We start from the raw sequence: 110,016 nt of genomic DNA on the forward strand, positions 1-110,016 counted from the left end.
GAACCGCCGGTGTCGGTGCCAGTGGCGGCCGGCAGCAGGCGCGCGGCAACTGCGGCAGCCGAACCACCGGAGGAGCCGCCAGGCACGCGGGTTAGATCCCAGGGGTTCTTGACCGGGCCGTAGTGGCTGGATTCGTTGGCCGAGCCCATGGCGAATTCGTCCATGTTCAGCTTGCCCAGGGTCACGGTGCCGGCGCTGGCCAGCTTCTCGACCACCGTGGCGTTGTAGGGGGCCTTGAAACCGGTGAGGATTTTCGAGCCGCAGCTAGTCAGCACGCCTTGGGTGCAGAACAGATCCTTATGGGCGATTGGCGCCCCAAGGAGTGGATTGCTTTCACCGGCAGCGCGGCGCGCATCAGCGGCCTTGGCCTGTTCCAGTGCAAGGTCGGCGGTCACGGTGATGAAGCTGTTGAGCTGCGGGTCGAGCTGCTCGATGCGAGTCAGCAGGTTCTGCGTGAGCTCGGTGGATGAGAATTGCTTGTCGGCGAGGGCGCGGGCGATCTCGGCCAGGGTCAACTGATGCATGGCGGGGCGCCTTCCTTACTCGATGACTTTGGGAACCAGGTACAGGCCGCTTTCCACGGCCGGGGCGATAGCCTGATAGGCGTCGCGGTGGTTCGCTTCGGTAACCTTGTCGGCGCGCAGGCGCTGAGTGGTCTCCAGCGGGTGCGCCAACGGCTCGATGCCGTCGGTATCGACGGCTTGCATGCTGTCGATCAGGCCGAGGATGCTGTTCAGGGTTGCAGTGGTGTGTGGCAGCTCGCCTTCACTCAGGCCCAGTCGGGCCAGGTGTGCGATCTTTTCCACCTCGGAGCGTTCAAGCGCCATCGGGTTCTCCTGTAAAGGCAGCCGCCAGGGGGCTGCCAGTGAAAATATGAGCGGTTGCCATGCACGGGGGCAGGGAACGGATGTGTCTGGCCGGCGGTCAAAGGCGGCGATATGCGGCTTGAGCAAGTGCTGGTAGTGCGCGGCAGTTTTTCACTACGGTCGCCATAACTGGCGAAGATGTCGCAAAGCCGCGGAAAACAGGCAATCTAACATATTGGTGCCTTGCTCAAAATCCCTGCCGTTGTTAGAGTTTGCCGCACTTTTTACCTGCGTGTTTTCACGCGCGAGCTTTTGCCTGCGTGTTTTCTTGCGCTGTATCTTTACCCACGCGTTGCCTAGGGTCCTTATCCCATGTTCAAAAAACTGCGTGGCATGTTTTCCAGCGATCTCTCGATTGACCTGGGCACTGCCAATACCCTTATTTATGTTCGCGAGCGCGGCATCGTCCTGAACGAGCCGTCGGTCGTCGCCATCCGTACCCATGGCAATCAGAAAAGTGTTGTAGCCGTCGGCACCGACGCCAAGCGCATGCTCGGCCGTACGCCGGGTAATATCGCCGCCATCCGCCCGATGAAAGACGGCGTGATCGCCGACTTCAGCGTTTGCGAGAAGATGCTGCAGTACTTCATCAACAAGGTTCACGAAAACAGCTTTCTGCAGCCTTCGCCGCGCGTGCTGATCTGTGTGCCGTGCAAGTCGACCCAGGTCGAGCGCCGCGCTATTCGTGAGTCCGCGCTGGGTGCTGGTGCCCGCGAAGTGTTCCTGATCGAAGAGCCGATGGCAGCGGCCATCGGTGCCGGCCTGCCGGTCGAAGAAGCTCGTGGTTCGATGGTCGTCGATATCGGTGGTGGTACCACTGAAATCGCGCTGATCTCCCTGAATGGTGTGGTGTACGCCGAATCCGTACGGGTGGGTGGCGACCGTTTCGACGAAGCCATCATCACCTATGTGCGCCGTAACTACGGCAGCCTGATCGGTGAGTCCACCGCCGAGCGCATCAAACAGGAAATCGGTACCGCCTACCCGGGTGGCGAGCTGCGTGAAGTCGACGTCCGTGGCCGTAATCTGGCTGAAGGCGTTCCACGCGCCTTCACCCTGAATTCCAATGAAGTACTGGAAGCGCTGCAAGAGTCGCTGGCGACCATCGTTCAAGCGGTCAAGAGTGCGCTTGAGCAATCGCCACCAGAGCTGGCTTCGGATATCGCCGAGCGCGGCCTGGTGCTGACCGGTGGTGGCGCTCTGCTACGCGACCTGGACAAGCTGCTGTCCCAGGAAACCGGCCTGCCGGTAATCGTCGCCGAAGACCCGCTGACTTGCGTTGCTCGTGGCGGCGGCAAGGCGCTGGAAATGATGGATCGCCACACCATGGATCTGTTGTCCACCGAATAAGCCGCCCGCCATACGCTGCAGCAGCCTCGAAGCCGCCTGCAGCTTCGAGGTAAGGATCATTGACGCAGCAACGCGGCTTACGCTGAAGCGTCAATGATCCTAGCTGCGAGGTAATCCCTATAAAGCCGCTATTCGCCAAAGGTCCTTCGCTCGGTATACGCCTATTGGTGTTCGCCGTGCTGTCGGCTGCGCTGATGGTCGTCGATGCTCGCTTGACTGTCCTGCAATCGGTGCGCAGCCAGCTCGGCCTGATCGTCGAGCCGGTGTACTGGCTTGGCCGCTTCCCCGTTACCCTGTGGGAAAGCGCGACCCAGGAGCTCAGCTCGCGCAATGAGCTGACGGCCGAGAACGAGAAACTCAAGGCCGAGCAGCTGATGATGCAGCGCCGCCTGCAAAAGCTGGCGGCGCTGACCGAGCAGAACGTACGCCTGCGCGAGCTGCTCAACTCGTCCGCACTGGTCGATGATGAGGTGCTGGCCACCGAATTGATCGGTATCGACCCCAACCCCTTCACTCACCGCATTCTCATCGACAAGGGCGAGAAGGATGGTGTGGTGCTCGGCCAGCCAGTGCTCGACGCGCGCGGTCTGATGGGCCAGGTGGTCGAGGTGATGCCTTATACCTCGCGTGTGCTGCTGCTCACCGATACCACCCACAGCATTCCGGTGCAGGTCAATCGTAACGGCTTGCGAGCCATCGCCACCGGCACCGGTAACCCGGAGCGCCTGGAGCTGCGTCACGTGGCGGATACTGCGGACATCAAAGAAGGTGATCTGCTGGTCAGCTCTGGCCTGGGGCAGCGCTTCCCTGCTGGCTATCCGGTGGCTACGGTGACCGAAGTGGTGCACGACTCCGGACAACCCTTCGCCATCGTGCGTGCCGTGCCGACCGCCAACCTCAATCGCACCCGTTACATGCTGCTGGTGTTTACCGACCCACGCACACCGGAACAGCGTGCTGCCGAATCGGCGGAAGCGCAGGAAGAGGTTGATCGCAAGGCGCTCAAGGGCGAGATGCCGTCCGAGGCCATGACTCCGCCTGCCGATGAGCCGAGCCCGGCACCCGCCAGCGGTGAGGAGGATAGCCAATGATCGCTGCCCGTTCGAATAACGTCTGGGTCATCTGGATCAGTATGGGCCTGGCGCTGCTGCTCAGCGTTTCCACATTGCCACGCTTCATGGAGATCGGCCGCCCGCTCTGGCTGGCGTTGTTTCTCACCTATTGGGTATTGGCAGTGCCTCATCGCGTTGGGATGACCAGCGCCTGGTGCGTCGGCCTCCTGGCCGATGTGCTCAATGGCACCTTGCTGGGGCAGAACGCGCTGATTCTCACCCTGATCACTTTTCTGGTGCTGAGCCTGCATCAGCGTTTGCGCATGTTTCCCATGTGGCAGCAGAGCATGGTGTTGCTGGTGGTGTTCGGTGTGGCACAGCTGGTGCAGTTATGGCTCAACGCGCTGACTGGTAGCCGGCCACCAACCCTGACGTTCGTGCTGCCAGCGCTGGTCAGTGCCTTGCTCTGGCCGTGGGTCTGTACGCTGTTGCGCGCCGTGCATCGACGTCTAGGTGTCAATTGAAAACGCGCTGCGGCGCCTGACTGCGAGACGTCTGCATGGCAACGCTTTACTTGGCCTCCGCTTCGCCGCGCCGCAGCGAACTGCTGACGCAGATCGGCGTTCCTTTCCTCACCCGGATCGTGCCCATCGACGAAACGCCGCAGCCCGGCGAGGCACCGGCGGTCTACGTCGAGCGTCTGGCACGGGCCAAGGCGGCGGCGGTGCTCGATAGTCTGCCCGAGCGTGAGGGTGCGGTGGTGCTGGGTTCCGATACCGCCGTGGTGCTCGATGGTCGCATCCTCGGCAAGCCTCTCGATCGCGCCGACGCGGTGGCCACGCTGACAGCCTTGTCCGGTCGTGAGCATCAGGTGCTGACCGCTGTCGCGCTGACCAGCGATAGACGCGGCAGCGCCCGTGTGGTGACCAGTACAGTGCGTTTCAAACCGCTCAGTCAGGCACAGATCGAAGCGTATTGGGCCACCGGCGAGCCGCGCGACAAGGCGGGTAGTTATGGTATTCAGGGGTTGGCTGCGGTTTTCGTCAGCCAGATGCAGGGTAGTTATTCGGCGGTAGTCGGTCTGCCGTTGTGCGAGACTGCCGAGCTGCTCGCGGAATTCGCGATTCCGTGCTGGCAATGACTGCCAGCGCATAACCCAGAGGTTGCAGGCCGCGATGTGCTGGGCTCATTTGAGTCTGCCGCTGCTTTCAGCTTCATCTCAAACAGAGATGGGCGCATGAGTGAAGAAATCCTGATCAACATCACGCCGATGGAATCGCGCGTGGCGGTGGTGGAAAACGGTGTCCTGCAGGAAGTGCATGTCGAGCGTACCCAGCGCCGTGGCATCGTCGGCAATATCTACAAAGGCAAAGTGGTGCGTGTACTACCAGGCATGCAGGCGGCTTTTGTCGACATTGGCCTGGATCGCGCGGCGTTCATTCATGCTTCGGAGATATCCAGCCGTGAAGGCAGTGCGGTGGAAACCATCAGCGCGCTGGTGCACGAGGGCCAGAGCCTGACGGTGCAGGTCACCAAGGATCCGATTGGCAGCAAAGGCGCACGGCTGACTACTCAGCTGTCGATCCCCTCGCGCTATCTGGTGTATATGCCGCGCACCAGCCACGTGGGCATTTCCCTGAAGATCGAAGACGAAGCCGAGCGCGAGCGCCTCAAGCAGGTGGTCGCCGATTGCGTCGCCGCTGAAGGTATCGAAGAAGCCGGTGGCTTCATCCTGCGTACTGCCGCCGATGGCGCACGCGGCGAAGAGATCCTTGCGGATATCCGTTATCTGCGCCGTCTGTGGACGCAGATCGGCGAGCAGATGAAGAGTGCGTCTACCCCCTCAGTGATCTACGAAGACCTCAGCCTGGCCCTGCGCACCCTGCGCGATCTGGTCGGCCCGCGCACCGAGAAGATTCGCGTCGACTCCCGGGAAACCTTCCAGAAGATTACCCAGTTCGTCGCCGAACTGATGCCGGAGATCTCCGATCGGCTGGAGCATTACCCGGGCGAGCGGCCGATCTTCGATCTGCATGGCATCGAAGACGAGATCCAGAAGGCGCTGGAGCGCAAGGTACCGCTCAAGTCCGGTGGTTATCTGATCATCGACCCGGCTGAGGCGATGAGCACCATCGACGTGAATACCGGCGCCTTCGTCGGCCATCGCACGCTCGAAGAAACCATCTTCAAGACCAACCTCGAGGCGGCTACCGCCATCGCTCGGCAACTGCGCCTGCGCAACCTGGGCGGGATCATCATCATCGACTTCATCGACATGGAAGACGAAGAGCATCAGCGCCAGGTGCTGCGTACCCTGGAGAAACAGCTGGAGCGTGATCACGCCAAGACCAATATCATCGGCATCACCGAACTCGGTCTGGTGCAGATGACCCGTAAGCGTACCCGGGAGAGCCTCGAGCAGGTGTTGTGCGAGCCCTGCAGCCACTGTCAGGGTCGTGGCAAGCTGAAAACTGCGGAAACCACCTGTTACGAGATCTTCCGCGAGATCCTTCGTGAGGCTCGTGCCTATCAGCCTTTGGGCTACCGCGTGCTGGCCAATCAGAAGGTGGTCGACCGCCTGCTCGACGAAGAGTCGGGCAACGTCGCCGACCTCGAAGCATTCATTGGACGAACCATCAAGTTCCAGGTCGAAACCATGTACTCCCAGGAACAATACGATGTGGTGCTGCTATAACGAGGCCCGGCCTGACCGGGGCGTGAACTGAATGGAGCGGCTGGGGCTGGCGTTCGCTGCGCTGCTGCGTTGGAGTCTGGGGCTATGCGCCCTGGGTTTGGTGCTGGCCGCCTTTTACGTGAGCCTCGGTCGTCAGTTGGTGCCGCTGGTTGCTGAGTACCGGGAAGAGGCACAAGCCCAAGCCACCCAGGCACTGGGCTTGCCGGTCACCATTGGTGCTCTGGAAGGTCATTGGAGTGGTTTCTCGCCATTGCTGACGGTGCGCGATCTTAGCCTTGGCGAGGGTGACCAAGGTCTGGCCCTGCAGCATGTGCGGGTGGTGCCCGACCTGCTTGGCAGTCTGCTGGCCTTGCAGCCGCGTATCGCCGAGCTGCAACTCGACGGCCTGAGCCTGACGCTGCGCCAGGACGAGCAGGGCGCATGGAGCGTCGAAGGCCTGCCGCAGCGGCAGAATCAGCCGCCGCTGGATGTCGCCAAGGTGCTGCGCCAGTCGCAGATGGTCAGCCGCATCGCCTTGTTCGACAGCCAGGTGAGCGTTCAAGCTCAGGATCTGAAACCCTTCAGCCTCACGGCCATCAACCTGAGCCTGAGCAATGGCAGCGCCCGCCAGCGTCTGGATGCCCGCGTGCAACTGCCGGACGGTCAGCCGCTTGCCCTGCAGGTGCGTACGCGCATGCAGGCCGAACACTGGCAGGATATGCGCGCCGAGTTCTACCTCAGCGCACCGCAGAGCGACTGGGCCACCTGGCTGCCGCCAGCCCTGACCCGCGAGTGGCACCTCGACCACCTGCAACTGGGTGGCGAGGCGTGGGGGCTCTGGGACAAGCGCAACCTGCAACGTGCCGTCACCCGCCTGCACGCCCCGCAGTTCGAGGGACGTTATGGTGAGCGTAAGGCCGTGGCGCTGAATGACCTGTCCCTGAATGCCTATTTCGAGCGCAAGGACGGCGACTTCGATCTGTTGCTCGACGACTTCGCCTTTAGCCGTGGCGAAAACCGTTGGGGCGAGACGCGTATCGCCCTCGGCCACCAGGCGGCCAGCGGCGAGCAGTCCGAGCGCTGGAGCCTGAGCGCCGATCGCCTCGACGTCGGCCCTCTGGTGCCTTTGGTGGAAGGCCTGGCGCCGATGTCGGAAACTGTCCTTGACCTGCTGCAGACCCTCAAGCCCCATGGCGCCTTGCGCAACCTCAATGCCAGCTTCCGCCCCGAGTTCGAAGGGCCGGAGCGCCTGCAATTTTCAGCAAACCTGGAGCGCGTCGGCTTTTCCGCCTGGCACGCCTCACCTGCCGTCGAGAATGGCAGCGGCAGCATCACAGGCGATCTGGGCCAGGGTGAGCTAAAGGTCGACAGCGAAGACTTCTCCCTGCACCTCACCACCCTGTTCCCCAAAGCCTGGAAGTATCAGCAAGCGAAGGGCCGGCTGACCTGGACGCTCGACGATCAGGGCTTCACCCTGCGCGCGCCGTACCTGCAGGTGCAGGGCGAGGAAGGCAAGATCGCCGGTGATTTCCTGATCCGCATGCTCAAGGATCCCGAGCGCGAGGACTACATGGATCTGCGTGTCGGTATGCGTGACGGCGATGCGCGGTTCACCGAGAAGTACCTGCCGACGCCCGTGCTCAGTCCGGCGTTGGACGAGTGGCTGAAAACCGCGATTCGCGGTGGCAAGGTCGAAGAGGGTTATTTCCAGTATCAGGGTTCGATCAATCGCAACCCGGATCCTGCCGTGCGCAGCATCAGCCTGTTCTTCGCGGTGCAGGACGCCGAACTGGCTTTCCAGCCCGGTTGGCCAGCGCTGCACGATGCCCGTGGTGAGGTGCTGATCGAGGACAGTGGCGTCCGGGTGCGCGTGTCGGAGGGGCGTATCCTCGACAGCCAGGTGCGTGAGGCCTATGCCGACATCGCCCATGTCGATGCTGGAGAAACACCGCACCTCAAGCTCAAGGGCAAGCTGCAGAGCAGTGTCGGTGATGGTTTGAAGATCCTTCAGGAAACGCCCCTCGGGGTTGCTGATACCTTCGCCGGCTGGAAAGGCGCAGGTGCCCTGAGTGGTGCGCTGGATCTGGATATCCCTCTGCACAAGGGCGAACAGGCCAACGTGGTCGTCGACTTCAGTGCCGACAAGGCCTCGTTGAGCATCAGCAAGCCGGCGCTGGAACTGAGCGACGTGACCGGAGACTTTCGTTTCGACACCAGCAAGGGCCTTAGCGCGCCCTCGATCAGCGCCCGTGCGCTGGGCCATGCGGTGACCGGCAAGGCTATTGCCGATGGCCGGCCAGGCCAAGCGCGTAGCCGCATCGAAGCCAACGGGATCATTCCGCTGGCCAACCTCACTGGCTGGCTGGGAGTGACACAGCCGTTGCCTGCCCAGGGGAATGTGCCGTATCGCCTGCGCCTGAGCCTCGAGGGGACGGACAGCCAACTGCGAGTCGATTCCAATCTCAAGGGCCTGAGTATCAGCCTGCCGGCTCCGTTCGGCAAAACCGCCAGCGAGGAACGTTACGCCGACTGGCGCATGAATTTCGGTGGGCGCGAGCAGCGTTACTGGCTCGATTACGCCAACGTTGCCAGCTTTACCCTGGCGGCGCCGCCCGGGCAGTTCAACCAGAGCCGCGGTGAGCTGCGCCTGGGCGACGGCCCAGCGATCCTACCGACTTCTCGTGGGGTGCGTGTTCGGGGTCGGGTCGCAGAAGTGAATCTCGCGGCCTGGCAGGAGGTCATCAAACCCTACGAGCAGACTTCGCGTCAGGATGCCCAACAACTGTTTACCGATGCCGAGCTGCGTATTGGACGTTTCGAGGGGCTTGGCCAGAAGCTCGATGATCTCGACGTTGGCTTGCGACCCATTGATGGCGGCTGGTCGCTAAGTGTGGACAGTGCGCTGGCCAAGGGCCGCGTCGACCTGTTCGAGGCGAGTGGCCGGCCTATCGTCGCCGATCTGGAATATGTGCGCCTGCCGGCCTCCAAGCCGAAAACCGTTGATGCGCCGGAGCCCGAGGCACCCGATCCGTTGGCTGATTTCGATCCGCGGCAGATTCCGGCGCTGGATCTGCGGGTCGCCCATGTGTTCCAGGGTGACGACGACATGGGGGCCTGGTCGTTGAAGGCTCGTCCTGATGCCCAGGGCGTGCAGTTCAGCGATCTGGATATCAACCTCAAGGGGCTGCGCCTTGGCGGCGCCATCGGCTGGCAGGGTGTGCCGGGGCAGACGCGCAGCTGGTACAAGGGGCGCATGCAGGGCGAAAAGCTTTCCGAAGTCCTCAAGGCTTGGGGTTATGCCCCCTCGGCGACCAGCGAGAGCTTCCGTCTGGACGCCGATGGGCACTGGCCTGGTTCGCCGGCCTGGTTCAGCCTCAAGCGTTATTCGGGCAGCCTCGACGCGTCACTGCGCAAGGGCCAGTTCGTCGACGTGCAGGGCTCGGCGTCGGCGCTGCGGGTGTTCGGCCTGCTCAATTTCAACTCCATCGGTCGCCGTCTGCGCCTGGATTTCTCCGATCTGCTCGGCAAGGGCCTGAGTTATGACCGGGTCAAAGGCAACCTGAATGCAACGGATGGTGTGTTCGTCACTCAGGAGCCGATCACCATGACCGGCCCGTCGAGCAATCTGGAGCTGAACGGCACCCTGAACATGATCGACCAGGGCATCGATGCCAAGTTGCTGGTGACCTTGCCAGTCACCAACAACCTGCCGCTGGCGGCCCTGATCGTCGGCGCGCCAGCTATTGGTGGCGCCCTGTTCATCGCCGACAAGCTGCTCGGTGACCGCGTGGCGCGTTTCGCCAGCGTGCAGTACGACGTCAAGGGCACCCTGCACGATCCGCAATTGACCTTCGACAAACCGTTCAAGAAACCCAACTGACCCTGGAGGCCAGCATGTCTTTCGCCGTGATCCAGATGGTCAGCCAGGACGATATCGCCGCCAACCTGCTGCAGGCCCGTCGCCTGCTTGAGGAGGCGGCCTCCGGTGGTGCGCGCCTGGCGGTGCTGCCGGAGAACTTCTCGGCCCTCGGGCGGCGCGATGCCGCTGATCTGGGGCGCCTGGAAGCCAGTGGTCAGGGCCCTGTGCTGCCCTGGTTGAAACGCACGGCACGTGACCTCAACTTATGGATAGTGGCCGGCACCCTGCCGTTGCCGCCGGCCAGTCAGCCCCATGGCAAACCACGTGCCTGCTCGCTGCTGCTCGACGATCAGGGTGAAACCGTCGCCCGCTACGACAAGCTGCACCTGTTCGACGTGGATGTCAGCGACAGCCGTGGCAGTTATCGCGAGTCGGACGACTACGCCCACGGCGAGCACCTGGTGGTCGCCGATACACCCGTTGGGCGTCTGGGTTTGACCGTATGCTATGACCTGCGCTTTCCTGAACTCTATGGGGCCCTGCGTGAAGCGGGTGCCGAGCTGATCAGTGCGCCGTCGGCGTTCACCCGGGTCACCGGTGCGGCCCACTGGGATGTACTGATCCGCGCACGGGCCATCGAAACCCAGTGCTACCTGCTGGCAGCGGCTCAGGGCGGCGTTCATCCTGGCAGTCGGGAAACCTATGGCCACACGGCCATCATCGACCCCTGGGGGCGTAAGCTGGCGGAACAGGCGGATGGCGAGGCTACGTTGCTGGCCAAGCGCGATGCCATCGAGCAGGCGGCTATCCGCGAGCGCATGCCGGTAGTGCGACACAAACGATTTTTCGCTGCGGCGCAGCCGCGGCAGCCTGATGTGGAGACGTTATGAGCGACATGTTGTTGACCGTCAGCGAGCAGATGCTGAGTCCTGGCGGGCTGACCCTGGAGCATTTGCCGGGGGTGCTCGGCGAACTGGCCGGCCCTGGCATCGATGCCGCCGACCTGTACTTCCAGACCCAGGTGTCCGAAACCTGGGTGCTGGAAGATGGCATCGTCAAGGAAGGCAGTTTCAATCTCGATCAGGGCGTCGGCGTGCGCGCCCAGTCCGGTGAGAAGACCGGCTTTGCCTATAGCAATGCGATTACCCCCGGCGCGTTGAGCCAAGCGGCTCGTGCCGCCCGCTCGATTGCTCGTGCCGGGCAGGAAGGGCGTGTGCAGGCTTTCAGCGCCACTCAGGTCGCTCCGCTTTATTCGTCCGAGAGCCCGCTGGATGTGATTGATCGGGCCCAGAAGGTCGAGCTCCTCAAGCGCGTCGATGTAGCCACCCGCGCCCTCGATTCGCGAATCAAACAGGTGACGGTAAGCCTTGCTGGCGTATGGGATCGCATTCTGGTCGCGGCCACCGACGGTAGCCTGGGCGCTGATATTCGTCCGCTGGTGCGTTTCAACGTCAGCGTCATCGTCGAGCAGAACGGTCGCCGCGAGCGCGGCGGTCACGGCGGTGGCGGTCGTACCAATTACAGCTACTTCCTCAATGAAGACCGTGCCATGGGCTATGCCCGTGAAGCACTGCGCCAGGCGCTGGTGAATCTTGAAGCGATAGCCGCGCCGGCCGGCACCATGCCCGTGGTTATGGGCGCAGGCTGGTCTGGCGTGCTGCTGCACGAGGCGGTCGGCCATGGTCTGGAGGGCGATTTCAACCGGAAAGGCAGCTCCAATTACAGCGGCAAGATAGGCCAGCAAGTAGCCTCCAAGCTATGCACCATCGTCGACGATGGCACCCTGGCCGAGCACCGTGGCTCATTGAGCATGGACGACGAAGGTACACCTACCCAGTGCACCACGCTGATCGAAAACGGTGTGCTCAAGGGCTACATGCAGGACAAGCTCAACGCTCGTCTGATGGGGGTAGCGCGCACTGGCAACGGCCGCCGCGAATCCTATTCGCACCTGCCAATGCCGCGCATGACCAACACTTACATGCTGGCCGGCGAGAGTGACCCCGAGGAAATCATCCGTTCGGTGAAGAAGGGCATCTACTGCGCCAACCTGGGCGGTGGTCAGGTCGACATCACCAGCGGCAAGTTCGTGTTCTCCACCAGCGAGGCGTACCTGATCGAGGATGGCAAGATTACCGCGCCGGTCAAGGGTGCAACCCTGATTGGTAATGGCCCGGAGGCGATGAGCAAGGTGTCGATGGTCGGCAATGACCTAGCGCTGGATAGCGGCGTTGGCACCTGCGGCAAGGATGGTCAGTCAGTACCGGTTGGCGTGGGCCAGCCGACCCTGAAGATCGATGCGATCACGGTCGGTGGCACGGGCGCTTGAGAATACTGGCCGGGGTGAGCCCCGGCCATGCGAAGGGGCGGAACCTAGCGCAGTCCGCGCTGGGTTTCGTCGAGATCGCGGATGTACTTGAAGATTTTGCGTGACGAGGCCGGCGCCTTTTCCTGAGCCGCTTCATGCTGGGCATGGCGGATCAGCGCGCGCAGGTGTTGGCGGTCTGCGTCTGGGTACTCGGCGACGAACTTTTCGAGTACTTCGTCGTTACCGACGATCAGACGATCACGCCAGCGCTCGAGGTTGTGGAAACGCTCGTTGTACTGGCGCGTGGAGGCGTCAAGCTGGTCGAGGAGCGTCAGGATCGCTTCGATGTCCTGATCGCGCATCAGCTTGCCAATGAATTGCATATGGCGTTTTTTCGCTGCATTGGCGGTGTGCTTGGGTGATTCTTCCAAGGCACGGCGCAGGCCATCAGTCAGCGGTAGCTTGTTCTGCAGATCAGGCTTGAGGCCGGCCAAGCGCTGGCCCAGCTCCTGCAACGCGTGGAACTCACGCTTGACCTGGGTTTTGCTCTTCTCGCCGGAGAAGTCGTCGAGGTAATCAGACATTTTGCGGTGATCCAATGGGAAACGCCGCCATGATAGCAGCAAGTTTCTTGCCGCATGCGCGACCAGAGTCGTTGTCGCAGTGGCTATCGTTCAGGAGTCGTTATGAGTGAAGTGGAAGTAGTCGGGCCAGGTGCTCTACCGGGCCTTCAGGCGCAGGTCGAACAGATTCTCGCCGAGGCGAAGAAGCAGGGTGCGAGTGCCTGTGAAGTGGCGGTGTCGGTGGAGCAGGGGTTGTCCACCAGCGTGCGCCAGCGTGAGGTGGAAACCGTTGAATTCAACCGCGATCAGGGCTTTGGTATCACCCTTTACGTCGGTCAGCGCAAAGGCTCGGCCAGCACCTCGGCGACCGGCGAGGCGGCGATCCGCGAAACCGTAGCGGCGGCCCTGGCCATCGCCAAGCATGCGTCCGAAGACGAGAGCGCCGGTCTTGCCGACGCGGCGCTGATGGCTCGCGATATGCCGCAGCTGGATCTGTACCACGCCTGGGACATAAGCCCGGAGCAAGCGATCGAGCGCGCGCTGGTCTGCGAGGCTGCTGCCTTCGATGCCGACTCGCGCATTCGCAATGCCGATGGCACCAGCCTGAGTACCCATCAAGGCTGCCGTGTATACGGCAACAGCCACGGCTTCATCGGCGGCTACGCCAGCACCCGGCACAGCCTCAGTTGCGTGATGATTGCCGAGAGCGACGGGCAGATGCAGCGCGATTACTGGTACGACGTGAACCGTCAGGGCGAGCTGCTCGCCGATGCCGCGAGTATCGGTCGGCGCGCTGCACAGCGTGCGGTCAGCCGACTCGGCGCTCGCCCGGTACCGACTTGCGAAGTACCGGTGCTGTTCTCCGCGGAGCTGGCTACCGGTTTGTTCGGCAGCTTCCTTGGGGCTATCTCCGGTGGCGCCCTGTATCGCAAGTCATCGTTCCTCGAAGGAACTCTGGGCGAGCAACTGTTTCCCTCCTGGCTGAACCTCGACGAGCGTCCGCACATTCCCCGTGCCATGGGCAGTGCGGCGTTCGACGGCGATGGCCTGGCCACCTATGCGAAACCGTTCGTGGAGGGCGGCAGGCTGGTCTCCTATATTTTGGGCACCTACGCCGGGCGCAAACTGGGCATGCCGAGCACGGCCAATGCCGGCGGTGTGCATAACCTGTTCGTCAGCCATGGCGACGAAGATCAGCAGGCGCTGATCAAACGCATGGGCCGCGGCCTGCTGGTCACCGAGTTGATGGGCCACGGCCTGAACATGGTCACCGGCGACTACTCCCGGGGCGCGGGTGGCTACTGGGTGGAGAATGGCGAGATCCAGTTCGCCGTGCAGGAGGTGACCATTGCCGGCAACCTGCGCGACATGCTCAAGCAGATCGTCGCAGTCGGCAGCGACCTGGAGCTGCGCAGCAATATCCGCACGGGCTCGGTGTTGATCGAGAAAATGACCGTCGCCGGCAGTTGATTCGAACGGGCGCTTTTGCGCCCGTATGTTGTGAGCCGTTGACGTTTCGGAGCCCATTGCCGAAGCGTCGACGGATTCTCGGCCTGCCACGCAATGTGGCCATATCGCGCCTTTCTCCTCTCATTCATGACTGCTGAAGGCAGATGGCTGCTTGTTACCTGCCGTTCGGCAACTTTCGCTTTCTGTACTTTTTGCCAATTGCCGCTGGTGCCAATCCTGCGCGGCGAGACCAATGGTGCTTCATACCAATTCGGTATTGATTATTCTTTCTAAATAGGAATTAATATTATTATCTTTTGAAGGGTGAGCCATGAGATTTCGCTCGAGCAATACGCCATGTTTGGATTGTTGGTACTGGCTGGGTTTCCGGATCCGTTGCGGGCTGCTTCCTGATGAACCAAGGCTGCTCGAGCTTCACTGGGCGCAGGGTCGCCAACTGGTCGAGCACGGTCGGCTGTGTCCCTGGCGGATGTCACTGACCACCCTGAATCTGCTCATGGATACCGCCTGCGATACGGCGCTGCCCTGGCACTGGCGCAGTGTCTGCCTGGATCACGCCTACCGCTCCCTCTACGCGCTGCAGCACCTGGCGACCAGCCGCGATCAGCAACACAGCCTGAATAGCGTTCGCAACCGCCTGGCCACCTTGCGCATGCAGCCCTCTCTTTCGATATCCGAATTGGCAGAAGGAAATCCCTATGAGTAACACCCGCATAGAACGCGACAGCATGGGCGAACTGGCCGTCCCCGCCGAGGCCCTCTACGGTGCCCAGACCCAGCGTGCAGTCAACAACTTCCCGGTATCGGGGCTGGCCATGCCCAAGGCGTTCATTCGTGCGTTGGTGCTGGCCAAGGCCGCCGCCGCCCGTGCCAACGTGGATCTGGAGCAGATCCTGCCTGCCCAGGGCGATGCCATCGTTGCGGCATGCCAGCAGCTGCTGGCCGATGATTTCATGCAGCACTTCCCGGTGGACGTGTTCCAGACCGGTTCCGGCACCAGCTCCAACATGAATGCCAACGAAGTGATCGCCACCCTCGCCACGGGCATTCTCGGCGAGCCGGTGAACCCCAATGATCATGTCAACTGCGGCCAGAGCAGCAATGACATCATCCCCACCACCATCCATGTCAGTGCCGCCATCGAGGTTAGTGAACATCTGCTACCGGCGCTTGGCCACCTGCTCAAGGTGCTCTGCGAGAAGTCCCTCGAGGTGCAACCCTTCGTGAAGACCGGCCGTACGCACCTGATGGATGCCATGCCGGTGCGCATGAGCCAGGTGCTCGATGGCTGGGCGCAACAGATTCAGGGCAACATCCAGCTGCTCACCAGCCTGCTGCCGGCGCTCCAGGCACTGGCCCAAGGTGGTACTGCGGTCGGTACCGGCATCAATGCGCATCCGCGATTTTCCGAACTATTCTGTCAGGAGCTCAATGCGCTGACCGGGCGCCAATTCACCCCGGGTATCAACTTCTTCGCGCTGATCGGCTCTCAAGACACTGCGGTGGCGCTGTCCGGGCAACTAAAGACCACGGCAGTGTCGTTGATGAAGATCGCCAACGACCTGCGCTGGATGAACTCCGGTCCGCTGGCCGGCCTGAGCGAGATCGAACTCGAAGCACTGCAACCTGGTTCCTCGATCATGCCGGGCAAGGTCAATCCGGTGATCCCGGAAGCCACTGCCATGGTTGCGGCCCAGGTCATCGGTAACGACACCACCATTGCGGTGGCGGGGCAGTCCGGCAATTTTGAGCTGAACGTGATGCTGCCGGTGATCGCTCACAATCTGCTCGGCAGCATCGAGTTGCTGGCCAACGCCAGCCGCCTGCTGGCGGATCGCGCCATCGCCAGCTTCAAGGTCAACGAGCCGAAGCTCAAGGAAGCACTGGGCCGCAACCCGATTCTGGTGACAGCGCTGAACCCGCTGATCGGTTACCAGAAGGCTGCGGAAATCGCCAAGAAGGCGTATCGCGAAGGTCGGCCGATCATCGACGTGGCCGAGGAAATGACCGATCTGGGACGTACCGAGCTGGAGCAGTTGCTCAACCCGGAACGCCTTACCGAAGGTGGTCTGTAACCGTTGAAACCGCCGCGCAGGTCATGTGGCCTGCGCATTTTCGCCTCAGGGCGAGGAGGCAATCCCATGGAGCAGTGGAAGCGACTCATCCAGGCCGGTAACCGCTACTTCGCCGAAGGTTCCTGGGTCGAGGCGCGGGAGCAGTATCTGCAGGCGCTGGCGCTTGCCCAGGTACTGTTCGAGCGCTGGCGGGATGCCGATGCTGCGGTGGCGGCTTTCGTCGTTTCTCAGCATAACCTGGCCGATCTGCAACTGATGATCGGTCATCCGGAAGAGTCCGCCGAGCACCTCTGTGCCTGCCATGAACACCTGTTGCGCTGCATGGGCAGTGAGCATCTGTCGCCGTCCTTGCGCCAGGCTGCACTCAATCACAGCGGCCGAACCTACACCAGTCTGTTGAACTTTGTCGCCGAGCACGGGGCCTACCCCCGTACGGATCGATTGTTGGGCGCTCATGCGCCTGGCGATGCTTCACCGGCAGAACGCCCAGCGTCTGTCGTTCGTCAGTACCATTAGAAGGAGTGAAACCATGCCGTATAGCCTGCCTGCTCTGCCTTACGCCTACGATGCCCTGGAACCGCACATCGATGCGCAAACCATGGAAATCCATCACAGCAAGCACCATCAGACCTACGTCAACAACCTCAATGCCGCTTTGGAAGGCAACTCGCTTGGCGAGCTGCCGGTCGAAGAGCTGCTCACTCGTCTCAAGGAAGTGCCGGAAGACAAGCGCGGTGCGGTGATCAACAACGGTGGTGGGCATGCCAACCATTCGCTGTTCTGGAGCGTGATGAGCACCAGTGGCGGTGGTGAGCCCCAAGGTGAGTTGAAAGCCGCCATCGACAGCCAGCTGGGTGGCCTGGAGGCTTTCAAGGAAGCCTTCACCAAAGCCGCACTGACCCGCTTCGGCAGCGGCTGGGCCTGGCTCAGCGTAACGCCACAGAAGAAGCTGGTGGTTGAAAGCACCGGTAACCAGGACAGCCCGCTGATGAACGGTAATACGCCGATTCTGGGTCTGGACGTGTGGGAGCATGCCTACTACCTGCGCTACCAGAACCGTCGCCCCGAATACATCGGTGCGTTCTACAACGTCGTCGATTGGGCCGAAGTGGCGCGTCGCTATCAGGCAGCTCTGGCTTGATTGCATGCCTATGAGCCGGCATCGAGTGTACGCATGAGCCCACTGCACGAGTTGATCGCGGCCAATGGCCGTTCCTTTCGCTATGCATTGGGCCTGATGCTGCTCGTTGGCGGCGGGATCATTCTTGCCCTCAAGGTCTGGAGTGGTTTGCAGAGCCGGCTTTCGCCGGCTCTCTGGTATGCCTGGCAAGGCGGCATGCTGTGTGCTCTTGGCACAGCACTGGGTGCCTTGCCAGTTATTTTCATGCGCAGCATTTCGGCACGTTCTTACACGGCCATGCTGGGTTTCGGTGGGGGCATGATGCTCGCTGCCAGTCTTTTTTCACTCCTTCCGCCGGCTTTTCAGCTGACTCACGAGCTGGGCCTGAGCGCTAGTCAGGGCTCGCTGCTGGTCGCCGCAGGAGTGGTGCTCGGTGCTGGTGCCTTATGGGTGCTGGGCCACTGGTTGTCTCGTACATCGCGAGCGAACATGCAGGCAGATCAGGGCGTCGGCTTGAGCGTCTGGCTGTTCGTTATCGCCATCGTTCTGCACAACGTGCCGGAAGGAATGGCGGTCGGTGTGGCGGCCGCGGCCAATCTGTCTAATGCCGACGGATTGGCGCTGGGGATTGCGTTGCAGGACGTACCCGAGGGGCTGATCATTGCCCTGGTGCTGGCCGGGGCAGGAATGTCGCGATGGAAGGCGGTTTTTTGCGGCGCCGCCTCCGGGTTGGTCGAGCCGCTGTTCGCGCTGCTTTCGGCCTGGTTGGTCGGCGTGTCGTTGCAGTTGCTGCCCTGGGGGCTGGCGATCGCGGCGGGGGCAATGCTCTTCGTGGTGATACGCGAGATCATTCCCAAGCTGTATCGACGCAGTGACATGCCACCGGCTGTACTGGGTTTTGCATCGGGGTTCGTGTTGATGTTGGCTGTGGGCAATGCCCTGAACGTCTGAGGGCGATCACTCGCCTTCGTCGAAGTAGTTATTGATCAGGTCAATCAGCGCCTGCAGGGCTTCCTCTTCCCGCTCGCCCTCGGTCGCCAGGTGCACGATGGTGCCCTTGCCGGCGGCGAGCATCATCACCGCCATGATGCTCTTGCCATCTACGAGGCTCTCGACGCTACGCCCGATTCTCACCTGGCAGGGAAAACGCCCCGCGACCCCGACGAACTTGGCGGCCGCGCGCGCGTGCAGGCCGAGTTTGTTGATGATGGTGATTTCACAGGCGGGCATCGCGGCAATTCCTTAACTGAGGTCGCGGTGGCGGATCTGAACATTCTTCAGCAGCGGTTTGAGGGCGTGCCCCAGGCGGTTGGCGAGGTACACCGAGCGATGGTGGCCGCCCGTGCAGCCGATCGCAACGGTAACGTAAGAGCGGTTGCTGGCAGCGAAGCGCGGCAGCCACTTGTGCAGATAGGTGAAGATGTCCTGGTACATGTCCTGGACGTCCTCCTGGGCTGCCAGGTATTCCTCGACCGGCTGCTCGAGGCCGGTGAAGTCACGCAGTTCGGGTTTCCAGTAGGGATTGGGCAGGCAGCGCACGTCAAACACTAGATCTGCATCCACCGGCATCCCCCGTTTGAAACCGAAGGATTCGATCAGGTAGGCGGTACCCGGTTCCGGCTGGTTGAGCAGGCGCAGCTTGAGGGTGTCGCGCAGTTGGTAGAGATTCAGGTGAGTGGTGTCGATCTTCAGATCGGCACGGTCGATGATCGGGCTCAGTAGTTTGGTCTCGTCGACCATGGCTTCGGCCAGCGAGCGCTGGTCGTTGGTCAGCGGGTGACGTCTGCGCGTCTCCGAAAAGCGCTTGAGCAGGGTTTCTTCGCTGGCGTCCAGATACAGGACATCGCAACGGATGTTGCGGCCGCGCACTTCATCAAGCAGTTCGGAAAAGCGCTTGAGCTGGCTAGGCAGGTTGCGTGCGTCTATCGATACCGCCACTTGTGGGTGCAACAGCTCGGTATGCAACAACGCCCGTTCGGCCAGCTCCGGAAGCAGGCCGGCAGGCAGGTTGTCGATGCAATAGAAACCGTTGTCCTCGAGCACGTCGAGAGCGGTGCTCTTGCCCGAGCCGGAACGGCCGCTGACGATGATCAGGCGCATGGGCTAATCCTGTAGGGCTATTGGCCGTTCTGCACGTTCACTACGGTCTGGTACAGCGATTCACTGTCTTGAGCCTGGCGCAGCCGCTCGCGAACGTCCTCGCGGTCGAACATGCTGGCGATCTGGCGCAGCAGTTCCAGGTGCTCATCGGTCGCTGCTTCGGGAACCAGCAGCACGAACAGCAAATCGACGGGCGCACCATCGATGGCGTCGAAGTCGACCGCAGCGTTGAGTTTCAGCAGTGCACTGATCGGTGAGCTGCAGCCGGGTAGGCGGCAGTGGGGAATGGCGATGCCATTGCCAAAACCGGTCGAACCGAGTTTTTCCCGGGCGATCAGGCTTTCATAGATGGTCTGGCCGTCGAGATCGGGCAGGTCGCTCGCGATCACGGCAGCTATCTGTTCGAGTACACGCTTTTTACTGCCGCCCGGCACGTTCACGAGGGAACGGCCGGGGGTCAGGATATTTTCAAGTCGGATCATAGGATAAGGACGAGGTCAGCGGGCCATTGCGCCCTGCTGGCGGTCGAGCTGTTTTTCCTTGTGCTTGATGAGTTGGCGGTCAAGTTTGTCGGTCAGTAGATCAATGGCAGCGTACATGTCTTCATGCTCGGCATTTGCCACCACTTCGCCTCCGGCGATATGCAAGGTAGCTTCGACTTTCTGCTTGAGCTTCTCGACCTCCAGGATGACCTGCACATTGGTGATCTTGTCGAAGTGCCGCTCGAGACGTCCGAGCTTTTCCTCGATGTAGCTGCGTAGTGCGTCTGTCACATCCAGCTGGTGTCCACTGATGTTGACTTGCATACCGCTTCTCCTTGTTGCCGTGTGTGAGTGGCAGGCTATAGACCTGCCGCAGGAACACTGGGGCTTGCTACGGGGCAACTCTAAAAACTGCCTACGTTGTTACCGCTGCGTTAACTGCCTCGCCAACGTTTTTAGAGATGCCCCTACAAGGGCGCTTACATCAATCGCTTGCGTTCGCTCGAAGGCGCTATACCGAGCGATTCACGGTACTTGGCGACTGTGCGGCGCGCCACTTGAATGCCCTGTGCTTCCAGTAAACCAGCGATCTTGCTATCGCTCAATGGCTTTTTCGCATTTTCCGCGGCGACCAGTTTTTTGATGATCGCGCGGATCGCGGTGGACGAACATTCGCCGCCTTCGGAGGTGCTGACGTGGCTGGAGAAGAAGTATTTCAGCTCGTAAATGCCACGCGGCGTATGCATGTACTTCTGGGTGGTGACGCGGGAAATGGTCGACTCATGCATGCCTACCGCTTCCGCGATGTCATGCAGTACCAGCGGCTTCATGGCTTCGTCGCCGTAGTCGAGGAAGCCGCGCTGATGCTCGACGATCTGCGTCGCGACCTTCATCAGGGTCTCGTTGCGACTCTGCAGGCTCTTGATGAACCAGCGTGCTTCCTGCAACTGATTGCGCATGAAGGTGTTGTCGGCGCTGGAGTCGGCGCGTTTCACGAAGCCTGCGTACTGCGCGTTGACGCGTAGGCGCGGCATGGCTTCCTGGTTGAGCTCCACCAGCCAGCGATCGTTGTGCTTGCGCACGATCACGTCAGGCACCACGTACTCGGGCTCGCTCGACTCGATCTGCGAGCCAGGGCGCGGGTTGAGGCTCTGAATTAGCTCGATAACCGGGCGTAGCTCGTCTTCCTTGAGCTTCATGCGGCGCATCAACTGGCTGTAGTCGCGGCTGCCGAGCAGGTCGAGGTAGTCGCTGGTGAGGCGCTGAGCTTCGCTCAGCCAGGGTGTACTGGTCGGTAGCTGACGCAATTGCAGAAGCAGGCACTCGCGCAGGTCGCGGGCGGCGATGCCGGAAGGCTCGAACTGCTGGATGCGGTGCAGCACGGCTTCGACTTCATCGAGCTCGACATCGAGTTCGGGGTCGAAGGCGTCGGTAATTTCTTCGAGAGTTTCTTCGAGGTAGCCCTGAGCGTTGATGCAGTCGATCAGGGTAACGGCGATCAGGCGATCCTTGTCGGACATCGGCGCCAGATTGAGTTGCCAAAGCATATGGCTCTGCAGGCTCTCGCCGGCGGAGGTGCGAGTGGTGAAGTCCCACTCGTCGTCGTCATTGCTTGGCAGGCTGCTGGCGCTGGTCTGGTAGACGTCTTCCCAGGCTGTGTCTACGGGTAGTTCGCTGGGGATGCGTTCACCCCAGTCGCCTTCTTCCAGATTGTCGACGGTCTGGGTGTTTTCCTGGAAGGTCGGCTCCTGAAATTTCTCTTCCTGAGCAGTCGCAGTGGTGGCACTTTCCGCACCGTCGGCCATGGGATCCGAATTGTCGAAGTCGTCGCCTTCTTCCTGACGCTCGAGCATCGGATTCGACTCCAGCGCCTCCTGGATCTCCTGTTGCAGATCGAGAGTCGACAGTTGGAGCAGGCGAATGGCTTGTTGCAGCTGCGGTGTCATCGTCAGCTGCTGGCCCATTTTCAGGACTAGCGATGGTTTCATTGCAGACCTTATCTGGCGTCTGTGCGCAATCCACGACAGGGCGCCAAAGCGCCACTAGGAAGCAAATTATATGCCTGAACCCGAGTGGTTTGCCTAGAGCCCGTTACCATTTCATTACGACCATGTCGTGGGGTAACAGGCTCTGGATGCCCATCGGTGGGAAAACCGTTACAGGCGGAATTCGTGGCCCAGGTAGACTTCCTTTACCATCTGGTTGGCCAGGATCGCAGCGGAGTCGCCCTCGGCGATCAGTTGGCCGTCGCTGACGATATAGGCGGTCTCGCAGATATCCAGGGTTTCGCGCACATTGTGGTCGGTGATCAGCACCCCAATGCCTTTGGCTTTGAGGTGGTGAATGATTTGCTTGATGTCACCGACCGAAATCGGGTCGACGCCGGCGAAGGGCTCGTCGAGAAGGATGAATTTCGGTGATGTTGCAAGGGCGCGGGCGATTTCTACACGGCGGCGCTCACCACCCGACAGGCTCATGCCCAGGTTGTCGCGAATGTGGGTGATGTGGAATTCCTGCAGTAGGCCCTCCAGTTCCTGCAGCCGCTGCGCGCGGCTCAGATCCTTGCGCGTTTCCAGGATCGCCATGATGTTATCGGACACACTGAGCTTGCGGAAGATCGACGCTTCCTGAGGCAGGTAGCCTATACCGGCGCGGGCGCGGCCGTGCATGGGCTGGTGGCTGACGTCGAGATCGTCGATCAGTACGCGGCCCTGATCGGCCTGAACCAGACCGACGATCATGTAGAAGCAGGTGGTCTTGCCGGCGCCGTTGGGGCCGAGCAAGCCGACGATCTGCCCGCTGTCGATGCTCAGGCTTACGTCGCGAACGACCTGGCGACCTTTATAGCTTTTGGCCAGGTGCTGGGCTTTCAGAGTTGCCATCGTTATTGGCCCTGCTCAGCGGCGGGTTTTTTCTGCGGCTGGATCACCATGTCGATACGCGGGCGCGGCGTCGACACATTGGTGCCCGTGGCGCGGCCTGCATTGACGATCTGTCGCTGGGTGTCATAGACGATTTTCTCGCCTTCGAAGGTGTTGCCTTCCTGAACCACCTTGGCCTGGTCGATCAGTACGATGCGCTCATTGGCAGCAAAGTACTGGATGGTCAGGCCGTAAGCCTTGACGATCTGCTTGTCGGCCGAGGGCTTCTGCTCGTAATAGGCGGGTTTGCCCACCGAGGTGAACACATCGACCTCACCCTTTGCGTTCTGGGTGATGGTGACGGTGTCGCCAGTGATTTTCAGGGTGCCCTGAGTGATGACGACGTCGCCGCGATACACTGCAACGCCTTGTTTGTCGTCCAGCTCAGCACTGTCGGCCTGCACGCGGATCGGTTGATCACGGTCGCTCGGCAGAGCCCAGGCGCTTGCGCTTCCGAGCGTGGCGCCGAGGCTGAGAAGTAGGGGGAGGGTTTTAACGAACCTCATGCTGGCCTCTTACGTTGGACTGCAGGAGCATCCTGCCGTCATTCAAGTACGCTTTCATTCCTTGTGCCGTGGTCACCCCGTTGGCCGCGTCGATTCTAACGGCTTGCTGGGTCTGCGCATATTCCTTCTGTGGGAATACGGTCAGGCGGCTGGTGGTAAGTATAGTGGCGCGGCCCTTTTCGTCTGTGCGTTCCACCCGCACCTGGTCGATCAATTCGACCTCGTCGCCATCGGGGCCTACCTCGCCGCGTGCGCTGCGTACTTTCCAGGGAAGCTCGGTGCCCCGGAACAGGTTCATGCGCGGTTCGGTCAGTAGGGTGACGTCGGTACTCTGCACATGCTCGAGCAGATCACTGGTCATGTCGCTCTGTACCTTGCCGTCGGGCAGGTACTGCACGCTGCGGGCGTTCACGGCGTAGAAGTCGATCGGGTTGTCCGGGCCGCTCTGCTGTGGCGCGCTGGAGAAACTGTCCGGGTTGATGTTCCAGTACCCGGCTGCCACCAGCAGCAGGGCGCCGAAGGTCAGCAGGACGGGTGTGATGAATTTGCGCAACATCAGTAAACCCCTAAAGGTAGGCCGCTTGGGCGGCTTCGAGAGTACCCTGGCCACGCATGATCAGTTCGCAGAATTCGCGTGCCGCACCTTCGCCGCCGCGCGCTTGTGTGACGCCGTGGGCATGCTCGCGCACAAATTCGTTGCCGCTGGCTACCGCCATACCCAGGCCGACACGGCGGATTACCGGCAGATCCGGCAAGTCGTCACCCAGGTAGGCCACCTGCTCGTAACTGAGGCCCAGCTCGGCGAGCAGCTCGTCGAGCACGTCGAGTTTGTCTTCACGGCCCTGGTACAAATGCTGGATACCCAGGTTCTGTGCGCGGCGCTCGACTACGGGAGTCTTGCGGCCGCTGATGATGGCCGTTCGTACGCCAGAGTTGATCAGCATCTTGATGCCCTGGCCATCCAGGGTATTGAAGGTCTTGAACTCGCTGCCATCAACGAGAAAATACAGCTTGCCGTCGGTGAGTACGCCGTCGACATCGAAAATCGCCAGTTTGATGGCGTGAGTGCGCTGCAGCAGGTCGTTCATCACATCACTCCCGCGCGCAGCAGATCGCCAAGGTTGAAGGCGCCTACAGGACGACCACTGGTATCGATCACTACCAGCGCGCTGATCTTGTTGTCTTCCATTATTTTCAGGGCCTCGGCGGCAAGCATATCAGCACGAGCGGTTTTGCCGTTGGGCGTCATGACGTCGTCGATGCACGCATCACGCACATCGATACCTTTATCCAGGGCGCGGCGCAGGTCACCGTCGGTGAAGACCCCGGCCAGGCGGCCGTCGTCTTCCAGTACGGCGGTCATGCCCAGGCCCTTCTGGGTCATTTCAAGCAGGGCTTCGCGCAGGCTGGTGCCACGATTGACCTTGGGCAGGCTGTCGCCAGCGTGCATGACGTTCTCGACTTTGAGCAGCAGGCGACGACCCAGGGCGCCACCGGGATGGGAGAAGGCGAAGTCTTCGGCAGTGAAACCGCGGGCTTCCAGCAGCGCGATGGCCAGGGCGTCGCCCAGTACCAGGGAGGCGGTGGTGGAAGAGGTCGGCGCCAGGTTGAGTGGGCACGCTTCCTTGGCTACGCGGGTGTCGAGGTTGACTTCGGCAGCCTTCGAGAGCGGCGACTCGGGGTTGCCGGTCATGCTGATCAGGGTGATGCCGAGGCGCTTGATCAGCGGCAGCAAGGTCACGATTTCGGCCGTGGAGCCTGAGTTGGACAGGGCCAGGACGACGTCGTCACGGGTGATCATACCCATGTCGCCATGGCTGGCTTCAGCAGGGTGCACGAAGAAAGCGGTGGTGCCGGTGCTGGCCAGGGTCGCGGCAATCTTGTTGCCGATATGTCCGGATTTTCCCATCCCGACCACCACCACACGGCCCTTGCTGGCGAGAATCAGCTCGCACGCCTTGACGAAGTCAGCGTCAATACGGGGCAGCAGCTCTTGTACCGCCTCGATCTCTAGACGGATGGTGCGCTGTGCGGAATCAATCAGGTCGCGGGTCTGGTTCATGCTCTGCTTGGGCTGCTGTACGAAAAAGACAGGGATTATAGCGGGAAAGACTCCGCGACTCATCATCCATGGCGTGGCTGCGAAATGGCAAAGCTGTCACAAGCCTGAACGTCGTGGGTTCTCAGCTTTGGTGGGCTATTGGGCAAATGCTATAGTCCGCAACCATTTTGGGGCCCGTGTGGCTGATCATCGTGTCCTTATTCCGATGCGGGGCGTCAGATTAGGAAGGCAGTACGTAATGGAGTTCCGATGAGCGCCGAAAATCAGTATGCGGTCGAGCTTAAAAACGTAAGTTTTCAGCGCGGCGAGCGTCACATCTTCAAGAACGTCGACATATGCATCCCGCGGGGCAAGGTTACCGGGATCATGGGGCCCTCTGGCTGCGGTAAAACCACGCTGTTACGGCTGATCGCGGCCGAGCTGCGGCCCAGCAGCGGCCAAATCCACGTCAACGGCCTGAATCTGCCTGATCTGTCGCGCAGTGAACTGTTCGACATGCGCAAGCAAATGGGCGTGCTGTTCCAGAGTGGTGCGCTGTTTACCGATCTGGATGTGTTCGAGAATGTGGCATTTCCTCTGCGTGTACACACTCAACTGCCCGAAGAAATGATTCGTGACATTGTTCTGATGAAGCTGCAGGCGGTTGGCTTGCGTGGCGCGATCGAGTTGATGCCCGATGAGCTCTCCGGCGGTATGAAGCGGCGCGTTGCGTTAGCTCGGGCAATTGCTCTGGATCCACAGATACTGATGTATGACGAGCCGTTCGTGGGGCAGGATCCAATTGCCATGGGCGTGCTGGTGCGCCTGATCCGTTTGCTCAACGATGCGTTGGGCATCACCAGTATCGTGGTGTCCCACGATCTGGCGGAGACAGCGAGCATCGCCGATTACATTTATATAGTTGGCGACAGCCAAGTGCTGGGTCAGGGAACACCCGCCGAGCTGCGCGACTCTGAGAATCCGCGGGTACGGCAGTTCATGCAGGGAACGCCGGACGGGCCGGTTCCCTTCCATTTTCAAGCGCCGAGTTACCACGACGATCTACTGGGGAGGCGCTGATGCGCAGGACATCTTCACTCGAGCGCGTGCGCCTGTTCGGGCGTGCGGGCATCGACGTGGTTGCCACGCTGGGGCGTTCGACGATCTTTCTGCTACGCGCGCTGTTCGGGCGGGGTACGTCAGGTAATTCGCTGCAGTTGTTGATCAAGCAGCTGTATTCGGTGGGCGTCCTTTCACTGGCGATTATCGTGGTTTCCGGCCTGTTCATCGGCATGGTGCTGTCGCTGCAGGGTTTCAGCATTCTTGCTAAGTATGGTTCCGAGCAGGCGGTCGGGCAGATGGTTGCGCTGACTCTGCTGCGTGAACTGGGGCCGGTGGTCACTGCGCTGCTATTCGCCGGTCGCGCGGGTTCTGCGTTGACCGCCGAGATCGGCAACATGAAGTCCACCGAGCAGTTGTCGAGCCTGGCGATGATTGGTGTCGACCCGCTCAAGCACATCGTTGCACCGCGGCTTTGGGCCGGCTTCATCTCCATGCCGCTGCTGACCATGATTTTCAGCGTGGTCGGCATCTGGGGCGGGGCGATGGTCGCCGTCGACTGGCTGGGCGTTTACGAAGGCTCATTCTGGGCCAATATGCAAAACAGTGTTTCGTTCCGCGAGGACGTACTCAACGGGATAATCAAAAGCCTGGTCTTCGCCTTCGTCGTTACCTGGATCGCCGTGTTCCAGGGTTACGACTGCGAGCCCACCTCCGAAGGTATCAGCCGCGCGACCACCCGAACGGTGGTGTACGCCTCGCTGGCCGTATTGGGGCTGGATTTCATTCTGACCGCTTTGATGTTTGGAGATTTCTGATGCAAAACCGCTCGATGGAAATCGGTGTCGGCCTGTTTCTCCTGGCCGGCCTGCTGGCCCTGCTGTTGCTGGCTCTACGTGTCAGTGGCCTGGCACCTGGCAACGCCGTCGACACCTACAAGGTCTACGCGCACTTCGACAATATTGCCGGCCTCACCATGCGCGCCAAAGTGACCATGGCGGGGGTGAGCATCGGTCGTGTGACGGCGATCGATCTGGATCGTGACAGTTACACCGGGCGCGTAACGATGGAACTCGACGGCAGTGTCGACAATCTTCCGGTGGACTCTACTGCGTCGATTCTCACCGCAGGCTTGCTCGGTGAAAAGTACGTGGGGATCAGTGTCGGTGGCGATGAAGAGTTGCTGGCCGATGGCGGAACCATTCATGACACCCAGTCTTCTCTGGTGCTTGAGGATCTGATTGGCAAATTTCTGCTCAATTCGGTCAACAGAGATCAGGACAGCCAATGAGGTACCCGATGATGATCAAGACCATGCGTAACAGCCTTGTCGCTTTGCTGGCTGCGATGCCCTTGCTGGCAGTGGCCGCGCCTGCTGCCCATGAAGTGGTGCAGGGAACCACGCAGACCCTCCTGGCCGACCTCAAGGCCAACAAGGAGCAGTACCGCAGCAATCCTGATGCCTTCTACAACTCGCTCAACGAGATTCTCGGCCCGGTCGTGGATGTCGATGGCGTTGCCCGCAGTGTCATGACGGTGCGCTATTCGCGTGAAGCCACGCCCGAGCAGATGACCCGTTTCCAGGAAAACTTCAAGCGCAGCCTGATGCAGTTCTATGGCAACGCGCTGCTTGAGTACAACAACCAGGACATCCGTGTGCTGCCGGCCACTGGCAAGCAGGATCCGCAGCGTACCTCGGTCAACATGGAAATCCGCGATGGTAAGGGCACGGTCTATCCGCTTTCGTACACCATGGTTGCCATGGACGGAACCTGGAAGCTGCGTAACGTAGTGATCAACGGTATCAACGTTGGCAAGCTGTTCCGCGATCAGTTCGCGCAGTCCATGCAGAACAACCGCAACGATCTCGACAAGGTCATCGACAGCTGGGCAGACACCGTTGCCCGCGCGCGTCAGGCCCGGGGGGCGTCGTGAGTTCAGCGGCCATCGTCGAACAGGCGCCGGGCGTTCTCGCGCTCTCCGGCGTCCTCGATTATCAGAGTGGTCCGGCCCTGCGTGAGCAGGGCGGTCGGCTGATCCAGGCCACCCAGGCAAGTACCTGCGTGATCGATTGTTCGGCGGTGGAGAAGTCCAGCAGTGTCGGTTTGTCTTTGCTGCTTGCCTATACCCGCGATGCTCGGGATGCTGACAAAGTGTTGAGCATTCGCGGCTTGCCCCAAGACATGAATGGGATCGCCAAGGTGTGCGAGCTGCACCATGTGCTTCCCTTGGAAGCCTAAGGCATTCAAAACGCCGCGGTCATTACCTTCTGGCGCCGCAGCTCGATACCGAGAATTGCTTCTGGCAATTTTTTGTTATGATGCCGGCCCCATGTCTACAGGCCCGTGCCGAGTGCCGCTGGCGGATCGTGCAGCCAGCAGCGTTGCTGCCTGACCTTCTCCGCAATTGCTGGCTCGGACGCTGTAAACAGATGTCGCCATGCGACGTTCACGCTTATTGAATACGTTGATCGAGGTTGAGCATGCAGGCCCTTGAGGTAAAAAGTTTCTTGGAGACCAAACTGCCGGAGGTTCAGGTAGAGGTCGACGGCGAAGGCTGCAACTTCCAGCTCAATCTGATCAGCGACGAGCTGGCCAGCCTTAGCCCGGTCAAGCGCCAGCAGCAAATTTACGCTCACCTCAATCCCTGGATCGCCGATGGCAGCATCCACGCCGTGAGCATGAAATTCTTCAGCCGTGCCGATTGGGCCGCGCGCTCCTGAGACGACGAGTTAGCTATGGATAAATTAAGCATTACTGGCGGCGTGCGTCTCGACGGCGAGATCCGCATTTCCGGTGCCAAGAACTCCGCACTGCCGATTCTGGCTGCGACCCTGCTCGGCAACGCGCCGGTGACCATCTGCAATCTGCCGCACCTGCACGACATCACCACGATGATCGAGCTGTTCGGCCGCATGGGCATCGAACCGATCATCGACGAGAAGCTCAGCGTCGAAGTCGACGCGCGCACCATGAAGACCCTGGTCGCGCCGTACGAGCTGGTGAAGACCATGCGCGCTTCGATTCTGGTGCTCGGCCCAATGGTCGCCCGCTTCGGTGAGGCCGAAGTGGCGTTGCCTGGTGGTTGCGCCATCGGCTCGCGCCCGGTCGACCTGCACATCCGCGGTCTGGAAGCCATGGGCGCGACCATCGATGTCGAAGGCGGTTACATCAAGGCCAAGGCGCCGGAAGGCGGTTTGCGCGGCGCGCACTTCTTCTTCGATATGGTCAGCGTGACCGGCACCGAGAACATCCTGATGGCCGCTACCCTTGCCAAAGGGCGCACCGTACTGGAAAACGCTGCTCGTGAACCTGAGGTGGTCGATCTGGCCAACTGCCTGATCGCCATGGGCGCGAAGATTCAAGGTGCCGGTACCGACACCATCACTATCGACGGCGTTGAAAGCCTGCATGGCGCTCGCTTTAGCGTGATGCCCGACCGTATCGAAACCGGTACCTACCTGGTAGCCGCTGCTGCCACGGGTGGCCGCATCAAGGTCAAGGATGCTGATCCGAGCACCTTGGAAGCCGTACTGGCCAAGCTGCAGGAAGCGGGTGCCGAAATCACTACCGGGCCCGACTGGATCGAGCTAGACATGAAGGGCAAGCGTCCGAAGGCCGTTAGCCTGCGCACCGCTCCTTATCCGGCTTTCCCGACCGACATGCAGGCGCAGTTCATCGCTCTCAATGCCATTGCCGAAGGCTCCGGTACTGTGATCGAAACGATCTTCGAAAACCGCTTCATGCACGTTTATGAAATGAGCCGCATGGGCGCGCAGATTCAGGTCGAAGGCAACACGGCCATCGTCACCGGTACCGCGCAGCTCAAGGGCGCTCCGGTAATGGCGACCGACCTGCGTGCTTCGGCCAGCCTGGTTATCGCCGCGCTGGTCGCCCAGGGCGACACGGTGATCGATCGCATCTACCACATCGACCGTGGCTACGAATGCATCGAAGAGAAACTGCAATTGCTGGGGGCGAAGATTCGCCGCGTGCCGGGCTGACCACATGCTGACCATTGCCCTGTCCAAAGGCCGTATTCTCGATGACACCCTGCCGCTGCTCGCGGCGGCAGGCATCGTGCCGACCGAGAATCCGGACAAGAGCCGCAAGCTGATCATCCCGACCACCCAAGATGACGTTCGTCTGCTGATCGTGCGCGCCACCGACGTACCGACTTATGTCGAGCATGGCGCTGCCGATCTTGGCGTCGCCGGTAAGGACGTGCTGCTCGAATACGGCGGCCAGGGGCTCTACGAGCCCCTGGATCTGCGTATTGCCCGCTGCAAGTTGATGACCGCTGGCGCCATCGGTGCGGCCGAGCCCAAGGGCCGCCTGCGCGTGGCCACCAAGTTCGTTAACGTCGCCAAGCGCTACTATGCCGAGCAAGGCCGTCAGGTCGACATCATCAAACTGTACGGTTCCATGGAGCTGGGGCCGCTGGTTGGCCTGGCCGACAAGATCATCGACGTGGTCGACACCGGCAACACCTTGCGAGCCAACGGTCTTGAAGCTCAGGAGCTGATCGCCCACATCAGCTCCCGGCTGATCGTCAACAAGGCTTCCATGAAGATGCAGCACAGCCGTGTCCAGGCCCTGATCGACACGCTGCGTGAAGCGGTCGAGACGCACCATCCTCATTGATCCTCTCCCGCGCGGCCTTGCAGGCCGTTGAAAAACGTAGTCGAGGCAGCCAGCGCAAGGAAAAAACAGACTAAAAAGCGGAGTGTACGAGTAGTACATGAGCATTTTGAGGCTGTTTTTAACGCCGCGATGGCAACGCAGATAGTTTTTCAGCAGCCTGCCTGGGCTGCGCAACGCCTATCCGTGCTATAGCCAAATTCTCAGGTGCCCGCACGGTGGGCTTGCTACTCTAGCGGCGCCTGAGAACACGCCATCCAGATGAGGCTTTCGCTATGACCGCTCCAGTTGCCATTCGCCGACTCAACGCTGCCGACCCGGATTTCGCTCATCATCTGGATCATCTGCTGAGCTGGGAAAGCGTCTCGGATGACGGCGTCAATCAGCGCGTGCTGGATATCATCAAGGCCGTGCGTGAGCGTGGCGATGCAGCGCTGGTCGAGTTCACCCAGCGTTTCGATGCCCTTGAAGTCGCCTCCATGGCCGACCTGATTCTGCCGCGCGAGCGTCTGGAGTTGGCGCTGACGCGCATCACCACTGAGCAGCGCCAGGCGCTCGAAGTCGCCGCCGAGCGCGTGCGCAGCTACCACGAGAAACAGAAGCAGGATTCCTGGACCTACACCGAGGCCGACGGCACGGTGCTGGGCCAGAAGGTCACGCCGTTGGATCGTGCCGGCCTGTACGTGCCGGGCGGCAAGGCATCCTATCCGTCGTCGGTGCTGATGAATGCCATCCCGGCCAAGGTTGCCGGTGTCCCGGAAGTGGTGATGGTGGTGCCCACGCCCCGTGGCGAGATCAACGAGATCGTGCTTGCCGCGGCCTGCATTGCCGGTGTCGACCGGGTGTTCACCATTGGTGGCGCCCAGGCTGTCGCGGCGCTGGCCTATGGCACCGAAAGCGTGCCGCCGGTGGACAAGATCGTCGGCCCAGGCAACATTTATGTGGCGACTGCCAAGCGCCATGTGTTCGGCAAGGTCGGTATCGACATGATCGCCGGGCCGTCGGAGATTCTCGTCGTCTGCGACGGCCAGACCGATCCGGACTGGATCGCTATGGATCTGTTCTCTCAGGCCGAGCACGACGAAGACGCGCAGTCGATTCTGGTCAGCCCGGATGCAGCTTTCCTCGACAAGGTCGCCGAGAGCATCACTCGCCTGCTGCCGAGCCTGGAGCGTGAGGCGATTGCTCGTACCTCTATCGAAGGCCGTGGCGCGCTGATCCAGGTCGCGGACATGGCCCAGGCCATTGAAGTGGCCAACCGTATCGCGCCTGAACACCTGGAGCTCTCGGTCGAGAACCCGGAGCAGTACCTGCCAGAGATCCGTCACGCGGGGGCCATCTTCATGGGCCGTTACACCGCCGAAGCGCTGGGCGATTACTGTGCGGGGCCGAACCACGTGTTGCCTACATCGGGCACTGCGCGCTTCTCGTCGCCGCTGGGGGTCTACGACTTCCAGAAGCGTTCGTCGATCATCCACTGTTCGGCCGAAGGTGCTTCCGAACTCGGCAAGGTGGCCTCGGTACTGGCCCGTGGCGAGTCGCTGACCGCACACGCCCGTAGTGCCGAGTACCGCATCAAGAACTGACCCAACGATTAAACCGAATTCGAGGAGAGAAGGGCAGATGAGCAAATTCTGGAGCCCCTTCGTCAAAGGCCTGGTGCCTTACGTACCGGGTGAGCAGCCCAAGCTGAGCAAGCTGGTCAAGCTCAATACCAACGAAAATCCCTATGGCCCGTCGCCCAAGGCTATCGCCGCCATGCGCGAGGAGCTCAACGACGACCTGCGTCTGTATCCCGACCCCAACGGCGATCGCTTGAAGCAGGCAGTCGCTGAGTTCTATGGCGTAAAGACTGCTCAGGTATTCGTCGGCAACGGTTCTGACGAAGTGCTGGCCCATGCTTTCCACGGCCTGTTCCAGCATGGCAAACCGCTGTTGTTCCCCGATATCAGCTACAGCTTTTACCCGGTCTACTGTGGCCTGTATGGCATTCAGGCCGAGCCGTTGGCATTGGACGAGCAGTTTCAGATCCGTATCGAGGATTATGCGCGGCCCAATGGCGGCATCATTTTCCCGAACCCCAATGCACCTACCGGCTGCCTGCTGGCCCTGGAGGCCATCGAGCGCCTTCTACAGGCTAATCCGGATACCGTGGTGCTGGTGGATGAAGCCTATATCGACTTCGGTGGCGTCTCGGCCATCAGCCTGGTCGACAAGTACCCGAATCTGCTGGTGACCCAGACTCTGTCCAAGTCCCGCTCTCTGGCTGGCCTGCGGGTTGGCCTGGCAGTCGGGCACGTAGATCTGATCGAAGCGCTGGAGCGGATCAAGAACAGTTTCAACTCCTACCCGCTGGATCGCATCGCCATCGCCGGTGCGGCGGCGGCGTTCGAGGATCGGGCTTACTTCGAGCAGACCTGCGCCGCGGTGATCGACAGCCGCGAAAAGGTCACGGCTGGTTTGCAAGCGCTGGGGTTCGAGGTGCTGCCCTCGGCGGCCAACTTCATCTTCGCCCGCCACCCGCAGCGTGATGCTGCCGGTATTGCGGCAGCACTGCGTGAGCAGGGCGTGATCGTGCGCCACTTCAAACAGGAACGTATCGCCCAGTTCCTGCGCATCAGCATTGGTTCGCCCGAGCAGAACCAGGCGCTGCTGGATGCGCTGGCAACGCTCTGATGTTTTGCGGATGAAAATGAAAAAGCCAGGGCAGATACCCTGGCTTTTTCGTTTTCGTGTTGGCGGCGGCTTGGCCTCAAGCGTTAGCTCGAACTATCGGTGTTCCATCGCCATTCGCCGCGAGGTCGCGGCTCCTACAGCGTGTCGCTAGACGACTAGCCGCTGCGTAGGGGCGTCGCCCTCGGCGCGAATAGTGTGAGTGCGGCGATCAAACCTAAGGCTCGATGCCGCTGGCCGGTTTAAGCGTCGACCATCAGTGATGATGCCCCTGACCGATAAACGTCAGCGAGGTGAAGTAGCCACGGCTGTCGATATCGGCATCACCTTTCACCGCCTGACTGGCCTCGGCGGCGATGATGTTCAGGCCTTCGTTGCGAATCAGCACCTGTGCTTCGCCCTTGGCATTGGTGGTGGCGCTGACCTGATCCGGTGCGCTGCGGTAGTCGCCGATCAGTTTGATATCGGCAGCTGGCTTGCCGTCGACCAGCACACGAACCGGCAGCGGCTTGCCGACACCGACTTCAAGAGGATCGGCCAAGGGCACGATTACCATACGCAGATCTTTCAGATCGGGCAGGTGGGCGCCTTCCTGATAGATCGCCAGGCTGTATTTGTAGGTATGCAGTGCCTCCACGGCGTTCGGGACTTTGCTGCGGCCCTGATTGATCCATTTGCCGTCTGCGGTCTTCGACCAGGCGCCGTTATCCAGTGCCACGGCCAACGAAGCGGGTGCGTTCAGCGGCTTCAGGCGGGCATGGTCGGCAAGGCGTTCGATGGTCACCGGAACGGTCTTGCCGGCGCCGTTGAAGGCCCAGGCGCGGCTGATCTTGTCGGCCTTGAAGGCGTCGTCTTCGGCACCATGGCCGTAGACTACTTCGATATTGCCGCGGCGTTGCTCCGTCCACAGGCCGTGGGCGCCGGCCTGGCCGGCAACGGCCAGGAGTGCCAGTAGGGCGGCGGTTTTGCTTGAGATGCGCATGATGCGTCCTTTCGATCAGAGGTTGAGGGTCAGGCTGACACTGAGGTTGCGCGGCTCGCCGGGTAGCACCCAGACGCTGTTGTAGGCGCGCTCGTAATACTTGCGGTCGAACAGGTTGTTGAGGTTCAGGCCCACGGTGACTTCCTCGCTGGCCTTGTAGTGGGCCAGCAGATCGACCGTGCTGTAGGACGGCACCGTGAAGGTGCTACCCGCCTGGCCAGAGCGCTCGCCGACGTAGTTGAGGGCTGCGCCGAGGTCGGAGCCGCGCAGGGCACCGTTCTGGAATTCGTACACACTCATCAGGCTGGCGCTGTTGCGAGCAATACCGAGCAGGTCGCTGCCCTTTGGCAGGGCGGCGTCGCCCTTGGTTACCTCGGCATCGATGTAGGCGTAGGCACCGATGACTCGTACGGCGTCGCTCAACTGGCCGCTGAACTGCATGTCCAGGCCCTGGCTGCGGGCCTCGCCGGCGGCCACGCTTTCACCCAGGGCGTCGGTGGTGATGACGTTTTCCTTGTCGATCTGGAACAGGGCGATGGTCGCGCCGAGGCGGCCGTCGAGCAGGTCGAGTTTCACGCCGGTCTCGTAGCCCAGGCCTTTCTCCGGTTTGTAGATCTGGCCCTGGGTGCCGATGGTGTTGGGTTTGAACGAGGTAGAGGCATTGGCGAACACGCCGACCTGCGGGGTCAGTTGATAGAGCAGGCCGAGGCGCGGTGTGGCGACGTCCTTTTCCTGGCTGTTGCTGACGCGCGTCGAGCGGTTCAGTGATGTCTGCTCGACATGCTCCAGGCGTACCCCGACCAGACCGCGCAGACGATCGGTAAAGGCGACTTGATCCTGCAGGTTCAGTGCGTAGCTTTCCGTGCGCTCGTGGAAGTCATTGACACGCGTCAGCGCTGGCTTGGGCTGGCCGTACACCGGGTTGTAGATATCCAGGCCGTAGCTCAGCAGAGTCGCGCTCTGTGGATACTTCTGGCTGTTGCGGTAGTTCTCGTACTCCAGGCCGATCAGGGTCTGGTGCTGCCAGCCGGCAAACTCGAAATCACCATGCAGCTCGGCCTGGGTGATGTTGTCGTTCCACTCGAAATCACGTTGGCGATAGAAACGGGTGATGGTCGTGCCGACCAGCGCCTGGGGTTCCGAGCTGTTTCCCTGCAAGGTGCCCTGGGTGTAATGGTTGGCCAGACGCAGTTTCCAGGTGTCGTTCAGGTAGTGCTCGAGGGCCAGGTCGAGGGTCTGGTTGTCGTTGCGAATGTCACCGTCGTTGGGCTCGCCAACGAACGTTGATCGCTTGACTGAGCCCAGCTGGCCATTCACGGCCGGGATGCCGCGGTCGAATACGGATTCGGTGCGGGAGAACTCGGCGTCCAGCATCAGCCGGGTATCCGGGGATATCTGCCAGCTCAGCGACGGGCTGACGATGCGCCGCTCGCTGCCGACGTGATCGCGAAAGCTGCCGTTGTCCTCGATGGCCATATTGACCCGGGAGAGCAGGTGGCCGTCTTCGGTAAGTGGAGTATTCACGTCCAGGCTGCTGCGGTAGCGATCCCAGCTACCGGCACTCAGCGAGAGGGTGGTAAATGCCTCCTCTTGCGGGCGCTTGGTGACGATATTGACCAGGCCGCCAGGGTCGCCGCGGCCATAGAGACTGGCCGCCGGCCCCTTGAGGACTTCAATTCGTTCGATGTTGGAGGTATCCGGCGAACTGTAGCTGCCCCGGTTGATCGCGAAACCGTTCTTGTACAGCTCGCCGGTGGTGAAGCCCCGCACGCTGTAATTGAGGAAGGTCAGCCCACCGAAGTTGTTTTGCCGCGAAACGCCGCCGGCGAAATCCAGGGCGCGGTCGATGCGCGTGGTATTGAGATCCTTGAGTACCTGGGCCGGTACCACCTGAATGCTCTGCGGGGTATCGCGGATGTCGGTGTCGGTACGGGTAGCCGTTGCCGAGCGCGTGGCGCGATAGCCCTGTACCGGGCCATCGGCGGACTCCTGGCGATGTTGGGCATTGATCACGCTTTCGTCGAGCAGCAGTGCATCGGGGTTTTCGGCGTACGAGGAAATACTCAGCAGGCTGAGCGGTAGGCTGGTGAGCAGGGCGAGGGAGCGATGCAAGATGCAGATCCTTGGCAAATTAAAAACGTAATAACATTACATTTTAATGCTGTCAGGCTGCAACTACAGCTTTCTATTTCGCTATCTGTGTCGTGTTCACGGTAAGGTTTTCAGGACGAGCCGCGCTTCAAGACGAAGCCAGGCGGCACCTGTGGAAGATCAGGGAAGGCGTGGGCGATCAGCCATTCCCCGTGTATTGCTACTGGCTGATCGCTGCCCGGTGCGGCGGTATTTCTGGCAGCAACGCCATGTGTTCTAGTTGCTGGTGGCGACTGGCGGGCGTACGCCAACTTCGGCACTGAGTTCCATCATCTTGCCATTGCGCATGACTTCGATACGGATCGTCTCACCCGGTTTGGCACGAGCGACCTGGTTCATCGAGCGGCGAGCGTCACCGGCAGGCTCACCATCTATCTTGAGGATCAGGTCGTTGGGCTGCAGGCCTGCTTTCTGCGCCGGGCCATTGCGGTAGATGCCGGCGACGATGATGCCTTGCCGTCCTTCCAGCCCGAAGGACTCGGCCAGCTCCGGAGTCAGCGGTTGCACTTCGAGGCCCAGCCAGCCACGGATTACCTGACCATGCTCGATGATTGCCTGCATCACCTCCATCGCCAGTTTCACCGGAATGGCGAAACCGATGCCCTGCGAGCCCCCGGACTTGGAGAAGATCGCCGTGTTGATGCCGACCAGATTGCCATAGGCGTCGACCAGCGCACCGCCGGAGTTGCCGGGGTTGATCGCCGCGTCAGTCTGGATGAAGTCTTCGTAAGTGTTGAGGCCGAGCTGGTTACGCCCGGTGGCGCTGATGATGCCCATGGTCACGGTCTGGCCGACGCCAAACGGGTTGCCGATGGCCAGGGTGACGTCACCGATCCTGATATTGTCGGAGCGGCCCAGTGTCATTGAGGGCAGATCCTTGAGATCGATCTTCAGTACTGCGAGGTCGGTTTCCGGATCGCTACCGATCACCCGTGCCAGCGTCTCGCGGCCATCCTTGAGTGCCACTACGATCTGATCCGCATTGGCGGTCACGTGGTTGTTGGTCAGCAGATAGCCTTCCGGGCTCATGATCACTGCCGAGCCGAGGCTGGATTCCATACGCCGTTGGCCTGGCAGATTCTCACCATAGAACTTGCGGAACTGCGGATCATCGAGCAACGGGTGGTTAGACTTGCCTACGTACTTGGTGGTGTACAGGTTGGCCACCGCCGGCGAGGCAGTGCTCACTGCCGTGGCGTAGGAAGCAGGGCCCTCCTGCGCGCGTGCGTAAGCAGGCGCCTGGCGGAGCTGCACGTCTTGCATCGGCAGGCCCACCAGTTGCGGGTACTGTTGCATGACCAGCAGCGATACCAGAACGCCGACCAGTAGTGGCCAGCCGAAGAAACGCAGGGCCTTGAGCATCGATCCAATCCTGAGGGTTGCGAGGCCCTGATCGGGCCCTTAAGGTGCGCCATTATAGAGAACCGCGCCAATAAAGCAGCGGTTCGCAACAGCTCGTGAGGAAACAATATGGCCATTGCTCTAACGACCTTGGTGGAGGACGCCGAACGCTATCTTGGCGCTTCGCGTATCAGCGATTACTGCCCCAATGGCCTGCAGGTCGAGGGCCGGCCACAGGTGCAGCGCATCGTCAGTGGCGTGACCGCCAGCCTGGCGCTGATCGAAGCTGCGGTGGAGGCTCGCGCAGACGTGCTGCTGGTGCACCACGGCTATTTCTGGAAGGGCGAGAATCCCTGCATCACTGGCATGAAGCAGCGTCGCTTGAAAACCCTGCTGGCCAACGACATCAGTTTGCTGGCCTATCACCTGCCGCTGGATGTACACGCCGAGGTGGGCAACAACGTGCAGCTCGCCCGGCAATTGGATATTACCGTCGAGGGGCCTCTGGAACCGGACAACCCACGTACCGTCGGCCTGGTCGGTTCGCTGGCGCAGCCCATCAGCGCACGGGATTTTGCCCGCCGCGTACATGAAGTACTGGGGCGCGAGCCATTGCTGGTGGAGGGGGAGGGAATGGTCAGCCGTATTGGCTGGTGCACGGGGGGCGGGCAGGGTTACATCGATCAGGCCATCGCCGCAGGCGTCGATCTCTATCTGACCGGAGAAGCCTCCGAGCAGACTTACCACAGCGCCCTGGAAAACGGCGTCAGCTTCATCGCTGCTGGGCATCACGCGACCGAACGCTATGGCGTTCAGGCCTTAGGCGAATACTTGAGCCGGCGCTTCGCCATCGAGCACCTGTTCATCGATTGTCCGAACCCGATCTAGGGTTTTGAGGAACGGCGACCGAGCGGCAGGCCCGGTCGCCGTATTGGGGCAGGGTCAGAAGTCGTAACGAACCTTGGCACGCAGGGTGTCGGCATCGAAGCCCGAACGACCCACGTGCTCATAGCCCCCACCGAGGCTCAGCGCACCGACGCGGTAGTTGACGCCCAGGCTGGCCTCGTAACTGTCACGGGCCGGGCTGGCGCCGTGGGTTACGAATGACGAACCGCCGAGCACGAAGCTCGAGGTGCTGGTGGCTTGATCGGCCGCGAAGTCGTGATAGGCCATCAGCTTCAGCTCCGGCTCCAGCGTGCCCTGGCCGACGGAGAACTGGCTGGCCAGACGCGCACCCGCACCGAGCTCGATGGTCTCGTAGCGCTGGCTGCTCACTGCCAGTGCTGCCGAAGAGCCTTTTTCACGGTAGCTGTCGATGTCCAGGCGGCTGTAGCGTGCGGCAACGCGCGGCTCCAGGGTGATGCCGTTGGCGTGCAGTCCGTAGCCTGCCTCCAGGTTCAGCGCCAGAGACTGGCTGTCGAAATCACCCTTGGCGCGAGTGCCGGCGACGTTGCGCTTGCTGGTGTTGTCGTTGAAACCGTAGCTCAGGCTGGTGTCGACGAAAACCGGGCCTTGTTCGAAGCCCGAGTAGAGCGTCAGCACCTGGGTGTCGATCTCGCTCTTGTTACCGTTGCGGCCACTCACGTTGGTGTCCAGGTTGCTGTAGGCGGCACCCAGTGTCCATTGCTCGTTCAGCTTGCCGTCGATACCCAGGCTGAGACCGCGGCTGTCGGCGTCGTAACCGGCGATGCCGCTGCGGCGACCCTGACGCAGATCGCTGTCATGACCCTGCACCCAGAACCCACTTTTACTGAACGCCGAGCCCGACGACGTGCCACGCAGTGCCGACGTACGCGAGGTTAGCGCGCCGTTGACCAGATTCTGTGTGGCGCGTGCAGCGCTCTGCAGGGCTCCGTCGACCTGCGGTGCGAGCTGCTCGCTGAGTGCCGCGAGCTGGGCTTCATCGGCGTTGGCGAAGTTTTGGAAAACGCTATCGTTGTCGTCCAGCTGCCCCATCACGTCTGCATAGAACGGCTCGAAGGCATTGCTGGCGTTCGAGCTGCTGCCCGCCTGATCGATGATCTCGCCGGCCTGCTCGCCGGATACCGTGCTGACTGTCGCCAGAACTTCGGTATCGGTGAGTCTGGAGGAATCGACGGTCAGCAGTGCGGAGCTGCTGAGAACCTGCGGGCCTGCACCTTCGTACTCGAGTACACCGGCTTTGATTAGCTTGTACTCCTTGCCAGCAGCCCGGAATGCCTCAGAGGTCGGACGCAGAGCGATGCTGCTCGTTGGCGAAAAATAAGCATCGTCGCGCACCGTCAGAATGGCGCGATTGGGGTCTGTCGCATCGCTCAGGTTGAGTTGCAGCTCGGTGCCGCGGTTCATTTCCAGAGCGCCGTCGATGGTGACGTGCGGCTGCACCAGAGTCAGTCGTCCCGGCTTACCCAAAGGGCTGTCTTCTGCATTGAACAGGTCGACAACGCTAAGTTGTTCGCCGGTAAATTGCCCATTCTCGATGCGTGTGCCATCGAAAATGGTGTCCCCGGTTACAGCTATGTAGCCGATACCCGAAATATTGCCTTTTACCGTTCCGCCAGCCAGATCTACACGCAGGGTGGAGTCACCCGGGTTGGCATAAATGGAATACTCACCACCCTCGATCACACCGCCTTTATGCACGATGTCGTAGTCGGGATCTAACGGATCGCCTCCGTCCGAGGTGAAATCCGACAGATAGATACCGACCCGGTCGCCCTGAATGGTTCCGCTGTTGACGATGCCGCCGCCGATGCGCCCACCGTCCACATAGAGGCCGGCTGAGTCCTCTCCCTTGGCGCGGATGGTGCCGCTGTTGTTCAGTTCGCCATCGATCTCTGCTTGATAGAGCACGATGCCAGCTGCGGTGCCGCCTTGGCCACCCACTGCGGTCACGTCGATGGTGCCGCTGTTGAGCAGGTCGCCGCTGATGCGCGCCAGATCCGAATGACCTTCGTAAGCGTGTATGGCAATCCCGCTGGCTTCATACGCGCTGACAGTAACGTCGCCGCTGTTGGTCAAATCGCCATTGACAATGCTGGTATCGACGGTGATGCCTTCAGCTTCGCTAAGGTTGCTCGCATCGCCAGGCGCGGTAATGCCCTCGGCCGTGATAGTGCCCGTATTGTTCAGGCCATTGAACTGACTGCCCGCATAAGCGGCGATGCCGTGGATGTAATCGCCGCTGACGGAGATGGACCCATCGTTATCGAGTGCGCCAGCCAATGTGCTGGAGCCGATACGAATACCGTCGGCCTGATCGAGGCTGCTCACTTCAATGCTGCCACTGTTCTTCAGGCCACCGCCTGCCGTGACCGAGTTCAGGCCCAGGCCGGCCGGTGTATTCGAACCACCGGTAAGTGCATCAGTAGCTGTGACCTTGAGCGCGCCGCTGTTGGTGATACCACCGTCCAGCTGCGTATTGTCGATGGTCACTGCAGTCGGACTACCTGCGCTTGTCGTGACGTCGGCGCCAACATTCAGGTCGCCTCGTACAGACGTATTGCCGCTCAGCGTGAGGGCATCTTGCGTCGTCGAGAGCGCGCCAGAGATGGACAGACCATCGGCAATCGTTTGATTGCTCCAGGTCTTGGCACCGTTATCGATCTGGTAGGTTTCTGCGTGAGCGGCAAGGCTGGCAGTGGTGATTGCGAGGGCGAGCATGGAGCGGGTTAGTGGTGTGGATGACATTCGGCTCTCCTTGAGCACAGCAACGTGAAACACCCTGCTTGGCAGCGAGCGGGGAACTCGCGTCCCGGTAGGCGGGATTGACGCAGTCGCATGCTGATTTTTTACTCACAGGGTGAGCAAGCTCGAGCGACCGCTATTGCGAAATGTTTCGCCGGGTTCATTGACGACCTGACGGATAGGAGAGTTCCGTAGCGCTCCGCAAAAATTAGGATTATTCCGATTTGCTGCGTGGAGCGTTGTGATGCCCGTGAGTCCAAATTGGCAGGTATAAAGTTAGATCGTTTCGATCTAAGTGGCTTCCTGAATAGAATGAGGCGCTGTGCTAGAGTGCGCGCTCGTCCAAGGCCCGCCGGCCTAAATAAAATATCGTTATCCCGTGAGTAGCCATGCTCGACAAACTGACGCACTTGAAACAGCTCGAGGCGGAAAGCATCCACATCATTCGTGAAGTGGCCGCCGAATTCGATAACCCGGTGATGCTCTATTCCATCGGCAAAGATTCCGCCGTGATGCTGCATCTCGCGCGCAAGGCCTTTTTTCCCGGGAAACTGCCATTCCCGGTGATGCACGTGGACACGCGCTGGAAATTCCAGGAGATGTACAGCTTCCGCGAGAAGATGGTCAGCGAGTACGGCCTGGATCTGATCACCCACACCAACCCCGAGGGTGTGGCGCAGGACATGAACCCCTTCACTTACGGCAGTGCCAAGCACACCGACGTGATGAAGACCGAAGGCCTCAAGCAGGCGCTGGACAAGTACGGCTTCGACGCTGCCTTCGGTGGCGCGCGCCGTGACGAAGAGAAGTCCCGTGCCAAGGAGCGTGTGTACTCGTTCCGCGACAACAAGCACCGCTGGGATCCCAAGAACCAGCGCCCCGAGCTGTGGAACGTTTACAACGGCAACGTCAAGAAGGGCGAGTCGATCCGCGTATTCCCGCTCTCCAACTGGACAGAGCTGGATATCTGGCAGTACATCTACCTTGAGCAGATTCCGATCGTGCCGCTGTATTTCGCCGAAGAGCGCGAAGTGATCGAGATGAACGGCGCGCTGATCATGATCGACGATGAACGCATCCTCGAGCACCTCACTCCCGAGCAGAAAGCCAGCATTCACAAGAAGATGGTGCGCTTCCGTACCCTGGGCTGCTACCCGCTAACAGGCGCGGTGGAGTCCACTGCCAGCACCCTGCCGGAAATCATTCAGGAAATGCTGTTGGCCAAGACCTCTGAGCGCCAGGGCCGGGTTATCGATCATGACTCGTCCGGCTCGATGGAAGAGAAGAAACGCCAGGGGTACTTTTGATATGTCGTACCAATCCGAATTGATCAGCGAGGATATCCTCGCTTACCTGGCCCAGCACGAACGTAAAGAGCTGCTGCGTTTTCTGACCTGCGGCAATGTCGACGACGGCAAGAGCACGCTGATCGGCCGCCTGCTGCATGACTCCAAGATGATCTACGAAGACCATCTGGACGCCATCACCAAAGACTCGAAAAAAGTCGGCACCACCGGTGAAGACATCGACCTGGCGCTGCTGGTTGACGGCCTGCAGGCCGAGCGCGAGCAGGGCATCACCATCGATGTCGCATACCGCTATTTCAGCACCACCAAACGCAAGTTCATCATCGCCGACACCCCCGGCCATGAGCAGTACACGCGCAACATGGCAACCGGCGCCTCCAACTGCGACCTGGCGATCATCCTGATCGACGCCCGTTACGGCGTGCAGACCCAGACCAAGCGCCACAGCTTCATCGCCTCGCTGCTGGGCATCAAGCACATCGTCGTCGCCATCAATAAGATGGATCTGAAGGGCTTCGATGAAGGCGTGTTCGAGCAGATCAAGGCCGATTACCAGGCCTTCGCCGACAAGATCAATCTCAAGCCCACGTCGCTGTTCTTCGTGCCCATGTCGGCGCTCAAGGGCGACAACGTGGTCAACAAGTCCGAGCGTTCGCCGTGGTACTGCGGCCAGTCGCTGATGGAAATTCTCGAGACCGTGGAAGTGGCGGGCGACCGCAATTTCGACGATCTGCGCTTCCCTGTGCAGTACGTCAATCGTCCGAACCTGAACTTCCGCGGCTTCGCCGGCACCCTGGCGAGCGGCATCGTGCGCAAGGGTGATGAAATCATCGCCCTGCCATCGGGCAAGGGCAGCAAGGTCAAATCCATCGTCACCTTTGAAGGCGAGCTGGAGCAGGCCGGTCCAGGCCAGGCCATCACCCTGACCCTGGAAGACGAGATCGACGTATCGCGCGGCGACATGCTGGTGCATGCCGACAACCGCCCTCAGGTGGTCGACAGCTTCGACGCCATGCTGGTGTGGATGGCCGAAGAGCCGATGCTTCCGGGCAAGAAATACGACATCAAGCGCGCCACCAGCTACGTTCCAGGCTCTATCGCCAGCATCGCTCACCGGGTGGATGTGAACACCCTGGAAGAGGGCGCTGCGAGCAGCCTGCAGCTCAATGAAATCGGCAAGGTGAAGATCGCCCTCGATGCATCGATCGCCCTGGACGGTTATGCCCATAACCGCACCACCGGCGCGTTCATCATCATCGACCGGTTGACCAATGGCACCGTCGGTGCCGGCATGATCATCAGCGATGCTCAGGGTTCCGGTTCGGGTCACCACAGCGAGTCCGGTCACGTCTCCACCGAAGAACGTGCATCGCGCTTCGGCCAGCAACCGGCCACCGTGTTGTTCAGCGGCCTGTCGGGCGCGGGCAAGAGCACGCTGGCCTATGCGGTCGAGCGCAAGCTTTTCGACATGGGGCGTGCGGTGTATGTGCTCGACGGCCAGAACCTGCGCCATGACCTGAACAAGGGCTTGCCGCAGGATCGCGCCGGGCGTACCGAGAACTGGCGTCGTGCCGCGCACGTGGCGCGTCAGTTCAACGAAGCCGGTCTGCTTACCCTGGCCGCGTTCGTGGCGCCGGATGCCGAAGGGCGCGAGCAGGCCAAGGCGCTGATCGGTGCCGAGCGGCTGATCACCGTTTACGTGCAGGCGTCGCCGCAGGTGTGCGCAGAGCGTGACCCGCAGGGACTATATGCGGCGGCTGGCGATAACATTCCGGGCGAGTCCTTCCCGTACGATGTGCCGTTGAACGCTGATCTGGTGGTGGATACGCAAAACTTATCTGTGGACGAAGGCGTCAAGCAGGTGCTGGCAGTACTGCGCAGCCGCGGCGCTATCTAAAATCTACTGATGATCAGCTGCGCGTCGGCCCTGCTGCTCGGGGCCTGATCGCTGCGCAAAAAAATGCCCGCTCTCCTTGGAGACGGGCATTTTTATTACCGGCGGCTGAATCAGATACCCTTACCACGGGCGCGTTCGCGCTCGTTGATTTCCATCTGCTCGCAGGTCAGGAAGCCTTTGCTGTCGACCCGGTCTGCGGAGTTGAAGGCAACGTAGTAAGGCTGTTCTTTGCCGTCACGGTTGAGGACATAGTTGTTGCAGGTGCCCGGAAGAAGCGTGCGGGTCATCTCCGAGGAGGGTGGGCCGCCCAGTTCCAGAACGGTCGACTTGCTCATGTCTTTCTCGACCTGTTTGACCAGCGGCTCGTTACGGTAGGTGATGTGGTCAACCGGATTTTCCGGCTTGCCGGCACAACCGGTAAGAACGGCCAGAACGCATGCGGCACCCAGACTTTGCTTGAACATGGTTTATTTCCCTTGTGATGAACCTGACCATTTTTTCGAGCCTGGCGGGTGTGGATAAGTTCGTCCTAAATCACCCAGGGTTCGATTGGGTCATGCCCACAGCGCATTCCAGCGCCGTTGCCGGTGTTCACCCAAGGCATTGGTGGCTAGCGCTCAACGACCTGCTGTTGCTGGCTGCTATCCACGGCTTCACCCAGAATGGGCGCCGGAGCGCGGCTGGGCAGTGCGAGCGCATTGGCGCTCAAAAGGCTCAGGGTCAGGAGGATGGTCAGGACTTTCATGGTGTACCTCGTTCTCTCTGCATACGGTGTTTCACGGAACCATGCTAAGGGCGGGGTAGTCAGGGATGAAGTCGACTGTCTCGATAGTGGCCATCGACAATCATGATGTGCTTTCCCACGCGCTTACCTGATGCCTGCCGTATTGGCCAGGAGGCGCTCCTCCATGGAGACTGAAATGGGTCATCGTGCAGTTCCCCGGTACCCACTGGTGCTGGTTCCTGGTTTTCTGGGTTTTGTCAGTCTGTTCGGTTTCGAATACTGGTATGGCATCGTCACTGCTCTGCGTAATCAGGGCGTCGATGTTTATCCCGCGCGTCTGTCGTCGGTGCATGCCACAGAGCTTCGCGGCGAACAATTATTGCTGCAGATCACCGACGCGCGTAGGCGCAGTGGAGCGGAGAAGGTGCATCTGATCGGCCATAGCCAGGGTGCCCTGGTCTGTCGCTACGCCGCAGCACGCCGCCCGGAATGGGTCGCGTCGGTGACGTCTCTGGCTGGCCCGCATCAGGGCTCCGAGCTGGCCGACCACATCGAACGCAAAGCCGCACCAGGCAGCCTGCGCGGCACGCTGCTGCAGCTGGGCGTGCATGTGCTGGCGCGGGTGGTGACAGTGTTCGACAGCGGCGCCCGCGGCGCGAGCATGCCGATCAACGCCACGGCTGCCCATCGCTCGCTGACCACCGAGGGCGTTGGCATCTTCAATCACCAATATCCCCAGGGCCTGCCGTCAGTGTGGGGGGAAGATGGGCCGGAGGAGGTCAATGGCGTGCGCTATTACTCCTGGTCCGGCACCCTGCAGCCAGGCATCACCGACCAGGGCGGCAATCGCCGTGATCTGTCGAACTGGTTCTGCCGACGCTTCGCGCGCACCTTCGTGCGTGAGGCCGGGCAGTGCGATGGTATGGTCGGGCGCGTCAGCTCCCACCTGGGCAAGGTGATCCGCGACGACTATCCGCTCGATCACCTGGATATCGTCAACCAGCACTTCGGCCGTGCCGGCGAGGGGGTCAACCCGGTCAGCCTGTACATCGAGCACCTGCGCAGGCTGCACGACGCCGGGCTGTAACTCTGCCGAGGCATGACAGTGGAACCGTAGCCTGGGTTGGGCGAAGCGATACCCAGGTATCTGACGTAACCCCTACGGTTGGCCCAGGCTTACTGCTTGGCTTGCGCCGCCTTCAGCGTCTCGTAGGCCGGCGCTGCGTAGATGCCCACTTCCACGGCCAGTTCCAGCACCCGTGGCAGCTCGCTGGTGTACACCAGTACAGCCTGCAGCTCATCGTCCAGCGGCTCGCTGAAGTCGATCAGCACATAGCCCTGGGTCTCCTTGGACAGGCTGCTCAACTGCACCTGAATGCGGTTCAGGGCCTTCAGCGGCTCGACCTTGTGCAATTGTTTGGCGGTAAGCACGAAGCTCACTTCGGCGCCGAACGATTCGGTGATCTGACGAAACAGCTCGTCGTAGCTATCGGCCTGGAACAGCACGGTATCCGGCAGGTTGCCGACCACCATCCATTCGCCCAGCGGGATGGGAAAGCTGTCGTCGTAGTTGATGTCCGGGTTGGCCGCCAGAAATGCCTGTGGGTCGGCGTAAGCCTGTGCCGCTTCGTCGGCGATACGGGTGATTTCGTCCTGCGGCAGGCAGCCCGAGCTGATTTTGCCGATGAGTTCTTCGAGCTGGGCGCGCATGGCAGATTCCTGATCATGTGTTGGGTGCGCAAGGCTGCCCGTTACCAGCGATCAGCGCAACTGACTTTCCGCCAGGTTGCGTGTCCGCGGGATGCGCGTGGCATCCCAGTGGCGTGCGCTCCACAGCAGCAGCTCGTCGGCGCTGGCGTCCGCAAGCTCGCTTGGAGGCTGCTGGCCGAGTGCGTGCAGGGCGCGAATCAGCAGCGGGGTGACCTGGTCTTCAGGTAGGGGCGGCGAGCGGTAGGATTTGCCGAGCTTGTGGCCATCGGGCTGGATGATCAACGGTACGTGCAGGTAGCGCGGCTGAGAGAGCCCGAGCAGTTCCTGCAGATAGAGTTGCCTTGGCGTCGAGTCGAGCAGGTCGGCGCCGCGTACCACGTTGTTGACGCCTTGCCAGGCATCGTCCAGTACCACGGCGAGCTGGTAGGCATACAAGCCATCGCGACGGCAGATAACGAAATCGCCCACTTCTCGACCCAGGTGCTGGCTGTATTCGCCCTGTACTCGATCGGTGAAGCGGTAAGTCAGTTGCGGTACGCGTAGGCGGATGGCGGCGTCATGACGCCCATGGCCAGCATTACCGCAGTAACCCGGATAGATGCCGCCGCTGCCTTCCAGCTTCTTGCGTGAGCAGGTACAGGCGTAGGCCAGGCCCTGATCGAACAGCCGCTGCACCAGTGCTTCGTACTCGGCATGGCGTTCGCTCTGGCGAACCAGTTCGCCATCCCAGTGCAGGCCGTAGCGTTCGAGGGTTTGCAGAATCGCGCTCTGTGCGCCGGGGACTTCCCGGGGCGGGTCGAGGTCTTCCATGCGCAGCAGCCAGCGGCCACCGACGGAGCGGGCATCGAGGTAAGAGGCGAGGGCAGCGACCAGCGAGCCGAAGTGCAGATAGCCACTGGGCGTAGGGGCGAAGCGACCGATATAAGTGGGACTGTGCATGAGGGCGTTACGGAGGGGGGAAACGAAACGGGGCGCCTGAGCGCCCCGTTGGTTGATCGACTCAGGAGCCGACCTGTTTTTCCTTGATTTCCGCCAGGGTTTTGCAATCGATGCAAAGGGTGGCGGTTGGGCGAGCTTCCAGACGGCGGATGCCGATCTCGACGCCACAGGAATCGCACCAGCCGTAATCTTCATCTTCGATCAGTTGCAGCGTTTCGTCGATCTTCTTGATCAGCTTGCGTTCACGATCACGGGCGCGCAGTTCCAGGCTGAACTCTTCTTCCTGGCTGGCACGGTCTGCCGGATCCGGGAAGTTGGCTGCCTCGTCCTGCATATGGTGCACGGTGCGATCAACTTCCTGCATCAGCTCCAGCTTCCATTTGTTCAGGATGCCGGTGAAGTGGGCGCGCATCGCCTCACTCATGTACTCCTCGCCCTTGGTTTCCTTATAGGGTTCGAAGCCACGAATCAATTGGCCGTTTGTTGCTTTTGCTTTGATGGGCATGGATGGCCGCCTCTCACTCTCTCTAATCCACTGCGCAGGGAATGTGTCCGTTGCCGTTTACAATAACGGCCCTGCGACTGCAAGCGGGCGAACTTACCAGATCGCCTCAAGCCGCGCCACTCCCGGATGTCATGGTTGTGCGTCTTCGTTCGGCAGAGCGCCCTCGGTGGCTTTGCACGGCGCCTCACGGCCCGCCACGGACTCTGTCCTATCTGCCGAACGGGCCTTTGCAATCGCAGTGTAAACACGTGTTTCAGTGGTGCGTCGGCACGGTATGACCGAGTCGTCCTGATAGAATTCCACCTTTAATAGGTTTCCAAGGCATTTCCCATGGCCCAGCCCTACAGCGCCCGCAGCCGCGCGATCGAACCCTTCCATGTGATGGCGCTGTTGGCACGCGCCAACCAGTTGCAGGCCGAAGGCCATGACGTTATCCACCTGGAGATCGGCGAGCCGGATTTCACCACCGCAGCGCCTATCGTCGCGGCTGGGCAGGCGGCGCTGGCTGCAGGGCACACGCGCTACACCGCCGCTCGCGGGCTGCCGGCACTGCGTGAGGCGATTGCCGGCTTTTACGCACAGCGCTATCGGCTGAACATCGACCCGCAGCGCATCCTCATCACGCCGGGCGGCTCCGGTGCGCTGTTGCTGGCGGCCAGCCTGCTGGTCGATCCGGGCAAGCATTGGCTGTTGGCCGACCCAGGCTACCCTTGCAATCGGCATTTCCTGCGCCTGGTGGAAGGTGCCGCACAGCTGGTGCCCGTCGGCCCCGAGGAGCGTTATCAGCTCACCGCTCAGGCGGTTGCCGATAACTGGAACGCCGATAGTGTCGGCGCCTTGCTCGCCTCGCCGGCCAACCCCACCGGCACGCTGCTGAGCGCTGCAGAGCTGGCGTCGTTGTCCCAGGCCCTGAAGTCCCGTGGTGGGCATATGGTGGTCGATGAGATCTATCACGGCCTGACCTACGGTGTGGACGCCAGCAGCGTGCTGGAAGTGGACGATGGCGCCTTCGTGCTTAACAGCTTTTCCAAATACTTCGGCATGACCGGCTGGCGCCTGGGCTGGTTGGTGGCGCCCGAGGATGCGGTGGGAGAGCTGGAAAAGCTGGCGCAGAATCTCTATATCAGTGCGCCGAGCATGGCCCAGCATGCCGCACTGGCCTGTTTCGAGCCGCAGACCCTGGCTATTCTGGAAGAGCGCCGTGGTGCCTTTGCCGAACGCCGTGACTTCCTCCTGCCAGCGCTGCGCGACTTGGGCTTCGGCATTGCCGTCGAGCCTCAGGGTGCCTTCTATCTATATGCTGATATTCGCGCCTTCGGTGGCGATGCCTACGGCTTCTGTCAGCATTTCCTGGAAACCGAGCACGTGGCGTTCACTCCGGGGCTGGACTTCGGTCGGCATCAGGCTGGGCATCACGTGCGCTTCGCCTACACGCAGAGCCTGCCGCGCCTGGAGCAGGCGGTCGAACGTATTGCCCGCGGCCTGAAGAACTGGAGCGCCAATGCGATTTGATCCGCCGCTCGAAGAGGGCCGTCTGCTGCGGCGCTACAAACGCTTTCTCGCCGACATCGAAACCACCAGCGGCGAACTGCTGACCATCCACTGCCCGAACACCGGCTCGATGCTCAACTGCATGAGCGAGGGCTGCAGAGTCTGGTTCAGCCGCTCCAATGACCCTAAACGCAAACTGCCGGGTACCTGGGAAATCGGTGAAACGCCCCAAGGCCGCCTGGCTTGTATCAACACCGGGCGCGCCAATGGGCTGGTCGAGGAAGCGCTGCGCGCCGGGGTGATCTCCGAGCTGGCAGGCTTTACTGCACTGCGTCGCGAAGTGCCTTATGGCGTGGAACGTAGTCGGGTGGATTTCTGCCTTGAGTACGCCAGCGGCGTGGCGTTCGTCGAGGTGAAGAGCGTGACCCTGGGCTTCGCCGACAGCGCCGTGGCGGCCTTTCCGGATGCGCGTACCGAGCGCGGCGCCAAGCACCTGCGTGAGCTCGCGGCCTTGGCGCGCAGCGGCGTGCGCGCTGTGCAACTGTATTGCGTGAGCCTGTCGGGTATCGAGGCGGTACGGCCTGCCCAGGAAATCGACCCGGCCTACGCGGCCGCTTTGACCGAAGCGGTGAGCGCGGGTGTCGAGGTGCTGGCTTATGGCGTGGATATATCGCCGCTGGGCATTGAGGTGGTGCGGCGCCTGGATGTGCGGCTGGCTTGAAGTCGCTCCCGGGTATCGCTGCACTCCACCCAGGCTACGGGGCCGTATTCCCGCCAGCATGTCTTGGTAGCCTGGTGTTGAGCTAAGCGATACTCAGGTTTTGACTACAGATCTACCCAGACCCCATCTGTATCTTCTTTGCTGTTGATCACTTGCAGGGAGTCTCCCTCGCAGGGGCCGGCCACGCACTCGCCGGACTCGATCAGAAACAGCGCACCATGCCGGGCGCACTGGATCAGGCTGGCACTTGGGTCGAGAAACTGGTCGGCTTGCCACTCCAGCGGCACGCCACGGTGTGGGCAGCGATTGCGGTACACGAACACCTCACCGCCCTTGCGAACGGCGAACAGCTGCTTACCTGTAACGGAAAAGCCCCGGCTTTGAGCTTCTGGAAGCTCGTGCGGGGCGCATAGACGAATCATCGAAGTCTCCAGGCCTGAGAGGGGATTATCCCGGATCGGCCTGGCGATGGAAGGGGCGCGCGTCCTTGCGCGAATCGGCTCAGCTTGCTCTGTTCATATTTCCCAGATCAGGTTGAAGGCTGCGTGGCGTCCCGGCTGGGAGTAACGGCCGAGGCTCGAGCTGTTCTCGGTAAGGCTGCGTACGTCGCCCCATTGCCAGTATTGCTTGTCCGTCAGGTTGAACAGGCCAGCGTTGACCGATACCCCGGAGCCGATGTTCCAGTAGGCATTGAGATCGAGGGTGCCATAGCCCGAGGGCTCGAACTGATTGGCGATCTGTGTTTGATCGACACGCTTCTTGGCCGCCGCCACCGTCCAGGTCAGCTCGCCGCCAAACTGGCCGCTTGGCGCATCGTAGCCAAGGCCGAGCACCGCTTTGAGCGGGTCGACGCTGTTGAGCGGTTGCCCGGTCGCCTCGTCCTTGCCGCGTGCATAGGCGACGGCGCTGCGCAGATGGCTGCCGGCAGGCATGCCGAAACGCTCCAGCAACAGTTCGCCGCGGGCCTCTGCACCGCGAATGGTCACGCGATCGAGGTTCTGATACTGGAAGGTCATGCGACCGGCGCCAGTCGGGTCGCTGGCCAGAGTCATCTGCTCGATGAAATCGTCGTAGCGGTTGTAGAACAGCGCCACGCCAAAGGCGCCGGTCTCGTACTGACCGCGCAGGCCGATCTCATAACTGTCGCTGGTCTCTGGTTTGAGATTGGGGTTGGCGATGGTCTGGTAGTTACGGGCGAAGTTGATGAACTCACCAAAGATGTCCACCGGATTGGGTGCCCGGAACCCTGCTGCGTACTGACCGTAGACGCTATGGGCGTCGTCGATGCGATAGGTGATGCCGAGCTTGGGCGAAATCGCCTCGTCTCGGTAGTCGGACGGGTTGCGATCGATCGGCTGGCTGTTCAGGTAGTGCTGCGTGACCTCCGGCTTCATCTCGTAGTGGTCGTAGCGCAGGCCAGGCAGCAGCGTCCAGCGGCCGATCTCGATGTTGTCCTGAACGAAGAGCGCATATTCGGTCGAGATCGGATCCGGGAAGTCGCTGAGCGGGAAGGTTTCATCGCCGGGGATCGCCGGAACCGGCAGGCCGCTGCTGGCGAACACTTCACGGCCTTTGCGCAGATCACTGCTTTCCAGGCGCTTGAAGTCGAAACCGTAGATCAGTCGATGGTTGGCCGCGCCGGTCTCGAAGGCTTTGTCGAACTTGGTGTTGAAGGCCCAGAGGTCTTCCTGATAGGTCGAATCGCGGCTGCGCTCACGCAAGCTGCCGCCGCTGAAGCGCTGCTGGTAGGTGCGCTGGCGGATCTGACTTTCCTGATAGCTCAGCTGCCATTCGACATGGTCGCTGATCGCCGTATCCAGGGCGAAGCTATGGAGCAGGCTGATGCGATCGCGATCGGTGTTGTCGGTAGCGTTCGAGGTGCGCACCGTGGCTGCGGTGCTGTACTCGCTGAGTACCTTGGTATCGGCATCGTCCTCGTAGCGCTCGTAAGTCAGCTGCAAACGATCATCGTTGAAGTAATTCCAGCCGACTTTGGCGAGCAGGTTATTGGCCGTGTAGTCCTGATGGTTGGCCTCCTCGCGACCGGCACCGATCCCGCTGCGGCCGCCGTAGGTGTTGAGGGCCTGGCCGTCACGCCGACCCAGATGCAGCAGGCCGTCAAGCGAGCCCTGGCGGGCAGCCAATGTCGCGCTGCGCGACCAGCTGTCATCAGCTCCGTCATAGCCGGTCTTGAGGCGGGCGTAGGCATCGTCGCCGGCGCCCAGGTAGTCGGCAGCATCCTTGGTCAGGAAGCTGACTGCGCCACCAATGGCATCGCTGCCGTATAGCGAGCTGGCCGGGCCGCGGATGATCTCCACACGCTTGAGGGTGTCCGGGTCGACATAGTTGCGCCGCGCATCGAGAAACGGCCCGAAGTTGAAGGCGTCCGGCATGGGGACGCCGTCCACCTGAGTGAGGATGCGGTTGCCGCCGATGCCACGGATCGTGAACCCCGCCAGACCGAAGCGACTGCCTGTGCCACTGACCGAGACACCCGGTTCGTAGCGCACCAGATCCTTGATGTTCTTGACCGTCTTGCGGTCGATGTCTTGCTCGGTAATTACCGACACGGTATTGGGAACGCTGTTGGTGCTCTGCTCCGTGAGGGTCGCACTGATTGTGGTTTTCTCCAGCTGCAGCGTCTGAGCGATGGCGAACGATGGGCCGAGCAATAACAGGGCCAGACAAGAACGAAGCGGGAAGGGCGGGGTAAGCGACATGCGGGTCTCCTCGGTCATGTCGAAAAGTAGTTGGGCAGTGATGGCATATTAAGTATTAGTGATTCTCATTTGTAAATGAGACTTTGTGGCAATTAAGATGATTTAATGTTTGCGCGGTTCGCTCTCGCGGTGGCCCGTTTACCCTTTTTCAGTCTGCGGTTTCCCTCGCGAGGTCAGCGAGACCTGCAAGGAGTGAGTGATGAGCGATCTATCTGTAGCGGATGGAGGCCTGTACGCCTCCTGGCAGCACCTGCGTGTTGAGCAGCCGCAGTTGCGTGCCCGCGATGCGGCAGCGCAGTTAGGCGTCAGCGAAGCCGAGCTGACGGCCAGCCGACTGGGCGTGGATGCAGTGCGCCTGCGCCCCGAGTGGGCCGCCTTTCTGCCGGCGCTGGGCGAACTCGGCCACGTCATGGCGTTGACCCGCAACGAGTCCTGCGTGCACGAACGCAAGGGCGTCTACCGTGACGTGACGGTGACCGGTAATGGCCAGATGGGCCTGGTGGTCTCCGCGGATATCGACCTGCGCCTGTTTCTCGGTGGCTGGGCCAGCGTGTTCGCCGTCGAGGAGCAAAGCCCGCGAGGGGTGATGCGCAGCCTGCAGGTGTTCGATCACCAGGGCATGGCGGTGCACAAGGTGTACCTCACCGAGCAGAGCGAGTTGGCGGCCTGGGCGCCTCTGGTCGAGCGTTTTCGTGATGCGCAGCAGTTGCCTGAACTCGAGCTGAGGCCTCTGCCCGAGCCTGCGGCGCCGCGGGCGGACGAGCAGATCGATGTCGACGCCCTGCGTGTCGGTTGGTCGACGCTCAAGGACACCCACCATTTTTTCGCCCTGTTGAAGACCCATGCTGCAACCCGCACCCAGGCCCTGCGCCTGGCAGGCGGCGAGTGGGCCGAAAGGCTGGCGCCCGATGCCCTGGCTGGCGTGTTCGAGCGCGCTGCGGCTGCCGAGGTGCCGATCATGGTGTTCGTCGGCAACCGGCATTGCATCCAGATCCATACCGGCCCGGTGAGCAACCTGCGCTGGATGGATACCTGGTTCAACGTGCTGGATCCGCAGTTCAACCTGCACCTCAAGGCCCATGACGTCCATGAGCTGTGGCGAGTGCGCAAGCCGAGCAGCGATGGTGTGATCACCAGTTGGGAAGCCTTCGACGCCAATGGCGAGCTGATCCTGCAGTTGTTCGGTGCGCGCAAGCCGGGTGTGCCCGAACGCGAGGACTGGCGCCGCCTGGCAGAGGAAACCCCAGCCCTTCAACCCTGAAAGCAGGTGCAGCCGCCCTGTCTGCGGCTACACTGGCAGCCTCGGTCACTGACGCTTTGCAGTGGCCTGGATACGAATTGTGTTTTTCTGGAGCCTGATCCATGACCCGCCCTATCGCCGTATTCGCCCTGTTCGCCAGCCTGCTGTCGCCGCTGGTGGCGAGTGCCGAAAACCTGCCGCAGCGTTGGGTCAGTGCCGGTGGCTCGCTCAGCGAGTGGGTTGTCGAGCTGGGTGGTGAAGGCAAGCTGGTGGGTGTCGACACCACCAGCCTGCACCCTGCCTCCCTGAAGAAACTCCCTAGCGTTGGCTATCAGCGCCAACTGGCTGCCGAGGGCATCCTCGCGCTGCGTCCCGAGGTGCTGCTCGGCACCGATGAGATGGGCCCGCCACCGGTGTTGGCGCAGCTGGCAGCGGCAGGTGTGAAGGTCGAAACCCTGTCGGCTGAGGCTGATCTGCAGGCCCTGCACGGCAACCTGCAACGTATCGGCGCACTGCTCGGCGACGAGGCGCATGCCGAAAGCGTTTTCAGCGCCTACCAGGCACGCCTGAATGAGCAGGCCGACTGGGTCGCCAAGGCGCAGGCCGATAGCCAGGCACCCACCGTTTTGTTGCTGCTCGGCCATGCAGGCAGCAGCCCCATGGCGGGTGGGCAGGACACGGCCGCGGCCTGGGTGATCGAACACGCCGGCGGCAAGAACCTGACCAATCACAACGGCTACAAGGCATTGTCCACCGAGGCGTTGCTGGCATTGAATCCCGAGGTGGTGATCTTCGCCGACCGTCGCCTGAGCGGTGACGAGGCCAAGCAGGCGCTGCTCAAGCAGAACCCGGCGCTGGCCTCGACCAAAGCGGGGAAAGAAGGGCGCCTGGTGGCGATCGACCCGACCTTGCTGGTCGGCGGCCTCGGCCCGCGCATTCCCGCTGGCCTCGCCGAGCTCTCGGCCGCCTTCTACCCTGGCCGTACGTCGCTTACCCCCGCGACCCCATGAGACCGGTGATCAGCCCACGCTCATTGTTTATCGCACTGGGCCTGTTGCTCGCGCTCGCGTTGTGGCTGTCTCTGGCGCTTGGGCCCGTCAGTCTGCCTCTGGGTGACACCTTGCGTGCCGCGCTGCGCCTGGCCGGGTTGCCGCTGGAGGGGCAAGGCCTGCAGCAGGCCGAGCTGATTCTCGGCCAGATCCGTATGCCGCGTACGCTGCTGGGGCTTGCGGTCGGCGCCGTGCTGGCGCTGTGTGGTGTGGCGATGCAGGGGCTTTTTCGCAATCCATTGGCCGATCCAGGTCTGATCGGCGTCTCCAGCGGTGCGGCGCTCGGTGCGGCTATCGCCATCGTCGGTGGTGCGGCGCTGGGCGGGATTCCCGAGCTGTTCGCGCCCTATCTGTTGTCGCTATGTGCCTTTCTGGGCGGGCTTGTGGTTACCGCGCTGGTCTACCGCCTGGGGCGCCGCAACGGCCAGACCAGCGTGACCACCATGCTGCTCGCCGGTATTGCCCTCAATGCCCTGGCATTCGCCTGCATCGGCCTGTTCACCTACCTGGCCGACGATGCCACCTTGCGCACCCTGACCTTCTGGAACCTCGGCAGCCTCAATGGCGCCAGCTATGCGCGGCTCTGGCCTCTTCTGCTGGTGACCCTCGCCGTGGCGCTTTGGTTGCCGCGTCGGGCCCAGGCGCTGAATGCCTTGCTACTTGGCGAGTCGGAGGCCCGCCATCTGGGCGTTGCGGTCGAGCGGCTGAAGCGCGAGCTGGTGTTCTGCACCGCCTTGGGCGTCGGCGCGGCCGTGGCGGCGGCCGGAATGATCGGTTTCATCGGCCTGGTAGTGCCGCATCTGGTGCGTCTGCTGGTCGGCCCGGATCATCGCGTTCTGCTGCCTGCTTCGGCGCTGGCCGGCGCCAGCCTGCTGTTGCTGGCCGATCTGTTCGCCCGGCTGATCCTGTCGCCGGCCGAATTGCCCATCGGCATCGTCACCGCATTGATCGGCGCTCCGTTCTTTCTTTATCTGCTGCTGCGGGGGCGTACCTGATGCTCAGTGCACGCAAGCTGTCGATCAAGCGCGGCGCCAAGCAGGTGCTGGCCGATATCGATCTGCAGTTGCAGCCCGGTGAGGTACTGGGCGTGCTCGGCCCGAATGGTGCCGGCAAGAGCACCTTGCTTGGCGCCCTGTGTGGCGAGCTGACGGCAGCGACCGGCGAAGTTTCGCTTGGCGGCCGCCCGTTGAGTGCCTGGCAAGGTGTGGAGCGCGCACGACGCCTGGCGGTGCTGCCGCAGAGTTCTTCATTGAGCTTCGGCTTTGCGGTTCGTGATGTGGTGATCATGGGGCGCATGCCTCATGACACTGGCCGCGACCGTGATGCGCAGATCGTCCGCGAGGCGCTGCAGGCCGCAGACGCCGAGCACCTGGCCGAGCGCAGTTATCTGGAGTTGTCCGGTGGCGAGCGCCAGCGTGTGCATTTGGCGCGGGTGCTGGCGCAGTTGTGGCCGGGTGGCGCCGAGCAGACGTTGTTGCTCGACGAACCCACCTCCATGCTCGACCCTCTGCATCAGCACACCACGCTGCAGGCCGTGCGCCGTTTTGCCGAGCAGGGCGCTGCGGTGCTGGTGATCCTCCATGACCTGAATCTGGCGGCGCGCTACTGCGATCGCCTGCTGTTACTCAACGAAGGGCGAACCCACGCCATTGGCCTGCCCGCCGAGGTGCTACGTGCCGAGCCGCTGCAGGCCGTGTTCGGCCTCGAGGTTCTGGTGCAGCAGCATCCCGAGCGGGGCCATCCGCTCATCGTTGCCCGCTGAAGGAAATTCTCATGCGAAGTTTCTTGTTGCTTGCCCTGCTGGCGCTTGCCGCCTGTCAAAGTCAGCCTGCGCTGGCACCGCTGCCGGCGTGGCAAAGCCCGCAGGGGCGCGAGCATGCCGAGTTGGGGCAGATCGTCGATCTGCACAGTGGCGAGCGGCTGACGCCCGAGCAACTGGTGGAGCGGCTTTCCAAGGCGCCCCGTGTGCTGGTCGGTGAGCAGCACGACAATCCGGATCATCACGCGCTGCAGTTATGGTTGCTGCACGCCTTGGAGCTGCGCCGGGCGCAGGGCAGTTTGCTGCTGGAAATGCTCGCCTCAGGCCAGCAGCACCTGGCCGATGAGGTGGCACAGCAGCTGAGAGACGGCAGACAGATCGATGATCTGCCCAAAGCCCTGGAGTGGAGCAATGGCTGGCCGTGGGCGTTGTATGGGCCGATCGTTCGCCATGGGGTGGCGCAGAACTATGGCTTGAGAGCGGCCAATCTCGACCGCGCGGAGATCATGGCCATCTACCGTGAACAGCCTGTTCTGAAGGGCCAGGCCTCGACTGCAGCAGCGGTGCGGGAGCCGCTGCTGGCGCAGATTCGCGAATCCCATTGCGACAAGCTGCCGATCAGCCAGTTACCCGCGATGCTGGCGGTGCAGCAACAACGTGACCGGCGTATGGCCGAGCAACTGTTGAAAGCGCCGGTGCCGGCGATGTTGCTGGCCGGCTCCTACCACGTGCGCCGCGACCTGGGCGTGCCGCTGCACCTGCGTGATCTGGGGGCGCCGGACGGTGCTCAGGTGCTGATTCTTTCCGAGGTCGGCAAGCCGGTGACGGCCGAGCAGGCGGACTATGTGTGGTACACCGCCGCGCTGGCGCCTGAGGATCATTGCGCGCAGTTTCGGTAGGGAGGCGCTCCCGGCGGTGTTGATACCGGTTGGTGGGTTACGCGACGCGCCTTAGTCGGTGGGCTTTTTGAAGCCGTGCCACGCGTCGCTCCACCCACCCTACATCTGCGGGCTTGCCTCGGTTTCGTAGGGTGGGTGAGGCGCCTGTTACAGGCGTTGAGGATTGTGCGGAAGGTGGTTCGCCGTAACCCACCGTTTTGCCGGTGCGGCTACATCCCTGTGGGAGCGGGCGGGGACGCCTAGTCCATGCTCGCGAAGCAGTCGCCCGCACGGCGAGCTCCCACCTGGTAACGGCTCCACGGTTCTATGAACCGGCTTAAAACCCTTCCAGCACGATCTTGCCTTTTGCCTTGCCGCTTTCCAGTAGGGAGTGGGCGCGGCGCAGGTTGTCGGCGTTGATGGTGCCGAAGTGTTCGCCCAGAGTGGTTTTCAAGGTGCCGGCATCGACCAGGTCGGCCACGCGGTCGAGCAGGCGATGCTGTTCGATCATGTCGGCGGTTTCGAACAGCGAGCGGGTGAACATCAGTTCCCAGTGCAGGGAAATGCTCTTGCGCTTGAGTTTCATCACATCCAGTGGCTGAACCGGATCGTCGATCAGCGCCAGGCGACCCTGGGGAGCCAACGCTTCGACCAGTGCATCGTAGTGTTGGTCGGTCTGGGTCAGGCTGGCTACGTGGGTGACGTGGGGGATGCCGATACGCGCCAGTTCCTCGTTCAGTGGTTTGCTGTGGTCGATCACGTGGTGAGCGCCCAGCTCCTTCACCCAGGCTTGGGTCTCCGGGCGTGAGGCGGTACCGATCACGGTCAGCCCGGTGAGCTGCCGCGCCAGTTGCATCAGTATCGAACCGACGCCACCCGCTGCACCGACGATCAACAGGCTCTGGCCCTGGTCGGCGTTACCCTCAGCAACCTGCAAACGGTCGAACAGCAGCTCCCAGGCAGTGATCGCCGTGAGCGGCATGGCCGCAGCTTCGGCAAAGGGGAGGCTGCTCGGTTTACGCCCGACGATACGTTCGTCGACCAGGTGCAACTCGCTGTTGGCGCCCGCACGGTTGATGGCGCCTGCGTAGGAAACCTCGTCGCCGACCTTGAACAGCGTGACGTCGCTGCCCACCGCCTTGACCACGCCGGCGGCGTCCCAGCCCAGTACCTTGGCCTGACCTTGCTCGGGTGCCACGTTACGGCGAATCTTGGTGTCCACCGGGTTCACCGAGATGGCTTTCACCTCGACGAGCAGATCTCGTGGGCCGGGTGTCGGCGCGTCCAGTTGCACGTCCTGCAGGGCTTGCGAGTTATCGATGGGCAACGACTGGTGGTAGGCGACGGCTTTCATGGAGGAGTCCTGTAGGGGAGTGAGATGAGCGCAGCTTGCGCCATTCCATTGCTAGGAAAAACCAGATGAAGGTAGAGTCTCTTTCAATATTTTTTTGAAGATCGACGCCATGCTGCGTTTTGACGACCTGCAACTGTTCGTGCGCATCGCCGGGGAAGGCAGCCTCTCTGCAGCCGCCCGCCAGCTCGCTATCTCGCCTGCAGTGGCCAGCGCAGGTCTCAAGCGTCTGGAGCAGCAGTTGCAAGCACGTCTGTTCGTGCGCTCGACTCGTAGCCTGCGGCTGACGTGGGAGGGTGAAGGCTTTCTCGAGCATGCCCGGCAGGCGTTGCAGAGCCTCGAGGCCGGACGCCAGCAGTTGGCCGGTAGCAAATCCGCCATCAGCGGGCCGCTGCAGCTTTCGGTGCCGTCCGATTTCGGCCGCAATACCCTGCTGCCGTGGCTCGATACCTTCATGCAGACGCACCCGCAGGTGCAGTTGCGGCTGCTACTCGGTGATCGAGTGACCGATCTGTTCCGCGAGCCTGTGGATATCGCCCTGCGCTACGGTGAGCCGGAAGACTCGAGCCTGGTGGCCTTGCCGGTCGCGCCGGGCAATCGCCGGGTGCTGTGCGCCGCGCCGGCCTATCTACAGCGCCATGGCGAGCCACTGCAGATCAGCGAGCTGCGCGAACACAATTGCCTGATCTACATGCTCGGCGGCCGCGCCTACGAGCGTTGGCGTTTTCATGAGGGTAACGCCGAGCACAGCCTGCAGGTCGCCGGCGACCGGCTCAGCGACGATGCCGATGTGGTGCGCCGCTGGGCTGTGGCGGGGATGGGCGTGGTGTACAAGTCCTGGCTGGACGTGGCAGGTGACGTGCACGCCGGGCGCCTCAAAGTCTTGCTGCCGGATCTGCTGGGTGAGCCTACACCCCTCAATCTGATCTGCACCCACCGCGAGCAATTGAGCAAGCCGGTGCACCTGTTGCGCGACTTCGTTCAGGCGCGCTGCGCCGAACTGCTGGCGCAGGCTCCGTGGGCTCGCTAAGCTCTGCGGCAATCCACCGCAGCACCTGACACGCTACAGGCCCTAAAATCGCTGCCCATGAACTTGTCCCGCTCTGATAGCTCGTTGCTCGCCTGGGTGCTGTATTTCAGCGTCCTGTTCAGCGCGTTCGCCTGTGCCATCGGCCACGGGCAGATGACCGGTCTGCAGCTCAGCGGCATGGACGGCGGCTACTGTTCCCTGGATGCAAGTGGCAGTGGTGGTATGGACATGGGCGGCGTCGATTCCGGCATGCCTATGCCCTCGACGGGCTCCGGTTGCCCGCTGTGCTCCACCTTCGTCGCCCTGGCGCTGGCCGCCTTCTTCGGCCTGCTGGGCTTGTTGCCACGCCAGCGCCCGGCCAACCCTCGCCCCAATGCCGAACCCGGCGGGGCCCTGCGTTATCTCTGGCCATCGGCCAATCCTCGCGCTTCTCCGCTCACCGCCTGACTTCGTTTGGTTGTCTTTGCCTGCCGCGCGCCTCGCGCTGTGGGCAATTCGCTTACGTACAGGATCGGGCTCCACATGAGAAACGCGACACCTTCGTTCTACAACCTGGCCTGGCGCTGGCATTTCTATGCCGGCCTGTTCGTCATTCCCTTCATGATCATGCTGTCGGTGACCGGCATCATCTACCTGTTCAAGCCGCAGCTCGATCAGCTGATGTACGCCGATCTGTTGCAGGTGCAGGCCAGCGGCCAGTCGCTGACAGCCGATGAAATGCTTGCTCGGGTGCAGGCGGTCTACCCTCAGGGCAGCGTCAGCCAATACCTGCCACCGGTGGATGTCGACCGTAGCGCGCAGTTCGTCGTCGGGGTTGGCGAGCGCACCCGCAACGTTTTCGTCGACCCTTACAGCGGGGCCATCCTTGGTACTCAGGATGCTCACGACAATCTGCAGGCGCTGGCCCGTGCGGTGCATGCCGACCTGCTGATCGGTACGCCGGGAGATCGTTTGATCGAACTGGCGGCGGGCTGGGGCGTGGTGCTGGTGGTTTCCGGCCTGTATCTCTGGTGGCCGCGAGGTAGCAACAAGTCGGGAGTACTATGGCCGCGGCTGTCGGCCCGCGGCCGCCTGTTCTGGCGTGATCTACATGCCGTTACGGGCTTCTGGGGCGCCTTGTTGCTGCTGTTCATGCTGCTTACCGGCATGACCTGGACGGGCGTCTGGGGCAAGCAGTTCGCCGGAGCCTGGAACCACTTCCCGGCGGCCATGTGGGACGAGGTGCCAACCTCGGATCGCCAGGCTGGTGAGCTCAACCAGAGCCACAAGCAGACCGTGCCCTGGGCGCTGGAAAATACCCCGATGCCAGAGTCCGATCCCCATGCGGCGCACAATGGCGGTGTCATGCCGGCTTCAACGGCCAACCCGACCGTCAGCTTGCAGCAGGTGGTCGATATCGCCAGCGAACGCGACGTGCACCCGGGCTACAGCATCACTTTCCCGACCACTCCCACTGGCGTCTACACCATTGCGATATTCGCCGACGACCCACGCAACGACGCCACGCTGCATATCGACCAGTACAGTGCGGCAGTGCTTGCCGATGTACGCTGGCGCGATTACGGCCTTGCCGCCCGTGCAGTTGAAAGTGGCGTGATGCTGCACATGGGCAAGCTCTATGGCCTGCCGCATCAGTTGTTCATTTTTGCCGTATGCCTGCTGATTCTGCTCAGTTCGGTCAGTGGTTTGATCATGTGGTGGAAGCGCCGCCCCAGCGGCAGCCTTGGCGTGCCGCCGCTGCGCCATGATCTGCCGCGCTGGAAGGTCGGCGTGGCGATCATGATCGTGCTCGGTGCGCTGTTTCCGCTGGTTGGCGCTTCGCTGCTGCTGATCTGGGCGCTGGATTTTCTGCTGCTGTCGCGCCTTTCGGCACGTCGGTTGGCCTGACTTCAAGAGCGTACCTGCGGGTACGGTCGTTCATTCAAATCGCTTTATGGAGAGTTGCCATGTCACTGAAGAAAATCGTTCTAGCCGCCGCTCTGCTGGGCACCAGCCTGCTGGCCAACGCTCACCAGTACGATGCTGGCGAGTTGCATATCGAGCATCCCTGGTCGCGGGAAATGCCGCCGGTGGCGCCGACCGCTGCCGCCTATTTCGTGGTGCACAACAAAGGTGCTCAGGATGATCGTCTGCTGTCAGTCGAGACGCCTGTAGCCGGCAAGGCGGAGATTCACGAGCATGCCCACGTGGGCGGCCTGATGAAGATGCAGCAGGTTCAGAACGTGGTGATTCCAGCCGGTGGCGAAGTGAAATTCGCGCCCATGGGTTATCACGTGATGCTGTTCAACCTGAAGCAGCAGGCGAAGAGCGGGGAACGTTTCCCGCTGACCCTGACCTTCGAAAAGGCTGGTCAGGTGCAGGTCGAGGTGGCGGTGCAGAAGGATGAACCGGCCGCCGAAGGCGGGCATGACCATAAGGGGCATTGATCACACCTGCCGTGCGTGGCAACTTGCCTAACGGTTCTCGCTACGCCGTACTGAGGTGCTTTTTTCCACAAGGCTCACAGGCAACATCAATTGCCCCTTCAGGAGGCCGAGTGGAATCGTTATGTAGAGGGTTGAGCGGCATGGATGCCGCGAGAGCCGCGATGGGCCAGGGTTGGCCCTTCGTGGGGGGCCGCCTAGGTCGTGCCCTCGGAGCAACGATGTAGCGAGGGAACCCCGGCGAAGCCGGGGCCGGATGTCGGGGCTAGACCTTTTGGTTTCTTTTGGCGGGGCCGGCCATCCGGGCAATGCCAAAAGAAACCCGCTCGTCAGAGCGGAACTGAGGGCGCAAGCAACACGGTAAGCCTGACTATCCACGGTGGACGAACAAAGCGTCGTCCACCCTACGGCTTGCTGGCCCAGTAGATGTGTTGTTCTCCTTTGGCAGTGAGCAGCAGGTCGTTGCCCGTAGCCTGGGTTGAGCGCAGCGATACCCAGGAATCACCCGCCCAAGGTATCGCTTCGCTCAACACCGGGCTACTCACACCAGCCTGGCATCCAGGCTGTTCTGCGCCAAACGCTTGGCCTGGTCTTCGCTCATGCCCAGGCCCTCGTGCAGGGCTGCGAAGTTTTCGGTGACGTAGCCACCGAAGTAGGCCGGGTCGTCGGAATTGACCGTGACCTTCACGCCACGCTCGAGCATGTCGAGGATGTTGTGCTGGCCCATGTGCTCGAACACGCAGAGTTTGGTGTTGGACAGTGGGCAGACAGTCAGCGGGATCTGCTCGTCGATGATGCGCTGCATCAGACGCTCGTCTTCGATGGCGCGCACGCCGTGGTCGATGCGTTCGATCTTGAGCAGATCCAGGGCTTCCCAGATGTACTCGGGCGGGCCTTCCTCGCCGGCGTGCGCCACAGCGTGCAAGCCTTCACTGCGGGCCTTGGCGAACACCCGCTCGAACAGCCGCGGCGGGAAACCTTTCTCCGAACTATCCAGGCCGACGGCGATGAAGGCATCGCGAAACGGCATGGCCTGTTCCAGAGTCTGGAACGCCTGCTCTTCAGGCAAGTGGCGCAGAAAGGCGAGGATCAGGCCGTGGCTGATGCCCAGCTGTTTCTCGCCATCCACCAGCGCCTGCTTGATACCGCGCAGCACCACCTCGAAGGGGATGCCACGGTCGGTGTGGGTCTGCGGGTCGAAGAACGGCTCGGTGTGTACCACGTTCTGCGCCTTGCACTTGAGCAGGTAGGCCCAGGTCAGGTCGTAGAAATCCTGCTCGGTGCGCAGCACGTCGGCACCTCGGTAATACAGGTCGAGGAATTCCTGCAGGTTGTTGAAGGCGTAAGCCGCGCGTAGCGCCTCGACATCGTTCCAGGGCAGGGCGATGCGGTTGCGCTCGGCCAGGGCGAACAGCAGCTCAGGCTCCAGAGAACCTTCCAGATGCAGGTGCAGTTCGGCCTTGGGCAGGGCGTTGAGCCAGTCGTACATGGGACAATCTCGTTCATCAAACGTGGCCGCGAAGTTTAACTCCATGGGCGCGCCCTTGCGGCATCGAGACCTCCGAGCGGTACGTGGGTTGAATTATTTACAGGATGTTGCAGTCGGAGCAGGATCGATCTGCTCCTCTCTGAAAGGAATCGCCCCATGTTCAATGCTATCAAGCAGGAATACTGGCTGCTGCTGGCCGTACTCGCCGCGGTCATCGCGCTGCCGTTGGAGCACGCGTTGCTTGGGCATGGCCAGGGTGTTGCCCTGATCGCTGCGATCGCGCTGATCGGCGCAATCGTTTGTGCGTCGCTGCGCGTCGCTCACCATGCCGAGCAACTGGCAGAGCGGGTCGGCGATCCCTACGGCACCATGATCCTCACCCTGTCGGCGGTGCTGGTCGAGGTGGTTATTCTGGCGATCATGATGAGCAATGAGGCCTCGCCGACCCTGGTGCGCGACACCATCTATTCGGCAGTGATGCTCGACATCAACGGCATCCTTGGTCTGGCTGCGCTGATGGGGGGCATCAAGCACGGCGAGCAGCCTTACAACGACGACTCGGCACGCAGCTATAGCGTGATGATCCTTACCGCCATGGGCATTTCCATGGTAGTGCCGGAATTCATTCCCGAGTCGGACTGGAAGGCGTACTCGGTGTTTACCATCGGCGCCATGCTGGTGCTCTACGCCGTGTTCCTGCGCATGCAGGTAGGCCCGCACAGTTACTTCTTCAGCTACAGCTACCCGGAGAAGAAAAACCGCGGCGGCGACGGCCACGGGGCCGGCGAGTCGCAGGTCAACGTCGGCTGGTCGGTGGGCGTGCTGGTGTTTGGCGTCGTGGTGATCGGCGTGCTCGCCGAGGTCATGTCCCAGGCCCTGGACGTAGGCCTCGAAGGTACCGGCGCACCACCGGTGCTGACCGCCATCGTGGTGGCGGGAATTTCCGCGGCGCCGGAAATTCTCACCGCCCTGCGGGCAGCGCTGGCCAATCGCATGCAGTCGGTGGTCAACATCGCCCTCGGTGCATCGCTGTCGACGGTGATTCTCACCGTGCCGGTGATGGAAGCCATGGCGCTGTACAGCGGCCAACCGTTCCAGATGGCCATGACCCCTGTGCAGACGGTGATGGTGTTCATCACCCTGATCGTCTGCGCCATCAATCTCAATGACGGTGAAACCAACGCCATCGAGGGCATGACCCACTTCGTGCTGTTCGCCACTTTCCTGATGCTGGCGATGCTCGGTCTGTAGAACTTCGTTTCCAAAGGCCTGCAGGCTGGCCTCGTTACCAGGCGATAGGGTTGCCCTGGTAATCGACGAAGTGATGACCACCGCGCCCGGCATGACGCTCGACCTGCTCGATCAGGCCGCGGCAGCTGTCGACCACTTCGACTATGGCGCCATCGCCGCCCATCTCTGTTTTCACCCAGCCCGGGTGCAGTGAAAGCACCGTCGGGCGCGGCTCCGGCAATTCGCAGACGAAGCTGTTGGTCAGTGAGTTCAGCGCCGCCTTGCTGGCCTTGTACAGCGCCAGATTATTGCCTTCCGGATTGGCCACGCTGCCCAGCCCCGAGCTCATGAACGCCAGCACGCCGGTCTGTGGTCGCAGCTGACCCACCAACTGCTCGGCCAGGCGAATCGGCGCCACCACGTTGGTCAGAAACAACTGGCCCAGTTCTTCAGTCGTCGCGGCTGCTGCGGACTGGTGGCTAGGGCCGAGAATCCCGGCGTTGACGAACAACAGATCGAACACCTGTCCGCTCAGCCGCCGCTTCAGCAGTCGTAGTGCTGGCGCGTCGGCGATATCCAGTGACTCGATCTGCACGCCTTGCAGCGCTTGCAGATCGGTGGCGCGGGCGGGGTCGCGCACCGTGGCGGTGACCTGCCAGCCATCGGCGTGCAGTTGGCGCACCAGGCCCAGGCCGATGCCGCGGGAGGCACCGATGATCAAGGCAGTTCTGTTCGAAGGCATGGCGAAACTCCACGGTTGGCAAGGGTTGTCAGCTTAGCAAGCGCTGCCTCTGCAGGTGTCTGCAATCTTCGTCAGTACCTACACATTCACTGACAAAACATGGACTTGCGGCGCCTGTGATAAAGGTTGGTGAAAGGTTGGCGCTCTAGGATGCGCGGCTCGTGTCGTGTGTAGCGATCCTCACAAGAAGAATAGGAGACCTCCGGTTTGCTGACCCTGATTGGCTTGTTGACCATTTTCTGCCTGGTTGTGCTGCTTCTGAGCGGGCGCATGTCGCCCGTCTTGCCGTTGATCGTGGTGCCGTTGCTGGGCGCGCTCTGTGCGGGTTTCGGGCCCGAAGAGATCTCAGGATTCTTCACCGATGGCGTTGGCAAGGTGATGGCTATCGCCACCATGTTTATCTTCGCCATCACCTTCTTCGGTGTGCTGCAGGATACCGGGCTGTTTCGCCCGATCATCGGTTTCATGGTCAAGTTGACCCGTGGCAACGTCATCGCCGTCGCGGTCGCCACGGCGATCATCGGCATGCTGGCTCACCTTGATGGTGCAGGCGCGACCACCTTCCTGTTGACCATTCCCGCCTTGTTGCCGCTGTACAAACAGTTGCGCATGAGCCCGTACCTGATGCTGATGCTGCTGGCCACCGGCGCCGGTATCCTCAACATGGTGCCTTGGGCTGGGCCGCTGGGTCGCTCGGCGGCAGTCACTGGTCTCGACGTTACGGAGCTATGGCGGCCGCTGCTGGCCGTTCAGGGCGTCGGCGTGGTGCTGCTGGTCATGCTGGCTGCCTTGCTCGGCTGGCGCGAGCAGCGTCGCATCGCCGCGACTGGCGGCACCGTGGTGGACGACGGTGAGGTGGATCACGTGGGCAGCCCTGGCGAAATCAGTGCTGAGGAGCTCGCGCTCGAGCGACCAGGGCGGATGTGGATCAATGCGGGTCTGTTCGTCCTGGTGCTGGTGGCGCTGTTCACCGGCGTGCTGCCGGCCGGCTATGTATTCATGATCGGCTTGAGTCTGGCACTGCTGATCAACTACCCGAACGGTAAGCTACAGATGCAGCGTATCGCGGCCCACTCGGCAGCGGCGTTGGGGATGGGCATGATCATCCTTGCCGCAGGTTCGATGCTCGGGATTCTTTCCGGCACCGGCATGTTGACGTCCATCGCGCAGGATCTGGTCAAGGTGCTACCCGCCAGTATGATCGGCCAGTTGCACATCATCCTGGGGGTCTTCGGCTTCCCGATGGAGTTCCTGCTCAACACCGATGCCTATTACTTCGGCTTGCTGCCGGTGGTCATGGAAGTGGTCGAGACCCATGGTGTCGCAGCACCGAGCGTGGTCTATGCCCTGATGATCGGCAACATCATCGGCACCTTCATCAGCCCGTTCTCACCAGCACTGTGGCTGGCGCTCGGTCTGGCGAGGTTGGAGATGGGCCAACACATCCGCTATTCGTTCTGGTTGATGTGGGGCTTCTCGCTGATGCTCTTCGGCTTCGCCTGGGCGATTGGGCTTTTCTGATCAGGTGATACGCCGGGGGCGCAATGACCCTGGCGTAGCCAATACGTTTATCAGCGCAGGCACGCGCTTGTCGTGCGCTGATAACGCTGCGCAATAGCGGTACTCAGCGACCGAGACGCTGCAACTCGTCCGACTCGACCACTCGCAACCCTTCACCTTCCTCGAGAGCCAGGCGCCACAGCGCGCGGGCGAGGGCGGTCACGTCGATTGCGCGGTGTTTGCCGGGCAGCCAGCGCATGAAGGGCGCCGCCAGGCGTTCACCGAGGCGGAACTCGTTGCGTGGGCCAAGCAGCAGGGAAGGGCGGGCCAGGGTCAGTTGCGGCCAGCCTTGAGCCTTCAGCGCCTCTTCGGTTTCGCCTTTGATGCGGTTGTAGAACACCGATGAGCGCGGATCCGCGCCAATCGCGCTGACCACCACGAAGTGCCGCGCACCCAGCTCGCGGGCGCGCTTGCCGAAAGCCACCACCAGATCGTGATCGACCGCCCGGAAGGCATCCTGCGAGCCCGCCTGCTTGATGGTGCTGCCCAGGCAGCAGAACGCCGTGTGTACCGGCCCATCGAGCGCGGGCAGCAGCCCGAGCAGCTCCCCGACCGGGTTCTCCAGATGGGGATGTTCGGCCAGCGACCTGCGACTCGGGGCCAGCACACGCTCTACGGTCGGTTCGTTGAGCAAGCGGTCGAGCAGGTGCTCGCCGGTCATGCCGGAGGCGCCTGCCAGAAGAATGTGCTGGGGGGTCAGGTACATGGTCGATCCTCGACTGCTGTTCGATACGTAGTTTAGAGGGCGGCGGCAGATTTATCGTTCAAGGCCGCTTCGCTTTGTTGCTGACGCAAGGCGTTCCAGTGCTCCAGCACGGCAGGCGGCGCCCATATCTGCGGCTCGGACGGCTCGAAGCCATCGGCCTGTTCGCGTTCTGCCACGGCCGCGCTGGCCAGGTCGAAAGCCCGTTGCAAGTCGTCCGTCTCCTGCAGTGCTTCGGCGAACAGCGCCCTGCCGAAATAGGTGAAATCAGCTTCTTCCGAGCAGCCGAACGACACCCGGTCAGCCCGTGCAGCGGTCATCAGCAGGGTCTTATCGTCTTTCAGGGCCGGGATGAACCCGCCGGAATAGCAGGCGGAAATCACCACCACCTTGTGGCGGTCGGCCAGCGGCTGCAGCAGCGTCGCCAGCTCGTCGGCGGGCAGGTCGGCCAGTTGCAGGCGTGGCTGATCCAGGTTCAGTTCATGGCCGCGCGAGCCGTGGCTGGTCAGGTAGATGAACACCAGGTCTTCCGGGCCGCTGCGTTCGGCGATGGCGCGTACCGCGCGGCGCAGGTTTTCCCGGGTTGCCAGTGGGCGGTCGGCCAGGTGATCGCGGTGGTTGGCCAGGGTGATGCGGCCATAGGCGGAAAAACGCCCCGCGAGCAGGTTGGCAACGTAGTCTGCCTCGCGCAGGAACACGCTCTGCTTGCCATCGCCGGCCAGCGTCAGGGCATAGAGTTCGCTGCGTGGGGTGGACGCTGGAAGTGCGGCGATGGCCTGGTCGAGCAGCTCACCCTGTTTCAGCAGGCCGATTTCCAGTGGATCCGGCAAGGCCTGGCCGTTCTCGTCACGCACCCGCAGGCCGCGCTGCCAGGTGCCTTTCTGGAGGCTGCCGTCGGCAAGGGTCAGGGTGCCTTCGCCATGGTAGCGGCCGTTGGCGAAGCGGCCATCGAAGCGGCTGCCATCAGGCTGCTGCAGGTGACCTTCGCCCTGATAACGCCACTCCTTGAATTGTCCTTGATAGCGTTCGCCATCGGCGCCGGCATACTCGCCCTTGCCGTTGAGCGCACCCTCAGCGAAGGTGCCGCTCCAGACGTTGCCCGCTGCGCTCTGGTAGCGACCTTTGCCTTGGAACAGGCTGTTGCGCAATTCGCCGTCGTAACTGTCGCCGTCGCTGCCCTGGTAGTTGCCGTCCCCCTTCAATTCTCCACCCACGAAGTGGCCGGAAAGCTGATTGCCGAGTTCGTCCTGATGCACGCCCTGGCCGTCGGGCAGGCCTTTTACGAACTGGCCCTGAAATCGACTGCCGTCGGCTTGCTCGAGCGTACCCAGACCGTGAAAACGGCCATCGCGGAACTGCCCACGGTAAGTCTGCCCGGCTTCCTCCAGAGTGCCTTCGCCGCTGAAGCGACCGTTGAGAAATCCGCCGCTGTACTGGCTGCCATCGGCTTTCTTCAGGTTGCCTTGTCCCTGGTAACTGCCCGCAACGAATTCACCGACGTAGTGCTCGTCATTGGCGCCGCGCCACTCTCCAGCGCCATGGCGTTGACCGTTGAGGAAGTGGCCAATGAACACGCTGCCATTGGGGTAATCCAGGCGACCCTCGCCTTGCAGCAGGCCGTCGACCACATTGCCGTGATAGCGCGAGCCGTCCGGCAGAATCGCGTCGGGAGGCAGAAGGGATGTGCTCTGGCCGCAGGCGGCGAGGGAAAGAACCAGAGCCAGGGGCGCGAGGCGAAACATGCGGGGACGTCCAGGTCAGATGAGCGATATCGGCAGTATGCCGCAAAGCGACTGACGGCGCCCTGATGGGCTGAACCGGTCAATTGCAGATGATCTGGCACTGTTAAGCCGCCTCTGTTACCTGACTATAATGGCCGCTTTGTAAGGTGGCGCCGTCTTGCTTGGCGCGCCTGCCCAGTGTTTGAGGGGAGTCTTCATGCTGCTTCGTGGCCTGTTCTGGCTGGTGCTTTGCCAACTGCTCGGCACGGCGATCAACGCGCTGTTTCTGCCGATGTTGCCGGGGCCGATTCTCGGCATGCTGCTCTTGGTGGTGTTTCTGCTCTGCCGTGGCCAGGTCGACGAGCCGATCCAGCAGGCCGCCAGCAGCCTGCTCAAATACCTACCGTTGCTGCTGGTGCCGCCTGCCGTCGGCGTGATGGCCTACGCGGAGGCGATCGTCGCCGACTTCTGGGCGGTGATCGGTGCGCTGGTGCTGTCGTTGATCCTGTCCCTGGTGTTCGCCGGCTGGATGATGCAGAAATTGATCGAGCGCCAGACGCGCCGCCGGGGGGAGGGATGATGCTCGACTGGCACGGCGCCTGGATGGCCGTCACCCACCATCCGCTGTTCGGGGCGGGCATCACCCTGGGCGCCTATCAACTGGCTATCGCGGCCTACGAGAAGACCCGCTGGGTATTCCTGCAGCCGGTACTGGTATCGACCCTGCTGGTCATCGCCATTCTGCTGCTCTGCGGACTGACCTTCAGCGAGTACAAGAGCGGTGCCGAGGCGCTGACTATTTTCCTAGGGCCGGCCACCGTCGCTCTGGCGGTGCCCCTCTACCTCAACCTGCGACGTATCCGTCAGGTATTCTGGCCTACCGTGCTGACCCTGCTGATCGCCGGGGTGGTCGCCACCGTCCTTGGTGTGGCGCTGGCCTGGATGCTGGGGGCCGAACACAACATGCTGATGAGCATGGCGCCCAAGTCGGTGACCTCGCCAATCGCCATGCTGGTGGCCAGCCAGATCGGCGGCCTGGCGGCGCTGGCCGCGGTGTTCGTGATGATCACCGGCGTGCTGGGGGCGATCATCGGGCCGTCGCTGCTGCGCTGGTGTGGCGTCCATCACCACGCTGCCGTGGGCATGGCTTTGGGCATGACTGCCCATGCGGTCGGCACCTCGCGAGCCATGCAGGAGAGCGAGGAATGTGGTGCCTTCGCGGCCCTGGCCATGAGCCTGATGGGGGTGTTCACGGCCATCCTGCTGCCACTGGCTGTCGTCTTCCTGAGTTGAGAACCGCAATGACCCTACCTTTATTTCCGCTGCATACCGTTCTGTTTCCCGGCTGCGTGCTGGATCTGCAGATATTCGAAGCGCGCTATCTGGACATGATCAGCCGCTGCATGAAGCAGGGCGAAGGCTTCGGCGTGGTGTGCATCGTCGAGGGGGCCGAGGCGGGCGACGCTGCCGAGCGCGTTGCGCAGATGGGCTGCGAGGCGACCATCATCGATTTCCAGCAGCGTCCCAACGGCCTGCTGGGCATTCGTGTGCAGGGCGGTCGACGGTTTCGCGTCAAGCAGGCGCAGGTGTTGCCGGACAAACTGACCCTGGCCCAGGTCGAGTGGCTCGACGAGCAGCCCCAGCTGCCACTGGATGAGGAGCATGCCGACCTGCTGGCGCTGCTGGGAGCCCTGGCCGAACACCCGATGGTCGCCAGCCTGGACATGGGCGGCAGTGCCGACAGCCAGGCCGAGCTGGCTGACAAGCTCGGCTATCTATTGCCGTTCAGTGCCGAGCATAAGATTGCCTTGCTGGCAGAACCAGACGCCACGCGGCGCCTGGACATGCTGCAGGAGCTGGTCGAGCAGTTGCAGGGCGACGGCCCGGCTCAGTAACGGTAAATCTCCACGCCTTCCGACATCCGCCACAGCGCCATGGTTGTCAGCAGCAGGGCGCAGCTCGGCACGATCATCCACCAGACCTTTGCCGGCAGTGGCGGCAGTGAGGCGAAGCGTTGCATCAACGCCAGGCTCAATGCGCACAGGCTGCTGGCCAGCAAGGCGCCAGCGATGATATCGCTCGGCCAGTGAACGCCCAGGTAAACCCGCGACAGGGCAATTGCCAGCGCCGGCAGACAAGCCAGCAGTATCCAGGTCAGGCGCAGGCGTGCAGGTTGCCCACGGCCGGCGAGCACGGCCGTGGCCAGGAAGAATGCGAAGGCCGCAGAACTGTGCCCGCTGGGAAAGCTGTAGGTATGCAGCGGCTCGAGCAGCACTTCAGGGCGCGCTCGCTCGAACAGTCCCTTGAGTGTGCCATTGGCCAGGGCGGTGCTGAGCATGGCCCCGCCTGCGAACAGCAGAGCCTGCCATTTGCGGGCGAGCAGCAGCAACACGCAGAGCAGGGCGGCGACCGCCAACTGAACGTCGAAATCGCCGAAGTGAGTGATCGCTACCGCTATGTAGTCGAAACGCGGATTGCGCTCTTCCTGGATCAGGGTCATCAGGCCCTGATCCAGCTGGATCAGATGTGGCCAGCCGATGAACAGGGCGATCAGCAGAATGGTGCCCAGTCCGGCTGCGATCAGGCTGGCCTGGCGCTGTTCGCGCAGACTGCTCTGGATGGTCAGCACCAGCAGCAGTGCCAGGCCTGCGGCGACTACTGCAGCCTGGGGCCAGAAACCCTCGGGCAGCGGCAGGCGCAGGGCGGCACCGGCGGCCCAGCCCGGAACCAGGTAGGCGACTGCCCAGCCAGCGGCGGCTAGCATACTGACGGCGATAAAACGGCCGATCGGCATGCTCAGCATGCCCGCGACCATCGGCAGCATAGGCCGCAGTGGGCCGATGTAGCGGCCAAGCAGCAGGCTGGCGACGCCATAGCGTTCGAAGTAGGTCTCCGCGCCGCTGAGCCATTGCGGGTGGCTGCGCAGGCCCGGCAGACGACGGATGTCCTGGTGGAAGTAACGACCCAGGGCATAGGAAATGGCGTCGCCAAGCAGGCCGCCAAAGTACGCCAGCGCCAGGGTTTCCCACAGGCTCAGGGCGCCATTGCCGGCCATCACGCCGACGGCGAATAGCAGCACGGTACCGGGAACGATGATGCCGGCGATGGCCAGGCATTCGATGCAGGCGATCAGGAAGATCGCCAGGCCCAGCCACTGCGGGTTGGCCGCAAGCCAGGTAGTCAGACTATCGAGCCACTCGCCCATGTATGGACACCTTATAAATGAGAAATCGCAGCCTTCGACCCATTCATCCGAAAAGCGGTTCCTTCGCCATGTGCGTCATGCGCGGCCGGGCTGGCGCGGGCGATCATAGCAACAAGGCCTGGCAGAGAGGCAGATGCGCGTATGTCGCAATAGGCTTCGGCTCGCCGCTTGCAGCTGGAAACAACCATCTGCCAGGCGCCGCTGTGCGCGGAGCGGCATGACCGCTATAATCAGCAACTTTTTCCAACTGCCAGACCTGAGTTGCCATGACCGAGTCCGTGCTTGACTACATGACCCGCCTGGGCCGCGCCGCCCGCCAGGCTTCGCGCGTGCTCGCGCGGGCCAGCACCGCGCAGAAGAACCAGGCCCTGCAGGCCGCCGCCGCCGCACTCGACGCCTCGCGCGCCGAGCTGGTTGCCGCCAATGAACTGGATCTCGCCGCTGGCCGTGCCAACGGACTTGAGCCGGCCATGCTCGATCGTCTGGCACTGACCCCCAAGGTCATTGACAGCATGATCGAAGGGCTGCGTCAGGTTGCCACGCTGCCCGATCCTATCGGCGAGATTCAGGGCATGCGCTATCTGCCGTCCGGCATTCAGGTAGGCAAGATGCGCGTGCCGCTGGGCGTGATTGGCATCATCTACGAGTCACGACCCAACGTGACCATCGATGCGGCCAGCCTGTGCCTGAAGTCCGGCAACGCCACCATCCTGCGTGGCGGCTCCGAGGCCATTCATTCCAACCAGGCTATCGCCCGCTGCATTCAGGCCGGCCTGGCAGAGGCCGGTTTGCCGGCCAGTGCGGTACAGGTCGTGGAAACCACCGACCGCGCCGCCGTTGGCGCGCTGATCACCTTGCCGGAATTCGTCGATGTGATCGTGCCGCGTGGCGGCAAGGGCCTGATCGAGCGCGTCAGCCGCGAAGCCAAGGTGCCGGTGATCAAGCATCTGGATGGCGTCTGCCACGTTTATGTGGATATCGCCGCTGACCTCGACAAGGCCATTCGCGTCTGCGACAACTCGAAGACTCAGCGCTACTCGCCGTGCAACACCATGGAAACCCTGCTGGTGCATGCCGATATCGCCGCACGCGTACTGCCGCCGCTGGCTGCCATCTACCGTGACAAGGGTGTCGAGTTGCGTGGCGACGCGCAGACCCGCTCGCTGCTGGGCAGCGATGTACTGGAGGCCAGCGAAGACGACTGGTATGCCGAGTACAACGCGCCGATCCTGGCGATCCGCGTGGTCGACTCGCTGGATGCGGCCATCGAACACATCAATACCTACGGCTCGCAGCACACCGACGCGATCATCACCGAGAACTTCAGTGATGCACGGCGCTTTCTTACCGAAGTGGATTCCAGCTCGGTGATCGTCAACGCCTCGACGCGTTTTGCCGATGGTTTCGAGTACGGCCTGGGCGCGGAGATCGGTATTTCCACCGACAAACTGCACGCCCGTGGTCCGGTCGGTCTGTTGGGGCTGACCAGCGAGAAGTACGTGGTATTCGGCGACGGTCACGTGCGCACCTGATGGCAAGCCGCAAACGCATCGGGCTGTTGGGCGGTACTTTCGACCCGGTGCATATCGGCCATCTGCGCGGCGCGCTGGAGGTGGTCGAGTTTATGGGGCTCGATGAGTTGCGGTTGATCCCCAGTGCGCGGCCGCCGCACCGGGAAACCCCGCAGGTCGGGGCGCAGGATCGCCTGGCGATGGTCGAGCAGGCGGTGGTGGGATTACCGCCGTTGCGGGTGGATGATCGCGAGCTACAGCGTGACAAACCGTCCTACAGCATCGACACCCTGGAGTCGCTGCGTGCTGAGCTGGCGGCGGATGACCAGTTGTTTCTGATTCTGGGCTGGGATGCCTTTTGCGGCTTGCCAGTCTGGCACCGTTGGGACGAGTTGCTGTGCCACTGCCATATCCTGGTGTTGCAGCGCCCGGATGCCGACAGCGAGGCCAGCGAACCGCTGCGTGACCTGCTGGCGGCGCGTAATATCGCCGACCCATTGGCGCTGGACGGGCCGGCGGGACAGATTTCATTCATTTGGCAGACACCGCTGGCGGTGTCTGCCACGCAGATCCGTTCGCTGCTGGCGAACGGCCGCTCGGTGCGTTTTCTGGTGCCCGATGCGGTACTGGCTTATATCAATGCCCATGGACTGTACCGTGGGTAAATCGAACACGAGGCAAACGAGTTAGTTATGACGAAGCAAACCATGCACAGTGAAGACCTGGTCAAAGTGGCCATCGCAGCACTGGAAGAGATCAAGGCGCAGGACATCACCACCATCGATGTGCGCGAGAAGACCAGCATCACCGATTTCATGGTGATCGCCAGCGGCACCTCCAGCCGTCACGTCAAGTCGCTGGTCGACAACGTGCTGGAAAAGGCCAAGGAGCAGGGCGTGCGGCCAATCGGCAGCGAAGGCCTGGATAGCGGCGAGTGGGCACTGCTCGACCTGGGCGATATCGTCGTCCATGTGATGCTGCCGACCGCTCGCCAGTTCTATGACCTGGAGCGTTTGTGGCAGGGCGCCGAGCAGAGCCGTGCGCAGCAAGGCATCGAGCGCGAGTAAAGGTAGCCTGTCGTGCGTATCAAACTGATCGCCGTCGGCTCGCGCATGCCGCGCTGGGTCGAAGATGGCTGGCAGGAATATGCCAAGCGCATGCCCTCTGAGCTGTCTCTGGAGTTGGTGGAAATTCCTCTGACCACGCGCGGCAAGAATGCCGACGTGGCGCGGATGATCCGCCAGGAAGGCGAAGCCATGCTGGCCAAGGTGCAGCCTGGGGAACGCATCGTCACCCTGGAAGTCGAAGGGCGGCCCTGGAGCACCGAGCAGTTGGCGGTCGAGCTGGACAAGTGGCGTCTCGATTCACGCACCGTCAACCTCATGGTCGGCGGCCCGGAAGGGCTGGCGCCGGAAGTTCAGGCGCGTAGCGAGCAGCGTTGGTCGCTGTCGCCTCTGACGTTGCCTCACCCGCTGGTACGGATACTGGTCGGCGAACAGATCTATCGGGCCTGGACGGTGTTGTCCGGTCACCCTTATCACAAGTAGTCAGCAGTCCCGATGCCCCAGCCGATTCGCCTAAAAGACCACGAGAAGGACGCGCGCCTCATTCGCAAGCGCGCGCTGGTCGGTGGCGCGTTTTTTCTGGTGCTGACCCTGGTGCTGATCGCGCGCATGTATTACCTGCAGGTGATTCAGTACGAGTATCACTCCACGCTGGCGGAGAACAACCGCATCCACGTGCAGCCGATTCCGCCCAACCGCGGGCTGATCTACGACCGTAACGGGGTGATCATCGCCGATAACCGGCCCAGCTTCAGCCTCAGTCTGACCCGCGAGCGGGCGGGCGATTGGGAGCAGGTACTGGATGTCATCGTCGAGGTGCTGGAGCTCGCTCCCGATGATCGCGAGTTGTTCGAGCGCCGCGTGCGCCAGGGGCGCCGGCCTTTTGAGCCGGTGCCCGTGCTGTTCGAGCTCAGCGAGGAGCAGATCGCCCGGCTGGCGGTAAACCAGTTCCGCCTGCCCGGCGTCGAGGTGGTGGCGCAACTGGTGCGGCACTATCCGCAGCGCGAGCATTTCGCCCACTCGGTCGGTTATGTGGGGCGTATCAACGAGCGTGAGCTCAAGGAGCTCGACCCGGTCGAGTACAGCGGCACTCACCATATCGGCAAGACCGGTATCGAGCGTTTTTACGAAGATCAATTGCACGGTAAGGTCGGCTACGAAGAGGTCGAGACCAACGCCCGTGGTCGCGTACTGCGTGTGCTCAATCGCACGGATCCCTTGCCCGGCAAGGATGTGATGCTGACCCTGGATGTGCATCTGCAGGAAGTCGCCGAGCAGGCGCTTGGCGGTCGGCGCGGTGCGGTGGTGGCCATCCAGCCGTCCACCGGCGAAGTGCTGGCGATGGTCAGCCAGCCGAGCTTCGATCCCAACCCCTTCGTGACCGGGATCAGTTTCAAGGCCTACGCCGAGCTGCGTGACTCCATCGACCGGCCGCTCTATAACCGCGTGCTGCGTGGTTTGTATCCTCCAGGCTCGACGATCAAACCGATGGTCGCGGTGGCCGGCCTGGATGCCGGGGTGATTACCCCAACGTCACGGGTCTTCGACCCGGGCTTCTATCAGTTGGCCAACCACAGCCACAAATACCGCAACTGGAACCGCACCGGCGATGGCTGGGTCGATCTCAACCTTGCGATCATGCGCTCCAACGACACTTACTTTTACGATCTGGCCCACAAGATGGGCATTGATCGCCTGCATGACTACATGACCCGTTTCGGGATTGGTCAGCGGGTGTCCCTGGACATGTTCGAGGAAACCGCCGGTCTGATGCCGTCGCGTGACTGGAAGCGTGCGCGCTACCGTCAGCCCTGGTACCCGGGCGAAACGCTGATTCTCGGCATCGGCCAGGGTTATATGCAGACCACGCCGCTGCAGCTGGCCCAGGCTACCGCGCTGATGGCGACCAAGGGCAAGTGGATTCGCCCGCATTTGGCGAGAACCATCGACGGCAGCCTGCCCCATGATCCGGATCCGATTCCGGATATCGTGCTGCGCGATCCCAAATCCTGGGATTACGCGCGTCTCGGCATGGAGGCGGTGATGCACGGTGCGCGGGGTACGGCGCGCAAGGTCGGTGACGCTGCGGCCTACCGGATTGCCGGCAAGAGCGGTACGGCGCAGGTCGTGGCCATCAAGCAGGGCGAGAAGTACGACCGCAGCAAGGTGCAGGAACGCCATCGTGACCACGCCCTGTTCGTCGGTTTCGCCCCAGCGGACAACCCGCAGATCGTCGTGGCGGTGATGGTCGAGAACGGTGAGTCAGGCTCCGGCGTGGGCGCTCCGGTGGTCAAGCAGGTGATGGATGCCTGGCTGCTCGACGAAAACGGTCAACTCAAGGCCGAATATGCCACGCCCGGTGCGTCGGTACCGCTTAACGCAGAGGTGAAGCATCCATGAGTCTGACCGGTAGCTTCGACCGTACGCTTTCCACCGACGATGTCCTGCGGCGCCGCTCCAGCTTGCTGCAGCGCTTGCACATCGACGGCATTCTGCTGCTGCTGTTATTGCTGCTCGCCACCGGCAGTCTGTTTATCCTTTATTCGGCCAGCGGCAAGAACGTCGACCTACTGATGAAGCAGGCCAGCTCGTTCGGCATCGGTCTGGTGGCGATGGTGGTGATCGCCCAGTTCGAGCCGCGCTTCATGGCCCGCTGGGTGCCACTGGGCTATCTGTGTGGTGTCGGTCTGCTGGTGGTGGTGGACGTGATGGGCCATAACGCCATGGGGGCCACGCGCTGGATCAACATTCCCGGGGTGATCCGCTTCCAGCCGTCGGAATTCATGAAGATCCTGATGCCGGCGACCATGGCCTGGTATTTGTCCAAGCGCACATTGCCACCCAGCCTCAAGCACGTCGCTGTCAGCCTGGGGCTCATCGTCACACCGTTCGTACTGATTCTTTTACAACCGGATCTGGGCACGTCCGTGCTGATTCTCGCCTCCGGAGCCTTCGTGCTATTCATGGCCGGGCTGCAGTGGCGCTGGATCGCTGGCGCAGTCGCAGCGCTGGCGCCAATTGCCGTGGCTATGTGGTTTTTCGTCATGCACGACTACCAGAAGCGCCGGGTGCTGACCTTCATCAACCCGGAGAGCGACCCGCTGGGCGCTGGCTGGAACATCATTCAGTCGAAGGCGGCGATCGGCTCGGGCGGCGTGTTCGGCAAAGGCTGGCTGCTTGGTACTCAGTCGCACCTGGATTTTTTGCCGGAAAGCCATACGGACTTCATCATTGCTGTTTTGGCCGAAGAATTTGGCCTGATTGGTGTCTGTCTGTTGCTGCTTTTGTACATTCTGTTGATTGCACGCGGTCTGGTGATTACCGTGCAAGCGCAGACGCTGTTCGGTAAGCTGCTCGCCGGTGGTTTGACCATGACCTTCTTTGTCTATGTCTTCATCAATATCGGCATGGTCAGTGGTTTGTTGCCGGTAGTGGGTGTGCCGCTGCCGTTTATCAGTTATGGCGGCACGTCTTTGATTACGTTGTTGTCGGGTTTCGGAATTCTGATGTCTATCCACACGCACCGTAAGTGGATCGCTCAGGCTTGATTGGGGTTATGAATTCAATGCAGATTTTGCGTGGCTGGGCCGCACGACATGCACACTGGCTGGCGGTTGCCGGCCTGTTCGGGGCTCCACAGGCGATGGCTGTCAACGAGTACGCGAACTCGCCGCAAGTTGGCGAGTTCATCACCGAGATGACCCGTGATTACGGTTTCGCCAGCGAGCAACTGAGCACGCTGTTCACCGGTGTGGAGCGCAAACAGGCGATTCTCGACGCCATTTCGCGTCCCGCCGAGCGGGTCAAGCCGTGGAAGGAATATCGGCCGATCTTCATCACCGATGCACGTATCAACAAAGGCGTGGCGTTCTGGAACGAGCATGCTGAAGCCTTGGCGCGTGCCGAGAAAGAATACGGCGTGCCCGCCGAGATCATCGTCGCCATCATCGGAGTAGAGACCTCCTACGGTGGCAATACCGGCAATTATCGAGTGATCGATGCATTGTCGACCCTGGCCTTTGATTACCCGCCGCGTGCGCCGTTCTTCCGCAAGGAACTGCGCGAGTTCCTCATGCTGACCCGTGAAGAACAGGTCGACCCTGCCAGCCTGAAGGGCTCCTATGCGGGAGCCATGGGCCTGCCGCAGTTCATGCCGAGCAGCTTCCGCGCCTATGCGGTGGATTTCGACGGCGACGGCCATATCAATATCTGGAGCAACCCGACCGATGCCATCGGCAGCGTTGCCAGCTACTTCAAACGTCATAACTGGCAGCCGGGCCAACCGGTGGCTAGTCTTGCCACTGTCAAGGGCGAGCAAGTCGAGCAGGGCCTGAGCGCCGGCCTCGACCCGGAAAAGAACGTGGGTGAACTGCGTGCACTGGGCTGGTCGAGCAATGACGTGCTTGCCGATGACCTGCCGGTTACCGCGTTCCGCCTCGAAGGCGCCGAGGGTGCCGAGTACTGGATCGGTCAGCCGAATTTCTATGTCATCACTCGCTATAACCGCAGCGTGATGTACGCCATGGCGGTCAATCAGTTGTCCGAGTTGCTGGTTCAGGCCCGAGGTGCCAATCAATGACGGGTTTGCCGTTCAAGCTGGCCGCGTGCGGCATCCTTGCACTGATGCTGGCGAGCTGCTCTTCCAGTCGCGCGCCAACGGCCACGTCGCCGGTGCAGGCTTCAGGTGGGTCGGTTTCCGGCCCAGGCGATTTCAACCGCCCGCATAAAGATGGCGCACCCTGGTGGGACGTCGACGTCTCGAAGATCCAAGACGCTATCCCTATGCCGCATTACGGCCCGGTGAAAGCCAGCCCTTACGTGGTCTTTGGCAAGCAGTACTATCCGATCGCCGATGCCCGTCGCTACAAGGCAACGGGCCCTGCGTCCTGGTACGGCACCAAGTTCCACGGTCAGGCTACTGCCAACGGCGAGGCCTACGACCTGTACGGCATGACCGCCGCGCACAAGACCCTGCCGCTGCCCAGCTACGTGCGAGTGACCAACCTGGAGAACGGCAAGTCCGTGATCCTGCGCGTCAACGACCGCGGCCCGTTCTACTCTGATCGCATCATCGACCTGTCTTTCGCAGCGGCCAAGAAGCTCGGTTATGCGGAGAAGGGCACCGCTCAGGTTCATGTCGAGGGTATCGATCCGGCTGAATGGTGGGCTCAGCAAGGCCGCCCGGTGCCGATGGTGCTGGCGCAGCCGCAGATGGCCAAGGTTCAGCCCGCACAGGCTGCCCAGTTGCAAATAGCCAGTGCACCGGTCGAGCAGTATTCGCCACCACCGCAGCAGCATGCCGCGGCCACCGTGCCGGTGCAGATCGACTCAAAAAAAAACGCTTCAGCCGCAGCGTCTGGCCTGTATCTCCAAGTGGGAGCCTTCGCCAATCCCGACGCTGCGGAGCTCCTCAAGTCCAAGTTGAGCGAGTCGGTGAGTGCGCCGGTGTTCATCAACTCAGTGGTGCTCAACCAGCAGATACTGCACCGCGTCCGACTGGGGCCGATCAACAGCCAGGTCGAGGCTGAGCGGGTGCGTGAAAGCATTCGCGTGGCCAACCTCGGTCAAGCGACTCTGGTCAAGGCAGACTGAGGGCATAGCCCTCCGACGCTGGCAACTAATTGGCCTGCCGCCTGACTAAGCAGGGAATCGCCGTCACCGTGCGGCGATGACATTTCATACTTGCCCGCAAGGGCCTGTTCGACCATCAGCGATTTAGAGAGACGGATGAAAATCACCAGCTTCGCGCAACGCATCTTCCTGTCACTTATGCTGCTCGGCGCCTCCAGCGCCTGGGCCAACCAAGCGCCGTTGCCGGCTCCACCGCAACTGGCAGCCAAGTCCTATGTGTTGATGGATGGCGCCAGCGGCAACGTCCTTATCGATAACAATGGTGACGAGCGCCTGCCGCCAGCCAGCCTGACCAAGCTGATGACCGCCTACATCGCCACCCTGGAAATCCGCAACGGCAAGATCGGCGAGCAGGACATGGTCACTATCAGTGAGCATGCCTGGCGCACGGGTGGTGCTGCTTCCGGTGGTTCCACCATGTTCCTGCCGGTTAATAGTCAGGCCTCGGTCGATGATCTGCTGCATGGCATCATCATTCAGTCCGGCAATGACGCCAGCATCGCGATTGCCGAACACATCGCCGGCAGTGAAGACGCCTTCGCCGACATGATGAATGCTACTGCCGAGCGTCTGGGCATGAAGAACAGCCACTTCATGAACGCCACTGGCCTGCCGCACCCCGAGCACTACTCCAGTGCTCATGACATGGCGATTCTGGCGCGCGCCATCATCAATGAAGATGCCGAGCACTACGCTATTTACTCGCAGAAAGAGTTCCTCTGGAACAACATCAAGCAGCCCAACCGCAACCTGCTGCTGTGGCGTGACCGCACTGTCGATGGCCTGAAAACTGGCCACACCAATGAAGCCGGCTTCTGCCTGGTGGCTTCGGCTGTACGTGATGGCGCGCGGATGATCACTTCGGTATTCGGCACCGACAGCGAACGTGCTCGCGCCGCTGAAACCCAGAAGCTGCTGACCTATGGTTTCCGCTTCTTCGAAACCCGCACCTTCTATCAGAAGGGCGCCGAACTGGCTCAAGCGCCTGTCTGGAAGGGGCAAACTCCTCAGGTCAAAGCCGGTCTGGCTCAGGATCTGACCCTGACCCTACCCAAGGGGCAACTGGAAAAATTGCAGGCCAGCATGACCATCAATCCGCAGATCACTGCCCCGATCGCCCAGGGCGACGTGATAGGCAAGGTCGAGGTGAAAATGGGTGATCAGGTGGTGCACAGTGCCGATCTGGTCGCGCTGGAAGCTGTCGAGGAGGGTGGCTTCTTCCGCAGCCTGTGGGATAGCATTCGGCTGTTCTTCTACGGGTTGTTTAACTGACAGCTCGCCCCCATGTTTCGATGAACGCCCTCGACCCGAGGGCGTTTCATTTTGGATCAGTGAACATCATGACCGATACCGACGTACAAGCTCCGAAAATCGAATTCCCCTGTCCGAACTACCCGATCAAGGTGATCGGCGAGGCCGGTGACGGCTTCACTGACATGGTGATTGAGGTGATCCAGCGCCATGCGCCTGACCTCGATGCTGGCACCCTGGTGACCCGTGATAGCAGCAAAGGCCGCTTCCTGTCCGTGCAGGTGCTGATCACCGCCACCGGTGTCGAGCAACTGCAGGCGATCCATGTCGACCTGCGCGCCACCGGCCGCGTGCAAATGGTGCTGTAGTGGCGGCAGCCGACCTTATCGTGCGTCATCTGGGGGTGGTGGAGTATCTGCCGACCCTTGAGGCGATGCGCACGCTGACTGCCGAGCGCGACGACGCCACGCCGGACGAGATTTGGCTGTTGCAGCACCCGCAGGTATTCACCCAGGGCCAGGCCGGCAAGCCCGAGCATCTACTGGCCCCCGGTGACATTCCGGTGATCCAGGTGGAGCGCGGCGGGCAGGTGACATATCACGGGCCAGGCCAACTGGTGGCGTATCTGATGCTGGATCTGCGCCGCCTTGATCTGGGCGTGCGTGAGCTGGTCAGTGCCATGGAGCAGACGCTGGTCGACGTTCTGGCGAGCTACGGCGTCGAGGCGGCGCCAAAGGCAGATGCACCGGGTGTATACGTCAATGGCGACAAGATCGCTTCGTTGGGCCTGCGTGTGCGCCGTGGTTGCTCATTTCACGGCCTGGCACTCAACGTCGACATGGATATGCGCCCGTTCCAGCGCATCAATCCGTGCGGTTATGCCGGCTTGAAAATGACGCAACTCAGGGATCAGTTGGACGCGCCGCTGCGTTTCGACGAGGTTGCCGAGCGCCTTGAGCAGGCTCTTCGTCAGCGGTTGGGGTATGTGCAGTAGCCGGCGAACTTTGCGCTAGCGCAGTTGCCGTAGAGCGGTTTCCCTGGGTATCGCTGCGCTCAACGCCAGGCTACGGATGAGCCTGGTCAACTTGAGCGTAGCGATACCAGGTGATCAGTTGACGTTCAGCGCAGGAATCAGGCTGGTGTTGACCTGCTGCCCAGGCACCGGTACTGGCGCTGCCAGGCCCAGATTGTTCTTCTCGAACACCTTGTCCGCCCGATAGCTGGAGCGCACCAGAGGGCCGGCTGCCACTTCCATGAAGCCCATCTGCAGGCCGATCTCGCGGAATCGGTTGAATTCGTCCGGGCTCACCCAGCGCTTTACCGTCAGGTGATTGCGGGTCGGCTGCAGGTACTGACCCAGGGTGAGGATATCCACGCCCACGGCGCGCATATCTTCCATCGCTTCGAACACTTCGTCGTCGGTCTCGCCCAGGCCGAGCATCAGACTGGTTTTGGTGAGCACGTCCGGGCGATGGCGCTTGGCGTGGGCCAGTACGTCGAGGGTCTTGCGGTAGCCGGCGCGAGGATCGCGTACTTCGCGGGTCAGGCGTTCGACTGTCTCGACGTTCTGAGCGAACACTTCGAGACCGGAATCCACCACGCGCTCGATGGACGGCAGGTCGCCGTCGAAGTCGGGGGTCAGCGCTTCCACGACCACTTGCGGCGTGTTGGCCTTGATTGCCTGGACGCAGGCTGCGTAGTGCGCGGCACCGCCGTCCGGCAGGTCATCACGATCCACCGAGGTCAGCACGATGTAACGCAGGGCCATCAGCTCCACCGACTTGGCGGTGTTCTGTGGCTCTTCCTTGTCCAGCCAGCCGTTCGGGTTACCGGTGTCCACCGCACAGAAGCGGCAGGCACGGGTGCAGACCGAGCCCATCAACATGATCGTGGCCGTGCCGTTTGACCAGCACTCACCCATGTTCGGGCAGTGGGATTCCTGGCACACGGTGCTGAGGCGGTGCTCGCTGACATTGCGCTTGACCGCTTCGAAGCGACTGCCGGTCGGAGCCTTGACCCTTAACCAGTTTGGCTTGGGTTCATAAACCTGGGGCTCGCTCGAGGTACGACGCTTTTGGCCGTCCTTGATGGCGGTAATACCCTGAACGGTGCGGAATTTGTCGCCGCTGGTAACGGGTTTGGGCGAGGCGGTATCGGACATCGAAAATCTCGGCTCCGGTAGGGGCTGCGGTGGCGGGTGGGCAGCTTGTGGCCGCCGCAAAGTGTATCACACACCGTCGCAGCAAGCGCCTGACCGTCCGCGTCGTTACCGAGTGCAGGAGGTTCGTCGATCAGGCTGTTGGCAGCTTGGCGATCACCTTGATCTCGAACTGGAAGCCATACAGCCAGGTCACGCCCACGCAGGTGATGTTCGGATGCGGTGCCTCGCCCCAGTACTCTGGAACGACCTCCCAGATGGTCTCGAAACGTTGTTCGGGGTTGACGATGAACACCGTCACATCGACGACGTCATCGAAGGTGCAATCGGCGGCCTTGAGAACCGCGTTGAGGTTCTCGAACGCCAGGCGAACCTGAGCTTTCAGATCCGGCTCGGGGGAGCCGTCGGGATGGCTGCCAACCTGGCCGGATACGAACAGGAAACCATTGGAGCGTACGGCCGGTGAGTAGCGGTTGCGCTCATAAAGGGCCTGACGGCCTGGGGGAAAAACCACGTCGCGAGTAGTCATGTCGTCTCCTTTGGGCAATCGCCCCGTATAAGTGATGGGTTCACTCTAGGCGTGCCGACGCGCTGGATAAACCGGCCAGTTCGATCAACACTGTTTGGGAAATCCAAATAATCACCGGTGGCAGAGTGGATCGATTCGACGCGATGAGGGCCTTCGCACGGGTGGTGGAGGCCGGCAGCTTCACCAAGGCGGCCGATACGCTGCACATGAGCAAGACCAGCGTCACGCAGCTGGTGCAGCAGCTCGAGGCGCGGCTGCGTGTACGCTTGCTGAACCGCACGACGCGCAAGGTCAACGTCACTGCCGATGGCGCTGCCTATTACGAGCGGGTGGTGCGCCTGCTGGCCGATATGGACGACGCCGAAACCAGCCTCTCGGACGCCACCAGCATGCCGCGCGGGCGGCTGCGCGTGGATGTGCCCAGCCCGTTCGCGCGGATGATTCTGGTACCTGCGCTGCCGGCCTTCCATGCGCGTTATCCCGATATCCAGCTCGACCTCGGGGTGAGCGACCGCCTTATCGACCTGGTGGGTGAGAACGTCGATTGCGTGATCCGCGGCGGGGAGATCACCGACCAGTCACTGATGGCGCGCCGCGTCGGTGATCTGCAATCGGGGGTCTATGCCACGCCCAGTTACCTGTAGCGCTGCGGCACTCCCGCGCATCCGCAAGAGCTCGCCGATAGCCACCACCGCATCGTCGGTTTCAAGCGCGCGCGGGCCGGCAAGCTGTTTTCGTACGTCATGCACCGTGATGGCGAAAGCGTCAATGTGGAGGGGCGCTATGTGCTGGCACTCGACGATGGCAACGCCTATCTGGCCGCCGGTTTGGCGGGGCTGGGCGTGCTCTGGCTGCCGAACTACATGTCGCGCGAGCATGTGCAACGCGGCGAGTTGGTCGCCGTTTTCGAGGGCTGGCAGTTCGAGCCGATGCCGATGTACATCGCCTACCCGCCGAACCGCCACGTCAGCGCCAAGTTGCGGGTGTTCATCGATTGGGTCATCGAGCTGATGGCGCTGCACGCACCGGTCATTGATCGAAGTGGGCGCTAGAGCCGGGGCCAGCAACAGGCGCTGATCCTTTACGTTAAACTGCGCGCCTCGCTTTCCCGATGGCCTTGCTGCATGTCCCGACCTTCTCGCCCCGCGTCTCGTCCGTATCGTGTGCCCAAGGCGCCGCCTGCCGAGCCGCGCCTGATCGTGCTGAACAAGCCGTTCGACGTGCTCACCCAATTCAATGATGATCAGGGCCGTGCCACGCTCAAGGATTTCGTCGCCGTGCCTGGCGTGTATCCGGCCGGGCGATTGGATCGCGATAGCGAGGGGTTGCTGCTGCTCACCAACGATGGCCAGTTGCAGGCGCGCATCGCCGATCCCAAGCACAAGTTGGCCAAGACTTATTGGGTGCAGGTCGAAGGCGAGCCCAGTGCCGAACAGCTGCAGCAACTGCAAGAGGGGGTGCAGCTAAACGACGGGCCAACCTTGCCGGCCGGCGCGCGTCTGCTTGATGATCCCGAACTATGGTCACGCAACCCGCCGGTGCGCTTTCGCAAAAGCATACCGACTGCCTGGCTGGAGCTGGTGATCCGTGAGGGGCGCAACCGTCAGGTGCGGCGCATGACCGCTGCCGTAGGGCTGCCAACTCTGCGTCTGGTGCGCGTGCGTATCGGCCCTTGGTCGCTGGAGGGATTGCAGCCGGGCGAGTGGCGAGAAGTCCCTGCCACGCTCAAGCAATAGGCTCCCTGTCAGCCGTCGTATCCGGCCTTGATGACGCTGATGCCTTTGATCAGCACCTCGCGCCAGCCCTGCAGGGTGGCTGCGTCAGCCTGTTTGTCATGTTCCATGATGGTTTTGAGCAGTGACTCCAGCCACAGATCGTAAAGCTCCGGGCGGATGTCCATGGCTGTCCGCGCATGGGTGCAGCCCAGGGCGCGCAATTTGCTGTCTGGCATGCCGCGGGCGTGCATGACCAGATTGAGAATTCCCTGACGCAGCAGCAGCTTTTGCGCAGCCATGTCGGTGTGTACGAACTTCTCGCGAATTGCTGGCGAGCTGTCCAGAAAATACCGATAGAAATCGTCGAAAAAAGCCGGACTGGCACAGCAGCGTCCGTAACTCTGCATGACGCGATCAGTGGCGTTCATGTATTTCTCCATAGGGCAGCAAACAGGGCAACGCGGCATACGCCGTATTTTTCGTTATTGGCTTAAACACTTTCCAGGCCGGCGATGACCAGTGTCTTGATCAGAAAGCCGAGTACACCCAGGCCCAGCGTGAAGAACAGTGTGAAGGTGCCGAATAGACCGGCCCTGGACTGCTTCGCCAGATCCCAGACGATGAATGCCATTAGCAGCACCAAACCGCTAACCAGCAAGGTCATCATCAGCTCTTCGAAAACTTCCGGTTCCATGACGATCTCATCGGCGATAAATAAGGCTGCGTCTCCCTGGCGCCATGGGCGCATGCGAGCCGTGGCGGAGGCGCTGCCCCAAGGCACATAAAGCGTGTGGATATTACACGCTGGCAGGTCCTGATGCGTAGTTCCCTATTGGTCGTATGGTCTTTAGCTGCGCAAGTGCTGGAGAGGTAGTTGCGTGCTGGAGAGGATCTGCTGCAGCACGAAACTCGAGCGCACGCTGGAAACACCATCGATACGGGTCAGGGTGCCGAGCAGCAGCTTCTGGTAGTGATCCATGTCCGGCACCACCACCTTGAGCTGATAGTCGGCGTCCATGCCGGTGACCAGGCAGCATTCCAGGACTTCGGGGCACTTGCGAATCTCTTCCTGAAAATGCTCGAAGCGCTCGGGCGTATGGCGATCCATGCCGATCAGCACGTAGGCGGTCAGGCTCAGGCCGAGTTTCTTGCGATCCAGCAGGGCGACCTGCTGCACGATGTAGCCGTCATCCTCCAGTTGCTTGACCCGCCGCGAGCAGGGAGAGGGGGAGAGGCCGATGCGCTCGGCCAGATCCTGGTTGGACAGGGTCGCGTCGCGTTGCAGTTCGGCAAGAATGTTAAGGTCGTAGCGGTCTAGTTTGTTCATTCTCGGACTTACTTGTTGTTTGCTTGCGCTGAATATTGATGGATTAACGTTAAATTGCGCAAGCGATGCTTATTTAAGCAATGTTTGCAATATCTGGTCGCGCTGTCGGGCGTAAGCTTTACCTCAGTTTCAAGGCCCGGACGACACGTCCACCCGGCTCGCCCAATCAGGAGAGCTGGCGCCGCCGACCCAACCGGGTCGTCACGGCACCCGGGTCCGCACTGCCCAACCAGGCGGGCGAGGAAAGCGGCGACAGAATTGCCAGCACAGGACATCTACGAAAGGGGAGGCCGAGAGGTCTCCCCTTTCTTCTTTACGGGTCTCAATGACCGCCGCAGCACTTCTCCCAATGTTTCTTCTTCGATGTCTGGCCGATACCTGGGTTGAAGGCGTTGGTCGGATCCAGTTCGCGGTAGAAATCCGCTAGCGCCGGCTTGGCGATATACAGGTGACCGACGTTGTGCTCGGCCGGGTACTCGGCGCGGCGCTCATCGAGCAGTGTCCACATGGCGTGCTCCATGGCTATTGGATCGACGCCCTTCTTGACGATGTAATCCTGATGGAACACGTGGCAGAAGAAGTGACCGTAGTAGAGCTTGTGGATGATCTGTTCCTCCATCGCTGCCGGTAGCGTCTCGACCCAGTCGCGGTCGTTGCGGCGCAGGGCGATATCCAGGGCGAGGATATCTTCGACGCTGTTGCGGTGCGCCTCACGATAGCGGATCGCCGCGCCGGCGATGGCGAAGCGGTGCAGGAATGCCTTGCGGCCCTCGTCGGCGTCACATTCGAAAAAGGCGCCGCTGGTGCGCTGGTCAAAGTATTCGCTCAGAAAGGTGCGGGTCTGCTCCAGGCTGTCATTGGCGACTCGGACGAGGAGGTGATGTTCGTAGCGATTGCGATACTTACGCATGCGCTGGGGCAGATGGCTGGGCAGCAGGTTCATCAGCAACTGAATCGCCCGATCGCTTACGCCACGCAGACCTAAGCGTTCGAAGAAGCCATCGACGCGGCTTTTCAGCGCGAAGGCCGCGGGTACTTTGGCAGTGCCGAATCTGTCGATGACCAGAAAGGTGTCCTTGCCGTATTTCTCACCGATGTCGAAGGCGGTGCGATGAATGTACTCGCCGGCAATAGGCAGGCTCGGCAACTGGCTGAGCAGGTGGCGGCGCACCTCGGTGAGGTCGTGCGGATCGTTGCTGCCGATATAGAAGACGGTGCTCGGCTCCTTGGGAAAGGTATCCAGGCGCACGGCGAACAGGCACAGCTTGCCAGCCGAGCCGGAGGCCTCGAACAGCCGTGACGGGTCGGCATTGAAGCGCGCCGGTGTATCCGCATCCACGTCGCGCACGTACGCTCCATAGCTGCCGTCCGAAGCCTTGCCAGTGCCGTCATTGATGACCTGGAACGGGCTGTAGTCGCCACGCTGCAGGCGGGTGAGGATTTCCTCGGGGCTGTTGCCCAAGTCGATGCCCAGGTGGTTGATCAGCTCCAGCGTGCCGTCCTCCTTCACTTGCGCGTACAGCGCCAGTTCGGTGTAGGCCGGGCCACGACGAACCAGCGAACCTCCCGAGTTGTTGCACACGCCGCCGAGTACCGAAGCACCGATGCACGAGGAGCCGATCACCGAATGGGGCTCGCGGCCGAGTGGCGCCAATGCTTGTTCCAGGCGATCCAGTGTGGCGCCGGGCAGGCACACCACTTGTTCGCCATCGTTGATCAATTGCACGCCGGTGATACGCAGGGTGCTCATCAGTACGATCTCGCGATCGTAGTCGTTGCCATCCGGTGTCGAGCCACCGGTGAGGCCGGTGTTGGCCGCCTGCATGATGACGATGCGATCGGCGGCGACGGCTGCCTGCAGTACCCGCCATTGCTCCAGCAACGTGCTGGGCCGTACTACGGCCAGCACGCCGCCGTCCCCGGTACGATGGCCCTTGCGAAAGCGCCGGGTGCTCTGCTCGTCGGTAAGCACATGCTCGCTACCCACCGCTTCACGCAGGGTTGCCAGCAGGGTGTCGCGGCTGATGGATGGCATGCCTCAGAGCTCCCGAACCAGAGACTCGGCGCTGATCTGCGAAATGGATCTGGCGCCGGTCAGCACCATGGCCACACGCATTTCCTTGTCGATCAGGCTCAGCAGGTTGCTCACCCCCGCACCGCCAGCGGCCGCCAGTGCGTAGACGAAGGCGCGGCCGAGCATCACGGTATCGGCGCCCAGGGCGATCATGCGTACCACGTCCAGGCCGCTGCGGATGCCCGAGTCGGCGAGGATCTTCAGGTCGCCCTTCACAGCGTCGGCGATGGCCGGCAAGGCGCGAGCGCTGGATAGCACGCCATCGAGCTGGCGACCACCGTGGTTGGAAACGACGATGCCGTCGGCACCGAAGCGCACCGCGTCGCGGGCATCTTCAGGGTCGAGGATGCCCTTGATCACCATTGGGCCATCCCAGAACTCGCGGATCCACTCGAGATCTTTCCAGGAAATCGACGGATCGAAGTTGGCGCCCAGCCAGCCAATGTAATCGGCCAGGCCGGTAGGGCTGCCGCGGTAGGCGGAAATGTTGCCCAGGTCGTGGGGCTTGCCCAGCAGGCCAACGTCCAGCGCCCAGGCCGGGTGAGTGAAGGCTTGCAGCATGCGGCGCATGGCGGCGTTTGGGCCGCTCATGCCGGAGTGGGCGTCGCGATAACGAGCGCCTGGGGTCGGCATATCGACGGTGAATACCAGGGTGGTCACGCCAGCCGCCTTGGCCCGCTCCAGAGCGTTCTTCATGAAGCCGCGGTCTTTCAATACGTACAGCTGGAACCACATCGGGCGGCTGAGCGCCGGCGCCACTTCCTCGATCGGGCACACCGAAACGGTCGAGAGCGTGAAGGGAATACCTTTGTCCGCTGCTGCCTTGGCTGCCTGTACTTCACCGCGGCGCGCGAACATGCCGGTCAGGCCGACTGGGGCCAGAACGACCGGCATCGACAATCTCTCGCCGAACAGCTGGGTTTCCAGGCTCAGTTCAGACATGTTCTTCAGCACGCGCTGGCGCAGGGCGATGCTGGCTAGATCCTCGACGTTGCGCCGTAGCGTGTACTCGGCATAGGCGCCGCCGTCGATGTAATGGAATAGGAACGGCGGCAGGCGACGCTGGGCGGCGGCGCGGTAGTCGGTGGAGGCTGAAATGATCATGGTTTATCCCGTCGCAAGAAAATAAAGGGGATTTTGTACGGCAAGCGCCCCGGCATTGTCGGGGCGCACTAACAGGCTGTGGTCAGGTGCCAACCAACGGATCGCTGATATCCAGCAGGTAGATCGCGATCAGTGCGATGACACCCGTGAAGATCACGTAGTACAGCGTCGGCCAGATGGTTTTACGCAGAATGCTTCCTTCACGCCCAAGCAGACCCACCGTGGCCGAGGCGGCAACCACGTTGTGAATGGCAACCATATTGCCTGCAGCAGCACCAATGGCTTGTACCGCGACAATCAACGCACTGGAAATGCCGAGGCTGTTTGCTACCCCGAACTGGAACTGACTGAACATCATGTTACTGACCGTATTGGAGCCGGCGATGAAGGCGCCTAGCGCACCGATACTGGGGGCCAGCAGCGGGTAAACACCTCCGACACTGTCGGCCACCCAGCGGGCCATAAGAATCGGCATGCTAGCCAGTTCCGCGCCGTTGACGCCGGAGTTGATCAGGATGCGCACCATCGGCACGGTGAACAACAGCACGAAGCCGGCGCTGAGCAGTACGCTGGACGATTCCTTGACCGCCGCACTTAGCTCGCGAACTTTCATGCCGTGCAAAAAGAAGGTCGCCAGCACGACTGCAACCAGAATGCCGCCAGGCAGGTAAAGCGGCTGGAAGTTGGCGCTGACACCGGTCTCACCAAGCAGATTGGGGAAGTCTACGACAACCGCCTTGAGCGCAACGCCGACGCCAGGGAAGACCCTGCTGATAACCAGCAGAGCACCGACCAGTACATAGGGGAACCAGGCGCGTATTGCCCCCATCGGTTTTGCACTCAGGTTTTCGAGTTTGATCTCCACGCTACCCAACCATTCGCTTGGCCACTTGTCCGCCGGTGCGAAGTCCCAGGTCTTTTTCGGCACCAGAAAACCACAGCGGGCGGCGCTGGTGACAATGGCCAGGCCCACCAGCCCACCGATCAGTGACGGAAATTCCGGCCCCAGCAATACGCCGGTTGCTGCATACGGCAGCACAAATGCCAGGCCGGCGAAGAGCGCGAATGGCAGTGCTTCCAAGCCTGCTTTCCAGCTTTTCTCCTGACCGAAAAAGCGAGTCAGCATCATCACCATTATCAACGGGATAACTACACCCACGATCGCATGAATGATCGCTACCTGGCTGGTGATCAACTGCAGAAACTGATCCCACGACGAGCCGTTTTCAATCAGTTGTGCACCGATTGTGGCCGTATCCAGCCCTGTGTTCACGCCGACAATAATTGGCGTGCCAACGGCGCCGAAAGAGACTGGCGTGCTCTGTACCAGCATACCCATCAGTACTGCAGCCATGGCAGGAAAACCGATAGCGACCAACAGCGGTGCAGCAACCGCTGCTGGGGTACCAAATCCGGAAGCACCTTCGATAAAGCAGCCGAACAGCCACGCAATGATGATCGTCTGTACTCGACGGTCAGGGCTGATGGTCGAAAATCCTGAACGAATGGCGAGGATGCCACCCGAGTGTTTGAGCGTATTGAGCAGCAGAATGGCGCCGAAAATGATCCACAGCACACCGATGGTGATCACCAGGCCCTGCAGAGTGGATGCCAGTACACGATTGAGGCTCATGTCCCAGGCAAATAGGCCAATTGCTGCGGTGAGCAGATAGACCAATGGCATGGCACGCTTGGCAGGCCAGCGCAGGGCAACGAGTAGAAGTGCCGCCAGGAGAATTGGTGAAAACGCCAGTAAAGCGAGAATTCCAGTAGACATGATGGCAGTCACTCCGTGCGTTGGCGCAATAGGTGTTTGGAGGAAACTGCGTTAGGGCGCTGTGTGACATAGCGGGGCAACATGAGATGACCTCGACCGATTGTTTTTGTTGTGATCATGTAAATTGGTAATACCAATTTACATGCAGTGAGCGTCAGGGTAAAAGTTTGTGTAATTGCCTGTCAAATCGCCTCATAAAGACTTTGGTCGTAGAATGTTCGCTTCCTGTCCATGCGGCGCTGTGTCGTATAGGGATTTGGCTTATTCAGTGGGGACGTGGCAATGGAAGTAGGTCAGGTGCGCCAGCGGCGTTTGTCGGACGACATTGCCGGGCAGGTCGAAACCATGATTCTTGAGGGGACGCTCAAGTCTGGTGAACGCTTGCCAGCTGAACGCGTTCTGGCAGAGCAATTCGGCGTGTCCCGTCCCTCGTTGCGCGAAGCGATCCAAAAGCTGGTGGCGAAGGGGTTGCTGTTCAGCCGCCAAGGTGGAGGAACCTACGTCTGTGAAAACGTGGGCTCAACATTCAGCGACCCGCTGCTGCACCTGCTAGAGAACAATAGCGATGTACAACGTGACCTCCTCGAGTTTCGGCATACCCTCGAGGGCTCTTGCGCTTACTACGCCGCTCTGCGAGCGACTGATAGAGATCGCCAGCGCCTGAGCGAAGCTTTTGAGCGTTTGCAGGATTGTTACGGGCGAGCGGGTGAGGTGACGCGAGCAGAGGAGGGGACTGCTGATGCCAATTTCCATCTGGCAATTGCCGAGGCCAGCCACAATGCTGTGCTGCTGCACACCATTCGTGGTCTGTTCGCTCTACTCAAGCGCAATGTGGTCACCAACATCGGTGGGATGTATGCCCTGCGCGGCGAAACGCGCAGCATGCTGAATGCACAGCACCGTGCGCTTTACGACGCAATCATCGAAGGGCGGGCTGAGGATGCGCGAGAGCTATCCAATCAGCATATTGACTATGTGCAGGAAGTTCTGGCTGGTGCTTTACAGCAGGAAGCCCGCGAATTGCGGGCACAGCGCCGAGAAGCGGCGGCCGGCTCCAAGGTTTGATGTTTAGGCAGCCTGTGCTGAACGCGCGGAGAGAGTAGTTACATGGCCGGAGCAGAGTAGGCCAGTCGCGTACTTACTCGTCTTTGCCCTTGCTGCGCATGGCACGCTGCACTTCGCGGTCGGCGTCGCGTTCTTTCTCGGTATGGCGCTTGTCGAAATCCTTCTTGCCCTTGGCCAGAGCGATTTCGCATTTCACCAGGTGCTGTTTCCAGTACAAGGACAGGGCTACGCAGGCATAGCCCTTCTGCTGGACGGAGCTGAACAGTTTTTCCAGCTCGCGTTTGTTCAGCAGCAGCTTGCGCGTACGTGTCGGGTCGGCGATGACATGAGTGCTGGCGGTTTTCAGTGGGGTGATGTGGCAACCCATCAACCAGGCTTCGCCGTCTTTAAGCAGCACATAGCTGTCGACCAGCTGGCCTTTGTTGGCACGTAGACTTTTCACTTCCCAGCCAGACAGGGCCAGGCCGGCCTCGAAGCGGGACTCGACGAAGAAGTCGTGCATCGCTTTCTTGTTCTGCGCGATGCTGCCTTGCGGATGTTTCGTTTGTTTAGCCATAGGCGGCGCATTATATGGAGTATGGCGGCGGCGCGCTATGCATCCTCACGCTAAAACCGCCGCGGCAGCGGTGCGCTTGAGCCATCAGGGCGAATCCTCGACAATGTGGGTACTTCTGGTCTTGTGGTCGATGCCCGTTCGCATGCCGTATCGCCCTGTGATGTCGCGGTAATGTGATGTCGCCAACCGTGGAAATTCATTCGTTATGAGTACTCATATTCAACGCTCGGCCTTGCTGCCTTACCCGGCGCAAGCGCTGTATGACCTGGTCAACGATGTTGCGCGCTACCCGGAGTTTCTGCCCTGGTGTGCCTCGAGCGAGGTGCTCGAGGTCAGTGACACGCACATGCGCGCCAGCCTGGAAGTGGCCAAGGCCGGACTGAGCCAGCGTTTCACCACCAGCAATGTGCTGGTGCCTGGTCAGTCCATCGAGCTGAATCTGGAGAGTGGCCCCTTCGAGCATTTCCATGGGCAGTGGGTATTCAAGGCATTAGGCGACAAGGCCTGCAAGATCAGCCTCGATCTGACCTTCGATTACGCCGGTCCGATCGTGCGGGCGGCCCTCGGCCCGTTGTTCAACCAGGCCGCCAACACCATGGTCGATGCATTCTGTCAGCGGGCCAAGGAACTCCATGGTCAGTGAGCGGGTGTCGGTGGAAGTGGTCTTCGCCGCACCTGACAGGCAGTTTCTTTTAACGCTGCAACTGCCGGCTGGCAGCACGGTACGCCAGGCTGCCGTGCAGTCAGGGTTGCAGGAGCATGTTGCCGATATTGATCTGGCTGGTGCGCCCCTGGGGGTATTCGGCAAGGTGGTGGCGTCGCCCGAAACTCGGCTGCTGGAAGAGGGAGACCGCGTCGAGATCTACCGTCCGCTGCTCGCTGATCCCAAGGACGTACGCAAGCGTCGGGCAGCCCAGGCTGTCGAGCGGGCAAGGCTGGCGGGAGACAGCGACAAGCGTTGAGGTGTGGCGAAGGGCATCATGTGGTGCTGCTCTGTTCGAGCACAAAAAAAGCCCCGGCACTGGCCGGGGCTTTTTTATGCGGGAGCACTTACTGGGGAGAGGTTTCCAGTGGCTCCGGCGTCGGTACCGGTACGGTTTCGACGTTATCCACATCACGCTGGATCTGCTCGAGCAGCGAGCCGGGGGCTGCAGGTTCGTCCTGCTGCTGAGTCGGTGCCGTCTGCGGCGCGCCATCGCGGCCGAGGATTGCGTCATCGCGGCTGACGCCTGGCATGAAGTCACCGGACAAGCCGACCAGTTGGTCGTCGCCGTTGAACACTACGCTTACGCGCTCTTGCTGCCGCTGGCTGCCGCCGGCCTGCATGCTGTACAGGTAATCCCAGCGATTGGCATGGAAGGTATCGGTCAGCAGGGGATTGCCCATGATAAACCGCACTTGGCGTCGGGTCATTCCCGGCCTCAACTGGTCTATCATGTCCTGCGTGACGACATTGCCCTGTTGGATGTCGATTTTATAAACCCCGGGGAATGAGCAACCGGCGAGTGCGATGAGCCCCATGAACATGAGGCTGGTCAGCAGGAGTTTGGTTTTTTGCATCGGTGGGCGTCTTCCACTATCTTGGCTGGGCAACGTAAACCCCGATCATACCCGCAATAAGGGAAGCTGCGAAGCGCTTCCGTGAGAAAGCAGACCATGGTTGAAAATAGCGAACTCCGCAAAGCTGGCCTGAAAGTGACCCTGCCACGGGTCAAAATCCTGCAGATGCTCGACTCTGCCGAACAACGCCACATGAGCGCAGAGGATGTCTACAAGTCTCTGATGGAGGCTGGTGAAGATGTCGGTCTGGCTACTGTTTACCGGGTTCTGACCCAGTTTGAAGCGGCCGGCCTGGTGGTGCGCCACAACTTCGATGGCGGCCATGCCGTGTTCGAATTGGCTGACGGCGGTCACCACGATCACATGGTGTGCGTGGACACTGGTGACGTGATCGAGTTTTTCGATGCTGAAATCGAAAAGCGCCAGAAGGAAATCGTTCGTGAGCACGGTTTCGAACTGGTTGATCACAATCTGGTTCTGTACGTGCGTACCACTGGCGTCAAAAAGTAAGTACGACCGGTAATGAAAAAGGCGACCCTGGGTCGCCTTTTTCATGCCTGTAATAAAGTGTTGCGAATGCTAGCTCTGCGCGTTGCTGACCAGCTTGCGGGCGTGGGCCAGTGACTCTTCGGTGAGGTCGATGCCGCCGAGCATGCGGGCGATTTCCTCTATGCGCTGTGCGTCACTCAGCTTGCTGACGGCCGTACGGGTCGCGTTGTTGCCGCGCACCTTGTGCACGAACAGGTGCTGGTGACCCTGGGCGGCGACCTGGGGCAGGTGAGTGACGGTGAGTACCTGGCCGCGCTCGCCCAGGCGGCGCAGCAACTGACCGACGACTTCGGCGGTAGGACCGCCGATGCCCACGTCCACTTCGTCGAACACCAGGGTCGGTACCCGTGAGGTTTGTGCGGTGATCACCTGGATCGCCAGGCTGATACGCGACAGCTCGCCGCCTGAGGCCACCTTGGCCAGTGCCTTGATGGGTTGGCCCGGGTTGGCGCTGACCAGAAATTCCACCTGTTCGAGGCCATTCGCATTCGGTTCGTTGCTGGTATTTTCCTGCAATTGAATGCTGAAGCGCCCGCCGGGCATGCCCAGCGTCTGCATTTCCTTTTCCACCGCTTTGCTCAGCTTGCCTGCTGCCTTGTGTCGGTGGGCGCTCAGCTCGGCAGCCTTCTCCTGGTAGTGTCGGCCATAGGAGGCCAGTTCTTCGCTCAGACGTTCGGTTGCTTGGTCATCGGCATTCAGGCCTTCCAGTTCGTCGAACAACTGCTGTTGCATGGTGGGCAGTTCGCTGGGGTGAATGCGATGCTTGCGTGCCAGGGTATAGATGGTGTCCAGGCGCTCCTCAAGTTGTTGTTGTCGCTGAGGGTCTGCCTCGAAATGATCGAGAAAGCGGTTCAGCTCGCCCACCGCCTCTTCGACCTGGATCTGTGCGCTGGCCAGCAGGTTGGCAGCTTCGTTGAGCGCGCCCGGTTGGCCCTGGACGCCACTGAGTCGGCTCAAGCTGTTGGTCAGGGCAGACAGTACGTTGCCGGCATCGCTCTCGCTGCATTGCTCGATGACTTGGCGACAGGCAGCGAGCAGGCCTTCGGCGTTGGTCAGGGCCTTGTGATCCTGTTCGAGCTGCTCCAGCTCATTTTCGCCGAGCCCGAGGTTCTCCAACTCTTCCAGCTGATAGCTAAGCAGTTGATGGCGCGCGCGCTGCTCATCGCCCTGTGAGGCGAGGCGTTCCAGTTCGCTGCGGGTTTGCTTCCAGCGCTGGGCGGCGAGGTGCACCTGGCGGGCCAGTTCCTGGGCATTGGCATATTCATCGAGCAGGCGTCGATGGGTGTCGGCCTTGAGCAGCGACTGATGTTCATGCTGGCTGTGGATGTCGATCAGCAGCTCGCCCAGCGCCTTGAGGTCGCCGAGGGGGCAGGGCGTGCCATTGATGTAGCCACGCGAGCGGCCTTCGGCGGTGATCACGCGGCGCAGAATGCACGGGCCGTCATTGTCCAGATCGCGCTCGGCGAGCCAGGTGTGGGCTTCGGGGATATCGCCCAGATCGAAACTGGCGAGAATGTCAGCCTTGTCGGCTCCGGGGCGTACCACACCGCTGTCCGCGCGATCACCAAGGGTCAGGCCGAGCGCATCGAGCATGATCGATTTGCCGGCGCCCGTTTCGCCGCTGATGACGCTCATGCCTTTATCCAGCTCGAGATCAAGGTGTTCGACGATGGCGTAATTGTGTACGGACAGGTGCACCAGCATGGCGAGGCCTCCGAGAATTTGTCTGGTTATTTATACAGTGTTCTGTCTCGTGGTGGCAATCCTGCCCCTCGTATGCTGCTGCGATGTGCTTGCTCCCCTTGAAACCCTACAAATCGTCCTTATATAGGCCGCAGACGCGCGAGTTGAGGCTCGTCGAATTATTCAAAGGAGAAATGCATGGCTGACGAACAGAACCTGGATCCGCAGACTCCCGAGGCTGAAGCGAATGACGCTGCGCTGAGTGACGACCTGATTGCTCGCGTGCAAACGCTTGAAGAGCAACTGGCGGCTGCGCAGGATCAGTCGCTGCGCATGGCTGCCGATCTGCAGAACGTGCGCCGCCGCGCTGAGCAGGATGTCGAGAAGGCGCATAAATTCGCGCTCGAGAAATTCGCCAACGATCTGCTGCCGGTGGTTGACAGCCTGGAGCGCGGTCTCGAGTTATCGAGCCCGGACGATGAGGCCATTAAGGCCGTGCGCGAGGGCTTGGAGCTGACGCTCAAATTGCTGCTCGACACCCTCAAGCGTCATCAGCTGGAAGCCATTGATCCGCATGGTGCGCCGTTCAACCCGGAGCATCACCAGGCCATGGCGCTGCAGGAAAGCACCAACGTCGAGCCAAACAGCGTGCTCAAGGTGTTTCAGAAGGGCTACATGCTCAATGGTCGCCTGCTGCGCCCGGCGATGGTCGTGGTCAGCAAGGCTCCGGCCGAGGCGCCACCGTCCATTGACGAGCAGGCTTGAAATCGGCGGCCGAGACCCCATCTATTAAGTCAAGCGTATTAGTGCTACCGCAGCGGTCACGATAACGTTGCGGCTATATCAAAGTTTCGGGAGAGTAAAATGGGCAAAATTATTGGTATCGACCTGGGGACCACCAACTCCTGCGTCTCCATTCTTGAAAATGGCAAAGTCAAAGTCATCGAAAACGCCGAAGGCGCGCGTACCACGCCGTCGATCATCGCTTACGCCAACGATGGCGAGATTCTGGTCGGCCAGTCGGCCAAGCGTCAGGCTGTGACCAATCCGCACAACACCTTGTATGCGGTGAAGCGTCTGATCGGTCGCCGCTTCGACGAAGAAGTCGTGCAGAAAGACATTCAGATGGTGCCGTACAAGATCGCCAAGGCTGATAACGGCGATGCTTGGGTCGAAGTCAACGGCCAGAAAATGGCGCCGCCGCAGATATCGGCTGAAATTCTCAAGAAGATGAAGAAGACCGCCGAAGACTATCTCGGCGAAGCGGTCACCGAAGCTGTGATTACCGTTCCGGCTTACTTCAACGACAGTCAGCGTCAGGCCACCAAGGATGCCGGTCGCATCGCTGGTCTGGACGTCAAGCGCATCATCAACGAGCCGACCGCGGCTGCGCTGGCCTATGGCATGGACAAGGCCAAGGGCGATCACACCGTGATCGTTTATGACCTGGGCGGCGGTACTTTCGACGTGTCGGTGATCGAGATCGCTGAAGTCGACGGTGAGCACCAGTTCGAAGTATTGGCTACCAATGGCGATACGTTCCTCGGTGGTGAGGACTTCGACATCCGCCTGATCGACTACCTCGTCGACGAATTCAAGAAAGAAAGCGGCATGAGCCTCAAGGGCGATCCGCTGGCTATGCAGCGCCTCAAGGAAGCTGCCGAGAAGGCTAAAATCGAGCTGTCCTCGAGCCAGCAGACCGACGTCAACCTGCCGTACATCACTGCAGACGCCACCGGTCCGAAGCATCTGAACGTGAAGATCTCCCGCGCCAAGCTGGAGTCGCTGGTCGAGGATCTGGTGCAGCGCACCATCGAGCCTTGCCGCATTGCGCTGAAAGATGCCGGTATCGACATTGGTGCGATCAACGACGTGATCCTGGTCGGTGGTCAGACTCGTATGCCACTGGTGCAGAAGCTGGTGACCGAGTTCTTCGGCAAAGAAGCACGCAAGGACGTCAACCCGGACGAAGCCGTTGCCATGGGTGCTGCCATCCAGGGTGCGGTTCTGGCTGGTGACGTCAAGGACGTACTGCTGCTCGACGTTTCGCCGCTGACCCTGGGTATCGAAACCATGGGTGGCGTGATGACTGCGCTGATCGACAAGAACACCACCATCCCGACCAAGAAGTCGCAGGTGTTCTCCACCGCGGACGACAACCAGGGCGCTGTGACCATCCATGTGCTGCAGGGTGAGCGCAAGCAAGCCGGTCAGAACAAGTCCCTGGGCAAGTTCGACCTGGCCGAGATTCCGCCAGCTCCGCGTGGCGTGCCGCAGATCGAAGTGACCTTCGACATCGACGCTAACGGCATCCTGCACGTCGGCGCGAAGGACAAGGCAACCGGCAAGACCCAGTCTATCGTGATCAAGGCCAACTCCGGCCTGTCCGATGACGAGATCGAGCGCATGGTGCGTGACGCCGAGGCCAACGCCGAGGAAGACCGCAAGTTCGAAGAACTGGCCACTGCCCGTAACCAGGGCGATCAGCTGGTTCATGCGACCCGCAAGATGCTCACCGAAGCTGGCGACAAGGCCACTGCGGACGAGAAAGCGGCCATCGAAACTGCGTTGGGTGAATTGGAAGTTGCCGTACGTGGCGACGACAAGGCAGCCATCGAAGCGAAGATGAATGCCCTGTCCGAAGCGACCACGCCGCTGGCGCAGAAAATGTATGCCGAGCAGCCGCAGCCAGGTGCTGCCGGTGCGGCGGCGGATGCCGGTGAAACCAAGGGCTCTGCGGACGACGTGGTCGACGCTGAGTTCGAGGAAGTCAAGGACAACAAGTAAGCCCCGGCTTGCCTGTGTTTGCGCCCTGCCGCACTGCTGTGTGCCAGGGCGATCCGCCGCGCGGGGGCTTGCTCCCGCGTTGGCGTGTCTGGACGGTACGAATTTTGAGAGTGTTAGAAACCCATGTCTAAACGTGACTACTACGAAGTGCTCGGGGTCGAGCGCGGTGCCAGCGAGGCGGAGCTGAAAAAGGCTTACCGCCGCCTGGCGATGAAGCATCACCCCGATCGCAACCCCGGCGACAAGGCTGCCGAAGACGCCTTCAAGGAGGCCAACGAGGCCTACGAAGTGTTGTCCGATGCGGGCAAGCGCAGCGCTTACGATCAGTACGGTCATGCCGGTGTCGACCCGCAGATGGGGGGCGGTGGCGGCTTTGGCGGCGGCAGTGCCAACTTCTCCGATATCTTCGGCGACGTGTTCAGTGATTTCTTCGGTGGCCAGCGTGGTGGTCAGCGCGGCGGTGCCCAGCGCGGCAGCGACCTGCGTTACACCCTGGAGCTGGATCTCGAAGAGGCGGTGCGTGGCACCACGGTGACCATTCGCGTGCCGACGCTGGTCAACTGCAAGGTCTGCGAAGGCTCTGGCGCCAAGAAGGGCACCAGCCCGGTTACCTGTACCACCTGCGGTGGTATCGGCCAGGTGCGCATGCAACAGGGCTTCTTCTCGGTGCAGCAGACCTGCCCGCGCTGCCACGGCAGCGGCAAGATGATCACCGACCCCTGTGGCTCCTGCCACGGCCATGGCCGTGTCGAAGAGCACAAGACGCTGTCGGTCAAGGTGCCGGCGGGTGTCGATACCGGCGACCGTATTCGCCTGTCCGGCGAGGGTGAGGCGGGCACCATGGGTGGTCCGGCTGGCGATCTGTATGTGGTCGTCAACGTGCGTGAACACGCAATCTTCCAGCGCGACGGCAAGCATCTGTACTGCGAAGTGCCAATCAGCTTCGCCGATGCGGCGCTGGGTGGCGAGCTGGAAGTGCCGACCCTCGACGGTCGGGTCAAGCTGAAGATCCCGGAAGGTACACAGACCGGCAAGCTGTTCCGTCTGCGTGGCAAGGGCGTGGCCCCGGTGCGTGGTGGCGGTGCTGGCGATCTGATGTGCAAGGTCGCGGTGGAAACGCCGATCAACCTGGATCGTCGTCAGCGCGAGCTGCTCGACGAGTTTCGTCAGTCCCTGGCGGGTAACAGTTCCCACTCGCCCAAGGCCAACGGCTGGTTTGAAGGCGTCAAACGTTTCTTCGGCGATCTTTAATTCGGCAACGAGCGGCGGGCTATTGGTCAGAACCGGTAGCTCGCCGCTTGCAGTTTGGAGCGATGCATATGCGTATTGCAGTGACAGGCGCCGCCGGGCGCATGGGCAAAAATCTGATCGAGGCCGTGCAGCAGGCCGAAGGTGTCAGCCTTGGTGCTGCAGTGGCGCGTCCTGAAAGTACGTTGTTGGGCGCTGATGCTGGCGAGCTGGCCGCTGTCGGCAAACTCGGTGTTGCGGTTGGTGGTGATCTGCAGGGCGTGCTCGATCAATTCGACGTGCTGATCGACTTCACTCACCCCTCGGTAACCCTGAAGAATCTGGAAATCTGCCGAAAGGCAGGCAAGGCGATGGTCATCGGCACCACTGGTTTCAGCGCTGCTGAAAAGCAGCTGCTGGTCGAAGCGGGCAAGGATATTCCGATCGTCTTCGCCGCCAACTTCAGCGTGGGCGTCAACCTGTGCCTGAATCTGCTCGATACCGCGGCGCGGGTGCTGGGTGACGATGTGGACATCGAAATCCTCGAGGCCCATCACCGTCACAAGGTCGATGCACCGTCCGGTACCGCGCTGCGCATGGGTGAAGTGGTCGCCAATGCCCTGGGGCGTGATCTCGACAAGGTCGCGGTCTACGGGCGTGAAGGCCAGACCGGCGCCCGCGCTCGCGAAACCATCGGTTTCGCCACGGTACGGGCCGGTGATGTGGTCGGCGATCACACCGTGCTGTTCGCTGCCGACGGCGAGCGTGTGGAGATCACCCACAAGGCCTCCAGTCGCATGACCTTCGCCAACGGCGCCGTGCGTGCGGCCTCCTGGTTGCGCGACCGCTCTGTCGGTCTTTACGACATGCAGGATGTGCTGGGGCTGAAGTGATCGTAGTGCGGATGAGGTCACTGGCCTCATCCGGCTTCATCTGCAAGCCTTGTGAATAAGGATGTTGGCGATGAATCCGTTGAATCTCGATGATGTGGCGCGTTACGTCGAGCTGAATATTGGTGCCTTTCACCAGAAACGTATTGCCAGCCTTGGGCGGCTCAAGCTCAAAGATGTGCTCAAGCGTAAGAACCCTTATATGTACCGCGCCAAGCACGTCCTCACGGCCGAGCAGATCATTCGCGGGATCATCGACGCGCATATTTCCTCCAACGAAGAAACCTTGTTCGGCGATTGGTTGGAAGGATTGGCGATCTTTATCAATGCTCAGGTCTATGGGGGTTGGAAGTCCGGTATCACCGGAGTTGATCTGGAATTCGATAAGGAGGGCTTGCGTTACATCGTGGCGATCAAGTCTGGGCCGAACTGGGGTAATAGCTCGCAGATCGGTCAGATGAAAAGCAATTTTCTCACCGCCCAGCGCACCCTGCGTACCGGTAATTCGGGGCTGCAGGTGGTTGCGGTCAATGGCTGTTGCTATGGGCGCGACAACAATCCCGACAAAGGCAGCTATTTCAAATATTGCGGCCAGCGTTTCTGGGCGTTCATTTCAGGTGACGAGGATCTTTACCTGGAGCTGATCGAGCCGCTGGGCTTCAAGGCCCGTGAGCGCAACGACGAGTTCGCCGAGAGCTACGGGCAGATGATTAACAAGTTCACCCGAGAATTTACCCTGGAGTTCTGTGACGAACAGGGCGCGATCGACTGGGCGCGCTTGCTGCGTTTCAACTCCGAAGCCTGAGCGTCCAGAGCTTTAGCTGATTGCCAGGGTCAATTGCGTCTTGCGTCGTTGCTGCTCGAAGGCTTTCAGCCATTGTTCGTGGCAGGTCGCCTGATAGCGCGAGAACTTGAACGCGCTCGGCGCAGGGTGCGCTTCGCCAGCGAGCAGGCCGCGCAGCAGAACCCCTACAGCGTGGCCGAGGCTCACCGGCACAGCATTGCCGACCTGTTTGTACTGCTGGATCAGCGGGCCCGCCAGTTGCCAATCGTCTGGAAATTCCTGAATACGTTTGTACTCCTGGATCGACAGCGGGCGGTCTTCCTGTGGGTGCGCCAGATCCGTGGCGGGCATCGCCGGATGCGTCACCAGGGTCGGCGAGGGTTTGTCCCAGGCCAGGCGCCGTAGAAAGCCGGTCTTGCCACCGCCCGAGAAGTAGGACTTGCCCATCGCTTCGCGCTGCAGATCCTCTGGCAGGTTGCGCCAGTTCTGCCCAGCTTTGAGCAGGCGGTAATAACGCAGGCGCTTTTCCGGGAAATTCAGGTGGGCATGATTGCTCAGGCCTTCCAGGGCCTGGCGTACGGTGCGCCAGGCGGGCAGGTTCAGGGCGCCATCCTCGCTATGGGTCGGTGTCAGGAACGGAGCGGTTTGCCCGTCTCGTGAGCAGATGATGATGACCCGCTCGCGCACTTGCGGAGTGCCGAAGTTCGCCGAGTTGTACAGGTTGAACGAGTAGGCGTAGCCCGCATTGCGCAGCTTGCTGAGCACGAAATTCAGGGCGCCGCCTTTCATTTCGTCCAGTGAAAGATCAGGGAAGTCCGCACCGCGTTGGTCGTGAGGGCGATGATCCATTGGGCAGGAGAGTAGGCCGCGGACGTTCTCGATGACGATCAGTGGTGGACGAATCTCCAGGGCGAGGTCGATGTATTTGAGAAAGGCGTTGCCGCGGTCGTCATTGAACGCCTTGCGTTTGCCGGCCGTGCTGAAGGCTTGGCAGGGTGGACCGCCGACGATTACGTCGACGTCGTCGCGTCCGATGCCGGCGGCCTCCAGCACCTGTTCGGCGGAGCAGCTATTGATATCGCCGAGCAGTGCAGTGTCCGGGCGGTTCAGGGCGATGGTCTGTCGGCAGTACTTGTCCGATTCGCAAGCCAGGCGAATATCGAAACCAGCCTTTTCCAGGCCTAGATCCAGGCCCATGGCACCGGAAAAGAAACTAAGGGCGATGGGTTTTCCACTCTGGCGCTGCTGCGCCGGATGATCATGTGCAAGCATATGAGCCGTTTTTAAACCGTAGTGGGTGACGCTGAGTGGGTCGATGATCCAGCTGCTGCCAATTTTCTGGGCGGCCAGATTGCCATTTCGGCACAGGGTTCTAACACGCTGTACGCTGATCTTCAGTGCGGCGGCGGTGGCCGAAATGCTTAGATAGGTACTCACTCAGGGTTTCCCTGCCGAAACCTGTAGGAAGTACCGAATTTTACGGCTGAGGGGTGATGTGTCAATTGGTGATGAATCGGTTTGCAAGTTTTCCCTGGTTATGGCTTTCGAAAAACCGGGTTTTCCTGTAGGCTTTCCGCTTTAGTGTGTCCACTAAAGTTGCGCAGAATGAATCAATTAAAAAAGCGGGATGACCTTCACACGTCATCCCGCTTTTTTACAATCTGCGTTCGCTTCACGATCTACGGGAGGTCTTCTTGAGTAAGCCAGCCATACTCGCCCTTGCTGACGGCAGCATTTTTCGCGGCGAGGCCATCGGGGCCGATGGCCAGACTATCGGAGAGGTGGTGTTCAACACCGCCATGACCGGCTATCAGGAAATTCTCACCGATCCTTCCTATGCCCAGCAGATTGTCACGCTGACCTATCCACACATCGGTAATACCGGTACCACCCCAGAAGACGCCGAGTCGAATCGCGTTTGGGCGGCTGGTCTGATCATCCGTGACCTGCCGCTGACCGCCAGTAACTGGCGCAACAAGCAGTCCTTGCAGGATTACCTCAAGGAAAACGGCACTGTCGCCATCGCCGGTATCGATACCCGCCGCCTGACCCGCATTCTGCGCGAGAAAGGTTCGCAGAACGGCTGCATCCTGGTTGGCGCTGACGCCACCGAGGAAAAAGCTCTCGAGCTGGCGCGTGGCTTCCCGGGCCTCAAAGGCATGGATCTGGCCAAAGAAGTCAGCTGCACCGAGCGCTATGAGTGGCGTTCCAGCGTGTGGAACCTGAAGGATGACAGTCATCCGGAAATTGCCGCCAGCGAGCTGCCCTATCACGTCGTGGCCTATGACTACGGCGTCAAGCTGAACATCCTGCGCATGCTGGTCGCGCGTGGTTGCCGTCTCACCGTGGTGCCTGCGCAGACACCGGCCAAGGATGTGTTGGCACTCAACCCTGATGGCGTATTCCTGTCCAACGGCCCGGGTGATCCCGAGCCTTGCGATTACGCGATCCAGGCGATCAAGGACGTACTGGAAACCGATATTCCGGTATTCGGCATCTGCCTTGGTCACCAGTTGTTGGCCCTGGCTTCCGGCGCCAAGACCGTGAAGATGGGCACCGGCCACCACGGTGCCAACCACCCGGTTCAGGATCTGGATACCGGCGTGGTGATGATCACCAGTCAGAACCACGGGTTCGCTGTGGACGAAGCGACTCTGCCGGGCAACCTGCGGGCGATCCACAAGTCTCTGTTCGACGGCACCCTGCAGGGTATCGAGCGCACCGACAAGGACGCTTTCAGCTTCCAGGGCCACCCTGAGGCCAGTCCGGGGCCGAACGATGTCGCTCCGCTGTTCGACCGCTTCATCGACGCCATGGCCAAACGCCGCTAAGCCCGCCGACTGACCTAAGGATTCGAGAGAGAACATGCCAAAACGTACAGACATCAAAAGTATCCTGATCCTCGGCGCCGGCCCCATCGTCATTGGGCAGGCTTGCGAGTTCGATTATTCCGGCGCCCAGGCTTGTAAGGCCCTGCGCGAGGAAGGCTTCCGCGTCATCTTGGTGAACTCCAACCCGGCCACCATCATGACCGACCCGGCGATGGCTGATGCCACCTACATCGAGCCGATCAAATGGGCCACCGTGGCCAAGATCATCGAGAAGGAACGCCCTGACGCCCTGCTGCCTACCATGGGTGGCCAGACTGCATTGAACTGTGCGCTGGATCTGGAAAAACACGGCATCCTGGAAAAGTTCGGTGTGGAAATGATCGGCGCGAACGCCGACACCATCGACAAGGCTGAAGACCGCTCGCGCTTTGACAAGGCGATGAAGGACATTGGTCTGGCATGCCCGGTCTCCGGCATCGCGCACGACATGCAGGAAGCCTACGGTGTTCTGGAGAAGGTCGGCTTCCCGTGCATCATCCGTCCGTCCTTCACCATGGGCGGCACGGGTGGCGGTATTGCCTACAACCGAGAAGAATTCGAGGAAATCTGCACGCGCGGCCTGGATCTGTCGCCGACCAGCGAGCTGCTGATCGACGAATCGCTGATCGGCTGGAAGGAATACGAGATGGAGGTGGTCCGCGACAAGAAGGACAACTGCATCATCGTCTGTGCCATCGAAAACTTCGATCCGATGGGCGTGCACACTGGTGACTCGATCACCGTCGCACCGGCCCAGACCCTGACCGACAAGGAATACCAGATCCTGCGTAACGCCTCCCTGGCGGTGCTGCGCGAGATCGGCGTGGAAACCGGTGGCTCCAACGTGCAGTTCGGCATCTGTCCGAACACTGGCCGTATGGTCGTCATCGAGATGAACCCGCGCGTGTCGCGTTCCTCGGCGCTGGCCTCCAAGGCTACCGGTTTCCCGATCGCCAAGATCGCCGCCAAGCTGGCCGTGGGTTACACCCTCGACGAGCTGTCCAACGACATCACCGGTGGTCGTACCCCTGCGTCGTTCGAGCCGGCCATCGACTATGTGGTTACCAAGATCCCACGTTTCGCCTTCGAGAAATTCCCCAAGGCCGACGCCCGCCTGACCACCCAGATGAAATCCGTCGGTGAAGTCATGGCCATCGGCCGTACCTTCCAGGAATCCCTGCAGAAAGCGCTGCGTGGCCTGGAAGTCGGCGTGTCCGGCTTCGATCCGAAGCTCGATCTAACCGACCCTGAGGCGGAAAGTACCCTCAAGCGCGAGCTGATCGTGCCGGGTGCGGATCGCATCTGGTACGTGGGCGACGCTTTCCGTGCCGGCAAGACGGTCGAAGAAGTGTTCGAGTTGACGCGTATCGACGAGTGGTTCCTGGTACAGATCGAGGATCTGATCAAGGACGAGCAGCGTATCAAAACCCTGGGTCTGTCGAGCATCGACCGTGACCTGATGTTCAGCCTCAAGCGCAAGGGCTTCTCCGATGCGCGCCTGGCCGAACTGCTCGGTGTCACCGAGAAGAACCTGCGCAGCCATCGCCACAAGCTCAAAGTGCTGCCTGTGTACAAGCGCGTGGACACCTGCGCTGCCGAGTTCGCGACCGA

Annotated in this window: 109 protein-coding genes and 1 pseudogene (2 of these 110 cut by a window edge); 68 read left to right on the forward strand and 42 right to left on the reverse strand. The window is 61.4% G+C overall.

Annotated elements, in window-relative coordinates; translation table 11 throughout:
• A protein-coding gene (gene gatA / locus ACZ3GY_RS01525; protein WP_465908707.1) for an Asp-tRNA(Asn)/Glu-tRNA(Gln) amidotransferase subunit GatA crosses the window boundary here: on the reverse strand, positions 1-524 show its 5' end (the start). It extends 928 nt beyond the left edge of the window; the window shows 524 of its 1,452 coding nt (coding positions 1-524); it begins with the start codon at positions 522-524; the stop codon falls past the left edge of the window.
• Between the two features lie 15 nt (positions 525-539).
• Positions 540-827, reverse strand: coding sequence for an Asp-tRNA(Asn)/Glu-tRNA(Gln) amidotransferase subunit GatC (gene gatC, locus ACZ3GY_RS01530; RefSeq protein ID WP_465908709.1), 288 nt, complete (start codon positions 825-827; stop codon positions 540-542).
• Between the two features lie 351 nt (positions 828-1,178).
• Between gatC and mreB the strand changes: the two genes are divergently transcribed.
• From mreB to tldD, 8 genes are all read left to right on the forward strand, one after another.
• Positions 1,179-2,216: a rod shape-determining protein MreB gene (gene mreB / locus ACZ3GY_RS01535; protein WP_225835269.1), complete on the forward strand. Its 1,038-nt coding sequence runs from the start codon at positions 1,179-1,181 to the stop codon at positions 2,214-2,216.
• A 155-nt stretch (positions 2,217-2,371) separates the two neighbouring features.
• The gene (gene mreC / locus ACZ3GY_RS01540; protein WP_465909210.1) at positions 2,372-3,307 is read left to right on the forward strand and encodes a rod shape-determining protein MreC; all 936 of its coding nucleotides are present in this window, start codon (positions 2,372-2,374) and stop codon (positions 3,305-3,307) included.
• On the forward strand, positions 3,304-3,792 hold the full coding sequence (gene mreD, locus ACZ3GY_RS01545) for a rod shape-determining protein MreD (protein ID WP_465908710.1): 489 nt from the start codon (positions 3,304-3,306) through the stop codon (positions 3,790-3,792). The genes mreC and mreD overlap by 4 nt, the downstream gene beginning before the upstream one ends.
• Before the next feature lie 35 nt (positions 3,793-3,827).
• Complete coding sequence (locus tag ACZ3GY_RS01550) at positions 3,828-4,409, forward strand: Maf family protein (RefSeq protein ID WP_465908711.1); 582 nt, start codon at positions 3,828-3,830, stop codon at positions 4,407-4,409.
• A 96-nt stretch (positions 4,410-4,505) separates the two neighbouring features.
• Positions 4,506-5,963 (forward strand): ribonuclease G, encoded by a 1,458-nt coding sequence (gene rng, locus ACZ3GY_RS01555; protein ID WP_463563638.1) that lies wholly within the window; start codon positions 4,506-4,508, stop codon positions 5,961-5,963.
• A gap of 31 nt (positions 5,964-5,994) precedes the next feature.
• Entirely contained in the window at positions 5,995-9,822 is a 3,828-nt protein-coding gene (locus tag ACZ3GY_RS01560) for a YhdP family protein (protein WP_465908712.1), read from the forward strand.
• A 14-nt stretch (positions 9,823-9,836) separates the two neighbouring features.
• Entirely contained in the window at positions 9,837-10,691 is an 855-nt protein-coding gene (locus ACZ3GY_RS01565) for a carbon-nitrogen hydrolase family protein (RefSeq protein WP_465908713.1), read from the forward strand.
• A complete protein-coding gene (tldD, locus tag ACZ3GY_RS01570) occupies positions 10,688-12,130 on the forward strand; it encodes a metalloprotease TldD (protein ID WP_465908715.1) in 1,443 nt (480 codons plus the stop codon). The genes ACZ3GY_RS01565 and tldD overlap by 4 nt, the downstream gene beginning before the upstream one ends.
• A gap of 44 nt (positions 12,131-12,174) precedes the next feature.
• Here tldD and yjgA read toward each other — a convergent pair whose 3' ends face one another.
• Positions 12,175-12,693 carry a ribosome biogenesis factor YjgA gene (gene yjgA, locus ACZ3GY_RS01575; RefSeq protein WP_225835260.1) on the reverse strand — a complete coding sequence of 173 codons (519 nt, stop codon included), beginning with the start codon at positions 12,691-12,693 and terminating at the stop codon, positions 12,175-12,177.
• Positions 12,694-12,795: 102 nt separating this feature from the next.
• On the opposite strand from yjgA, the gene pmbA reads away from it, so the two are divergent.
• The 6 genes from pmbA (at position 12,796) to ACZ3GY_RS01605 (ending at position 18,288) form a co-directional block, all read left to right on the forward strand.
• Complete coding sequence (gene pmbA / locus ACZ3GY_RS01580) at positions 12,796-14,142, forward strand: metalloprotease PmbA (protein WP_465908716.1); 1,347 nt, start codon at positions 12,796-12,798, stop codon at positions 14,140-14,142.
• 469 nt (positions 14,143-14,611) lie between these two features.
• Entirely contained in the window at positions 14,612-14,848 is a 237-nt protein-coding gene (locus ACZ3GY_RS01585; RefSeq protein ID WP_465908717.1) for a hypothetical protein, read from the forward strand.
• Positions 14,841-16,217 (forward strand): class II fumarate hydratase, encoded by a 1,377-nt coding sequence (locus ACZ3GY_RS01590; RefSeq protein WP_465908718.1) that lies wholly within the window; start codon positions 14,841-14,843, stop codon positions 16,215-16,217. Before ACZ3GY_RS01585 ends, ACZ3GY_RS01590 begins: the two co-directional genes overlap by 8 nt.
• 66 nt (positions 16,218-16,283) lie before the next feature.
• The gene (locus ACZ3GY_RS01595) at positions 16,284-16,733 is read left to right on the forward strand and encodes a DUF2753 family protein (RefSeq protein ID WP_225835252.1); all 450 of its coding nucleotides are present in this window, start codon (positions 16,284-16,286) and stop codon (positions 16,731-16,733) included.
• Between the two features lie 13 nt (positions 16,734-16,746).
• Entirely contained in the window at positions 16,747-17,358 is a 612-nt protein-coding gene (locus ACZ3GY_RS01600; protein ID WP_465908720.1) for a superoxide dismutase, read from the forward strand.
• Between the two features lie 33 nt (positions 17,359-17,391).
• Complete coding sequence (locus ACZ3GY_RS01605; RefSeq protein WP_465908721.1) at positions 17,392-18,288, forward strand: ZIP family metal transporter; 897 nt, start codon at positions 17,392-17,394, stop codon at positions 18,286-18,288.
• 6 nt (positions 18,289-18,294) lie between these two features.
• Here the strand turns inward: ACZ3GY_RS01605 and ACZ3GY_RS01610 are convergent, their stop codons facing one another.
• The 10 genes from ACZ3GY_RS01610 to ACZ3GY_RS01655 all read right to left on the reverse strand — a co-directional run bounded on the left by ACZ3GY_RS01610 (position 18,295) and on the right by ACZ3GY_RS01655 (position 25,408).
• Positions 18,295-18,567: an HPr family phosphocarrier protein gene (locus ACZ3GY_RS01610; protein ID WP_225835246.1), complete on the reverse strand. Its 273-nt coding sequence runs from the start codon at positions 18,565-18,567 to the stop codon at positions 18,295-18,297.
• 12 nt (positions 18,568-18,579) lie between these two features.
• Positions 18,580-19,437, reverse strand: a complete 858-nt coding sequence (gene rapZ / locus ACZ3GY_RS01615; protein ID WP_225835244.1) for an RNase adapter RapZ — start codon at positions 19,435-19,437, stop codon at positions 18,580-18,582.
• Between the two features lie 17 nt (positions 19,438-19,454).
• Positions 19,455-19,919, reverse strand: a complete 465-nt coding sequence (gene ptsN / locus ACZ3GY_RS01620; RefSeq protein ID WP_463563648.1) for a PTS IIA-like nitrogen regulatory protein PtsN — start codon at positions 19,917-19,919, stop codon at positions 19,455-19,457.
• A 15-nt stretch (positions 19,920-19,934) separates the two neighbouring features.
• The gene (gene hpf, locus ACZ3GY_RS01625; protein ID WP_042554809.1) at positions 19,935-20,243 is read right to left on the reverse strand and encodes a ribosome hibernation-promoting factor, HPF/YfiA family; all 309 of its coding nucleotides are present in this window, start codon (positions 20,241-20,243) and stop codon (positions 19,935-19,937) included.
• 155 nt (positions 20,244-20,398) lie between these two features.
• Positions 20,399-21,907, reverse strand: a complete 1,509-nt coding sequence (locus tag ACZ3GY_RS01630) for an RNA polymerase factor sigma-54 (protein ID WP_465908723.1) — start codon at positions 21,905-21,907, stop codon at positions 20,399-20,401.
• A 168-nt stretch (positions 21,908-22,075) separates the two neighbouring features.
• Positions 22,076-22,801 carry an LPS export ABC transporter ATP-binding protein gene (gene lptB / locus ACZ3GY_RS01635; protein ID WP_463563650.1) on the reverse strand — a complete coding sequence of 242 codons (726 nt, stop codon included), beginning with the start codon at positions 22,799-22,801 and terminating at the stop codon, positions 22,076-22,078.
• A gap of 2 nt (positions 22,802-22,803) precedes the next feature.
• Complete coding sequence (gene lptA / locus ACZ3GY_RS01640; RefSeq protein ID WP_463563651.1) at positions 22,804-23,346, reverse strand: lipopolysaccharide transport periplasmic protein LptA; 543 nt, start codon at positions 23,344-23,346, stop codon at positions 22,804-22,806.
• Positions 23,333-23,902, reverse strand: coding sequence for an LPS export ABC transporter periplasmic protein LptC (lptC, locus tag ACZ3GY_RS01645; protein WP_463563652.1), 570 nt, complete (start codon positions 23,900-23,902; stop codon positions 23,333-23,335). The genes lptA and lptC overlap by 14 nt, the downstream gene beginning before the upstream one ends.
• 10 nt (positions 23,903-23,912) lie before the next feature.
• On the reverse strand, positions 23,913-24,434 hold the full coding sequence (locus tag ACZ3GY_RS01650) for a KdsC family phosphatase (protein ID WP_225835234.1): 522 nt from the start codon (positions 24,432-24,434) through the stop codon (positions 23,913-23,915).
• On the reverse strand, positions 24,434-25,408 hold the full coding sequence (locus ACZ3GY_RS01655; RefSeq protein ID WP_225835233.1) for a KpsF/GutQ family sugar-phosphate isomerase: 975 nt from the start codon (positions 25,406-25,408) through the stop codon (positions 24,434-24,436). The genes ACZ3GY_RS01650 and ACZ3GY_RS01655 overlap by 1 nt, the downstream gene beginning before the upstream one ends.
• A gap of 249 nt (positions 25,409-25,657) precedes the next feature.
• Between ACZ3GY_RS01655 and ACZ3GY_RS01660 the strand changes: the two genes are divergently transcribed.
• The 10 genes from ACZ3GY_RS01660 (at position 25,658) to hisC (ending at position 33,762) form a co-directional block, all read left to right on the forward strand.
• Positions 25,658-26,467, forward strand: a complete 810-nt coding sequence (locus tag ACZ3GY_RS01660; protein WP_465908724.1) for an ATP-binding cassette domain-containing protein — start codon at positions 25,658-25,660, stop codon at positions 26,465-26,467.
• Positions 26,467-27,264 (forward strand): lipid asymmetry maintenance ABC transporter permease subunit MlaE, encoded by a 798-nt coding sequence (gene mlaE, locus ACZ3GY_RS01665; protein WP_225835229.1) that lies wholly within the window; start codon positions 26,467-26,469, stop codon positions 27,262-27,264. Before ACZ3GY_RS01660 ends, mlaE begins: the two co-directional genes overlap by 1 nt.
• On the forward strand, positions 27,264-27,737 hold the full coding sequence (mlaD, locus tag ACZ3GY_RS01670; RefSeq protein WP_465908725.1) for an outer membrane lipid asymmetry maintenance protein MlaD: 474 nt from the start codon (positions 27,264-27,266) through the stop codon (positions 27,735-27,737). Before mlaE ends, mlaD begins: the two co-directional genes overlap by 1 nt.
• A gap of 11 nt (positions 27,738-27,748) precedes the next feature.
• Complete coding sequence (locus ACZ3GY_RS01675) at positions 27,749-28,381, forward strand: MlaC/ttg2D family ABC transporter substrate-binding protein (protein ID WP_465909211.1); 633 nt, start codon at positions 27,749-27,751, stop codon at positions 28,379-28,381.
• Positions 28,378-28,686 carry an STAS domain-containing protein gene (locus ACZ3GY_RS01680; RefSeq protein WP_465908726.1) on the forward strand — a complete coding sequence of 103 codons (309 nt, stop codon included), beginning with the start codon at positions 28,378-28,380 and terminating at the stop codon, positions 28,684-28,686. Before ACZ3GY_RS01675 ends, ACZ3GY_RS01680 begins: the two co-directional genes overlap by 4 nt.
• A 242-nt stretch (positions 28,687-28,928) precedes the next feature.
• Positions 28,929-29,168, forward strand: coding sequence for a BolA family protein (locus tag ACZ3GY_RS01685; RefSeq protein ID WP_225835224.1), 240 nt, complete (start codon positions 28,929-28,931; stop codon positions 29,166-29,168).
• Positions 29,169-29,183: 15 nt separating this feature from the next.
• Positions 29,184-30,449, forward strand: a complete 1,266-nt coding sequence (murA, locus tag ACZ3GY_RS01690; RefSeq protein ID WP_463563655.1) for a UDP-N-acetylglucosamine 1-carboxyvinyltransferase — start codon at positions 29,184-29,186, stop codon at positions 30,447-30,449.
• 4 nt (positions 30,450-30,453) lie between these two features.
• On the forward strand, positions 30,454-31,089 hold the full coding sequence (gene hisG / locus ACZ3GY_RS01695) for an ATP phosphoribosyltransferase (protein ID WP_225835222.1): 636 nt from the start codon (positions 30,454-30,456) through the stop codon (positions 31,087-31,089).
• Positions 31,090-31,361: 272 nt separating this feature from the next.
• Positions 31,362-32,672, forward strand: coding sequence for a histidinol dehydrogenase (hisD, locus tag ACZ3GY_RS01700; RefSeq protein ID WP_463563656.1), 1,311 nt, complete (start codon positions 31,362-31,364; stop codon positions 32,670-32,672).
• 37 nt (positions 32,673-32,709) lie between these two features.
• Positions 32,710-33,762 carry a histidinol-phosphate transaminase gene (gene hisC, locus ACZ3GY_RS01705; protein ID WP_463563657.1) on the forward strand — a complete coding sequence of 351 codons (1,053 nt, stop codon included), beginning with the start codon at positions 32,710-32,712 and terminating at the stop codon, positions 33,760-33,762.
• Between the two features lie 253 nt (positions 33,763-34,015).
• On the opposite strand, the gene ACZ3GY_RS01710 is transcribed toward hisC, so the two are convergent.
• The 3 genes from ACZ3GY_RS01710 to algW all read right to left on the reverse strand — a co-directional run bounded on the left by ACZ3GY_RS01710 (position 34,016) and on the right by algW (position 38,254).
• The gene (locus ACZ3GY_RS01710; RefSeq protein ID WP_465908727.1) at positions 34,016-34,741 is read right to left on the reverse strand and encodes a DUF4198 domain-containing protein; all 726 of its coding nucleotides are present in this window, start codon (positions 34,739-34,741) and stop codon (positions 34,016-34,018) included.
• A 15-nt stretch (positions 34,742-34,756) separates the two neighbouring features.
• Complete coding sequence (locus ACZ3GY_RS01715) at positions 34,757-36,856, reverse strand: TonB-dependent siderophore receptor (RefSeq protein WP_465909212.1); 2,100 nt, start codon at positions 36,854-36,856, stop codon at positions 34,757-34,759.
• Positions 36,857-37,108: 252 nt separating this feature from the next.
• Positions 37,109-38,254: a Do family serine endopeptidase AlgW gene (algW, locus tag ACZ3GY_RS01720; protein WP_225835213.1), complete on the reverse strand. Its 1,146-nt coding sequence runs from the start codon at positions 38,252-38,254 to the stop codon at positions 37,109-37,111.
• Positions 38,255-38,362: 108 nt separating this feature from the next.
• Between algW and ACZ3GY_RS01725 the strand changes: the two genes are divergently transcribed.
• Positions 38,363-39,121 carry a Nif3-like dinuclear metal center hexameric protein gene (locus ACZ3GY_RS01725; RefSeq protein ID WP_465908728.1) on the forward strand — a complete coding sequence of 253 codons (759 nt, stop codon included), beginning with the start codon at positions 38,363-38,365 and terminating at the stop codon, positions 39,119-39,121.
• 54 nt (positions 39,122-39,175) lie between these two features.
• Here the strand turns inward: ACZ3GY_RS01725 and ACZ3GY_RS01730 are convergent, their stop codons facing one another.
• Positions 39,176-41,902 (reverse strand): autotransporter family protein, encoded by a 2,727-nt coding sequence (locus ACZ3GY_RS01730; protein WP_465908729.1) that lies wholly within the window; start codon positions 41,900-41,902, stop codon positions 39,176-39,178.
• Between the two features lie 386 nt (positions 41,903-42,288).
• Here ACZ3GY_RS01730 and cysD point away from each other — a divergent pair, with 386 nt between their 5' ends.
• Entirely contained in the window at positions 42,289-43,206 is a 918-nt protein-coding gene (gene cysD, locus ACZ3GY_RS01735; protein WP_225835207.1) for a sulfate adenylyltransferase subunit CysD, read from the forward strand.
• 1 nt (position 43,207) lies between these two features.
• Positions 43,208-45,103 carry a sulfate adenylyltransferase subunit CysN gene (cysN, locus tag ACZ3GY_RS01740; protein ID WP_465908730.1) on the forward strand — a complete coding sequence of 632 codons (1,896 nt, stop codon included), beginning with the start codon at positions 43,208-43,210 and terminating at the stop codon, positions 45,101-45,103.
• 110 nt (positions 45,104-45,213) lie between these two features.
• Here the strand turns inward: cysN and osmE are convergent, their stop codons facing one another.
• Positions 45,214-45,567 (reverse strand): osmotically-inducible lipoprotein OsmE, encoded by a 354-nt coding sequence (gene osmE, locus ACZ3GY_RS01745; RefSeq protein WP_463563662.1) that lies wholly within the window; start codon positions 45,565-45,567, stop codon positions 45,214-45,216.
• Between the two features lie 146 nt (positions 45,568-45,713).
• On the reverse strand, positions 45,714-45,848 hold the full coding sequence (locus tag ACZ3GY_RS01750) for a hypothetical protein (protein ID WP_463563663.1): 135 nt from the start codon (positions 45,846-45,848) through the stop codon (positions 45,714-45,716).
• Positions 45,849-46,023: 175 nt separating this feature from the next.
• Between ACZ3GY_RS01750 and ACZ3GY_RS01755 the strand changes: the two genes are divergently transcribed.
• Positions 46,024-46,914, forward strand: coding sequence for a lipase family alpha/beta hydrolase (locus ACZ3GY_RS01755; RefSeq protein WP_463563664.1), 891 nt, complete (start codon positions 46,024-46,026; stop codon positions 46,912-46,914).
• Between the two features lie 89 nt (positions 46,915-47,003).
• Here ACZ3GY_RS01755 and ACZ3GY_RS01760 read toward each other — a convergent pair whose 3' ends face one another.
• The 3 genes from ACZ3GY_RS01760 to dksA form a co-directional block, all read right to left on the reverse strand.
• On the reverse strand, positions 47,004-47,537 hold the full coding sequence (locus tag ACZ3GY_RS01760; protein ID WP_465908731.1) for a hypothetical protein: 534 nt from the start codon (positions 47,535-47,537) through the stop codon (positions 47,004-47,006).
• A gap of 51 nt (positions 47,538-47,588) precedes the next feature.
• Positions 47,589-48,476, reverse strand: coding sequence for a tRNA glutamyl-Q(34) synthetase GluQRS (gene gluQRS, locus ACZ3GY_RS01765; protein WP_465908732.1), 888 nt, complete (start codon positions 48,474-48,476; stop codon positions 47,589-47,591).
• Between the two features lie 61 nt (positions 48,477-48,537).
• On the reverse strand, positions 48,538-48,981 hold the full coding sequence (gene dksA / locus ACZ3GY_RS01770) for an RNA polymerase-binding protein DksA (protein WP_042554833.1): 444 nt from the start codon (positions 48,979-48,981) through the stop codon (positions 48,538-48,540).
• Positions 48,982-49,311: 330 nt separating this feature from the next.
• Between dksA and ACZ3GY_RS01775 the strand changes: the two genes are divergently transcribed.
• Positions 49,312-50,493, forward strand: a complete 1,182-nt coding sequence (locus ACZ3GY_RS01775) for a pyridoxal phosphate-dependent aminotransferase (protein WP_465908733.1) — start codon at positions 49,312-49,314, stop codon at positions 50,491-50,493.
• Positions 50,483-51,193 (forward strand): DNA/RNA nuclease SfsA, encoded by a 711-nt coding sequence (gene sfsA / locus ACZ3GY_RS01780; RefSeq protein WP_465908734.1) that lies wholly within the window; start codon positions 50,483-50,485, stop codon positions 51,191-51,193. Before ACZ3GY_RS01775 ends, sfsA begins: the two co-directional genes overlap by 11 nt.
• Positions 51,194-51,297: 104 nt before the next feature.
• On the opposite strand, the gene ACZ3GY_RS01785 is transcribed toward sfsA, so the two are convergent.
• Positions 51,298-51,615 carry a Rieske (2Fe-2S) protein gene (locus ACZ3GY_RS01785; protein WP_465908735.1) on the reverse strand — a complete coding sequence of 106 codons (318 nt, stop codon included), beginning with the start codon at positions 51,613-51,615 and terminating at the stop codon, positions 51,298-51,300.
• A 93-nt stretch (positions 51,616-51,708) separates the two neighbouring features.
• Positions 51,709-53,913 (reverse strand): TonB-dependent hemoglobin/transferrin/lactoferrin family receptor, encoded by a 2,205-nt coding sequence (locus ACZ3GY_RS01790; RefSeq protein WP_465908736.1) that lies wholly within the window; start codon positions 53,911-53,913, stop codon positions 51,709-51,711.
• Positions 53,914-54,112: 199 nt separating this feature from the next.
• On the opposite strand from ACZ3GY_RS01790, the gene ACZ3GY_RS01795 reads away from it, so the two are divergent.
• From ACZ3GY_RS01795 to ACZ3GY_RS01815, 5 genes are all read left to right on the forward strand, one after another.
• Complete coding sequence (locus ACZ3GY_RS01795) at positions 54,113-55,174, forward strand: hemin-degrading factor (RefSeq protein ID WP_465908737.1); 1,062 nt, start codon at positions 54,113-54,115, stop codon at positions 55,172-55,174.
• 101 nt (positions 55,175-55,275) lie between these two features.
• Positions 55,276-56,163: a heme/hemin ABC transporter substrate-binding protein gene (locus ACZ3GY_RS01800; protein ID WP_465908738.1), complete on the forward strand. Its 888-nt coding sequence runs from the start codon at positions 55,276-55,278 to the stop codon at positions 56,161-56,163.
• Positions 56,160-57,197 carry a FecCD family ABC transporter permease gene (locus tag ACZ3GY_RS01805; protein ID WP_465908740.1) on the forward strand — a complete coding sequence of 346 codons (1,038 nt, stop codon included), beginning with the start codon at positions 56,160-56,162 and terminating at the stop codon, positions 57,195-57,197. Before ACZ3GY_RS01800 ends, ACZ3GY_RS01805 begins: the two co-directional genes overlap by 4 nt.
• Entirely contained in the window at positions 57,197-57,964 is a 768-nt protein-coding gene (locus ACZ3GY_RS01810) for a heme ABC transporter ATP-binding protein (protein ID WP_465908741.1), read from the forward strand. The genes ACZ3GY_RS01805 and ACZ3GY_RS01810 overlap by 1 nt, the downstream gene beginning before the upstream one ends.
• Before the next feature lie 11 nt (positions 57,965-57,975).
• Entirely contained in the window at positions 57,976-58,860 is an 885-nt protein-coding gene (locus ACZ3GY_RS01815; RefSeq protein ID WP_465908742.1) for a ChaN family lipoprotein, read from the forward strand.
• A 316-nt stretch (positions 58,861-59,176) separates the two neighbouring features.
• On the opposite strand, the gene ACZ3GY_RS01820 is transcribed toward ACZ3GY_RS01815, so the two are convergent.
• The gene (locus ACZ3GY_RS01820) at positions 59,177-60,193 is read right to left on the reverse strand and encodes a zinc-binding alcohol dehydrogenase family protein (protein WP_465908743.1); all 1,017 of its coding nucleotides are present in this window, start codon (positions 60,191-60,193) and stop codon (positions 59,177-59,179) included.
• A gap of 109 nt (positions 60,194-60,302) precedes the next feature.
• Between ACZ3GY_RS01820 and vimR the strand changes: the two genes are divergently transcribed.
• The 4 genes from vimR (at position 60,303) to ACZ3GY_RS01840 (ending at position 63,646) form a co-directional block, all read left to right on the forward strand.
• Positions 60,303-61,220: a transcription regulator VimR gene (gene vimR / locus ACZ3GY_RS01825; protein WP_465908744.1), complete on the forward strand. Its 918-nt coding sequence runs from the start codon at positions 60,303-60,305 to the stop codon at positions 61,218-61,220.
• A gap of 57 nt (positions 61,221-61,277) precedes the next feature.
• Entirely contained in the window at positions 61,278-61,667 is a 390-nt protein-coding gene (locus ACZ3GY_RS01830; protein ID WP_463563677.1) for a DUF2946 domain-containing protein, read from the forward strand.
• A gap of 75 nt (positions 61,668-61,742) precedes the next feature.
• Positions 61,743-63,107 (forward strand): PepSY-associated TM helix domain-containing protein, encoded by a 1,365-nt coding sequence (locus ACZ3GY_RS01835; protein ID WP_465908746.1) that lies wholly within the window; start codon positions 61,743-61,745, stop codon positions 63,105-63,107.
• A 59-nt stretch (positions 63,108-63,166) separates the two neighbouring features.
• Positions 63,167-63,646, forward strand: coding sequence for a copper chaperone PCu(A)C (locus ACZ3GY_RS01840; RefSeq protein ID WP_465908747.1), 480 nt, complete (start codon positions 63,167-63,169; stop codon positions 63,644-63,646).
• A gap of 538 nt (positions 63,647-64,184) precedes the next feature.
• Here ACZ3GY_RS01840 and ACZ3GY_RS01845 read toward each other — a convergent pair.
• Positions 64,185-65,132, reverse strand: coding sequence for an adenosine deaminase (locus ACZ3GY_RS01845; protein ID WP_465908749.1), 948 nt, complete (start codon positions 65,130-65,132; stop codon positions 64,185-64,187).
• A gap of 156 nt (positions 65,133-65,288) precedes the next feature.
• Here ACZ3GY_RS01845 and ACZ3GY_RS01850 point away from each other — a divergent pair, with 156 nt between their 5' ends.
• Positions 65,289-66,383, forward strand: a complete 1,095-nt coding sequence (locus ACZ3GY_RS01850; RefSeq protein ID WP_465908750.1) for a calcium:cation antiporter — start codon at positions 65,289-65,291, stop codon at positions 66,381-66,383.
• Positions 66,384-66,417: 34 nt separating this feature from the next.
• Here ACZ3GY_RS01850 and ACZ3GY_RS01855 read toward each other — a convergent pair whose 3' ends face one another.
• A complete protein-coding gene (locus ACZ3GY_RS01855; RefSeq protein WP_465908751.1) occupies positions 66,418-67,104 on the reverse strand; it encodes an SDR family oxidoreductase in 687 nt (228 codons plus the stop codon).
• 207 nt (positions 67,105-67,311) lie between these two features.
• On the opposite strand from ACZ3GY_RS01855, the gene ACZ3GY_RS01860 reads away from it, so the two are divergent.
• The gene (locus ACZ3GY_RS01860) at positions 67,312-68,625 is read left to right on the forward strand and encodes a CitMHS family transporter (protein ID WP_463563683.1); all 1,314 of its coding nucleotides are present in this window, start codon (positions 67,312-67,314) and stop codon (positions 68,623-68,625) included.
• Between the two features lie 103 nt (positions 68,626-68,728).
• Here the strand turns inward: ACZ3GY_RS01860 and ACZ3GY_RS01865 are convergent, their stop codons facing one another.
• Together ACZ3GY_RS01865 and ACZ3GY_RS01870 are read right to left on the reverse strand one after the other, a co-directional pair.
• On the reverse strand, positions 68,729-69,370 hold the full coding sequence (locus ACZ3GY_RS01865) for an oxidoreductase (RefSeq protein ID WP_463563684.1): 642 nt from the start codon (positions 69,368-69,370) through the stop codon (positions 68,729-68,731).
• A 32-nt stretch (positions 69,371-69,402) separates the two neighbouring features.
• Positions 69,403-71,109, reverse strand: a complete 1,707-nt coding sequence (locus ACZ3GY_RS01870) for a C13 family peptidase (RefSeq protein ID WP_465908752.1) — start codon at positions 71,107-71,109, stop codon at positions 69,403-69,405.
• Between the two features lie 196 nt (positions 71,110-71,305).
• Here ACZ3GY_RS01870 and ACZ3GY_RS01875 point away from each other — a divergent pair, with 196 nt between their 5' ends.
• The 3 genes from ACZ3GY_RS01875 to ACZ3GY_RS01885 are packed head-to-tail and all read left to right on the forward strand — an operon-like array spanning position 71,306 to position 72,983.
• Positions 71,306-71,668, forward strand: a complete 363-nt coding sequence (locus ACZ3GY_RS01875) for a CidA/LrgA family protein (protein WP_042554854.1) — start codon at positions 71,306-71,308, stop codon at positions 71,666-71,668.
• Positions 71,665-72,381, forward strand: a complete 717-nt coding sequence (locus tag ACZ3GY_RS01880) for an LrgB family protein (RefSeq protein WP_465908753.1) — start codon at positions 71,665-71,667, stop codon at positions 72,379-72,381. Before ACZ3GY_RS01875 ends, ACZ3GY_RS01880 begins: the two co-directional genes overlap by 4 nt.
• A gap of 8 nt (positions 72,382-72,389) precedes the next feature.
• Positions 72,390-72,983 (forward strand): LON peptidase substrate-binding domain-containing protein, encoded by a 594-nt coding sequence (locus ACZ3GY_RS01885; protein WP_465908754.1) that lies wholly within the window; start codon positions 72,390-72,392, stop codon positions 72,981-72,983.
• On the opposite strand, the gene ACZ3GY_RS01890 is transcribed toward ACZ3GY_RS01885, so the two are convergent.
• Positions 72,977-74,293: a bifunctional DedA family/phosphatase PAP2 family protein gene (locus tag ACZ3GY_RS01890; RefSeq protein ID WP_463563689.1), complete on the reverse strand. Its 1,317-nt coding sequence runs from the start codon at positions 74,291-74,293 to the stop codon at positions 72,977-72,979. The two genes, ACZ3GY_RS01885 and ACZ3GY_RS01890, sit on opposite strands and share 7 nt — an antisense overlap.
• A gap of 266 nt (positions 74,294-74,559) precedes the next feature.
• Between ACZ3GY_RS01890 and ACZ3GY_RS01895 the strand changes: the two genes are divergently transcribed.
• From ACZ3GY_RS01895 to lipB, 11 genes are all read left to right on the forward strand, one after another.
• Positions 74,560-75,825, forward strand: coding sequence for a glutamate-5-semialdehyde dehydrogenase (locus tag ACZ3GY_RS01895; protein WP_465908755.1), 1,266 nt, complete (start codon positions 74,560-74,562; stop codon positions 75,823-75,825).
• Positions 75,825-76,469: a nicotinate-nucleotide adenylyltransferase gene (nadD, locus tag ACZ3GY_RS01900; protein WP_465908756.1), complete on the forward strand. Its 645-nt coding sequence runs from the start codon at positions 75,825-75,827 to the stop codon at positions 76,467-76,469. The genes ACZ3GY_RS01895 and nadD overlap by 1 nt, the downstream gene beginning before the upstream one ends.
• A 42-nt stretch (positions 76,470-76,511) precedes the next feature.
• Positions 76,512-76,871, forward strand: coding sequence for a ribosome silencing factor (gene rsfS, locus ACZ3GY_RS01905; protein WP_463565996.1), 360 nt, complete (start codon positions 76,512-76,514; stop codon positions 76,869-76,871).
• 12 nt (positions 76,872-76,883) lie between these two features.
• Positions 76,884-77,351: a 23S rRNA (pseudouridine(1915)-N(3))-methyltransferase RlmH gene (rlmH, locus tag ACZ3GY_RS01910; protein ID WP_042554860.1), complete on the forward strand. Its 468-nt coding sequence runs from the start codon at positions 76,884-76,886 to the stop codon at positions 77,349-77,351.
• A gap of 12 nt (positions 77,352-77,363) precedes the next feature.
• A complete protein-coding gene (mrdA, locus tag ACZ3GY_RS01915) occupies positions 77,364-79,268 on the forward strand; it encodes a penicillin-binding protein 2 (protein ID WP_463563692.1) in 1,905 nt (634 codons plus the stop codon).
• A 44-nt stretch (positions 79,269-79,312) separates the two neighbouring features.
• On the forward strand, positions 79,313-80,416 hold the full coding sequence (gene rodA / locus ACZ3GY_RS01920; RefSeq protein ID WP_465909213.1) for a rod shape-determining protein RodA: 1,104 nt from the start codon (positions 79,313-79,315) through the stop codon (positions 80,414-80,416).
• A 17-nt stretch (positions 80,417-80,433) separates the two neighbouring features.
• Positions 80,434-81,447 (forward strand): lytic murein transglycosylase B, encoded by a 1,014-nt coding sequence (gene mltB, locus ACZ3GY_RS01925; protein WP_465908757.1) that lies wholly within the window; start codon positions 80,434-80,436, stop codon positions 81,445-81,447.
• Complete coding sequence (locus ACZ3GY_RS01930; protein ID WP_463563695.1) at positions 81,444-82,460, forward strand: septal ring lytic transglycosylase RlpA family protein; 1,017 nt, start codon at positions 81,444-81,446, stop codon at positions 82,458-82,460. Before mltB ends, ACZ3GY_RS01930 begins: the two co-directional genes overlap by 4 nt.
• 135 nt (positions 82,461-82,595) lie before the next feature.
• Entirely contained in the window at positions 82,596-83,771 is a 1,176-nt protein-coding gene (locus tag ACZ3GY_RS01935; RefSeq protein ID WP_463563696.1) for a D-alanyl-D-alanine carboxypeptidase family protein, read from the forward strand.
• Positions 83,772-83,839: 68 nt separating this feature from the next.
• The gene (locus ACZ3GY_RS01940) at positions 83,840-84,118 is read left to right on the forward strand and encodes a DUF493 domain-containing protein (protein ID WP_465908758.1); all 279 of its coding nucleotides are present in this window, start codon (positions 83,840-83,842) and stop codon (positions 84,116-84,118) included.
• Positions 84,118-84,744, forward strand: a complete 627-nt coding sequence (gene lipB, locus ACZ3GY_RS01945) for a lipoyl(octanoyl) transferase LipB (RefSeq protein WP_465908759.1) — start codon at positions 84,118-84,120, stop codon at positions 84,742-84,744. Before ACZ3GY_RS01940 ends, lipB begins: the two co-directional genes overlap by 1 nt.
• Positions 84,745-84,858: 114 nt before the next feature.
• Here lipB and lipA read toward each other — a convergent pair whose 3' ends face one another.
• Positions 84,859-85,911 carry a lipoyl synthase gene (lipA, locus tag ACZ3GY_RS01950; protein WP_465908760.1) on the reverse strand — a complete coding sequence of 351 codons (1,053 nt, stop codon included), beginning with the start codon at positions 85,909-85,911 and terminating at the stop codon, positions 84,859-84,861.
• Positions 85,912-86,041: 130 nt separating this feature from the next.
• Positions 86,042-86,437, reverse strand: coding sequence for a RidA family protein (locus ACZ3GY_RS01955; protein WP_463563699.1), 396 nt, complete (start codon positions 86,435-86,437; stop codon positions 86,042-86,044).
• Positions 86,438-86,562: 125 nt separating this feature from the next.
• Here ACZ3GY_RS01955 and ACZ3GY_RS01960 point away from each other — a divergent pair.
• Both ACZ3GY_RS01960 and ACZ3GY_RS01965 read left to right on the forward strand, forming a co-directional pair.
• A pseudogene (locus ACZ3GY_RS01960) lies at positions 86,563-87,489 on the forward strand (LysR family transcriptional regulator).
• A gap of 111 nt (positions 87,490-87,600) precedes the next feature.
• The gene (locus tag ACZ3GY_RS01965) at positions 87,601-88,173 is read left to right on the forward strand and encodes a pseudouridine synthase (RefSeq protein WP_465909215.1); all 573 of its coding nucleotides are present in this window, start codon (positions 87,601-87,603) and stop codon (positions 88,171-88,173) included.
• 8 nt (positions 88,174-88,181) lie between these two features.
• Here the strand turns inward: ACZ3GY_RS01965 and ACZ3GY_RS01970 are convergent, their stop codons facing one another.
• From ACZ3GY_RS01970 to ACZ3GY_RS01995, 6 genes are all read right to left on the reverse strand, one after another.
• Entirely contained in the window at positions 88,182-88,580 is a 399-nt protein-coding gene (locus ACZ3GY_RS01970) for a globin (RefSeq protein ID WP_465908761.1), read from the reverse strand.
• 62 nt (positions 88,581-88,642) lie between these two features.
• Positions 88,643-88,846, reverse strand: coding sequence for a DUF2788 domain-containing protein (locus ACZ3GY_RS01975; RefSeq protein ID WP_465908762.1), 204 nt, complete (start codon positions 88,844-88,846; stop codon positions 88,643-88,645).
• A 153-nt stretch (positions 88,847-88,999) separates the two neighbouring features.
• Entirely contained in the window at positions 89,000-89,479 is a 480-nt protein-coding gene (locus tag ACZ3GY_RS01980; RefSeq protein ID WP_042554872.1) for an Lrp/AsnC family transcriptional regulator, read from the reverse strand.
• A gap of 322 nt (positions 89,480-89,801) precedes the next feature.
• Positions 89,802-91,514 (reverse strand): D-lactate dehydrogenase, encoded by a 1,713-nt coding sequence (gene dld, locus ACZ3GY_RS01985; RefSeq protein ID WP_465908763.1) that lies wholly within the window; start codon positions 91,512-91,514, stop codon positions 89,802-89,804.
• Positions 91,515-91,517: 3 nt separating this feature from the next.
• Positions 91,518-92,657 (reverse strand): FMN-dependent L-lactate dehydrogenase LldD, encoded by a 1,140-nt coding sequence (gene lldD / locus ACZ3GY_RS01990; protein WP_465908764.1) that lies wholly within the window; start codon positions 92,655-92,657, stop codon positions 91,518-91,520.
• 82 nt (positions 92,658-92,739) lie between these two features.
• Entirely contained in the window at positions 92,740-94,434 is a 1,695-nt protein-coding gene (locus ACZ3GY_RS01995) for an L-lactate permease (RefSeq protein ID WP_465908765.1), read from the reverse strand.
• A 282-nt stretch (positions 94,435-94,716) separates the two neighbouring features.
• On the opposite strand from ACZ3GY_RS01995, the gene ACZ3GY_RS02000 reads away from it, so the two are divergent.
• Complete coding sequence (locus tag ACZ3GY_RS02000) at positions 94,717-95,499, forward strand: FCD domain-containing protein (protein WP_465908766.1); 783 nt, start codon at positions 94,717-94,719, stop codon at positions 95,497-95,499.
• A 73-nt stretch (positions 95,500-95,572) separates the two neighbouring features.
• Here ACZ3GY_RS02000 and smpB read toward each other — a convergent pair whose 3' ends face one another.
• Positions 95,573-96,055 carry an SsrA-binding protein SmpB gene (gene smpB / locus ACZ3GY_RS02005; protein WP_463563706.1) on the reverse strand — a complete coding sequence of 161 codons (483 nt, stop codon included), beginning with the start codon at positions 96,053-96,055 and terminating at the stop codon, positions 95,573-95,575.
• Between the two features lie 205 nt (positions 96,056-96,260).
• On the opposite strand from smpB, the gene ACZ3GY_RS02010 reads away from it, so the two are divergent.
• Both ACZ3GY_RS02010 and ACZ3GY_RS02015 read left to right on the forward strand, forming a co-directional pair.
• Positions 96,261-96,698 carry a type II toxin-antitoxin system RatA family toxin gene (locus ACZ3GY_RS02010; protein WP_225835120.1) on the forward strand — a complete coding sequence of 146 codons (438 nt, stop codon included), beginning with the start codon at positions 96,261-96,263 and terminating at the stop codon, positions 96,696-96,698.
• The gene (locus ACZ3GY_RS02015; RefSeq protein ID WP_463563707.1) at positions 96,688-97,017 is read left to right on the forward strand and encodes an RnfH family protein; all 330 of its coding nucleotides are present in this window, start codon (positions 96,688-96,690) and stop codon (positions 97,015-97,017) included. The genes ACZ3GY_RS02010 and ACZ3GY_RS02015 overlap by 11 nt, the downstream gene beginning before the upstream one ends.
• Positions 97,018-97,105: 88 nt before the next feature.
• Here the strand turns inward: ACZ3GY_RS02015 and ACZ3GY_RS02020 are convergent, their stop codons facing one another.
• The gene (locus tag ACZ3GY_RS02020) at positions 97,106-97,615 is read right to left on the reverse strand and encodes an outer membrane protein assembly factor BamE (protein WP_225835116.1); all 510 of its coding nucleotides are present in this window, start codon (positions 97,613-97,615) and stop codon (positions 97,106-97,108) included.
• A 96-nt stretch (positions 97,616-97,711) separates the two neighbouring features.
• Here ACZ3GY_RS02020 and fur point away from each other — a divergent pair, with 96 nt between their 5' ends.
• Complete coding sequence (fur, locus tag ACZ3GY_RS02025; protein WP_225835115.1) at positions 97,712-98,125, forward strand: ferric iron uptake transcriptional regulator; 414 nt, start codon at positions 97,712-97,714, stop codon at positions 98,123-98,125.
• Positions 98,126-98,194: 69 nt separating this feature from the next.
• On the opposite strand, the gene recN is transcribed toward fur, so the two are convergent.
• The gene (gene recN, locus ACZ3GY_RS02030; RefSeq protein WP_465908767.1) at positions 98,195-99,868 is read right to left on the reverse strand and encodes a DNA repair protein RecN; all 1,674 of its coding nucleotides are present in this window, start codon (positions 99,866-99,868) and stop codon (positions 98,195-98,197) included.
• Positions 99,869-100,045: 177 nt separating this feature from the next.
• Here recN and grpE point away from each other — a divergent pair, with 177 nt between their 5' ends.
• The 5 genes from grpE (at position 100,046) to ACZ3GY_RS02055 (ending at position 105,556) form a co-directional block, all read left to right on the forward strand.
• Complete coding sequence (grpE, locus tag ACZ3GY_RS02035) at positions 100,046-100,612, forward strand: nucleotide exchange factor GrpE (protein WP_463563709.1); 567 nt, start codon at positions 100,046-100,048, stop codon at positions 100,610-100,612.
• A gap of 99 nt (positions 100,613-100,711) precedes the next feature.
• A complete protein-coding gene (gene dnaK, locus ACZ3GY_RS02040) occupies positions 100,712-102,634 on the forward strand; it encodes a molecular chaperone DnaK (protein WP_463563710.1) in 1,923 nt (640 codons plus the stop codon).
• A 123-nt stretch (positions 102,635-102,757) separates the two neighbouring features.
• Positions 102,758-103,885, forward strand: coding sequence for a molecular chaperone DnaJ (dnaJ, locus tag ACZ3GY_RS02045; RefSeq protein ID WP_225835108.1), 1,128 nt, complete (start codon positions 102,758-102,760; stop codon positions 103,883-103,885).
• 68 nt (positions 103,886-103,953) lie between these two features.
• Positions 103,954-104,754: a 4-hydroxy-tetrahydrodipicolinate reductase gene (dapB, locus tag ACZ3GY_RS02050; protein ID WP_465908768.1), complete on the forward strand. Its 801-nt coding sequence runs from the start codon at positions 103,954-103,956 to the stop codon at positions 104,752-104,754.
• A gap of 70 nt (positions 104,755-104,824) precedes the next feature.
• Positions 104,825-105,556, forward strand: coding sequence for a PmeII family type II restriction endonuclease (locus ACZ3GY_RS02055; RefSeq protein ID WP_225835105.1), 732 nt, complete (start codon positions 104,825-104,827; stop codon positions 105,554-105,556).
• 12 nt (positions 105,557-105,568) lie between these two features.
• Here the strand turns inward: ACZ3GY_RS02055 and ACZ3GY_RS02060 are convergent, their stop codons facing one another.
• On the reverse strand, positions 105,569-106,972 hold the full coding sequence (locus ACZ3GY_RS02060; RefSeq protein WP_465908769.1) for a DNA cytosine methyltransferase: 1,404 nt from the start codon (positions 106,970-106,972) through the stop codon (positions 105,569-105,571).
• 257 nt (positions 106,973-107,229) lie between these two features.
• Between ACZ3GY_RS02060 and carA the strand changes: the two genes are divergently transcribed.
• The gene (gene carA / locus ACZ3GY_RS02065) at positions 107,230-108,366 is read left to right on the forward strand and encodes a glutamine-hydrolyzing carbamoyl-phosphate synthase small subunit (RefSeq protein WP_463563713.1); all 1,137 of its coding nucleotides are present in this window, start codon (positions 107,230-107,232) and stop codon (positions 108,364-108,366) included.
• Positions 108,367-108,400: 34 nt separating this feature from the next.
• Positions 108,401-110,016 carry the 5' portion of a carbamoyl-phosphate synthase large subunit gene (gene carB, locus ACZ3GY_RS02070; protein WP_463563714.1) on the forward strand. The gene runs 1,606 nt beyond the window's last position, so 1,616 of the gene's 3,222 nt are visible here — the first part of the coding sequence; the start codon lies at positions 108,401-108,403; its stop codon lies beyond the right edge, outside the window.

This window comes from Pseudomonas sp. PME37.24/006 (assembly GCF_055556635.1).

Excerpts from the sequence above, each read along its gene's own strand:
- gatC (WP_465908709.1), bottom strand. The coding sequence starts at position 827 with ATGGCGCTTGAACGCTCCGAGGTGGAAAAGATCGCACACCTGGCCCGA.
- mreB (WP_225835269.1), top strand. The coding sequence starts at position 1,179 with ATGTTCAAAAAACTGCGTGGCATGTTTTCCAGCGATCTCTCGATTGAC.
- mreD (WP_465908710.1), top strand. The coding sequence starts at position 3,304 with ATGATCGCTGCCCGTTCGAATAACGTCTGGGTCATCTGGATCAGTATG.
- ACZ3GY_RS01550 (WP_465908711.1), top strand. The coding sequence starts at position 3,828 with ATGGCAACGCTTTACTTGGCCTCCGCTTCGCCGCGCCGCAGCGAACTG.
- rng (WP_463563638.1), top strand. The coding sequence starts at position 4,506 with ATGAGTGAAGAAATCCTGATCAACATCACGCCGATGGAATCGCGCGTG.
- ACZ3GY_RS01560 (WP_465908712.1), top strand. The coding sequence starts at position 5,995 with ATGGAGCGGCTGGGGCTGGCGTTCGCTGCGCTGCTGCGTTGGAGTCTG.
- ACZ3GY_RS01565 (WP_465908713.1), top strand. The coding sequence starts at position 9,837 with ATGTCTTTCGCCGTGATCCAGATGGTCAGCCAGGACGATATCGCCGCC.
- tldD (WP_465908715.1), top strand. The coding sequence starts at position 10,688 with ATGAGCGACATGTTGTTGACCGTCAGCGAGCAGATGCTGAGTCCTGGC.
- yjgA (WP_225835260.1), bottom strand. The coding sequence starts at position 12,693 with ATGTCTGATTACCTCGACGACTTCTCCGGCGAGAAGAGCAAAACCCAG.
- pmbA (WP_465908716.1), top strand. The coding sequence starts at position 12,796 with ATGAGTGAAGTGGAAGTAGTCGGGCCAGGTGCTCTACCGGGCCTTCAG.
- ACZ3GY_RS01585 (WP_465908717.1), top strand. The coding sequence starts at position 14,612 with ATGTCACTGACCACCCTGAATCTGCTCATGGATACCGCCTGCGATACG.
- ACZ3GY_RS01590 (WP_465908718.1), top strand. The coding sequence starts at position 14,841 with ATGAGTAACACCCGCATAGAACGCGACAGCATGGGCGAACTGGCCGTC.
- ACZ3GY_RS01595 (WP_225835252.1), top strand. The coding sequence starts at position 16,284 with ATGGAGCAGTGGAAGCGACTCATCCAGGCCGGTAACCGCTACTTCGCC.
- ACZ3GY_RS01600 (WP_465908720.1), top strand. The coding sequence starts at position 16,747 with ATGCCGTATAGCCTGCCTGCTCTGCCTTACGCCTACGATGCCCTGGAA.
- ACZ3GY_RS01605 (WP_465908721.1), top strand. The coding sequence starts at position 17,392 with ATGAGCCCACTGCACGAGTTGATCGCGGCCAATGGCCGTTCCTTTCGC.
- ACZ3GY_RS01610 (WP_225835246.1), bottom strand. The coding sequence starts at position 18,567 with ATGCCCGCCTGTGAAATCACCATCATCAACAAACTCGGCCTGCACGCG.
- rapZ (WP_225835244.1), bottom strand. The coding sequence starts at position 19,437 with ATGCGCCTGATCATCGTCAGCGGCCGTTCCGGCTCGGGCAAGAGCACC.
- ptsN (WP_463563648.1), bottom strand. The coding sequence starts at position 19,919 with ATGATCCGACTTGAAAATATCCTGACCCCCGGCCGTTCCCTCGTGAAC.
- hpf (WP_042554809.1), bottom strand. The coding sequence starts at position 20,243 with ATGCAAGTCAACATCAGTGGACACCAGCTGGATGTGACAGACGCACTA.
- ACZ3GY_RS01630 (WP_465908723.1), bottom strand. The coding sequence starts at position 21,907 with ATGAAACCATCGCTAGTCCTGAAAATGGGCCAGCAGCTGACGATGACA.
- lptB (WP_463563650.1), bottom strand. The coding sequence starts at position 22,801 with ATGGCAACTCTGAAAGCCCAGCACCTGGCCAAAAGCTATAAAGGTCGC.
- lptA (WP_463563651.1), bottom strand. The coding sequence starts at position 23,346 with ATGAGGTTCGTTAAAACCCTCCCCCTACTTCTCAGCCTCGGCGCCACG.
- lptC (WP_463563652.1), bottom strand. The coding sequence starts at position 23,902 with ATGTTGCGCAAATTCATCACACCCGTCCTGCTGACCTTCGGCGCCCTG.
- ACZ3GY_RS01650 (WP_225835234.1), bottom strand. The coding sequence starts at position 24,434 with ATGAACGACCTGCTGCAGCGCACTCACGCCATCAAACTGGCGATTTTC.
- ACZ3GY_RS01655 (WP_225835233.1), bottom strand. The coding sequence starts at position 25,408 with ATGAACCAGACCCGCGACCTGATTGATTCCGCACAGCGCACCATCCGT.
- ACZ3GY_RS01660 (WP_465908724.1), top strand. The coding sequence starts at position 25,658 with ATGAGCGCCGAAAATCAGTATGCGGTCGAGCTTAAAAACGTAAGTTTT.
- mlaE (WP_225835229.1), top strand. The coding sequence starts at position 26,467 with ATGCGCAGGACATCTTCACTCGAGCGCGTGCGCCTGTTCGGGCGTGCG.
- mlaD (WP_465908725.1), top strand. The coding sequence starts at position 27,264 with ATGCAAAACCGCTCGATGGAAATCGGTGTCGGCCTGTTTCTCCTGGCC.
- ACZ3GY_RS01675 (WP_465909211.1), top strand. The coding sequence starts at position 27,749 with ATGATCAAGACCATGCGTAACAGCCTTGTCGCTTTGCTGGCTGCGATG.
- ACZ3GY_RS01685 (WP_225835224.1), top strand. The coding sequence starts at position 28,929 with ATGCAGGCCCTTGAGGTAAAAAGTTTCTTGGAGACCAAACTGCCGGAG.
- murA (WP_463563655.1), top strand. The coding sequence starts at position 29,184 with ATGGATAAATTAAGCATTACTGGCGGCGTGCGTCTCGACGGCGAGATC.
- hisG (WP_225835222.1), top strand. The coding sequence starts at position 30,454 with ATGCTGACCATTGCCCTGTCCAAAGGCCGTATTCTCGATGACACCCTG.
- hisD (WP_463563656.1), top strand. The coding sequence starts at position 31,362 with ATGACCGCTCCAGTTGCCATTCGCCGACTCAACGCTGCCGACCCGGAT.
- hisC (WP_463563657.1), top strand. The coding sequence starts at position 32,710 with ATGAGCAAATTCTGGAGCCCCTTCGTCAAAGGCCTGGTGCCTTACGTA.
- ACZ3GY_RS01710 (WP_465908727.1), bottom strand. The coding sequence starts at position 34,741 with ATGCGCATCTCAAGCAAAACCGCCGCCCTACTGGCACTCCTGGCCGTT.
- algW (WP_225835213.1), bottom strand. The coding sequence starts at position 38,254 with ATGCTCAAGGCCCTGCGTTTCTTCGGCTGGCCACTACTGGTCGGCGTT.
- ACZ3GY_RS01725 (WP_465908728.1), top strand. The coding sequence starts at position 38,363 with ATGGCCATTGCTCTAACGACCTTGGTGGAGGACGCCGAACGCTATCTT.
- ACZ3GY_RS01730 (WP_465908729.1), bottom strand. The coding sequence starts at position 41,902 with ATGTCATCCACACCACTAACCCGCTCCATGCTCGCCCTCGCAATCACC.
- cysD (WP_225835207.1), top strand. The coding sequence starts at position 42,289 with ATGCTCGACAAACTGACGCACTTGAAACAGCTCGAGGCGGAAAGCATC.
- cysN (WP_465908730.1), top strand. The coding sequence starts at position 43,208 with ATGTCGTACCAATCCGAATTGATCAGCGAGGATATCCTCGCTTACCTG.
- osmE (WP_463563662.1), bottom strand. The coding sequence starts at position 45,567 with ATGTTCAAGCAAAGTCTGGGTGCCGCATGCGTTCTGGCCGTTCTTACC.
- ACZ3GY_RS01750 (WP_463563663.1), bottom strand. The coding sequence starts at position 45,848 with ATGAAAGTCCTGACCATCCTCCTGACCCTGAGCCTTTTGAGCGCCAAT.
- ACZ3GY_RS01755 (WP_463563664.1), top strand. The coding sequence starts at position 46,024 with ATGGGTCATCGTGCAGTTCCCCGGTACCCACTGGTGCTGGTTCCTGGT.
- ACZ3GY_RS01760 (WP_465908731.1), bottom strand. The coding sequence starts at position 47,537 with ATGCGCGCCCAGCTCGAAGAACTCATCGGCAAAATCAGCTCGGGCTGC.
- gluQRS (WP_465908732.1), bottom strand. The coding sequence starts at position 48,476 with ATGCACAGTCCCACTTATATCGGTCGCTTCGCCCCTACGCCCAGTGGC.
- dksA (WP_042554833.1), bottom strand. The coding sequence starts at position 48,981 with ATGCCCATCAAAGCAAAAGCAACAAACGGCCAATTGATTCGTGGCTTC.
- ACZ3GY_RS01775 (WP_465908733.1), top strand. The coding sequence starts at position 49,312 with ATGGCCCAGCCCTACAGCGCCCGCAGCCGCGCGATCGAACCCTTCCAT.
- sfsA (WP_465908734.1), top strand. The coding sequence starts at position 50,483 with ATGCGATTTGATCCGCCGCTCGAAGAGGGCCGTCTGCTGCGGCGCTAC.
- ACZ3GY_RS01785 (WP_465908735.1), bottom strand. The coding sequence starts at position 51,615 with ATGATTCGTCTATGCGCCCCGCACGAGCTTCCAGAAGCTCAAAGCCGG.
- ACZ3GY_RS01790 (WP_465908736.1), bottom strand. The coding sequence starts at position 53,913 with ATGTCGCTTACCCCGCCCTTCCCGCTTCGTTCTTGTCTGGCCCTGTTA.
- ACZ3GY_RS01795 (WP_465908737.1), top strand. The coding sequence starts at position 54,113 with ATGAGCGATCTATCTGTAGCGGATGGAGGCCTGTACGCCTCCTGGCAG.
- ACZ3GY_RS01800 (WP_465908738.1), top strand. The coding sequence starts at position 55,276 with ATGACCCGCCCTATCGCCGTATTCGCCCTGTTCGCCAGCCTGCTGTCG.
- ACZ3GY_RS01805 (WP_465908740.1), top strand. The coding sequence starts at position 56,160 with ATGAGACCGGTGATCAGCCCACGCTCATTGTTTATCGCACTGGGCCTG.
- ACZ3GY_RS01810 (WP_465908741.1), top strand. The coding sequence starts at position 57,197 with ATGCTCAGTGCACGCAAGCTGTCGATCAAGCGCGGCGCCAAGCAGGTG.
- ACZ3GY_RS01815 (WP_465908742.1), top strand. The coding sequence starts at position 57,976 with ATGCGAAGTTTCTTGTTGCTTGCCCTGCTGGCGCTTGCCGCCTGTCAA.
- ACZ3GY_RS01820 (WP_465908743.1), bottom strand. The coding sequence starts at position 60,193 with ATGAAAGCCGTCGCCTACCACCAGTCGTTGCCCATCGATAACTCGCAA.
- vimR (WP_465908744.1), top strand. The coding sequence starts at position 60,303 with ATGCTGCGTTTTGACGACCTGCAACTGTTCGTGCGCATCGCCGGGGAA.
- ACZ3GY_RS01830 (WP_463563677.1), top strand. The coding sequence starts at position 61,278 with ATGAACTTGTCCCGCTCTGATAGCTCGTTGCTCGCCTGGGTGCTGTAT.
- ACZ3GY_RS01835 (WP_465908746.1), top strand. The coding sequence starts at position 61,743 with ATGAGAAACGCGACACCTTCGTTCTACAACCTGGCCTGGCGCTGGCAT.
- ACZ3GY_RS01840 (WP_465908747.1), top strand. The coding sequence starts at position 63,167 with ATGTCACTGAAGAAAATCGTTCTAGCCGCCGCTCTGCTGGGCACCAGC.
- ACZ3GY_RS01845 (WP_465908749.1), bottom strand. The coding sequence starts at position 65,132 with ATGTACGACTGGCTCAACGCCCTGCCCAAGGCCGAACTGCACCTGCAT.
- ACZ3GY_RS01850 (WP_465908750.1), top strand. The coding sequence starts at position 65,289 with ATGTTCAATGCTATCAAGCAGGAATACTGGCTGCTGCTGGCCGTACTC.
- ACZ3GY_RS01855 (WP_465908751.1), bottom strand. The coding sequence starts at position 67,104 with ATGCCTTCGAACAGAACTGCCTTGATCATCGGTGCCTCCCGCGGCATC.
- ACZ3GY_RS01865 (WP_463563684.1), bottom strand. The coding sequence starts at position 69,370 with ATGTACCTGACCCCCCAGCACATTCTTCTGGCAGGCGCCTCCGGCATG.
- ACZ3GY_RS01870 (WP_465908752.1), bottom strand. The coding sequence starts at position 71,109 with ATGTTTCGCCTCGCGCCCCTGGCTCTGGTTCTTTCCCTCGCCGCCTGC.
- ACZ3GY_RS01875 (WP_042554854.1), top strand. The coding sequence starts at position 71,306 with ATGCTGCTTCGTGGCCTGTTCTGGCTGGTGCTTTGCCAACTGCTCGGC.
- ACZ3GY_RS01880 (WP_465908753.1), top strand. The coding sequence starts at position 71,665 with ATGATGCTCGACTGGCACGGCGCCTGGATGGCCGTCACCCACCATCCG.
- ACZ3GY_RS01885 (WP_465908754.1), top strand. The coding sequence starts at position 72,390 with ATGACCCTACCTTTATTTCCGCTGCATACCGTTCTGTTTCCCGGCTGC.
- ACZ3GY_RS01890 (WP_463563689.1), bottom strand. The coding sequence starts at position 74,293 with ATGGGCGAGTGGCTCGATAGTCTGACTACCTGGCTTGCGGCCAACCCG.
- ACZ3GY_RS01895 (WP_465908755.1), top strand. The coding sequence starts at position 74,560 with ATGACCGAGTCCGTGCTTGACTACATGACCCGCCTGGGCCGCGCCGCC.
- nadD (WP_465908756.1), top strand. The coding sequence starts at position 75,825 with ATGGCAAGCCGCAAACGCATCGGGCTGTTGGGCGGTACTTTCGACCCG.
- rsfS (WP_463565996.1), top strand. The coding sequence starts at position 76,512 with ATGCACAGTGAAGACCTGGTCAAAGTGGCCATCGCAGCACTGGAAGAG.
- mrdA (WP_463563692.1), top strand. The coding sequence starts at position 77,364 with ATGCCCCAGCCGATTCGCCTAAAAGACCACGAGAAGGACGCGCGCCTC.
- mltB (WP_465908757.1), top strand. The coding sequence starts at position 80,434 with ATGCAGATTTTGCGTGGCTGGGCCGCACGACATGCACACTGGCTGGCG.
- ACZ3GY_RS01930 (WP_463563695.1), top strand. The coding sequence starts at position 81,444 with ATGACGGGTTTGCCGTTCAAGCTGGCCGCGTGCGGCATCCTTGCACTG.
- ACZ3GY_RS01935 (WP_463563696.1), top strand. The coding sequence starts at position 82,596 with ATGAAAATCACCAGCTTCGCGCAACGCATCTTCCTGTCACTTATGCTG.
- ACZ3GY_RS01940 (WP_465908758.1), top strand. The coding sequence starts at position 83,840 with ATGACCGATACCGACGTACAAGCTCCGAAAATCGAATTCCCCTGTCCG.
- lipA (WP_465908760.1), bottom strand. The coding sequence starts at position 85,911 with ATGTCCGATACCGCCTCGCCCAAACCCGTTACCAGCGGCGACAAATTC.
- ACZ3GY_RS01955 (WP_463563699.1), bottom strand. The coding sequence starts at position 86,437 with ATGACTACTCGCGACGTGGTTTTTCCCCCAGGCCGTCAGGCCCTTTAT.
- ACZ3GY_RS01970 (WP_465908761.1), bottom strand. The coding sequence starts at position 88,580 with ATGAACGCCACTGATCGCGTCATGCAGAGTTACGGACGCTGCTGTGCC.
- ACZ3GY_RS01975 (WP_465908762.1), bottom strand. The coding sequence starts at position 88,846 with ATGGAACCGGAAGTTTTCGAAGAGCTGATGATGACCTTGCTGGTTAGC.
- ACZ3GY_RS01980 (WP_042554872.1), bottom strand. The coding sequence starts at position 89,479 with ATGAACAAACTAGACCGCTACGACCTTAACATTCTTGCCGAACTGCAA.
- dld (WP_465908763.1), bottom strand. The coding sequence starts at position 91,514 with ATGCCATCCATCAGCCGCGACACCCTGCTGGCAACCCTGCGTGAAGCG.
- lldD (WP_465908764.1), bottom strand. The coding sequence starts at position 92,657 with ATGATCATTTCAGCCTCCACCGACTACCGCGCCGCCGCCCAGCGTCGC.
- ACZ3GY_RS01995 (WP_465908765.1), bottom strand. The coding sequence starts at position 94,434 with ATGTCTACTGGAATTCTCGCTTTACTGGCGTTTTCACCAATTCTCCTG.
- ACZ3GY_RS02000 (WP_465908766.1), top strand. The coding sequence starts at position 94,717 with ATGGAAGTAGGTCAGGTGCGCCAGCGGCGTTTGTCGGACGACATTGCC.
- smpB (WP_463563706.1), bottom strand. The coding sequence starts at position 96,055 with ATGGCTAAACAAACGAAACATCCGCAAGGCAGCATCGCGCAGAACAAG.
- ACZ3GY_RS02010 (WP_225835120.1), top strand. The coding sequence starts at position 96,261 with ATGAGTACTCATATTCAACGCTCGGCCTTGCTGCCTTACCCGGCGCAA.
- ACZ3GY_RS02015 (WP_463563707.1), top strand. The coding sequence starts at position 96,688 with ATGGTCAGTGAGCGGGTGTCGGTGGAAGTGGTCTTCGCCGCACCTGAC.
- ACZ3GY_RS02020 (WP_225835116.1), bottom strand. The coding sequence starts at position 97,615 with ATGCAAAAAACCAAACTCCTGCTGACCAGCCTCATGTTCATGGGGCTC.
- fur (WP_225835115.1), top strand. The coding sequence starts at position 97,712 with ATGGTTGAAAATAGCGAACTCCGCAAAGCTGGCCTGAAAGTGACCCTG.
- recN (WP_465908767.1), bottom strand. The coding sequence starts at position 99,868 with ATGCTGGTGCACCTGTCCGTACACAATTACGCCATCGTCGAACACCTT.
- grpE (WP_463563709.1), top strand. The coding sequence starts at position 100,046 with ATGGCTGACGAACAGAACCTGGATCCGCAGACTCCCGAGGCTGAAGCG.
- dnaK (WP_463563710.1), top strand. The coding sequence starts at position 100,712 with ATGGGCAAAATTATTGGTATCGACCTGGGGACCACCAACTCCTGCGTC.
- dnaJ (WP_225835108.1), top strand. The coding sequence starts at position 102,758 with ATGTCTAAACGTGACTACTACGAAGTGCTCGGGGTCGAGCGCGGTGCC.
- dapB (WP_465908768.1), top strand. The coding sequence starts at position 103,954 with ATGCGTATTGCAGTGACAGGCGCCGCCGGGCGCATGGGCAAAAATCTG.
- ACZ3GY_RS02055 (WP_225835105.1), top strand. The coding sequence starts at position 104,825 with ATGAATCCGTTGAATCTCGATGATGTGGCGCGTTACGTCGAGCTGAAT.